Source organism: Corynebacterium halotolerans YIM 70093 = DSM 44683 (assembly GCF_000341345.1).
Lineage (GTDB): Bacteria > Actinomycetota > Actinomycetes > Mycobacteriales > Mycobacteriaceae > Corynebacterium > Corynebacterium halotolerans.
The window spans coordinates 1941714-2056666 of sequence record NC_020302.1 but is presented as its reverse complement, the minus strand read 5'-3'; the positions used below and the strand labels follow the sequence as shown (position 1 = coordinate 2056666).

At 69.8% G+C, this 114953-nt stretch carries 104 protein-coding genes and 1 pseudogene (2 of these 105 cut by a window edge); 70 read left to right on the top strand and 35 right to left on the bottom strand.

Features of this window, described 5'->3' with window-relative positions; genetic code table 11:
* The 7 genes from A605_RS09555 to A605_RS09530 form a co-directional block, all read left to right on the top strand.
* On the top strand, window positions 1-391 hold the 3' portion of the coding sequence (locus A605_RS09555) for a YggS family pyridoxal phosphate-dependent enzyme (RefSeq protein WP_015401308.1). Its footprint begins 329 nt before the window's first position; the window shows 391 of its 720 coding nt (coding positions 330-720); the start codon falls outside the window, past its left edge; its stop codon occupies window positions 389-391.
* A 70-nt stretch (window positions 392-461) separates the two neighbouring features.
* Window positions 462-965: a cell division protein SepF gene (locus A605_RS09550; protein WP_015401307.1), complete on the top strand. Its 504-nt coding sequence runs from the start codon at window positions 462-464 to the stop codon at window positions 963-965.
* Between the two features lie 117 nt (window positions 966-1082).
* Window positions 1083-1376, top strand: a complete 294-nt coding sequence (locus A605_RS09545; RefSeq protein WP_027004089.1) for a YggT family protein — start codon at window positions 1083-1085, stop codon at window positions 1374-1376.
* Between the two features lie 196 nt (window positions 1377-1572).
* The gene (locus A605_RS09540; protein ID WP_015401305.1) at window positions 1573-2664 is read left to right on the top strand and encodes a DivIVA domain-containing protein; all 1092 of its coding nucleotides are present in this window, start codon (window positions 1573-1575) and stop codon (window positions 2662-2664) included.
* Between the two features lie 122 nt (window positions 2665-2786).
* Complete coding sequence (locus A605_RS15510; RefSeq protein ID WP_154653287.1) at window positions 2787-2945, top strand: hypothetical protein; 159 nt, start codon at window positions 2787-2789, stop codon at window positions 2943-2945.
* A 324-nt stretch (window positions 2946-3269) separates the two neighbouring features.
* Window positions 3270-6458, top strand: coding sequence for an isoleucine--tRNA ligase (gene ileS / locus A605_RS09535; protein WP_015401304.1), 3189 nt, complete (start codon window positions 3270-3272; stop codon window positions 6456-6458).
* Window positions 6459-6749: 291 nt separating this feature from the next.
* Complete coding sequence (locus A605_RS09530) at window positions 6750-7550, top strand: EamA family transporter (RefSeq protein ID WP_081602179.1); 801 nt, start codon at window positions 6750-6752, stop codon at window positions 7548-7550.
* Between the two features lie 14 nt (window positions 7551-7564).
* Here the strand turns inward: A605_RS09530 and A605_RS09525 are convergent, their stop codons facing one another.
* Window positions 7565-7999, bottom strand: a complete 435-nt coding sequence (locus A605_RS09525; RefSeq protein WP_162175323.1) for an HD domain-containing protein — start codon at window positions 7997-7999, stop codon at window positions 7565-7567.
* A gap of 137 nt (window positions 8000-8136) precedes the next feature.
* On the opposite strand from A605_RS09525, the gene A605_RS09520 reads away from it, so the two are divergent.
* The 3 genes from A605_RS09520 (at window position 8137) to A605_RS09510 (ending at window position 11953) form a co-directional block, all read left to right on the top strand.
* Complete coding sequence (locus A605_RS09520; protein WP_015401301.1) at window positions 8137-9546, top strand: DNA polymerase IV; 1410 nt, start codon at window positions 8137-8139, stop codon at window positions 9544-9546.
* A gap of 45 nt (window positions 9547-9591) precedes the next feature.
* On the top strand, window positions 9592-11124 hold the full coding sequence (locus A605_RS09515; protein WP_015401300.1) for a cation:proton antiporter: 1533 nt from the start codon (window positions 9592-9594) through the stop codon (window positions 11122-11124).
* A gap of 130 nt (window positions 11125-11254) precedes the next feature.
* Window positions 11255-11953: a DNA alkylation repair protein gene (locus A605_RS09510; protein WP_015401299.1), complete on the top strand. Its 699-nt coding sequence runs from the start codon at window positions 11255-11257 to the stop codon at window positions 11951-11953.
* Between the two features lie 5 nt (window positions 11954-11958).
* Here the strand turns inward: A605_RS09510 and A605_RS09505 are convergent, their stop codons facing one another.
* Entirely contained in the window at window positions 11959-12927 is a 969-nt protein-coding gene (locus tag A605_RS09505) for an asparaginase (protein WP_015401298.1), read from the bottom strand.
* Window positions 12928-13104: 177 nt separating this feature from the next.
* On the opposite strand from A605_RS09505, the gene A605_RS09500 reads away from it, so the two are divergent.
* Window positions 13105-13695, top strand: a complete 591-nt coding sequence (locus A605_RS09500) for a WKL family lipoprotein (RefSeq protein WP_015401297.1) — start codon at window positions 13105-13107, stop codon at window positions 13693-13695.
* A 21-nt stretch (window positions 13696-13716) separates the two neighbouring features.
* On the opposite strand, the gene A605_RS09495 is transcribed toward A605_RS09500, so the two are convergent.
* Entirely contained in the window at window positions 13717-15384 is a 1668-nt protein-coding gene (locus tag A605_RS09495; protein WP_015401296.1) for an ABC-F family ATP-binding cassette domain-containing protein, read from the bottom strand.
* A 119-nt stretch (window positions 15385-15503) separates the two neighbouring features.
* On the bottom strand, window positions 15504-16517 hold the full coding sequence (locus A605_RS09490; protein WP_015401295.1) for a hypothetical protein: 1014 nt from the start codon (window positions 16515-16517) through the stop codon (window positions 15504-15506).
* Window positions 16518-16649: 132 nt separating this feature from the next.
* On the opposite strand from A605_RS09490, the gene lspA reads away from it, so the two are divergent.
* From lspA to A605_RS15325, 4 genes are all read left to right on the top strand, one after another.
* Window positions 16650-17159 carry a signal peptidase II gene (lspA, locus tag A605_RS09485; RefSeq protein ID WP_015401294.1) on the top strand — a complete coding sequence of 170 codons (510 nt, stop codon included), beginning with the start codon at window positions 16650-16652 and terminating at the stop codon, window positions 17157-17159.
* The gene (locus tag A605_RS09480) at window positions 17149-18075 is read left to right on the top strand and encodes an RluA family pseudouridine synthase (RefSeq protein WP_015401293.1); all 927 of its coding nucleotides are present in this window, start codon (window positions 17149-17151) and stop codon (window positions 18073-18075) included. The genes lspA and A605_RS09480 overlap by 11 nt, the downstream gene beginning before the upstream one ends.
* Window positions 18072-18647 (top strand): hypothetical protein, encoded by a 576-nt coding sequence (locus A605_RS09475; RefSeq protein ID WP_015401292.1) that lies wholly within the window; start codon window positions 18072-18074, stop codon window positions 18645-18647. The genes A605_RS09480 and A605_RS09475 overlap by 4 nt, the downstream gene beginning before the upstream one ends.
* Window positions 18648-18805: 158 nt before the next feature.
* On the top strand, window positions 18806-18997 hold the full coding sequence (locus A605_RS15325) for a hypothetical protein (RefSeq protein WP_149029411.1): 192 nt from the start codon (window positions 18806-18808) through the stop codon (window positions 18995-18997).
* A gap of 25 nt (window positions 18998-19022) precedes the next feature.
* Here the strand turns inward: A605_RS15325 and A605_RS09470 are convergent, their stop codons facing one another.
* Both A605_RS09470 and rarD read right to left on the bottom strand, forming a co-directional pair.
* Window positions 19023-19238: a hypothetical protein gene (locus A605_RS09470; RefSeq protein ID WP_015401290.1), complete on the bottom strand. Its 216-nt coding sequence runs from the start codon at window positions 19236-19238 to the stop codon at window positions 19023-19025.
* 102 nt (window positions 19239-19340) lie between these two features.
* Window positions 19341-20270, bottom strand: a complete 930-nt coding sequence (gene rarD / locus A605_RS09465) for an EamA family transporter RarD (RefSeq protein WP_015401289.1) — start codon at window positions 20268-20270, stop codon at window positions 19341-19343.
* A gap of 120 nt (window positions 20271-20390) precedes the next feature.
* Between rarD and dnaE the strand changes: the two genes are divergently transcribed.
* From dnaE to A605_RS09450, 3 genes are all read left to right on the top strand, one after another.
* On the top strand, window positions 20391-23951 hold the full coding sequence (gene dnaE / locus A605_RS09460) for a DNA polymerase III subunit alpha (protein WP_015401288.1): 3561 nt from the start codon (window positions 20391-20393) through the stop codon (window positions 23949-23951).
* Window positions 23952-24093: 142 nt separating this feature from the next.
* Complete coding sequence (locus A605_RS09455) at window positions 24094-25308, top strand: epoxyalkane--coenzyme M transferase (protein WP_015401287.1); 1215 nt, start codon at window positions 24094-24096, stop codon at window positions 25306-25308.
* 379 nt (window positions 25309-25687) lie between these two features.
* Window positions 25688-26893, top strand: a complete 1206-nt coding sequence (locus A605_RS09450) for an epoxyalkane--coenzyme M transferase (protein ID WP_015401286.1) — start codon at window positions 25688-25690, stop codon at window positions 26891-26893.
* 124 nt (window positions 26894-27017) lie between these two features.
* Here A605_RS09450 and A605_RS09445 read toward each other — a convergent pair whose 3' ends face one another.
* Both A605_RS09445 and A605_RS09440 read right to left on the bottom strand, forming a co-directional pair.
* Window positions 27018-27527: a hypothetical protein gene (locus A605_RS09445; protein WP_015401285.1), complete on the bottom strand. Its 510-nt coding sequence runs from the start codon at window positions 27525-27527 to the stop codon at window positions 27018-27020.
* Between the two features lie 70 nt (window positions 27528-27597).
* A complete protein-coding gene (locus A605_RS09440) occupies window positions 27598-29487 on the bottom strand; it encodes a choice-of-anchor I family protein (RefSeq protein WP_015401284.1) in 1890 nt (629 codons plus the stop codon).
* A 176-nt stretch (window positions 29488-29663) separates the two neighbouring features.
* Here A605_RS09440 and ilvA point away from each other — a divergent pair, with 176 nt between their 5' ends.
* Window positions 29664-30998, top strand: a complete 1335-nt coding sequence (gene ilvA, locus A605_RS09435; RefSeq protein ID WP_015401283.1) for a threonine ammonia-lyase IlvA — start codon at window positions 29664-29666, stop codon at window positions 30996-30998.
* 62 nt (window positions 30999-31060) lie between these two features.
* On the opposite strand, the gene A605_RS09430 is transcribed toward ilvA, so the two are convergent.
* From A605_RS09430 to treZ, 4 genes are all read right to left on the bottom strand, one after another.
* Window positions 31061-31867: an alpha/beta fold hydrolase gene (locus tag A605_RS09430; protein WP_015401282.1), complete on the bottom strand. Its 807-nt coding sequence runs from the start codon at window positions 31865-31867 to the stop codon at window positions 31061-31063.
* A gap of 17 nt (window positions 31868-31884) precedes the next feature.
* Window positions 31885-32418 carry a hypothetical protein gene (locus tag A605_RS15320; protein ID WP_149029410.1) on the bottom strand — a complete coding sequence of 178 codons (534 nt, stop codon included), beginning with the start codon at window positions 32416-32418 and terminating at the stop codon, window positions 31885-31887.
* Between the two features lie 86 nt (window positions 32419-32504).
* Complete coding sequence (locus A605_RS15505) at window positions 32505-32663, bottom strand: hypothetical protein (protein ID WP_154653286.1); 159 nt, start codon at window positions 32661-32663, stop codon at window positions 32505-32507.
* 54 nt (window positions 32664-32717) lie between these two features.
* Entirely contained in the window at window positions 32718-34448 is a 1731-nt protein-coding gene (gene treZ / locus A605_RS09420; protein WP_015401280.1) for a malto-oligosyltrehalose trehalohydrolase, read from the bottom strand.
* A gap of 52 nt (window positions 34449-34500) precedes the next feature.
* Here treZ and A605_RS09415 point away from each other — a divergent pair, with 52 nt between their 5' ends.
* Genes A605_RS09415 through A605_RS09405 form a run of 3 tightly spaced genes read left to right on the top strand, consistent with a single transcriptional unit; the run spans window position 34501 to window position 35806 of the window.
* Window positions 34501-35130 (top strand): YigZ family protein, encoded by a 630-nt coding sequence (locus A605_RS09415; protein WP_015401279.1) that lies wholly within the window; start codon window positions 34501-34503, stop codon window positions 35128-35130.
* Between the two features lie 56 nt (window positions 35131-35186).
* Window positions 35187-35423, top strand: coding sequence for a hypothetical protein (locus A605_RS09410; RefSeq protein ID WP_015401278.1), 237 nt, complete (start codon window positions 35187-35189; stop codon window positions 35421-35423).
* 2 nt (window positions 35424-35425) lie between these two features.
* A complete protein-coding gene (locus A605_RS09405) occupies window positions 35426-35806 on the top strand; it encodes an RNA-binding S4 domain-containing protein (protein ID WP_015401277.1) in 381 nt (126 codons plus the stop codon).
* Window positions 35807-35840: 34 nt separating this feature from the next.
* On the opposite strand, the gene A605_RS09400 is transcribed toward A605_RS09405, so the two are convergent.
* From A605_RS09400 to A605_RS09375, 7 genes are all read right to left on the bottom strand, one after another.
* Window positions 35841-36896: an LLM class flavin-dependent oxidoreductase gene (locus A605_RS09400; RefSeq protein WP_015401276.1), complete on the bottom strand. Its 1056-nt coding sequence runs from the start codon at window positions 36894-36896 to the stop codon at window positions 35841-35843.
* A 109-nt stretch (window positions 36897-37005) separates the two neighbouring features.
* The gene (locus A605_RS15955) at window positions 37006-37134 is read right to left on the bottom strand and encodes a hypothetical protein (protein ID WP_015401275.1); all 129 of its coding nucleotides are present in this window, start codon (window positions 37132-37134) and stop codon (window positions 37006-37008) included.
* Between the two features lie 41 nt (window positions 37135-37175).
* Entirely contained in the window at window positions 37176-38183 is a 1008-nt protein-coding gene (locus tag A605_RS09395; RefSeq protein WP_015401274.1) for a GTP pyrophosphokinase, read from the bottom strand.
* Between the two features lie 15 nt (window positions 38184-38198).
* Window positions 38199-40685 (bottom strand): malto-oligosyltrehalose synthase, encoded by a 2487-nt coding sequence (gene treY, locus A605_RS09390; protein WP_015401273.1) that lies wholly within the window; start codon window positions 40683-40685, stop codon window positions 38199-38201.
* A gap of 76 nt (window positions 40686-40761) precedes the next feature.
* Window positions 40762-41430 carry a hypothetical protein gene (locus tag A605_RS09385; protein WP_149029409.1) on the bottom strand — a complete coding sequence of 223 codons (669 nt, stop codon included), beginning with the start codon at window positions 41428-41430 and terminating at the stop codon, window positions 40762-40764.
* Between the two features lie 113 nt (window positions 41431-41543).
* Window positions 41544-43058, bottom strand: coding sequence for a 3'-5' exonuclease (locus A605_RS09380; RefSeq protein WP_015401271.1), 1515 nt, complete (start codon window positions 43056-43058; stop codon window positions 41544-41546).
* Window positions 43059-43125: 67 nt separating this feature from the next.
* Window positions 43126-43758: an NAD(P)-dependent oxidoreductase gene (locus A605_RS09375; protein ID WP_015401270.1), complete on the bottom strand. Its 633-nt coding sequence runs from the start codon at window positions 43756-43758 to the stop codon at window positions 43126-43128.
* A 99-nt stretch (window positions 43759-43857) separates the two neighbouring features.
* Here A605_RS09375 and A605_RS09370 point away from each other — a divergent pair, with 99 nt between their 5' ends.
* Window positions 43858-44250: a winged helix-turn-helix transcriptional regulator gene (locus A605_RS09370; RefSeq protein WP_015401269.1), complete on the top strand. Its 393-nt coding sequence runs from the start codon at window positions 43858-43860 to the stop codon at window positions 44248-44250.
* Between the two features lie 48 nt (window positions 44251-44298).
* On the opposite strand, the gene glgX is transcribed toward A605_RS09370, so the two are convergent.
* Both glgX and A605_RS09360 read right to left on the bottom strand, forming a co-directional pair.
* On the bottom strand, window positions 44299-46905 hold the full coding sequence (gene glgX, locus A605_RS09365; RefSeq protein ID WP_015401268.1) for a glycogen debranching protein GlgX: 2607 nt from the start codon (window positions 46903-46905) through the stop codon (window positions 44299-44301).
* Between the two features lie 31 nt (window positions 46906-46936).
* On the bottom strand, window positions 46937-47518 hold the full coding sequence (locus tag A605_RS09360) for a TetR family transcriptional regulator (RefSeq protein ID WP_015401267.1): 582 nt from the start codon (window positions 47516-47518) through the stop codon (window positions 46937-46939).
* A gap of 184 nt (window positions 47519-47702) precedes the next feature.
* On the opposite strand from A605_RS09360, the gene A605_RS09355 reads away from it, so the two are divergent.
* Genes A605_RS09355 through nadC form a run of 3 tightly spaced genes read left to right on the top strand, consistent with a single transcriptional unit; the run spans window position 47703 to window position 49986 of the window.
* Window positions 47703-48437, top strand: a complete 735-nt coding sequence (locus A605_RS09355) for an Rv0361 family membrane protein (RefSeq protein WP_015401266.1) — start codon at window positions 47703-47705, stop codon at window positions 48435-48437.
* A 35-nt stretch (window positions 48438-48472) separates the two neighbouring features.
* Window positions 48473-49093 carry a hypothetical protein gene (locus tag A605_RS09350; RefSeq protein ID WP_015401265.1) on the top strand — a complete coding sequence of 207 codons (621 nt, stop codon included), beginning with the start codon at window positions 48473-48475 and terminating at the stop codon, window positions 49091-49093.
* Between the two features lie 5 nt (window positions 49094-49098).
* On the top strand, window positions 49099-49986 hold the full coding sequence (gene nadC, locus A605_RS09345) for a carboxylating nicotinate-nucleotide diphosphorylase (protein WP_015401264.1): 888 nt from the start codon (window positions 49099-49101) through the stop codon (window positions 49984-49986).
* Between the two features lie 15 nt (window positions 49987-50001).
* Here nadC and A605_RS14810 read toward each other — a convergent pair whose 3' ends face one another.
* The gene (locus A605_RS14810) at window positions 50002-51438 is read right to left on the bottom strand and encodes a YbjN domain-containing protein (RefSeq protein WP_081602114.1); all 1437 of its coding nucleotides are present in this window, start codon (window positions 51436-51438) and stop codon (window positions 50002-50004) included.
* A gap of 228 nt (window positions 51439-51666) precedes the next feature.
* On the opposite strand from A605_RS14810, the gene hisD reads away from it, so the two are divergent.
* From hisD to glgP, 16 genes are all read left to right on the top strand, one after another.
* Entirely contained in the window at window positions 51667-52995 is a 1329-nt protein-coding gene (gene hisD, locus A605_RS09335; RefSeq protein ID WP_015401262.1) for a histidinol dehydrogenase, read from the top strand.
* Window positions 52995-54122: a histidinol-phosphate transaminase gene (locus A605_RS09330; RefSeq protein ID WP_015401261.1), complete on the top strand. Its 1128-nt coding sequence runs from the start codon at window positions 52995-52997 to the stop codon at window positions 54120-54122. Before hisD ends, A605_RS09330 begins: the two co-directional genes overlap by 1 nt.
* Before the next feature lie 10 nt (window positions 54123-54132).
* On the top strand, window positions 54133-54747 hold the full coding sequence (gene hisB, locus A605_RS09325) for an imidazoleglycerol-phosphate dehydratase HisB (protein WP_015401260.1): 615 nt from the start codon (window positions 54133-54135) through the stop codon (window positions 54745-54747).
* A gap of 3 nt (window positions 54748-54750) precedes the next feature.
* The gene (locus tag A605_RS15585; RefSeq protein ID WP_149029408.1) at window positions 54751-54963 is read left to right on the top strand and encodes a hypothetical protein; all 213 of its coding nucleotides are present in this window, start codon (window positions 54751-54753) and stop codon (window positions 54961-54963) included.
* A complete protein-coding gene (locus A605_RS09315) occupies window positions 54964-56415 on the top strand; it encodes an MFS transporter (protein ID WP_015401258.1) in 1452 nt (483 codons plus the stop codon). It begins immediately after the preceding gene.
* Window positions 56416-56506: 91 nt separating this feature from the next.
* On the top strand, window positions 56507-56728 hold the full coding sequence (locus tag A605_RS09310) for a hypothetical protein (protein ID WP_015401257.1): 222 nt from the start codon (window positions 56507-56509) through the stop codon (window positions 56726-56728).
* 85 nt (window positions 56729-56813) lie between these two features.
* Complete coding sequence (hisH, locus tag A605_RS09305) at window positions 56814-57449, top strand: imidazole glycerol phosphate synthase subunit HisH (RefSeq protein ID WP_015401256.1); 636 nt, start codon at window positions 56814-56816, stop codon at window positions 57447-57449.
* 64 nt (window positions 57450-57513) lie between these two features.
* Complete coding sequence (gene priA / locus A605_RS09300; protein WP_015401255.1) at window positions 57514-58281, top strand: bifunctional 1-(5-phosphoribosyl)-5-((5-phosphoribosylamino)methylideneamino)imidazole-4-carboxamide isomerase/phosphoribosylanthranilate isomerase PriA; 768 nt, start codon at window positions 57514-57516, stop codon at window positions 58279-58281.
* Between the two features lie 19 nt (window positions 58282-58300).
* The gene (locus A605_RS09295) at window positions 58301-59092 is read left to right on the top strand and encodes an inositol monophosphatase family protein (RefSeq protein WP_015401254.1); all 792 of its coding nucleotides are present in this window, start codon (window positions 58301-58303) and stop codon (window positions 59090-59092) included.
* Between the two features lie 21 nt (window positions 59093-59113).
* Window positions 59114-59890 carry an imidazole glycerol phosphate synthase subunit HisF gene (hisF, locus tag A605_RS09290; protein ID WP_015401253.1) on the top strand — a complete coding sequence of 259 codons (777 nt, stop codon included), beginning with the start codon at window positions 59114-59116 and terminating at the stop codon, window positions 59888-59890.
* Window positions 59887-60261: a phosphoribosyl-AMP cyclohydrolase gene (hisI, locus tag A605_RS09285; protein ID WP_015401252.1), complete on the top strand. Its 375-nt coding sequence runs from the start codon at window positions 59887-59889 to the stop codon at window positions 60259-60261. The genes hisF and hisI overlap by 4 nt, the downstream gene beginning before the upstream one ends.
* Before the next feature lie 94 nt (window positions 60262-60355).
* The gene (locus A605_RS09280) at window positions 60356-61030 is read left to right on the top strand and encodes a TIGR02234 family membrane protein (protein WP_034990240.1); all 675 of its coding nucleotides are present in this window, start codon (window positions 60356-60358) and stop codon (window positions 61028-61030) included.
* A gap of 125 nt (window positions 61031-61155) precedes the next feature.
* Entirely contained in the window at window positions 61156-61977 is an 822-nt protein-coding gene (locus A605_RS09275) for an indole-3-glycerol phosphate synthase TrpC (RefSeq protein ID WP_027004096.1), read from the top strand.
* A 44-nt stretch (window positions 61978-62021) separates the two neighbouring features.
* On the top strand, window positions 62022-63008 hold the full coding sequence (gene lgt, locus A605_RS09270; protein WP_015401249.1) for a prolipoprotein diacylglyceryl transferase: 987 nt from the start codon (window positions 62022-62024) through the stop codon (window positions 63006-63008).
* A 163-nt stretch (window positions 63009-63171) separates the two neighbouring features.
* Window positions 63172-64590: a pyruvate kinase gene (pyk, locus tag A605_RS09265; RefSeq protein WP_015401248.1), complete on the top strand. Its 1419-nt coding sequence runs from the start codon at window positions 63172-63174 to the stop codon at window positions 64588-64590.
* Window positions 64591-64738: 148 nt separating this feature from the next.
* Entirely contained in the window at window positions 64739-67312 is a 2574-nt protein-coding gene (glgP, locus tag A605_RS09260; RefSeq protein ID WP_015401247.1) for an alpha-glucan family phosphorylase, read from the top strand.
* 78 nt (window positions 67313-67390) lie between these two features.
* On the opposite strand, the gene A605_RS09255 is transcribed toward glgP, so the two are convergent.
* Both A605_RS09255 and A605_RS09250 read right to left on the bottom strand, forming a co-directional pair.
* The gene (locus A605_RS09255) at window positions 67391-68644 is read right to left on the bottom strand and encodes an amidohydrolase (RefSeq protein ID WP_015401246.1); all 1254 of its coding nucleotides are present in this window, start codon (window positions 68642-68644) and stop codon (window positions 67391-67393) included.
* A 124-nt stretch (window positions 68645-68768) separates the two neighbouring features.
* Entirely contained in the window at window positions 68769-70091 is a 1323-nt protein-coding gene (locus A605_RS09250; RefSeq protein WP_027004098.1) for a DUF4921 family protein, read from the bottom strand.
* 29 nt (window positions 70092-70120) lie between these two features.
* Between A605_RS09250 and A605_RS09245 the strand changes: the two genes are divergently transcribed.
* A complete protein-coding gene (locus A605_RS09245) occupies window positions 70121-70519 on the top strand; it encodes a hypothetical protein (RefSeq protein WP_015401244.1) in 399 nt (132 codons plus the stop codon).
* On the opposite strand, the gene A605_RS09240 is transcribed toward A605_RS09245, so the two are convergent.
* Entirely contained in the window at window positions 70489-71625 is a 1137-nt protein-coding gene (locus tag A605_RS09240; protein ID WP_015401243.1) for a glycerate kinase, read from the bottom strand. The genes A605_RS09245 and A605_RS09240 overlap by 31 nt on opposite strands.
* Before the next feature lie 262 nt (window positions 71626-71887).
* Here A605_RS09240 and gdhA point away from each other — a divergent pair, with 262 nt between their 5' ends.
* From gdhA to rpsP, 22 genes are all read left to right on the top strand, one after another.
* Window positions 71888-73231 (top strand): NADP-specific glutamate dehydrogenase, encoded by a 1344-nt coding sequence (gdhA, locus tag A605_RS09235; protein ID WP_015401242.1) that lies wholly within the window; start codon window positions 71888-71890, stop codon window positions 73229-73231.
* A 134-nt stretch (window positions 73232-73365) separates the two neighbouring features.
* The gene (locus A605_RS09230) at window positions 73366-74169 is read left to right on the top strand and encodes a DivIVA domain-containing protein (RefSeq protein WP_015401241.1); all 804 of its coding nucleotides are present in this window, start codon (window positions 73366-73368) and stop codon (window positions 74167-74169) included.
* 51 nt (window positions 74170-74220) lie between these two features.
* On the top strand, window positions 74221-74769 hold the full coding sequence (locus A605_RS09225; protein ID WP_015401240.1) for a YceD family protein: 549 nt from the start codon (window positions 74221-74223) through the stop codon (window positions 74767-74769).
* Window positions 74766-75515, top strand: coding sequence for a ribonuclease III (gene rnc, locus A605_RS09220; protein ID WP_015401239.1), 750 nt, complete (start codon window positions 74766-74768; stop codon window positions 75513-75515). The genes A605_RS09225 and rnc overlap by 4 nt, the downstream gene beginning before the upstream one ends.
* 6 nt (window positions 75516-75521) lie before the next feature.
* A complete protein-coding gene (gene mutM, locus A605_RS09215) occupies window positions 75522-76358 on the top strand; it encodes a bifunctional DNA-formamidopyrimidine glycosylase/DNA-(apurinic or apyrimidinic site) lyase (protein WP_015401238.1) in 837 nt (278 codons plus the stop codon).
* Between the two features lie 108 nt (window positions 76359-76466).
* Window positions 76467-77954: an alanine/glycine:cation symporter family protein gene (locus tag A605_RS09210; RefSeq protein ID WP_015401237.1), complete on the top strand. Its 1488-nt coding sequence runs from the start codon at window positions 76467-76469 to the stop codon at window positions 77952-77954.
* A gap of 21 nt (window positions 77955-77975) precedes the next feature.
* The gene (locus tag A605_RS09205) at window positions 77976-78167 is read left to right on the top strand and encodes a hypothetical protein (protein WP_015401236.1); all 192 of its coding nucleotides are present in this window, start codon (window positions 77976-77978) and stop codon (window positions 78165-78167) included.
* A 13-nt stretch (window positions 78168-78180) separates the two neighbouring features.
* A complete protein-coding gene (locus A605_RS09200) occupies window positions 78181-78465 on the top strand; it encodes an acylphosphatase (protein WP_015401235.1) in 285 nt (94 codons plus the stop codon).
* Window positions 78466-78960: 495 nt separating this feature from the next.
* A complete protein-coding gene (gene smc, locus A605_RS09195; RefSeq protein WP_015401234.1) occupies window positions 78961-82461 on the top strand; it encodes a chromosome segregation protein SMC in 3501 nt (1166 codons plus the stop codon).
* Between the two features lie 197 nt (window positions 82462-82658).
* Window positions 82659-86348, top strand: a complete 3690-nt coding sequence (locus A605_RS09190; protein ID WP_015401233.1) for a hypothetical protein — start codon at window positions 82659-82661, stop codon at window positions 86346-86348.
* A 66-nt stretch (window positions 86349-86414) separates the two neighbouring features.
* Window positions 86415-88304: a signal recognition particle-docking protein FtsY gene (gene ftsY, locus A605_RS09185; RefSeq protein ID WP_015401232.1), complete on the top strand. Its 1890-nt coding sequence runs from the start codon at window positions 86415-86417 to the stop codon at window positions 88302-88304.
* 350 nt (window positions 88305-88654) lie between these two features.
* Window positions 88655-91525: a DUF4040 family protein gene (locus A605_RS09180; protein ID WP_015401231.1), complete on the top strand. Its 2871-nt coding sequence runs from the start codon at window positions 88655-88657 to the stop codon at window positions 91523-91525.
* Window positions 91522-91863, top strand: coding sequence for a sodium:proton antiporter (locus A605_RS09175; RefSeq protein WP_015401230.1), 342 nt, complete (start codon window positions 91522-91524; stop codon window positions 91861-91863). Before A605_RS09180 ends, A605_RS09175 begins: the two co-directional genes overlap by 4 nt.
* On the top strand, window positions 91863-93605 hold the full coding sequence (locus A605_RS09170) for a monovalent cation/H+ antiporter subunit D family protein (RefSeq protein ID WP_015401229.1): 1743 nt from the start codon (window positions 91863-91865) through the stop codon (window positions 93603-93605). The genes A605_RS09175 and A605_RS09170 overlap by 1 nt, the downstream gene beginning before the upstream one ends.
* The gene (locus A605_RS09165) at window positions 93605-93982 is read left to right on the top strand and encodes a Na+/H+ antiporter subunit E (protein ID WP_015401228.1); all 378 of its coding nucleotides are present in this window, start codon (window positions 93605-93607) and stop codon (window positions 93980-93982) included. Before A605_RS09170 ends, A605_RS09165 begins: the two co-directional genes overlap by 1 nt.
* The gene (locus A605_RS09160) at window positions 93979-94236 is read left to right on the top strand and encodes an MrpF/PhaF family protein (protein ID WP_015401227.1); all 258 of its coding nucleotides are present in this window, start codon (window positions 93979-93981) and stop codon (window positions 94234-94236) included. Before A605_RS09165 ends, A605_RS09160 begins: the two co-directional genes overlap by 4 nt.
* Window positions 94236-94577, top strand: coding sequence for a monovalent cation/H(+) antiporter subunit G (locus A605_RS09155; RefSeq protein ID WP_015401226.1), 342 nt, complete (start codon window positions 94236-94238; stop codon window positions 94575-94577). The genes A605_RS09160 and A605_RS09155 overlap by 1 nt, the downstream gene beginning before the upstream one ends.
* Before the next feature lie 293 nt (window positions 94578-94870).
* Complete coding sequence (locus A605_RS09150) at window positions 94871-96316, top strand: ammonium transporter (RefSeq protein ID WP_015401225.1); 1446 nt, start codon at window positions 94871-94873, stop codon at window positions 96314-96316.
* A 5-nt stretch (window positions 96317-96321) separates the two neighbouring features.
* Window positions 96322-96660 (top strand): P-II family nitrogen regulator, encoded by a 339-nt coding sequence (locus A605_RS09145; RefSeq protein WP_015401224.1) that lies wholly within the window; start codon window positions 96322-96324, stop codon window positions 96658-96660.
* On the top strand, window positions 96647-98794 hold the full coding sequence (locus A605_RS09140; protein WP_081602113.1) for a [protein-PII] uridylyltransferase: 2148 nt from the start codon (window positions 96647-96649) through the stop codon (window positions 98792-98794). Before A605_RS09145 ends, A605_RS09140 begins: the two co-directional genes overlap by 14 nt.
* A gap of 53 nt (window positions 98795-98847) precedes the next feature.
* Entirely contained in the window at window positions 98848-100503 is a 1656-nt protein-coding gene (gene ffh, locus A605_RS09135; protein WP_027004102.1) for a signal recognition particle protein, read from the top strand.
* Window positions 100504-100845: 342 nt separating this feature from the next.
* A complete protein-coding gene (rpsP, locus tag A605_RS09130; protein WP_015401221.1) occupies window positions 100846-101319 on the top strand; it encodes a 30S ribosomal protein S16 in 474 nt (157 codons plus the stop codon).
* Window positions 101320-101457: 138 nt separating this feature from the next.
* On the opposite strand, the gene A605_RS09125 is transcribed toward rpsP, so the two are convergent.
* The 3 genes and pseudogenes from A605_RS09125 to A605_RS16050 form a co-directional block, all read right to left on the bottom strand.
* A complete protein-coding gene (locus tag A605_RS09125; protein WP_015401220.1) occupies window positions 101458-101889 on the bottom strand; it encodes a DUF6098 family protein in 432 nt (143 codons plus the stop codon).
* 89 nt (window positions 101890-101978) lie between these two features.
* Window positions 101979-102971, bottom strand: coding sequence for a cation diffusion facilitator family transporter (locus A605_RS09120; RefSeq protein WP_015401219.1), 993 nt, complete (start codon window positions 102969-102971; stop codon window positions 101979-101981).
* Window positions 102972-103131: 160 nt separating this feature from the next.
* Window positions 103132-103458, bottom strand: a pseudogene (locus tag A605_RS16050) (cupin domain-containing protein); the annotation flags it as partial.
* A gap of 204 nt (window positions 103459-103662) precedes the next feature.
* On the opposite strand from A605_RS16050, the gene rimM reads away from it, so the two are divergent.
* On the top strand, window positions 103663-104166 hold the full coding sequence (gene rimM, locus A605_RS09115) for a ribosome maturation factor RimM (protein WP_015401218.1): 504 nt from the start codon (window positions 103663-103665) through the stop codon (window positions 104164-104166).
* 40 nt (window positions 104167-104206) lie between these two features.
* On the opposite strand, the gene A605_RS15855 is transcribed toward rimM, so the two are convergent.
* Window positions 104207-104863: a DUF4232 domain-containing protein gene (locus A605_RS15855; RefSeq protein WP_015401217.1), complete on the bottom strand. Its 657-nt coding sequence runs from the start codon at window positions 104861-104863 to the stop codon at window positions 104207-104209.
* Between the two features lie 78 nt (window positions 104864-104941).
* Here A605_RS15855 and trmD point away from each other — a divergent pair, with 78 nt between their 5' ends.
* The 3 genes from trmD (at window position 104942) to A605_RS09095 (ending at window position 106632) form a co-directional block, all read left to right on the top strand.
* Window positions 104942-105835, top strand: a complete 894-nt coding sequence (gene trmD / locus A605_RS09105; protein WP_042440425.1) for a tRNA (guanosine(37)-N1)-methyltransferase TrmD — start codon at window positions 104942-104944, stop codon at window positions 105833-105835.
* Window positions 105836-105927: 92 nt separating this feature from the next.
* Window positions 105928-106299 (top strand): hypothetical protein, encoded by a 372-nt coding sequence (locus A605_RS09100; RefSeq protein WP_015401215.1) that lies wholly within the window; start codon window positions 105928-105930, stop codon window positions 106297-106299.
* A 6-nt stretch (window positions 106300-106305) separates the two neighbouring features.
* Window positions 106306-106632, top strand: coding sequence for an MmcQ/YjbR family DNA-binding protein (locus A605_RS09095; RefSeq protein ID WP_015401214.1), 327 nt, complete (start codon window positions 106306-106308; stop codon window positions 106630-106632).
* Window positions 106633-106641: 9 nt separating this feature from the next.
* On the opposite strand, the gene A605_RS09090 is transcribed toward A605_RS09095, so the two are convergent.
* Together A605_RS09090 and A605_RS15950 are read right to left on the bottom strand one after the other, a co-directional pair.
* Entirely contained in the window at window positions 106642-108207 is a 1566-nt protein-coding gene (locus A605_RS09090) for an alkaline phosphatase D family protein (RefSeq protein ID WP_015401213.1), read from the bottom strand.
* Window positions 108208-108340: 133 nt separating this feature from the next.
* Window positions 108341-108463, bottom strand: a complete 123-nt coding sequence (locus A605_RS15950) for a hypothetical protein (protein WP_280109774.1) — start codon at window positions 108461-108463, stop codon at window positions 108341-108343.
* Between the two features lie 100 nt (window positions 108464-108563).
* On the opposite strand from A605_RS15950, the gene A605_RS09085 reads away from it, so the two are divergent.
* Window positions 108564-110894 carry a Tex family protein gene (locus A605_RS09085; RefSeq protein ID WP_015401212.1) on the top strand — a complete coding sequence of 777 codons (2331 nt, stop codon included), beginning with the start codon at window positions 108564-108566 and terminating at the stop codon, window positions 110892-110894.
* A gap of 1073 nt (window positions 110895-111967) precedes the next feature.
* On the opposite strand, the gene A605_RS09080 is transcribed toward A605_RS09085, so the two are convergent.
* The 4 genes in view from A605_RS09080 to thiO are tightly spaced (at most 10 nt apart) and all read right to left on the bottom strand, a layout consistent with a single transcriptional unit that may run on beyond the window.
* Window positions 111968-113071, bottom strand: a complete 1104-nt coding sequence (locus A605_RS09080) for a ThiF family adenylyltransferase (RefSeq protein ID WP_015401211.1) — start codon at window positions 113069-113071, stop codon at window positions 111968-111970.
* Window positions 113071-113856: a thiazole synthase gene (locus A605_RS09075; protein ID WP_015401210.1), complete on the bottom strand. Its 786-nt coding sequence runs from the start codon at window positions 113854-113856 to the stop codon at window positions 113071-113073. The genes A605_RS09080 and A605_RS09075 overlap by 1 nt, the downstream gene beginning before the upstream one ends.
* Window positions 113857-113859: 3 nt before the next feature.
* Window positions 113860-114054, bottom strand: a complete 195-nt coding sequence (thiS, locus tag A605_RS09070) for a sulfur carrier protein ThiS (RefSeq protein ID WP_015401209.1) — start codon at window positions 114052-114054, stop codon at window positions 113860-113862.
* Window positions 114055-114064: 10 nt separating this feature from the next.
* Window positions 114065-114953, bottom strand: the 3' portion of a protein-coding gene (thiO, locus tag A605_RS09065; RefSeq protein WP_015401208.1) for a glycine oxidase ThiO. The gene runs 242 nt beyond the window's last position; the window shows 889 of its 1131 coding nt (coding positions 243-1131); the start codon falls outside the window, past its right edge; it ends in the stop codon at window positions 114065-114067.

Genomic DNA, 114953 nt, shown 5'->3' with positions numbered 1-114953 from the left:
CCTGGCCCGGGGGCTCGACCGCGGCGTGGCGCTCGCCCTCGAGCGCGGCGAACGGGAGTCGGCGAGCCTGCCCTGCCACCTGCAGCTGTCGGCCGACGGCGACCCGGGGCGCGGGGGAGTGGCGGCCGGTGATCTCGACGAGCTCGCCGACGCCGTCGAGGAGGCCGCCCACCTCGAGCTGACGGGCCTGATGTGCGTGCCCCCGCTGGGTTCCGACCCCGCGGAGGTCTTCGCCGGTGCGCGCGGGCTGGCCGACCGGCTCGGCGAGCGGATGGGGCGGACGATGACGTTGTCGGCCGGCATGTCGGCGGATCTGGAGGCCGCGATTTGCGCGGGCTCGGATATCGTGCGTGTCGGAACCGGCGTGCTCGGTGAGCGAAAGCTACCGTAAGTCCCAGTACATCTGTAACATGCGGTATCAGCTGCACAGACGGGGTAGAAACCGAGAGGGAGACCACGACATGTCAATCATGAAGAGCGCCAAGGAGTTCTTCGGCCTGGCTCCGGTGGACATGGAGCACGAGGACGCCTACTACGACGACGAGCCGCGTTACCGTAACGACGGTTCCGCCGCCTACGCCCCGGCCCCGCGCCGGGAGCGCGACTACGACGACTACGACCGTTACCCTGAGCCCGAGGCCCCCGCCCCGGCGCCGGCACCGGTCGCCCCCCGTCCCGCCCCGCGCGCCTACTCCGCGACGATCGTTCCCGTGCAGCTGACCTCCTACACCGAGGCCACCCTGATCGGCGAGCCCTTCCGCGACGGCGACGCGGTCGTGTTCGACCTGACCCACGTGGACAAGTCCGAGGCCAAGCGCGTCATCGACTTCGCCGCCGGCCTGTGCTTCGCCGTGCGCGGCCAGATGAAGAAGCTCGACGGCGGCGAACGCACCCTGTTCGCCATCGTCCCCGAGAACGCGTCCGTGTCCACCCTGGATCTCGAGCGGGCCGCCGGTCTGCGTTAGCCGATCCCGGCCGGACCGGCCACCCGACCCGCCCCCACACCCCGTGGCAGTCGAACACCCCGCCCAGGTGGCGGGGTGTTCGTGGATCCGGGCCCGGTTCCGATAGGCTCGGTGAGCGTGACCCTGCTTGGAACCATCCTCTACATCGTCCTCCGTCTCTTCGCGCTCATCCTCATCGCGCGCATCGTGATCGAGATGATCCAGTCGTTCTCGCGCAACTTCCAGCCGCCCCGGTGGTTCATCATGGTCGCGGAGCCGCTCTTCGTGATCACGGATCCCCCGGTCAAGGCCCTGCGGCGCGTGATCCCCCCGTTGCGGCTGGGCAACGTCGCACTCGATCTCTCGGTGATCGTGCTGTTCATTGTCCTGTCGATCCTCACCTCCGTGGTCTTCAACACCATGGTCGTGTGACCTCCCCGGAGAAATGCGGTCTGCCGGGTGGTCGGGCGCGTTCACCTCCGGTAAAGATTTAACGTGTCTGGTGGCCCCCGACCATGTCCGAACGACTACACTCATCGGGGACCACCACGTACGATTATTTGAAACGCACCGTGTGGGCCGTCCCGCACCAGCCCCCAGGGGCCGACGAAACTCGAAGGGAACTCCAATGCCGCTGACACCAGCTGACGTGCACAATGTCGCTTTCAGTAAGCCGCCTATCGGCAAGCGGGGGTACAACGAGGACGAGGTCGACCAGTTCCTCGACCTCGTCGAGGACACGCTCTCGCAGCTGCAGGAGGAGAACGACGACCTGCGCTCCCGTGTCGAGGAACTGGATTCCCGGGACCAGGGCGGCAAGACGGGCACCGCCGGTGCCGCCGGTGCGGGTGCCGCCGCCGGTTCCCAGGTGGATGAGGCCAAGCTGCGCAAGGAGCTCGAGACCAAGCTGCGCAACGAGTACGAGGCCAAGCTCACGGACGCGAAGAAGGCCACCGAGAAGGCCGAGGCCGAGGCCAAGACCGCCAAGGATGAGGCCAAGAAGAACAAGGACGCCGCCGACAAGGCCCGCGCCGAGGCCGCCGAGGCGAAGAAGTCCAGCGCCTCCACCTCCAACGCCCCGGCCGCTGCGGCCGCCTCCGGTGCCGCCGCGACCACCGCCGCCGCGGGCGCAGGTGCCTCCGGGGTGGCCACCGCCGACACCCACATGCAGGCCGCCAAGGTGCTGGGCCTGGCCCAGGAGATGGCCGACCGCCTGACCTCCGAGGCGCAGGCCGAGTCCCGCTCCATGCTGGACGAGGCCCGCGGTGCCGCCGAGAAGCAGCTGGCCGATGCCGATTCCCGCGCCAAGGCCCAGCTGGCCGACGCCGATTCCCGCGCCAAGGCCCAGCTCGCCGAGGCCGAGAAGAACGCCCAGAACCAGCTTTCCGAGGCCGACAGCCGGTCCAAGAGCATGATCGCCGACGCGGAGAAGCGCGCCGAGGAGACCGTCAACGACGCGAACTCCCGCGCCGAGGCCCAGATCCGACAGGCCCAGGACAAGGCCAATGCCCTGCAGGCCGACGCCGAGCGCAAGCACGCCGAGATCATGAACACCGTCAAGCAGCAGCAGACGGCCCTGGAGTCCCGCATCTCCGAGCTGCGCACCTTCGAGCGCGAGTACCGCACCCGCCTGAAGACCATGCTGCAGTCCCAGCTCGAGGAGCTGGAGTCCCGCGGCTCCTCCGCCCCGAGCGGCGACGGCGTCGGCAAGGACAACTAGCCCGACCCCCGCAGCGCCAGCCCCCTAGCTCCCCGCCGGACCCCACACGGTCCCCGGGGAGCACGTGTTTTCCCCTCGTCCCCACCCCGTCCCGGATCCTGACCGGAGGTCCCCCGCCCGCCATGCTGCTTGCCGCCCTCGGGTTCTCCCTCGTCGCCTTCACCGCGCTGGTCGCGTACGTGGCCACCGGCGCCGCAGCCTGGCTGTGGCTGCTCTTCCCGGCGGTGGGCGGTGGCCTGGCGGCCCTGGGCGCCGACCTCCGGCAGCGTCGTCGGCGCTGACGCCGGCCCAGGCACCGCCCGGCCCGAACCGGGCGGATTTGACGGACGGGGGTATACTTTCCCACGTATCGCCGCCGGGGAGCAGTCCCGGCGGGTACCGCGATGATCCGGCCATCACCGGGGAGCGTTCCGGAAGAACAGCGGGGCATGGTCCCGCCCAGTAGAACCGGACGGGTGGGACCGTCACAGACCTTCACCACGAAACGAAGTGGGGCTCTCCACGGCCACGGCCGGGAGCCCAAGCAGGGTGGTACCGCGCGGAGAACGCGTCCCTGTACACCAGTTGCGCAAGAACCGTCGTGTGTGAAGGAAGTGAACGAAGCTATGACCGACCAGGTCGGCGGCGTCTACCCCAGGGTGGACATGACCGGGGGATCCACCCGGTTCCCGGACATGGAGGAAAACGTCCTCGCCTATTGGAGGGAGGACGCCACCTTCCAGGCCTCACTCGAGCAGCGCGCGGGCTCCGAGGAGTACATCTTCTACGACGGCCCCCCGTTCGCCAACGGACTGCCGCACTACGGGCACCTGCTCACCGGCTACGTCAAGGACATCATCCCGCGCTACCGCACCATGGCCGGCTACCACGTCCCGCGTGTCTTCGGCTGGGACACCCACGGCCTGCCGGCCGAGCTCGAGGCGGAGAAGCAGCTGGGCATCACCGACAAAGGCCAGATCGAGGACATGGGCCTGGCCAAGTTCAACGACTACTGCGCCACCTCCGTGCTCCAGTACACCAAGGAGTGGGAGGAGTACGTCACCCGTCAGGCGCGCTGGGTCGACTTCGAGAACGGCTACAAGACCATGGACATGGATTTCATGGAGTCGGTCATGTGGGCGTTCAAGAACCTCTACGACAAGGGCCTGATCTACCAGGGCTTCCGCGTGCTGCCCTACTCCTGGGCCGAGCACACCTCGTTGTCCAACCACGAGACCCGCCTGGACGACTCCTACAAGATGCGCCAGGACCCGGCGTTGACGGTCACCTTCCCGCTCACCGGCGCCCGCCCGGGCACCGCCGCCGAGCAGACCCTGGCCGAGAACCCGCAGCTCGCCGACGCCGCGGCGCTGGCCTGGACGACCACCCCGTGGACCCTGCCGTCGAACTCGGCGCTGGCCGTCCACCCGGAGGTCAACTACTCCCTGGTCAAGGTCGGCGAGGACGGCCTGGCGGAGTTCGCCGGCCGCACCCTGCTGCTGGCCGAGAACCTGCTGGGCTCCTACGCCAAGGAGTTCGGCGGGGACCACGAGGTCACGGCCACCTTCACCGGCGCGCAGCTGGTCGGCTTCTCCTACCGGCCGATCTTCGACTTCTTCGCGGACATGCGCAACGGCTTCCAGATCCTGGCCGCCGAGTACGTGACCACCGAGGACGGCACCGGCATCGTCCACCAGGCCCCGGCCTTCGGTGAGGACGACATGGCCGCCTGCCAGGCCCTCGACATCGACCTGGTCATCCCGGTGGACATGGACGGCAAGTTCACCGAGCAGGTCGCCCCGTACGCCGGCCAGCTCGTCTTCGACGCCAACAAGGACATCATCCGCGACCTCAAGGCCGCCGGCCGCGTCCTGCGCCACGACACCATCGAGCACTCCTACCCGCACTCCTGGCGCTCCGGCCAGCCGCTGATCTACATGGCCCTGCCGAGCTGGTTCGTCAAGGTCACCGAGATCCGCGACCGCATGGTCGAGCTCAACCACAACGAGATCGAGTGGCTGCCGGAGCACATCCGCGACGGCCAGTTCGGCAAGTGGCTCGAGGGCGCGCGCGACTGGAACATCTCCCGCTCCCGCTACTGGGGCTCGCCCATCCCGGTGTGGGTCTCCGACTCGGAGGAGTACCCGCGCGTCGACGTCTACGGCTCCCTCGACGAGCTCGAGCGCGATTTCGGCGTGCGCCCGGAGAATCTGCACCGCCCCTACATCGACGAGCTGACCCGCCCGAACCCGGACGATCCCACCGGCCGGTCGACCATGCGGCGCGTGCCGGAGGTCCTCGACTGCTGGTTCGAGTCCGGTTCCATGCCGTTCGCCCAGAAGCACTACCCCTTCGAGAACCGCGAGTGGTTCGACACCCACTCGCCGGCCGACTTCATCGTCGAGTACTCCGGGCAGACCCGCGGCTGGTTCTACACCATGCACGTGCTGTCGACCGCGCTGTTCGACCGCCCGGCGTACAAGAAGGTCGTCGCCCACGGCATCGTCCTCGGCGAGGACGGGCAGAAGATGTCCAAGTCCAAGGGCAACTACCCGAACGTCAACGAGGTCTTCGACCGCGACGGCTCGGACGCCATGCGCTGGTTCCTGATGTCCTCGCCGATCCTGCGGGGCGGCAACCTCATCGTCACCGAGCAGGGCATCCGCGACGGCGTGCGCCAGGCGCTGCTGCCGATCTGGAACGCCTACTCCTTCCTGCAGCTGTACTCCTCGAAGACCGCGGAGTGGTCCGTCGACTCCGAGCACGTGCTCGACCGCTACATCCTGGCCAAGCTGCACGACCTCGTGACCGGTGTCGACGCCGCGTTGCGCGACACCGACATCGCCGGTGCCTGCGACCAGGTCCGCCTGTTCGCCGACGCCCTGACCAACTGGTACGTGCGCCGCTCCCGCGACCGTTTCTGGGCCGGCGATGACGAGCACCCGGAGGCCTTCAACACCCTCTACACGGTGCTCGAGGTCCTCACCCGGGTCACGGCCCCGCTGCTGCCGTACATCTCCGAGGTCATCTGGCGCGGCCTGACCGGAGAGCGCTCGGTCCACTTGGCCGACTACCCGGCGGCCGCGGACATCCCGGCCGACGACGCGCTGGTCGCCGCCATGGACGCCACCCGCGGCGTGTGCTCCGCGGCCTCCTCGGTGCGCAAGGCCCACAAGCTGCGCAACCGCCTGCCGCTGCCGTCGCTGACCGTGGCGCTGCCGGACTCCGGGAAGCTCGCCGACTTCGCGCCCATCATCCGCGACGAGGTCAACGTCAAAGACGTCCAGCTCACCAGCGACGTCGACTCCGTGGGCACCTTCGAGGTCGTCGTCAACGCCAAGGTTGCCGGCCCGCGTCTGGGCAAGGACGTCCAGCGCGCCATCAAGGCCGTCAAGGCCGGCAACTACGAGCGGGCGGGGGAGACGGTCGTCGCCGACGGCATCGAGCTGAACCCGGACGAGTTCACCGAGCGCCTCGTCGCCGCCGATCCGGACTCCACCGCGCGCATCGACGGCATCGACGGCCTGGTCGTCCTCGACATGGAGCTCACCGAGGAGCTCGAGGCCGAGGGCTGGGCCGCGGACGTCATCCGCGGCCTGCAGGACGCCCGCAAGGCCACCGGCCTGGCGGTCTCCGACCGCATCACCGTGACCCTGTCGGTCCCGGCGGACAAGGAGGAGTGGGCCACCCGCCACCGCGGCCTCATCGCCGGCGAGGTCCTGGCCACCTCCCTCGAGGTCACCACCGAACCGCTGACCGGTGACGACGTCCACGACGTCGTCAAGGGCGCGACCGCCACGGTGGCGAAGAACTAGCCCGGTTCGACCGGCAGGGGCCTCCGGGCGGGACGCTGATCCCGCCCGGAGGCCCTTCCCGTCTGCGCCCCGCCGCAGGTTCAGGAGTGCGCAGCTGCGCACTGGTTCGCCCGCACATGAACCTCCAGCCGGGGGGGATGGTGCTGCGGGGGCACGTCCCGGACAGGGAAAGGCGCCTGTCACCCCGAGCTGATGCCCTCGCTTCACCCGCGCCGGGATAGAGTGGCTCCCGTGACAGGGGAGAACAGTGCCGCGGCGCAGAACCGCAACCGGTGGGCCGCCCCGGCGGTCATGGTGGTCTCGGGTGTCTCGCTGTACGCGGGCGCGGCGATCGCCGTCGGCCTGTTCGAGGTCTTCCCGCCGGTCGTCGTCGCCTGGTTCCGCATGGCCGCGGCGGCCGTCATCCTCGTCGTGTTCAACCGCCCGCGGCTGCGGGACTTCATCGGCGAGACCGGCTTCCGGGCCGCCGTCTACGGCATCGTGACCATGGGCATGAACATGACCTTCTACGAGGCCATCGCCCGTCTGCCCATGGGCACCGCGGTGGCCATCGAGTTCCTGGGCCCCATCGTCGTGGCGGCCTTCGGCTCCCGCTCGGTGCGGGACTGGGGGGCGCTCATCCTCGCCGCGGCCGGGGTGCTCGTGATCTCCGGGGCAAGCTGGGCGACCTCCGCCGACGGCATCCTCTTCGCCCTGCTCGCCGGTGCTCTGTGGGCCGGCTACATCGTCGCCGGCTCCCGCATCGCGGGTGACGCGGCGACCTCCCGGACGTCGATCGCCACTGGTTTCGCGTGGGCGGCCGTCGTGGGCCTGCCGCTGATCCTGTGGCTGTGGCCCACGACCGTCGACATGTCCGCGATGCAGGTCGTCGGCCTGGCCGCCGGGCTCGGCCTGCTCTCGGCGGCGATCCCGTACAGCCTGGACCAGGTGGTCCTGCGCATGGCCGGCTCCGCGTACTTCGCCCTCCTGCAGGCCATCCTGCCGCTGGTCGCCGCGGTCATCGGCGCGTTCGCCCTGGGCCAGTGGCTGTCCTGGGCGGAGCTGGCGGGCATCGTCTTCGTCGTCGCGGCGGTGGCGTTGCGGCGCCCGTGAGGGCGGGCGGGGGACTACACCCCGGCGCCCTCGAGCAGTTCGAGGCCCCGGTGGCACCGGTCCCGCGTCTGCTCCCGCTCAGCGGGGTCGAGCCGGGACAGACGCTCCTCGGAGGCGTGGTCGGTCAGGTCCGCGTGCTTGACCGCGCGGGCGAGGTCGTCCCCGCGCAGTCGCGTGAGGTGCTCCTCAAGGGACCGGCCCTCCTCGTGGGTGAGCAGGTCGACGGCGTCGACGATGGTCTCGGTGAAGCCCATCTCGCGCAGGTCGTCGAGTGTGACGTCGGTGTCCTCGACGAGGTCGTGGAGCCAGGCGACCGCCACGGCGTCGGTGTTCGCGCCCTTCTCGCGGAGGATGCCGGCCACGCGGGTGATGTGCTCGATGTGCGGCTCACCGGTCTCGTCGGTCTCGCCCTCGTACACTTCGCGGGCCAGCTCCACGGCTTGTTCCATCAGATACATCGGATCCACAGTGCTACCTCCCGGTCGTGGGATTGGGGGACACGTGTGACCCTACTCTCAACCGGGCGCCGCGCGCAGGCGACGGTCGACGGGACCACCGCACACGTGGTCGATTACCCTGGTCAGTGATGAGACGCTGGGTACTGCACATCGACATGGACGCCTTCTTCGCGTCCTGCGAGCAGCTGACCCGCCCCACCCTGCGCGGCCGCCCGGTCCTCGTGGGCGGGGTCAGCGGCCGCGGCGTCGTCGCCGGGGCCTCCTACGAGGCCCGCCCCTACGGCGCCCGCTCGGCGATGCCCATGCACCAGGCCCGCGCACTGGTCGGCTGGTCCGCGGTCGTCGTCGCCCCGCGCAAGGAGGTCTACAGCACGGCGTCGAGACGCGTCTTCGAGATCGTCGCCCGCGAGGCCGGCGTCGTTGAACGCCTCAGCATCGACGAGGGCTTCCTGGAGCCGCCCGAGCTGGCGGACACAAGCCCCGACGAGGTCCGGGCCTGGGCGGAGAACCTGCGGCGGATCATCCGCGAGGAGACCGGGCTGCCGGCGTCGATCGGCGCGGGTTCGGGCAAGCAGTACGCGAAGATCGCCTCCGACGCCGCCAAGCCCGACGGGGTGTTCCTCATCCCCGTCGAGGAGCAGCGGGAGATCCTGGGTCCCATGCCGGTGAAGGTGCTGTGGGGCGTCGGACCCGTCACCGGGGCGAAACTGCACCAGATGGGCATCGACACGATCGCGGACCTGGCGGCGATGAGCCGGAAGGAGGTGGAGATCAGCCTCGGCGCGACGGTGGGCCTGAGCCTGTGGACGCTCGCCCGCGGCACCGACGACCGCCCCGTCGCCCCGCGCGCGGAGGCCAAGCAGGTCTCCGCCGAGCACACCTACGAGACCGACCTGACCACCACGGGCCAGGTCGACGCCGCGATCACCCGGGCGGGGGAGGGGGCGCACCGGCGGCTGCTCCGCGACGGCCGCGGGGCGCGCACCGTCACCGTCAAGCTGCGGATGGCGGACTTCCGCATCGAGTCCCGCTCCCTGACCCTGTCGTACGCGACCGACGACCTCGACACCCTGCTGGCCACCGCCGCGCGCCTGGCCCGCTACCCCGACGAGGTGGGGCCCATCCGCCTGGTGGGGGTCAGCTTCTCCGGGCTGGAGACCGCCCGGCAGGACGTGCTCTTCCCCGAACTCGACCGGCAGGTCGTCCGCCCCGAGCCCCCGACCACCGATTACGAGGTCGGCGTGCGCGGGGGAGAATCCGCCGGCGAGGAGGTCGTGGAGATCGACGAGCCGCCCCCGCCCTCGGGGTGGCGGGCCACGCAGGACGTGCGCCACCCGGAGTACGGGCACGGCTGGGTGCAGGGCTCCGGCCACGGGGTGGTCACCGTGCGCTTCGAGACGCGCACCACCGGGCCAGGCCGCACCCGCTCCTTCGCCGTCGACGATCCGGTCCTGGCACCCGCGGATCCGGTGGACAGTCTCGACTGGGGCGACTGGCTCGCCGAGCGGGAGGCGCGTGAGGCCCTGGCGGACGGCTAGGGGGCCCGTCCGCGCAGGGTCGCCCGCGGGCGTATAACAGGGGACATGACCACCCTGCTGATGATCGCCGCGCTCCTTCTGACGACCGTCGCTGTGGTTGCGGTCGGCGAGCGCATCGGGCTGCCCTGGCCCGCCCTGCTCACCATCGTCACCGCGGGGGCATTCCTGGTTCCGGGGATCCCGGAACTGGAGATCCCCTCCGAACTCATCCTCCCGGTGTTCCTGCCACCGCTGCTGTGGGCCCTGGCGCGCCGCACCTCCTGGCCCGTGATCCGCGGTCAGCTCTCCACCATCGTCTCCCTGTCGGTGCTGCTGGTGTTCGCCACGATCGCGGTGTTGACCGGCGTCACCCTTCTGCTGCTGCCGGGCATCGGGGTGGCCGCGGCCATCGTGCTGGCCGCCGCCCTCGCCCCGCCGGACCCCGTGGCCGTGGACGCGGTCGCGGAACCGGTGGGCATTCCACGGCGCATCATCACCTCGCTGCAGAGTGAGGGGCTGTTCAACGACGCGGCGTCGATCGTGACCTTCCACGTGGCGCTCGGCGCCCTGGTCGCGGGCTCCGAGCTGTCCTGGACCGCCGGGGTGCTCAGCTTCCTGTGGTCCGTGATCGCCGCCGTGGCCCTCGGCCTGCTCAGCGGCCGGCTGTCGGCCTGGTTCACCGACCATGTCCCCAGCGTCGAGGCGAGCAACGCGCTGACCTGGGTGCTGCCCTTCGCCATCTATCTCCTCGCCGAGGAGGTGGGGGCCTCCGGGGTCATCGCGATCGTCATCGCCGCCGTGGAGATGAACTCGCGGGCGTCGATCGGCGCGGAGGACCGGCTGTCCGGCGGAGCCTTCTGGGGAACGGTGGAGATCCTCTTCACGGGCGTCGCCTTCGGACTGATCGGCCTGAGTGTGCGGGACGCCGTCGAGGAGGTCGGCTCCGATCTGTGGGCCGCGGTGGGGGTCGGCGTGGTGCTGTCCCTGGCGGCCATCGCGGTGCGCTTCCTCTGGCTGTGGGGGAGTTACCGGATCAACCGGTGGCGGGGCCGCACCAACACCGCTCCCCTGCGCATGCAGGAGGCACTGCTGATGAGCTGGGCCGGCATGCGCGGTCTGGTTACCCTCGCCCTGGTGCTGTCCATCCCCTCCGGTTTCTTCCCCTTCCACCACGAGCTCGCGGTCATCGCCCTGGTGGTGTTGCTGATCACCATGGTCCTGCCCGCGCTGACGCTGCCGTGGCTGATGGGCCGGCTGAATCTGGAGCAGGGCCCCGATGCCGCCGGGGATCAGGCCCGGGCCGAGCTGGTCGAGCGGGTGCGCCGGGCGGCCCGGGCCCACCTGGAAGAGCACCCCGAGGTCCCGACGGAGAGGATCGACGCCATCCGGCAGTGGATCAGCCGGGAGCTGGGCGACGATACCGAGGCCGCCGGACGGTTCGCCGAACAGCGGCGCGCCGCCGGGAAGCTGCGCCTCGGGGCGCTTCGCGCGGCCCAGGAGGAGTTGATCGCCGCCCGGCGCGAACCGGGCGTGAATCCCGCCTACGTCGATGAGGTGCTCGGTACCGTGGACCGGATGATCCTCGCCGCCGAACGCTGAGGTCCGTGGGGTGGCGCCCGCGCAACGGTGCCGTCGTGGAGGGCCGTACTCCCGGTCTGTCGTCCTCGCCGGCTCTCGTGTCCGGGTCCCGTTCTAGGGTGAACCCGTACCCGGAGAACAGGAGAGCGCGATGCCCGAGACAGTGACCGAGACAGCAACCGCGGTGACGGCCGAGCTGGCCGAACTCGAGGACCCGAGGATCCGTGAGGTCAACGCCCGGCACGGCGACGACCACGGCGTGAACCTGACCAGGCTGCGGGCGGTGGCCAAGCGGTTGAAGAGCCGGCCTGAGCTCGCCCGCGAGCTGTGGGCGACGGGGGATTCCGCGGCCCGGCTGCTGGCCGTCCTCATCAGCCGTCCCCGCAACTACGAGATGGATGAGCTGGATGCGATGCTGCGTCAGGCGCGCACGCCCAAGGAACAGGACTGGCTGGTCAACTACCTGGGCAAGAAGCATCCGCGCTCCGAGGAGCTGCGTCTGTCCTGGTCCGCCGATGCGGACGCCCGGGTCGCGGCCGCGGGCTGGGAACTGACCGCGGAGCGGATCGTCAAGAAGCCGTCGGGACTGGATCTTTCCGGGCTGCTCGACGTCATCGAGGCGGAGATGGGGCAGGCCCCGGACCGGTTGCAGTGGGCGATGAACAACTGCCTGGCCCAGATCGGGATCCACCACGAGGGGCACCGGGCGAGGGCGCTGGCGATCGGTGAGCGCCTGGCGGTGCTCAAGGACTATCCGACGCCGCCGAACTGCACGTCCCCGTACGCGCCGGTCTGGATCAACGAGATGGTCGACCGGCGGAACGCGGGCCGGAACGGCCGGAACAACTAGAACAACTAGAACAACGCCGCCGGATCCACGCCCGCGGCGAGTGCGGTGGCCAGCACCATCCGCGCCTGCCCGGCGCGCAGGTGGCCGGCCGCGACGGCCCCGTGCCCGGCCAGGGTGGCTCCGCCGCCGGAACCGGCGTAGGCGAGCTTGACCGCGCCTTCCGGCACGCGGGTGGAGATCACCACCGGGATGCCCGCGTCGAGCGCGTCCACCACGCCCTCGCCCATGCCCGCGCCGATATTGCCCGAGCCGAGGGCCTCGATGACCAGCCCCTGCGCACCGGCGGCCACGGCGGCGTCGACGAGTTCGCGTCCCGCGCCGGGCCAGGCGGCCAGGACCATGACCTCCGTGCCGGCGAGCGGGACCACGGGCAGCGGTTCGGGCCGGGCGAGGTCCGCCGCGGCCGCCGAGGCGAAGGCGGCCAGCTCCGAGGTGTGTCGCTTGATGAGTCCACGGGCCGGCAGCACCTGCCCGCCGAAGGCCAGGAGCACGCCGCGGTCGTGGGCGGCCGGGTCGGCGGCCAGCTCCACCGCGGCCGCCAGGTTGCCGGGGCCGTCGGTCTCCGGGTGGTCGAAGGCGCGCTGCGCGCCGGTGAAGACCACGGGGCGGGGATCGTCGTGGACCAGGTCCAGGGCGAGGGCGGAGTCCTCCATCGAGTCGGTGCCGTGGGTGACCACCACGCCGGTGACGTGCGGGTCGGCGAGTTCCCCGCGCACGGCAGCGATGAGCCCGTCGACGTCGGCGAGCGTGATCTTCGACGAGTCGAGCAGGGTGAGTTCGCGGGCGCGGACGTCCGGGCCGGCGCCGGTACGGTCGGCCACTGCGCCCACTGTGCCCACTGTGCCTACTGCACTCATGGCGGCAACGAGCTCGGGGCCGGTGACCGTGGGGGAGAGGGATCCGTCGGCGGCGGTGCGGCAGGCGATCGTCCCGCCGGTGGTCAGGACGCTGATGCGCGGGGAGGTGGGGCTCATGGCACCAGACTGCCACAGTGGGGGCCACGGACAGCGCCGGTCTGCTCCCGCACGGATGTGAAATCACGGAATGGTAACGTGTACGATTTAGCCCGATGCTGGCGTCATGTACCCACCCGGGGCACCAGTTCCCCGCCACCTGCACCTGACGGCGCCACCACCGACCGAGGAGATTACGTGAAGCTGTCCAAGATCACCGCCCTCACCGCCGCGTTCGGCGCCGCCCTCGCGCTGAGCGCCTGCGGCGGGGAGGAAACCACCACGGAGACCACCGAAACCACCACCAGCGCGGAGACCACCACCGAGGCCGCCCCGGAGCTGCCGACCGCCGCCGACCTCAACGCGGTGCTGTCGAAGGCCACCGACTCCTCGCTGCCGATGGAGGAGCGTGTGACCACCGTGCAGGGCGGTGAGACCGCGCCCGAGCTGTTCGAGACCATGACCATCTCCAAGGAGGAGTCCGGCGCGGACTTCCAGGTCGTCGACCCGGTCCTGCCGGGCTACACCCCGGACTCCGTCCTGGCCACGGTGAACTTCACCCTGCCGGACCAGCCCGCCCAGGTGGCCGACAACGTCGAGTTCATCCACGAGGACGGCACCTGGAAGCTGTCCCAGTCCTGGGCCTGCACCCTGATCACCAACACCGTCGCGCCCGAGCAGGTGCCGGCGATGTGCCTCGACAACACCGGTGAGGCCCCGGCCGAGGATCCGGCCCAGGCGCCGGCGGAGGCCCCCGCCGAGGAGCCGGCTCCGGCCCCGGCGCAGTAACCGGTCTGCTCGACCGGCCGGTCACCTTTCCAGGGTGACCAGTCTCGCCCGGCCGTCGGTACGCTGTTGCCAGCGCCGACGGATCCACCGGTCGTGGGTGGCTATGACGACCGTGCCGGGGAAATCGGCCAGCGCCTGCTCCAGCTCCTCCGCGAGCGCGAGGGAGAGGTGGTTGGTCGGCTCGTCGAGCAGCAGCAGATCCGGCGGTGACGCCAGGATGATGCCCAGCGACACCCGCCGCCGCTGACCCAGGGAGAGTTCCCCCAGGGGCCGGGCGGCGGTTTCCTCGTTCATCAGGCCCATCTCCCGCAGGTCGGGGGAACCGGACGGGACGCGGGCGGCGAAGATCTCCGCGGCCGGGGTGTCCAGCTCCACCCACTCGTCGTCCTGGCTCAGCCGGGCCACCGTGATCTCCTCGGGGATGCGCAGCAGCCCCTCATCCGGGGTGAGCCGGCCCTCGAGCGTCGCCAGGAAGGTGGACTTGCCCGCCCCGTTGGGGCCCTCCACCAGCAGATGCTGACCCGGCTGCACCGTCACCGTCAGCGGCCCCAGCCGGTCGGTGACCACCAGATCCCGGGCGACGACCGCGGGCTCGCCGAGGACGGCCAGCGTGACGTGCTCCGGGATGCCGTGGAAGCGCAGGCGCGCCGGCGGGGCGGGGATGGCTGCCCGCTCCAGGGCCTCGAGTCGGGAGCGCGCCGAGCGCAGCCGGTTGCCCACCGTCTTCGCGGCCCGGTCGGCGTAGAACTTCTGCGAGATCCGCGACTCCGATTTCGGCGTGGAGCTGTGGAAGATGTCGTTCTCACCCTGCCCGGCGGCTTTCTCCAGGCGGGCACGCTCGTGTTCCTGCGCGGCATGGAGCTCCGCCCAGCGGCGGCGGGTGGTCTCCCGGGCGGCGAGATAGTCGGTGAACGCGCCCGTGAACTGCGTGCCCTGCCGGGTCGCCTCGCCGACGCCGCCCTCCGGCCCCAGCCCCGGGTCGAGGTCGACGAGCGAGTCCGCGACGGCGTCGAGGAAGAAGCGGTCGTGGCTGGCCACCAGCGCCGGACCGGGGAAATCCTGCAGCTCCGCGATGAGGAAGTCCACGCCCGCGTCGTCGAGGTGGTTCGTCGGTTCGTCGAGCACGAGGGCGTCCACCGGGCGCAGCAGCAGGGCCGCGAGCGCGAAGCGGCGGCGCTGGCCCCCGGACATCTCGCCCAGTGTGGTCTCCAGGGGGACGTCGGCCAGGCCGAGACCGGCGAGCACCGAGGCGATGCGGGAGTCGAGCTCCCACACCCCGGACTGCTCCGCGCGGGCCAGGGCGGCGTCGAAGTCACGGGCCACCTCATCGGCCTCCGCGGGGGAGGAGTCCTCACCCAGGCGCAGGGACAGTTCGCTGATCCGCGTCTCGACGGCGCGCAGCTCGGCCACGGCGGCGTCGATGAGTGGGGCGGCCGGCGAGCTGAACGGCAGTTGCGTCTCCTGGGCAATGAAACCGGTGGTCGGCGGGGTGGTGACCGTCCCGACATCCGGGACCAGGACGCCGGCGATCAGCTCCAGCAGGGTGGACTTTCCGGCGCCGTTCTCGCCGATCAGGCCGGTGACCTGCCCGGAGGGGACGGCGAAGGTGAGGTCAGTGAGCACCCGGCGCACACCGCCCGGGTATGTGAAGCTCACACCGTCGATCTTGAGGTGGTGGGGAGAGGCCATGGGAGACTCCTTCGGTTCGGCGCGCGGGAACCCGGCAAACGGGCTGCGGCCGCGCGGACGGGATCTGGGTCCGGGGGATCAGTTACCGAAGGATCATGACCACGAGTCTAGCGCAGGACTCAGCGGTAGGTGATGGCGTTCGTGGAGTCCTGGACGACGCGGACGTCGGAGTTCTCGCCGCCGTAGACCACCCGCGTGGTGTAGGCCACGCGCCCGTCGACCGGCAGGGGCTTGGTCAGGTCGACGGTGAGACTGCCCTCGCTGGTGGTGTTGGAGTTGAGCACGTTGAGCGTCTCGCCGGCCATCTCCTCCGCGCCGGGCCGGCCCTCGAAGTTCAGCGCGCCCAGGGCCGGCCGCTGCTGCACGTCCACGTTCAGCTCGACCAGGTCGCCCTCGACGGAGACCAGGGTGAAGGTGGTCGTCTGCAGCAGGGTGGCGTCACCGGTCACGCGCGAGTCCACCGACCAGGTCGCGCCGGGGCCGACCGCCTCCTCGGGGAAGATGACCGGCATCGACAGCAGCGTCATGATCGACTCCTCGGCCATGGCGCGGCCCTCGTCGGTGGCCTCCTTCGGGGCCGCCAGGCGCACGGTGGACACCGAACCGTCGTCCCCGCCGCGCCAGCCGAGCAGGAAGCCCTCGGCGCTGCGGATGTCGTCGGTCAGTTCCAGGTCCGTGTAGGAGGGCTGGCCCAGGCGCAGCTCAACGTCGCGACTGGCCTCCCGCTCGACCTCGGATTCGGGATCGGCCTCCTCGGCGGCGGTGGTCCCGCCGCTCAGCGGCAGCGTCATGGTGTTCACGTCGCCGCCGGCCGGGGCCTGCACGTCGACGGCGTCGGCCTGCACGAGGGTCTGGTTGAAACCGTCGGAGACCTCCACGCTCACCGACTGCTGCGGGGAGTCCGGGTCGCGTTCCTCCTGGACGTCGCGGTAGCTGAGCACCTGTCCGGGGCCGGATCCGGTGGACTGGACGGTCACCCGGGGCGGGTCGACCGGCAGACCCACGGGGGTCTCGACGGAGGAGTCCACCTCCTCACCGGAGCAGCCCACCAGCGTCAGGGCGGTGGCGGTGACGACGGCGGCCAGGGTGCGGACGGGGCGCCGGGAGAGCCGGGAGAAGGTCTGGGATGGCACGCGTCCACGGTACCCGACGCGCCGGTCCCGCCCGCCCCACGGGGAGGGGCGGGTGGACCCTGGCCCAGCGCATGGGGGAAGATGGACCGTGTGAGTCAGGGAAGCCAGCGAAACCGGAAGAATGTGCCACTGATGGCCGCGATAGTCCTCGTCGTCGCGGCCGTGGATCAGATCACCAAGGCGATCATGCTCTCCTGGCTGGAACCAGGCGTCCCGGTGCCCGTGATCGGGGACTGGTTCCGCTTCTTCCTGTTGTTCAACCCGGGCGCGGCGTTCTCGATGGGGGAGAACTCCACCTGGCTGTTCACCACCATCCAGCTCGCCTTCGTCATCGGCGTCGCCGTCGCGGCCCCGCGCATCCGCCACCGCGGGACGGCCGTCGGCCTGGCGCTGATCGCCGGCGGCGGACTGGGCAACCTGATCGACCGCCTGTTCCGCGAGCCGGGCTTCTGGTTCGGCCACGTCGTGGACTTCATCTCGGTGGGCGATTTCGCGGTGTTCAACCTCGCCGACTCCGCCATCACCGTCGGCGTGGTCGTCTTCGTGATCGCGATGCTGGCCGACGAGCGGCGGCAGCACCGGGAGGAGAAGCGGGTACAGGACGAGGACGAGCGCAGGGAGGTCACCGCAGATGAGTCGTGAGATTCGTAATCTGCCCGTGCCCGAGGGGCTGGCCGGCATGCGTGTCGACGCCGCGCTGTCCAAGCTGCTGGGCATCTCCCGCACCGTCGCCGCCGAACTGGCGGCGGACGGCGACGTGCTCGTCGACGGCGCGGCCGTCGGCAAGTCCGACCGCCTGACCGAGGGCACGTGGCTGGAGGTCACGCTGCCGGAGCCCGCCGAACCGCTGACCCCGAAGGTCGAGCGGGTGGAGGGCCTCGACGTGCTCTACTCGGACTCCCACATCATCGCCGTGAACAAGCCCGTCGGGGTGGCCGCCCACCCGACCGTCGGCTGGGAGGGCCCGACCGTGGTCGGTGGCCTGGCCGCGGCCGGTTTCCGCATCTCCACCTCCGGCCCGCCGGAGCGCAAGGGCATCGTGCAGCGACTGGACGTGGGCACCTCCGGGGTCATGGTCGTCGCCGCCTCCGAGCGGGGTTACTCGGTGCTCAAGCAGGCCTTCCGCGACCGGACGGTGGAGAAGACCTACCACGCGCTCGTGCAGGGGCACCCGGATCCGTTCTCCGGCACGATCGACGCCCCCATCGGCCGCCACCCCTCCGCCGGCTGGCGCTTCGCGGTGACCAGCGACGGCAAACACGCCGTGACCCACTACGAGACGATCGAGGCGTTCCCCGAGGCCACGCTCGTGGAGGTGTCCCTGGAGACCGGGCGCACCCACCAGATCCGTGTGCACATGTCCGCGATCAAGCACCCGTGTGTGGGTGATCCCATGTACGGCTCCAATCCGGAGCTGGCCGGCCGACTGGGCCTGACCCGCCAGTGGCTGCACGCCGTGCGCCTCGGCTTCACCCACCCGGGCACCGGCCGCTGGACGGAGATCGAGGCCCCGTACCCGGATGACCTGCAGCACGCGCTGGACGTGGTGCGCAAGTGACTGACCCGGCCGACAGAATCCGCAAGATCGTCGCGGTTGTCGCGGTGGTGGCGCTGGCCGCCCTGCTCATCGTGGGGATCTTCGACGACCGCACCGCGAAGCCGATGCCGCCCAACGGGGACACGCTCGGCATGGACGCGGGCGAGTCCTTCGACGACTACCGCCGGCGGGCGGCGGACAGCCTCGCCGCCGCCCCGGCGGACGAGGAGGCCTTCGCCCTGGTCACCTTCACCGACCCCCTGAGCCCGGCCGAGGCCGAGGAGGTGCTTGAGCCGGTGGGACGCGTCAACGCCATGATCATCGAGCTCGCCTCACCCTTCCCGCTGCCCGAGCCGGTCGAGGGGGAGACCCGCGCGGACGTGTTCCACCGCGAACTCGACCGCATCGCCCACAGCCTCTCGGGTGTCGGCAACGTGCCCGTCCCGGAGCATCTCGACGCCGTGATCATCTGGGACACCGGCGAAGTTCTGCGCGGGGTGGCCGAGGACGAGGACGTCGCCGCCGTGGAGGCGCTCCCGCCGGACGCGGCGTGGGGCCGATTCGGTGTGCGGCCCGTGGAGGTGGAGCGGTAGCGGGACCGGGATCGTGAGAAGGACCCGATGGATGAGCTCCTCGCCAGGCTGCTGGACCACCTGGACCGGGCTGATCCGGGGGAGGTGGTCGGCATGTATCTGTACGGTTCCGCTTCGGTCTGCCGGGGTGGCGAGACCATGCCGAACAATTCCCCAAGGTGGTGGACCGTCGACCGGTGGGCCTCACGGTGGTGCTCGCCGACGAGATCCGGGGCGGAGGGCCGCCGCGCACGCGTGACTTCCAGTTCGGGGAATGGCTCCGTACCGGGCTCCTCGACGGTGAGCTGCCCGGACCTGAGACCGATCCCGACGTCACCGTGTTGATCGCGTCGGCTCTCGCGGATCACTGACGGAATCGCTCCCGCCGCCCCGGTACTAGCGATGCTGGAGTCGGTCCCGCAGCTGCTGGCGGGCGTCGACGGGGATGAACGCAACACACTGGTGACGCTCGCCCGGGTCCTCGTGCCCGAGGACGTGGCCGCCGAGCTGGAGATGCTGATCCGGCGCGCGGCCGATCACCGAGTCCGCGCCGCGGCCGGCCGCCTCCTCACCGAGATCGCCGGACCGAGACCGCTTAGCCGAGAGCAGCACCCGCTCTCGGTCTCGCGGGGGCCTCCTCACCGAGATCAGTCCCCGATCTCGGTGAAGTCCTTTCGGGCAGGTGATCTCGGTGAGGGGCGGGAGAGAACCCGTTCAGCTCCGGATGTCAGCCTCGGTGCCGGCAGAGTCGGAAGGGGCGGCGTCGACAACGGTGGCGGGATCCCCCGGCCGCTCTCTCTGCCGCCGCTGGTGCAGCAGCTCCATCAGGTAGACGGCCACCGCGATCCAGATGATGATGAAGCCGATCCACCGGGCGGGCTCGAGCTGCTCGTTGACCACGAACAGCGCCCAGAGCATCTGCATGGTCGGGGTCAGGTACTGCAGCATCCCGATGGTGGACAGCGGGATCAGCTTCGCGCCCATTCCGAACAGGAGCAGCGGCACGGCGGTCACCAGACCCGCGGACACCAGCAGCGCCAGGTGCCCCGGCCCCTCGCTGGTCATGGTGCCCGTGCCGGTGACCTCCAGGTAGACCACGTACCCCAGGGCGAAGGGCGCCAGCAGCAGGGTCTCGGCGGTCAGCGATCCGGCGGCGGAGACGTCCACCCGCTTCTTGATCAGCCCGTAGAGGCCGAAGGTCAGCGCCAGGGACAGGGCGAGCACCGGGGGAGTGCCGGTCAGGAAGGTCAGCTGCAGCACTCCGACGGCGGCGATCAGCACCGCGACCAGCTGGACGCGGCGCAGCCGTTCGCGGAGGAAGATCACGCCGAAGATGACGCTGACCAGCGGGTTAATGAAGTAGCCGAGCGCGGCCTCGGAGACGTGCCCCGAGTTGACGGCGATGATGTAGATCAGCCAGTTCCCGGCGATCAGCAACCCGGCCAGTCCCATGCGCGCCCAGGTGCGCACGGAGGCCTGCCGCAACTCACCCCAGCCGCGGCGCACCGTGACGAACACGGCCATGATGACGCCGGCCCAGACGATGCGGTGGGCGAGAATCTCCAGGGGGCCGGCCGGGAGAAGGAGGGGGAAGAAGGCCGGCATGAGCCCCCAGAGCAGATACGCCGCGACACCGTAGATCATGCGCGTCACCCTACCCCCACCACCTGCCGGCGGTGCCGTCGCGGTGGCGTCGGCAAGCATTCTCAGCAGGAACGATCAGGCGTATTTCGTACGTGTAATTCGCCGACTAGACTGACGGTCATGGCCAAGAAATCGTCCTTCGTTCACCTGCACAATCACACCGAGTTCTCGATGCTCGACGGGATGGCGAAGATCGATATGCTCGCGGACGAGGTCGACCGCCAGGGCATGCCCGCCGTCGCGATGACCGACCACGGCAACATGTACGGCTCCGACGCCTTCTACAAGAAGATGACGTCCGCCGGCGTCAAGCCGATCATCGGCATCGAGGCGTACCTGGCACCCGAGTCGCGCTTCAACAAGCAGCGCGTGAAGTGGGGCGAGCCGCACCAGAAATCCGACGACGTCTCGGCCTCCGGCGCGTACCTGCACCAGACCATGCTCGCCGAGAACGCCACCGGCCTGCGCAACCTGTTCTACCTGTCGTCGATGGCCTCCTACGAGGGCCAGCTGGGCAAGTGGCCGCGCATGGACGCCGACCTGATCGCCGAGCACGCCGACGGCATCATCGCCACCACCGGCTGCCCCTCCGGTGACGTGCAGACCCGCCTGCGCCTGGGGCAGTTCGACAAGGCGCTCGAGGCCGCCGCGATGTGGCAGGACATCTACGGCCGGGACAACTACTTCCTCGAGCTGATGGATCACGGTCTGGAGATCGAGAACCGGGTGCGCGACGGCCTGCTCGAGATCGGTCGCCGGCTCGACCTGCCGCCGCTGGTGACCAACGACTGCCACTACGTGCTGGAGTCCCAGGCCGAGGCACACGAGGCGATGCTGTGCGTCCAGACCGGCAAGACCCTCAACGATCCGGACCGCTTCCGCTTCGACGGCAGCGGCTACTACATCAAGACCGCCGAGCAGATGCGCGAGATGTGGGACCACGTCGTCCCCGACGCCTGCGACAACACTCTGTGGATCGCCGAGCGCGTCGGCGACTACGGCGAGATCTGGGAATCCCACCCGCACGACCGCATGCCGGTCGCCGACGTGCCGGAGGGCCACACCCCGACGACCTGGCTCCACCACGAGGTGATGAAGGGGCTCGAGGAGCGTTTCGACGGCGCCGAGGTCCCGCGGGACTACATCGAGCGCGCTGAGTACGAGATCGAAGTCATCGACATGAAGGGCTACCCGTCCTACTTCCTCATCGTCGCCGAGATCATCAGGCACGCCCGTTCCATCGGCATCCGGGTCGGCCCGGGCCGTGGTTCCGCCGCGGGCGCGCTCGTCGCCTACGCCCTGACGATCACCAACATCGACCCGATGGAGCACGGCCTGCTCTTCGAGCGGTTCCTCAACCCGGAACGGCCGTCGGCGCCCGATATCGACATCGACTTCGATGACCGCCGCCGCGGCGAGATGATCAAGTACGCCGCCGAGCGCTGGGGCGAGGACAAGATCGCCCAGGTGATCACCTTCGGCACGGTGAAGACCAAGCAGGCCATCAAGGACTCCGCGCGCGTGAAGTTCGGCCAGCCCGGCTACCAGATGGCCGACCGCATCACGAAGGTCCTGCCGCCGCCGATCATGGCCAAGGACATCCCGCTGTCCGGCATCATGGACCCGGAGCACGAGCGCTACAACGAGGCCGGTGAGGTCCGCTCCCTGATCGAGACCGATCCGGACGTGCGCGACATCTACAACACCGCCCGCGGACTGGAGGGCGTGGTCCGCCAGGCCGGCGTCCACGCCTGCGCGGTGATCATGGCGTCGGTGCCGTTGCTCGACCACATCCCGATGTGGAAGCGGCCCGCCGACGGCGCGCTCATCACCGGCTGGGACTACCCGGCGTGTGAGGCCATCGGCCTGCTGAAGATGGACTTCCTGGGTCTGCGCAACCTGACCGTCCTCCACGACGCGATCGAGAACATCCGGAAGAACCGCGGCGAGGAGATCGACCTCGAGGCCCTGACCACCGACGATCCGGCGGCCTATGAGCTGCTGGGCCGCGGCGACACCCTGGGAGTGTTCCAGCTCGACGGTGGCGGCATGCAGGAGCTGCTCAAGCGCATGAAGCCGACCGGCTTCAATGACATCGTCGCCTCCCTGGCGCTGTACCGGCCGGGCCCGATGGGCGTGAACGCCCACTGGGACTACGCCGACCGCAAGAACGGGCGCAAGCCGATCGAGCCGATCCACCCGGAGCTGGAGGAGCCGCTCCAGGAGATCCTGAGCGAGACCTACGGCCTGATCGTCTACCAGGAGCAGATCATGGAGATCTCCCGCAAGGTGGCGAACTACACGGCCGGTGAGGCCGACGGCTTCCGTAAGGCCATGGGCAAGAAGAAGCCCGAGGTCCTGGAGAAGGAGTACGCCAAGTTCTCCGGCGGCATGCAGTCCAACGGGTTCTCCGACGAGGCGATCAAGGCGCTGTGGGACACGATCCTGCCCTTCGCCTCCTACGCGTTCAACAAGTCGCACGCCGCGGGCTACGGCCTGGTGTCCTTCTGGACGGCCTACCTCAAGGCCAACTACGCCCCGGAGTACATGGCCGCCCTGCTGACCTCGGTGTCGGACAAGAAGGACAAGTCCGCCATCTACCTGTCGGACTGCCGCCACCTGGGCATCCGGGTGCTGTCGCCGGACATCAACGCCTCCGAGCTGGACTTTCAGGCCGTCGGCGAGGACATCCGCTTCGGCCTGGGCGCCATCCGCAACGTCGGCGCGGACGTCGTCGACTCGATCGTCGCCACGCGCAAGTCGAAGGGCGCGTTCACGGACTTCAGCGACTACCTGGACAAGATCGACCTGCTGCCCTGCAACAAGCGCATCACCGAGTCCCTGATCAAGGGGGGTGCCTTCGACTCGCTCGAGCACCCGCGCAAGGGGCTCATGCTCATCCACGAGGACGCCGTGGACTCGGTGCTGGCGACGAAGAAGGCCGCCGACAAGGGCCAGTTCGACCTCTTCGCCGGCTTCGGCGGGGACGACGAGGAGACGGCGAACATCTTCGCCATCGAGGTGCCGCAGGAGAACTGGGACCGCAAACACGAGCTGGCGCTGGAGCGCGAGATGCTCGGCCTGTACGTCTCGGGCCACCCGCTCGACGGTTTCGAGGACGCGCTCGCCGCCCAGACCGACACGGCGCTGACGAAGATCCTCTCCGGGGAGCTGCGCCACGGCGCCGAGGTGACCATCGGCGGCATCATCTCCGCCGTCGACCGTCGTTTCTCCAAGAAGGACGGCTCCCCGTGGGCGATCGTCACGGTGGAGGACCACCACGGCGCCCAGGTGGAGCTGCTGGTGTTCAACAAGATCTACGCCCTGGTCGCGTCCCAGATCGTCGAGGACAACATCATCCTCGCCAAGGCGCACGTGTCCATCCGCGACGACCGCATGTCCCTGTTCTGCGACGATCTGAAGGTCCCGGATCTGGGCCCGGGCAACGGTGCGGGCCTGCCGCTGCGTCTGACCATGCGCACCGACCAGTGCACCATGGACAACATCGCCCGGCTGAAGAACGTGCTGGTGGCCAACGGCGGCGACTCCGACGTCTACCTCAACCTGGTCAGCGGGGACGAGTCGACGATGATGATCCTCGGCGAGCACCTGCGGGTCAAGCGCTCGGCCTCGCTGATGGGCGACCTCAAGGCGACGATGGGTCCGGGCATCCTGGGGTAGCGGCCCGACCTGAATAAAATTCTGTGCGTTACTCGCACGGCCGGGCGCTGAGTGGCTATCTTGGTCACACAGCCAATAAACCCGGAGCCCCGGTCTGGCTATCAGATGTTTCATCCGCTGATCCAGAAAGGGGCATTTTTTCATGTCTGCAGACCGCATCCTCACCACCCACGTCGGCTCGCTGCCGCGCCCGAAGGAACTCATTGAGGCGAACAACAGGCGTGCCAAGGGCCAGATCGACGACGCCGAGTTCGCCCGCGTGCTTGAGGAATCCGCCAAAAGGGTCGTCGCCAAGCAGCTGGAGATCGGCATCGACGTCGTCAATGAGGGCGAGTACGGCCACCTCATGAACGCCGAGATCGACTACGGTGCCTGGTGGTCCTACGTCTTCACCCGCCTGTCCGGACTCGAGGTCATCGACTCCGAGCGCCACGCCGCCGCCCTGGCCAAGCAGCCGACCGACAAGGTCGTGCTCGACGAGTTCATGGAGCGCCGCGATTTCCAGGCCTTCCCGGCCGTTTACGCCGAGTCCGACGCCGGCGAGAACTTCAACAAGGAGGAGGGCGACGTCACGGAGTTCCCGGCCGTCACCGGTCCGGTCGAGTACATCGGTGGTGAGGAGGTCGCCCGCGACACCGCCCTGCTGCGCGCCGGTCTCGACGCCGCCGGTTCGGACAACGCCGGTTTCCTCGCCGCCGTGTCCCCGGGGTCGGCCGTGCGCCTGACCAACGAGTACTACGAGGATCAGGACGCCGCGGTGCTGGCCGCCGCCAAGCCGATGGGCCAGGAATACAAGGCCATCACCGACGCCGGTTTCACCGTCCAGCTCGACGCCCCGGACCTGGCCGAGAGCTGGGACCAGATCAATCCGGAACCCAGGCTCGACGACTACCTCGAATTCCTCAGGGTGCGCATCGAGGCGATCAACACCGCCATCGAAGGACTGCCGCGCGAGCAGACCCTGCTGCACGTGTGCTGGGGTTCCTGGCACGGCCCGCACTCCACCGACATCCCCTTCGCCGACATCGTCGATGTCATCCTGGAGGCCAAGGTCGGTGGCCTGTCCTTCGAGTCGGCCGGCCCGCGCCACGCGCACGAGTGGCGTATCTGGCAGAACCGGGAGCTGCCGGAGGGGCTCAAGCTCTACCCGGGTGTCATCTCCCACAACACCAACGCCCTCGAGCACCCACGCCTGATCGCGGACCGCATCATCCGCTTCGCCGACCTCGTCGGCCCGGAGAACGTCGTCGCCTCCGCGGACTGTGGTCTGGGCGGCCGCATCCACCGCGACATTGCCTGGGCCAAGCTGGGGAACCTGGTCGCGGGCGCGAAGCTGGCGTCCGAAGAACTCTTCTAGGCCGTGCCGGTCACTCGTGGTCACCGCGCAGGGCCGTGAGCGGCCCGCAGCTCCGTGAGGCCTTTGGGCCGACCACGCCCGGATCGTGCGCCCGGGTTGACGGAGGCGTGCGGTGATGAGGACCCGGGCCCCTGTCCCGGGGGTGGCGGGCGGAACGTGGGGGAGTGGTCGTCTTCGGCTCGCCCGACATTCCCGCCGGTGCCGGGTGCACCGGGGGACGGAAGAACACTCCGGTTGCGGGCTCATCCACTCGGAGACACCGGAGTTGGCGCTCATCACAGGGGCACCGGCATCCGAATCTAATTCGCGTCGCATTCAACCGGACAGAAGCGGTACGCTACTATAGACCGCACAGTCTATTTCTCGTATTGGAGTACGCATGTCCGTCAACCACATCCGCACCACCCACGTCGGCTCGCTGCCGCGCACGCCGGAGCTGCTCGAGGCCAACCTCAAGCGCTCCAACGGTGAGCTCGCCGACGAGCAGTTCTTCGAGATCCTGCAGAAGTCCGTCGATGAGGTCGTCCAGCGTCAGGTCGACCTGGGCATCGACATCATCAACGAGGGCGAGTACGGCCACATCACCTCCGGTGCGGTCGACTACGGTGCGTGGTGGAACTACTCTTTCACCCGCCTGGGCGGTCTGACCATGACCGACGAGGACCGGTGGGCGGCCCAGGACGTCGTGCGTTCGGAGCCGGGCAACATCAAGCTGACCTCCTTCGCCGACCGCCGCGACCGCGCCCTGTTCAGCGAGGCCTACGAGGATCCGGAGTCCGGCATCTTCACCGGCCGCGCCAAGGTGGGCAACCCGAAGTTCACCGGCCCGATCACCTACATCGGCCAGCAGGAGGTCGAGACCGACGCCCAGCTGCTGCGTCAGGCCATGGACAAGGCCGGCGCCAAGGACGCCTTCGTCGCGGCCCTGTCCCCGGGATCCGCCGCCCGCCTGAAGAACGAGTACTACGAGACCGACGAAGAGGTCGTGCAGGCCTGCGCGGCCGCCATGTCGCAGGAGTACAAGGCCATCACCGACGCCGGCCTGACCGTCCAGCTCGACGCCCCGGATCTCGCGGAGTCCTGGGACCAGATCAACCCCGAGCCCTCGATCGAGGATTACCGCGCCTGGCTGCGCCTGCGCATCGACGCCATCAACGACGCCCTGCAGGGACTGCCCAAGGAGCAGACCCGCCTGCACATCTGCTGGGGCTCCTGGCACGGCCCCCACGTCACCGACGTGCCCTTCGGCGACATCATCGAGGAGATCCTGCGCGCCGAGGTCGGCGGCTTCTCCTTCGAGGGTTCCTCCCCGCGCCACGCCCACGAGTGGCGGGTCTGGCAGGATCACCAGCTGCCCGAGGGTTCCCTCATCTACCCGGGCGTGGTCTCCCACAACACCAACGCCGTCGAGCACCCGCGCCTGGTCGCCGACCGCATCCTGAAGTTCGCCGAGGTCGTCGGACCGGAGAACGTCGTCGCCTCCACCGACTGCGGCCTGGGTGGCCGCCTGCACCACCAGATCGCCTGGGCGAAGCTCGAGTCCCTCGTCGAGGGCGCGCGCATCGCCTCCGCCGAGCTGTTCTAACCGGACGCTTGCCGACGCCCGCGTGGGGCGGGCGTCGGCAAGCGGATGGGGGCGTCACCGCGAAAAAGCGGGGCCCGCGGTCACAGACCGCGCGCCCCGTTCGGTGTCTCCGGGGGAGACGGGATCAGGCGTTGTCCGAGGGGAGGGGGATACCGAAGTCCCGGAGGGTGTCGCGCAGCATGTCCACGCCGCCCGGCATGAGCGGGAGGAGGACAACGGCCGCCTGGGCGACCGCGGCACCGACCGAGAGAACCATGCCGAGGATGGTCAGCGGTGTCTCGGCTGAGGCGGCCCACTCGGGCAGCTCGATCTCGTCGTCGTCCTCGTCCTCGCCGTTGTCCGGCTCCCGGTCCTCCGGTGCACCGGAACTGCCGTGCCCACCCAGGATCGAGCGGAGGAGCTCATCGGGTCCCATGAAGGAGGAACCCTCGTTCTCCGCCGGTGCCTCGTCCGCGTCGGTCGGAGCGGTCGGGGCCGGTTCGGTCGGCTCCTCGTCCGGGGGCTCCGGCACGGGGCTCTCCTGCTGGCCCGGGACCGGGGTGGGGGTCGGGTCCTGGGCCTGTGCCGGGGTCACCAGGGCCAGCGCGGAGGCGGTGACCGCGACCAGCGCGACAGAGATGCGACGACGATTCACAGGCTTACTCCTTGTGTGGCGAAAAGTTCGGTACTGAATCTAGCAGGCCAACCCCTTCCAGGGGCGCCGGTCAGAAACGCAGGAGCTGCTGGAGCTCCGCCTGAAGCCGGGGGAGGGCGTTGGGGATCGCGGCGAACACGGCACCCACCACCGCGGCGAGGCCGGCCAGAGCCCCGAGAACGCCGAGGGAGGAACCGGCGGACGAGCCCTCCGCGGAGCCGTCGTCCGGTGCGCCGGCACCCCCGTCGTCACCCTCGACCTCGATCTCGAAGATGGTGGTGGAACCGGAGACCTCGTTGCCCACGGCGAGCAGGTCGCGGCCGGTGGGGGAGTCGGCGGCGGGGATGAAGGCCAGTCCCTCCGGGCCCAAGTCGCCACCGTCGGCCCAGTCGGCGTTCAGCTCCTCGGTCTCCTCGGCGAGGGCGCTGACCGCGAAGTCGCGGTTGTTGACGTAGGAGACGTACTCGGCCGCGGCCGGATCGGTGATGTCGTAGACGAAGATACCGCCGATGCGCTCAAGACCGATGAACGCGTAGGTGCGGCCGTCGATCTCGCCCAGGGCCAGGCCCTCCGGCTCCGGCCCCTTGTTGTCCGAGCGGTTGTCGAACCAGGCCTCGTCGTGGCTGGCGTTGAAGATCAGCTCACCGCGCTCGTGCAGCTCGGCCAGCTTCTGCTCGAAGTCGTCGCCGGAGGTGAAGACCTCGTTGCCGTTGACGTCGAAGATGGAGAAGCCGCGGGAACCGTAGGAGTACAGCTCGGTGAAGCAGCCGCGCCCGTCACCGAGGCCCAGTGAGGTGGTGATGTTCAGCCGGCCGAGGTTCTCGTCGGCCTGCAGCTCCTCGACGCTCATGCCGGCGTCCTGTGCGAAATCCTCGCAGATCGGCGGAAGCCCCTCCTCCGGATCCCCCAGATCCTTGATGCGGGCCTCCTCGGAGTAGGCGTCCCAGTCGCGGGCGTCGCCCTCGTTCGCCGTGACCAGGTAGGTCGCACCGTTCGCCTGGTAGGACCCGATGGCGTCCGGCAGTGGCATGCCCTGCACCGGCCAGTTGGCGATGTTGACGGCCCCGTCCCGGTCGGAGGCGTCCAGCGGGACATCCCGATGGTCGACGAAGCCGATCGGCCAGATGTCCTCGACCTCGGCGGCGGCCAGGTCGATCACGGCGACGGCGTTGTTCTCCTGCAGGGTGACGTACGCCTTGCCGTCGGCCTCGGTGATGTACTCCGGCTCCAGGTTCTGGGCGATAGTGGTGGAGTCGCCGACCTGACCGAAGATGCGCACGTCCCCGGGCAGGGTGTTCGGGCCGGCGGCGTTCCAGGCCCGGAAGTCGGCCACGCGGACATCTGCCTGGGTGGGGGCCTCGACCGTGCCGGGTGCGGGCAGGGTGACCACGGAGACCGAACCCTCCGGGTCGTAGGTGTAGTCCTCGGCCGGCTCACCCTCGTTGGCGGAGAAGGCGAAGCGGCCGTCGGCGCTGATGCCGACCATGTCCGGCAGCGCGCCGCCGAGCATGACACGGCCGAGCTCCTCGCCGGTGCCGGCGTCGAAGAAGAGCATGGATCCCTCGGCGGTCTTGTCCGCCGGCTCGACGTTGGCCACGGCCAGTCCGTCCGGGCGCACGGCAACGGAGTTGATGCTGTTGCCCTCACCGGACTCGATGACGCCCGCCGGAACCGGGTTCGCCGGGTCGGAGATGTCGAGCAGGTCGATATTGCCCGAGAGCGCGTTGACCACCAGCAGCTGCTGGGTCCCGGGGTGGTGGGCCACGATCTCGGCCGCGGATTCGTCGAACCGGCCGGTGTCGTGCGAGCCGATCGGGGTCAGGGAGATGGCGGCGCCGGGGGCGGCGTCGACGACCGGCTCGTCGACGACGATGGCGTGGGCCGGGGCGGCCAGCGTCAGGCTGGTGGCGACGGCCGCGCAGAGGGCGGTGGCGTAACGGGCGCTACGGCGGGCAGACACGATGAAGTTCTCCTGAAAAAGATGTGTGAACAGATTGGAGGCCGTCTGACAGAGTCGCTCAGGTAGGTGAGGGGAACGGGACTTCTGCGCCACTGTCGCGTGTCCGACCGGTGAATACTGTGTGAACTCGCCCACGTCGCAGGGAGGCGGCGGGCACAGGACTAGACTTGTGCGACATGAGTGAGACACGAGCCGGTGGCGCTGTCGACGTCGCCCCAGACAACCCTGCCCGCCCCGCCTTCGAGCCGATCCGTGCCTCGGACATTCAGCTGGCGCAGGCACACATTTCCGCCGTGATCGCACCCACCCCGCTGCAGTACTGCCCGCGACTGTCCCAGCAGACCGGCACCGAGGTCTACCTCAAGCGCGAGGATCTGCAGGACGTGCGCTCCTACAAGATCCGCGGCGCCTATTACTCCGTCTCCCAGCTCTCCGCGGAGGAGCGCGCCGCCGGCATCGTCGCCGCCTCGGCGGGCAATCATGCACAGGGGGTGGCCTACGCCTGCCGCACGATGGGCATCAAGGGCAAGATCTTCGTGCCCAGCCAGACCCCGAAGCAGAAGCGCGACCGTATCATGGTCCACGGCGGCGATATGGTCGAGCTCGTGGTCACCGGCAGCAACTTCGACGAGGCGGCCGCCGCCGCACGGGCCGACGCCGCCGAGCGGGGCGCCACGGTCGTCGAACCCTTCGACGCCCGCAACACCGTCATCGGCCAGGGCACCGTCGCCGCGGAGATCCTCTCCCAGCTCACCGCCCTGGGCAAGGCGCTGGACACCGTCCTCGTGCCCGTCGGCGGCGCTGGCCTGCTCTCCGGCGTGACCAGCTACCTCGCGGACATGGCGCCGCGCACCGCGATCGTCGGCGTCGAGCCGCGCGGCGCGGCCTCCCTGCAGGCCGCCATCGTCAACGACGGCCCCGTCACCCTCGAATCCGTCGATCCGTTCGTTGACGGGGCGTCGGTCAAGCGCACCGGCGAGCTCAACTTCCAGATCGTCGAGCACAACCTCGGGCGCCTGCACATCATGGACGTCTCCGAGGGCGCCGTGTGTACCGAGATGCTCGAGCTCTACCAGAACGAGGGCATCATCGCCGAACCCGCCGGCGCACTGTCGGTCACCGCCCTGCAGGAGATGAACCTGACACCCGGCTCGGTCGTCGTGTGCATCGTCTCCGGCGGCAACAACGACGTCCTGCGCTACGCGGAGATCATGGAGCGCTCCCTGGTCCATCGCGGCCTGAAGCACTACTTCCTGGTCAACTTCCCACAGGAACCGGGCCAGCTGCGCCACTTCCTCAACGACATCCTCGGCCCCGACGACGACATCACCTACTTCGAGTACCTCAAGCGCAACAACCGGGAGACCGGCACCGCCATGGTCGGACTCGAGCTCGGCCGGGCCAGCGACCTCGACCCGCTGCTGGACCGGATGGAGGACTCCAAGATCGACTGCCGGCACCTCAAGCCGGGCACGCCGGAGTACGACTATCTGGTCTCCGCCAGCATCTAGCTCCGTTCCCGTGGCTCGCGTCGTACAGCGCCGTGAAGCGGCCCGGCGGGAGCCTGGGGCACCTACATGAGAAAGAACCTCTCCAGCTCCTTGACCAGGCGCCGGCTTCCCCGGTTCGGGGCATCGTGCCCGGAACGGGGCACCGCCACCCGACGGGCGTCGGGGATGACGTCGACGAGCTCCTCACACGTCCGGGAGAAATACGCCGGGCTGCGGCTGCCCGCCAACAACAGCACGGTGGCGTCAATCCCCGAGTAGTCGGCTGCCGGACAGTCACCGTCGCGCACGGCGCGGGTTTCGGACACGACGGTGGGGAGGACCTTGAGCCATTCCCGGCCGATCGGTGTCCGGAGAAAGGCCGCACCGAGACGGGTCTGCAGGTTCTCGGGGAGGTTCGCCAGAACTCCGGCGGTGCCGAGCCCCGAGCCAAGGAGGGCGAATGCGCGGGCATTGTCTCCGCCCGCCACAGCGGTGGCGAACGGCTCGATGAAGGTGGTGGGGAACCCGCCATTGACGGAGACGGCGGGGTCGTACACCGCCAGTCTGGCGACGGGGACGGTCAGGGCGGCACGGAGTGCAACATAGCCGCCGTAGCTGTGGCCGAAGACATGCGGTGCGGAGCAGGCGCTCAGGACGGCCGCCAGATCGTCGACCTCACCGGTGACCGAGTACGGGTCAGCGGCGGGAAGCGCGGTGCCCCTCCCGCGCCGGTCATAGGTGTGCACGGTGAAGTGTGTGGACAGGTTCTGGACCAGCCGAGCGTAGTCGGAGGCCCGGACGGCGGAACCATGGACCAGGACCAGCCCAGGGCCGGACCCTGTCGAATGGACGTCGAGATGGCCTCCGTCGACCGGTACTTTCGTCAGCATCGCTGTGTCCCTCTTCGTTACTGACCGTTGAAACTGAATTCGCCATAAGGATACTCGAGAGCCAGCGCTTCCATCCCGATCGTGCCCACTTCAGTCAACGGCACCCAGGCGGCTTGCTGATCCTGGCGGACCGCGTCGACGAGTATCCGGAAGTCAATTTCACCTCGGTGGTGAAGCTCATGGAACAGACACATCCGGCGACGCAGGTCGAAGATCGCGGTGCCTTCGAAGTCCAGGTCAGTCGGGCAGGCCAGTTCGATACGGGCAAGGTCTCCGGGTGCTTCTGACTGACGCCACTGCAGCTCGACATGCGTGACCGGCGTGGTCTCCTGCCATAGAACGTCCACTGGTCCAGGGATGAGATCCTCGGGACCGTGCCGTATCCCTCCCCAGGTGGGCAGCTGATCGTAGTAGAGACGCAGGTGCCCCCGTGGTATCGGTCCGGCTAAGCGTTCTGAGCCTCTCATGATGCCGGCCCGGCCGGGGTTGGTATCGGAAGATCCACCTTCGTACTCGACGTTCCAAGTGTTGTAGATGGGGGAGACCTCCATGAGGAACCACCGGGTCTTCACCCCATCGAGGCCGTTGAGCAGAGTACGCCCGAGGACAGTCAGATCGATGATCTGGGAGGCGCCGATCAGGGATTCGAGTCCCCGGTCGAGTGGATTGTCTCAAACCGACGGACGATCGGTCGCCCCAGGATGTCGCCGAAGATGCTGTAGCCGCCTCGGCCGACGCCACGGTCCGTGATCAACTGGCTCCAATAGTCGTCGGCGCCGGGAAGAGCGTCCGTCATGCTGTTCACGCTACGTGATCAGTGCGCAGCTGCGCACTCGACAGAGCCATCACATCAGCGTCTGATCAGGGCGAACTCCCACGGCCCCAGCGCAGTCTCCTCCGCACCGACCTCCGGGGACGTGAAGCTGTAGATCAGCTCCCCCCCGTAGGGCGCGGTCACCGCCCGGCCCGAGAGGTTCGCCAGCAGCATGACGTCCTCGTGCCCCATGGCCAGCCAGCGGTCGTCCTCGCCGCCGGTCTCCACGATCAGCTGCGACAGGTCCGGACGCGCCAGACCGAGCTCGCGGCGCAGGCGCAGGAGCGTGCGGTAGGCCTCGAGGATCTCCTGCTGTCCGTCGTCGAGGTCCCAGTCCAGCTTCGAGGCCTCGAAGGTGGCCGGATCCGCGGGGTCGGGGACCTCGGCGTGGTTCCAACCGGCCCGGGAGAACTCGCGCGCGCGACCCTCGGAGGTCAGGCGGTTGAGTTCTTCGTCGGTGTGGGAGACGAAGAACGCGAAGGGGGTCTTCGCGCCGAACTCCTCGCCCATGAACATCATCGGGGTGTAGGGGGAGGAGTAGATCACCGCCGCCTTGAGTACCTGCTGGGCCGGTGTGAGGTTCATCGACGGCCGGTCGCCGCCGGCCCGGTTGCCCACCTGGTCGTGAGTGGTGGTGTAGGTGACCAGTCGGTGGGCGGGAATCTCCCGGGTGTTCAGCGGGCGGCCGTGGTTGCGGCCACGGTAGCTGGAGTAGCCGCCGGTGAAGTAGTAGGCCTCCCGCAGCGTCTTCTCCAGCGCGGCCATGGACCCGAAGTCCTCGTAGTAGGCGTGGTTCTCACCCGAGACCAGCGTGTGCAGGGCGTGGTGGATGTCGTCGACCCACTGGCCGGCCAGCCCGTAGCCGCCGGCCTCCGGCCCGGTGATCAGACGCGGATCGTTCATGTCGGACTCGGCGATGAGGCTGCGGGGCACCCCGGTGCGGGCGGTGACCTCGTCGGCGATGGCCTGCATCTGCTCCATGATCGAGTACGCGCCGCGGTCGTCGTAGGCGTGCACGGCGTCGAGACGCAGCCCGTCGATGTGGAACTGCTCGAACCACAGGCGCACGGAGTCGAGGATGTAGGCACGCACCTCATCGGAGTTCTCCCCGGAGATGTTGACGGCGTCGCCCCAGCCGGTGTTGCCCGGGACGGTGTAGGGGCCGAACTGGCCGTTGTAGTTGCCGTCGGGCCCGAAGTGGTTGTAGACCACGTCGAGGATGACGGCCAGGCCGGCGTTGTGCGCGGCGTCGACAAGCTGCTTCAGACCCTCGGGGCCGCCGTAGGAGTGCTGGACGGCGTGCCACTCGACGCCGTCGTAGCCCCAGTTGCGCTCGCCGCCGAAGGGCTGGACGGGCATGATCTCGATGGCGGTGACACCCAGATCGCGCAGGTAACTGAGTTTTTCGATCGCGTCGGTGAAAGTGCCGGCGGGGGTGAAGGTGCCGATGTGCAGCTCGTAGAGCACCTGGCCGGGCAGGGCGCGGCCGGTCCAGGCGTCATCGGACCAGTCGAAGCGCGGGTCCGTGACCTCGGACAACCCGTGCGGGCCGTCGGGTTGGTGGGTGGTGCGTGGGTCGGGCAGCGTCTTCGACCACTCCTCGCCGTCGAAGAGTTCGTAGCCGTAGCGCTGGCCGGGGCTGCGGAGCTGGTCGGAGACCCACCAGCCGCCGTCGCCGCGGCTCATGGGGTGGGTCTCACCATCGAGGTGGAGTCGGACGTCCTGGGCGTGCGGGGCCCACACGGTGAAGGGCTTGTCGGCGGTCATGGCCACCAGGCTAGGGAATCCGCCGCCGGGCTGCCAGGTAAGATGCGAGCCCATGTACCGCCTTCCCGCCCCCGATGTCACCTGGACCCATGAGTGGGAGATCAAGCGGTCACGATTCATCACGCTCATCCGGCGCGTGCGGACGGAGGAACAGGCCCGCGACTTCATCCACGAGGCCCGCGCGCAGTACCCGGACGCCCGCCACCACTGCAGCGCCTTCATCCTCCACGTCGACGGCGCGAACCCCGTCGAGCGTTCCTCCGACGACGGCGAGCCCTCCGGCACGGCCGGCAGGCCGATGCTCGAGCAGCTCAAGGGTTCCGGGATGCTCGACGTCGCGGCGGTGGTGGTGCGCTACTTCGGGGGCATCAAGCTCGGCGCCGGGGGACTGGTCCACGCCTACTCCAACTCCGTCGGCGACGCCCTGCCCCAGGTCAGCCAGGTCACCCGCGCCATCCGGGAGCTGTACACGGTGGAGTTCCCGCACGCCGAGGCCGGCCGGTTGGAGTCCGAACTGCGCGCCCGTGGCGTCGAGGTCACGGACGTCGAGTACGGCGCGGCCGTGACCTACACCCTGGGCGTCGACCCCGGTGAGTTCGGCGAACTGGAGTCGACGCTCGCGGCCCTGACCGCCGGGGAGGTCGCCCCGCGCGAGGCCGGCCAGGCGTGGGTGGAGCCCTGAAAAATCAGGGAAAGGCCTGATTTCCGGGGCAGGGGGCAGCGGCTATGATTGGGCCCATGACGATGCAGAATCGACCCCGCAACTCCATCGAGGCCCGCAAGACGGCCGTGCGCAAGTACTCCCGCAACGCGGCGATCAGCGTCGGCGGCGGTGTCGGCGGTGGTCTCGTGCTGGCGTTCCTGCTCGCCAACAGCACCTTCTGGCTGATCCTGGGCCTCGTTGTCGCGGTCGTCGGCGGCGTCTACAACTGGCGGAAGATTCAGCAGGTGGTCAACCAGCGGGACAACCACTGACGATGACGGCACCGGACGGCACTCCTGTCCGCATCGACGTCTGGGTGTGGGCGGTGCGTATCTTCAAGACGCGTGGCGACGCCGCGACCGCCGTGCGCGCGGGCCACGTCAAGCTCAACGGTGTCGCGGTCAAACCCGCCCAGCAGGTGGTCCCCGGCGACCGGGTGCGGGTGTGGAAGGACCATCGCGAGTTCGACCTCGAGGTGCTCGCCACCGTGCGCAAGCGCGTCGGCGCGCCCGTGGCGCGGGCCTGCTACACCGACCATTCCCCGCCGCCTCCGCCGAAGGAGGTCATGGCCTCCGTGCCGAAACGCGACCGGGGTGCGGGTCGGCCCACCAAGCGGGAGCGCCGCCAGCTCGACCAGCTGCGGGGGCACGGGTAGGTTCCGGCTGCCGGCATGCTTGCCGACGCCGCCCCTACCCCTGCCTGCCGGCGAGGATGCGCCGCACCCGCGGGATGACCTCCTCGCCGTAGAGGCGGATGGTGTCCATGGCGTGCTCGTGAGGGACCGGGCCGTTGGAGTACTTGAGGGTGAAGCGGTCCAGGTCGAGGGCGGTGACCGTGTCGGCGATCTTTGCCGCGATGGTGTCGGGGGAACCGACGTAGAGCGAACCGTGGTTGATCTCCCGGGTGAACTGGTCTTTCGTGGGCGCCGGCCAGCCCCGCTCTGCACCGATCCGGCGCTGCATGGCCATCCAGTGGAAGTAGAGGCGCTCCTGGGCCTGCTCGTCGGTCTCCGCGATCAGACCCGGGGAGTGGATGCCGATCGGCGGCTGCGGCTGCCCGAGTTCATCGTTGGCGCGCTTGTACAGATCTACGAAGGGCCGGAAACGGCGCGCGGCCCCACCGATGATCGCGAGCATCAGCGGCATGCGGTGGCGGGCGGCGCGCACCACGGACTCCGGTGAGCCGCCCACGGCCACCCACGCGGACAGCGGCTTCGAGGTCGGAGGGAAGAGCCGGTGGCCATCCAGCCCTGCCCGGGTGGTGCCGGACCAGGTGACGGGCCCGCCGGCCCGATCGGCGTCGAGGATGGTGCGCATCAGGTCGAGCTTCTCCTCGAAAAGCACCTCATAATCCTGCAGGTCGTAGCCGAACAGCGGGAAGGACTCGATGAAGGAGCCACGGCCCAGCGTCATCTCCGCGCGGCCGTCGGAGATCGCCTGCAAAGTGGAGAAGCGCTCGAAGACGCGGACCGGATCATCGGAGGAGAGCACGATGACAGAGGTGGTCAGGCGGATGTCGGTGGTGCGTGCGGCGATGGCGGTGAGCACGATGTCCGGGGCGGAGACGGCGTAGTCGTCGCGGTGGTGCTCGCCGACGCCGAAGACGTCGACGCCGACCCGGTCGGCCAGCTCACCCTCGGCCACGATGTTGCGGATGACCTGGTCGAAGGGCAGGGGTTTGTTATCCGGTGTCCTGGTGACGTCGCCGAAGGTGTCGAGGCCGAACTGGATGCGTCTGGTGGTCATGGAGGCTCCCGGTCTGTGAGGTGCGATTAGAAAGAGGATACGTCAACAAACAGCGACGCCGCCGTCCGGGGTATTCCGGACGGCGGCGCTGCTTCAGGAGCGGCGGAGGTCAGAAAAGGCCCCAGTCAGCCGGCGGGAAATCGATGCCCATCGGACGGAAGAAGTCTGCGATGGACAGCGCCCACACGTGGATGAAGTCGGCGAGCAGGGGAAAGTCTTCTCGGATGGAGGAACCCATGGATGTACTCCTGAATGGTCGATGATGTGACACCCTACAGGTTACTTCGTGTCTTCGGTGATGTGGGCGTCCCGCATCAGTCGGAGCCGGGAAGAAAGTCGCTGGGGCCGTTGCCCGGCGCGCGTGCCGGTTGCTCCGGTACGGTCGATGTGCGCCTGGCCGAAGCGGCGCAGCAGCAGATCGTCGATGAGCCGGACCTGGCCAGGGCGGAAGCGGTAGTTGATGGCCGCATGCACCGCGTCGATGTCGGCGTCGTTGAGCAGCTCGTCGAGCTCGGCGACCGTCGTGATGCCGTTGGCCATCAGCAGCTCCTCCAACCAGCGGTAGTGCTCCGAGCGTGACCGGGGGAAACGGTTGCCCAGCAGCACCGCGAGCACACCGGGCAGGGTCTCGGCGCTCAGATCGACGTCCTCGTCCGGGGAGTTGCCGGACTGCTGGAGGGCGGCGATCTGGTCGAACTGCTGGTCCGCCAGCTCGATCAGCCCGGCCGCCAGCGTGAATGCGCGGTCCACCTGCGGATCCATGACCGGGGAGCCGCGTTTATAGCGGATGTCGTGCTCGAACTCGGCCCACGCGTGCTGCAGCACCGTGCGCAGCTGCACCTCGAAGGCCAGGCCCTCGTAGTCGGCCAGGTCCTCGACGGACGCCGGGACCTCCAGCACCAGGTGGTGGGACCCGTAGCCGAAGCCACCCGCGACCCGCGTCTCGGCGGTCTTGTTCACCGAGCGCCGCACGGTGAAGGACTCCCGCAGCACCGCCAGGGCCGCCGGAATCTCCGTCGAGTGGAAGGTGGTCACCCGCACGCCCACGATGTCGTGGACGTCCGTCCACGGATCCGGGTAGAGCCAGGAGCCGTCCTCACGACGCTTGCGGGCCTTCGCCTTGAAGGACGACCAGTCCTTCACCCGCGCGGTCACACGGTCGAAGGTCACGCCGGCATCGGTGAGCAGATCCTCCACGGCGTCGCGGAACTCGTCCGCGGCGTGCGGGTGGACGCGTACCCAGTCGTGGTAGGCGTTACCGAGGCGGGCGATGCGGTTGTCGGCCATGGTGGGGCGGGAACCTCAGTTCAGGTGCGTGGAGACGAGCAGGGCGGTGGGGAAGATGTCCATGACCTCGGCCAGCGGCACCTTCCCGGAGTAGGTGCGGCCGGTCAGTCGGTCCTCCCACTCGCCCTCGGGCAGCGTGACGGTGGTGTCCGCCCAGCCGCCGCGCTCCTCCAGGCGCACCGGCCGGCGGGTGGCCAGGGCGATCACGCCGAGATCCGTGGCCCCCGGGGTCTCCCCGGCGCCGCGGGCCAGACCGATCAGGTGGGATTCGGAGGGGCCGACGGCGAAGACGGCCTGGTGGTCGCCGCCGACGAAGAAATCCGGGAACTCCTGGCGCACCCTGAGCCCCTGGTGGAGGACGTGCAGCTTGGCGCGGTCGGCGTAGTCGTCCAGGTGCGGGTACACGCAGTGGGACTCGTCCTCCGCACGCGCCTGCGCCGCCAGGTCCGCCCAGTCCACGCCCTCGTCGACCATCTCGAGCACCTGCTGGCGCGCAGTGTAGTCGACGAAGCGGCGGTTGTCGGGGTCGACGAGGGAGTCGTCGAAGAACTCCGTGCCCTGGTAGGTGTCCGGGATGCCCGGCCCGGTGATCTGCAGCAGTTTGCGGCCGAGCGCGACCTGGACCGCCACGCGGTGCAGCGGGCCGACGAAATCGGTGATCACCGAGGTGACGGGGCCGTCGAAGAGCACGTCCACCCAGTCCATCACGGCGTTCTCGAAGGAGTCGACGCGGTCCACCCAGCTGGTGTGCACCCCGGCCTCACGGATGGCCTTGAGGGCGTAGGCGCGGAACCGCTCCCGCAGCGACTCGGTGATCTGCCCGTCGGCCGGCCAGATGCCCAGCAGGTTCTGCAGCAGGAAGTGGCCGGTGCCGTGATCCGGGGCGGGGACCACGGCCGTGACCCGGCGGACGAACTCGGTGAACTCGCTGGGACGCTCCGTCAGCTCGATGATCCGGGCACGGACGTCCTCACCGCGCTTGGTGTCGTGCGTCATCAGCGTGGTCATCGCCTTCGGCCACAGCCGGGCGCGCTCCTGTTGGAGCAGGTGGAACTCGGCGGCCGAGACCCCGAAGCGGCCCGGTGCGCCGCCGACCTCCTGGAGGGCGACCAGCCGGCACGCGCGGTAGTAGGTGGTGTCCTCCACGCCCTTGGCCATGACCGCGCCACAGACCTGGGCGAAGCGGATCTTGGCCTCACCGTTGGCGTTGAGCGCCGCCGCGATCAGATCCAGCGGCCGGCGGCGCGAGGGGAACCGGCGCGACATCTCGGCCACCACCGTGGCGGTCACGCGCGACAGCGACAGGTAGTCCGCCCGGTAGACCGGCATCGCCGCGACCAATTCGACGATGGTGGTGATCAGATCGTCCTCGGAGACGGTGGAGCCAGCGGTGGAGAAGTTGTCGCGCCGGATGGCCCGTGCCAGCCGCCGGATCTCGGCGGCCAGCTCCGATTCGGCGACCTCACGCTTGAGCTGCTGCTTCGCGGCGTCGATCGCCGCCTCGTCCCAGGTGGAGCCCGACTGCTGGAGCGCAAGCATCGAGAGCTGGTCCTCCGCGCCGCGGGAGACGAACGCGCCGTCGAGCTCGCGTAGGGCGTCGTAGCCGGTGGTGCCGTCGACGGCCAGGCGGGGGTCGAGCACCTCGTCGACCTCGAGGATCTTCTCGATGACCAACCACCGGTCGGGGCCCACCAGATCCCGCAGCCGGGTCAGGTAGCCGAAGGGGTCGCTCAGGCCGTCCGGATGATCCACCCGGATGCCGTCGATCAGATCCTCGCCGATCAGCTGCCGCAGGATGCGGTGGGTGTGCTCGAAGACCAGCGGATCTTCCTGGCTGATGCCGGCCAGGCCGTTGACGGAGAAGAAGCGGCGGTAGGAGATCACACCGTCGCGCCAGAACATCAGACGGTAGTGCTGCCGGTCGTAGACCGCCTGCACGTCGTCGTCGAGACCCTCCGCGGTGCCGTCCGCGACGGGGAAGTAGTTGTCGTAGTAGGCCAGCATGAGCTCACCGTCGATCTCGGTGAGCTCGAGCTTGGCCTCGTCCCCGGGCGCGCCGAGAATCGGCATGCCCAGTTTGCCGTCGGCACCGTTGTCCGCGTGCCAGTCGATGTCGAAGTAGCTCTCGTACTCGGATTCCCGCCCGTTCTTGAGCACGTCCCACCACCAGCGGTTCAGCCGCGCGTCGTCCACCCCCAGATGGTTGGGCACGATGTCGATGATCAGGCCCAGGCCAGCCTCGTGGGCGGTGGCGGCCAGCTCCCGCAGGCCCTCGAGGCCGCCCAGCTCCGGGTTGATCTCGGTGGGGTCGGTGACGTCGTAGTTGTGGGTCGACTCCGGAGGGGCCGTGAGGATCGGGGACAGGTAGAGGTGGCTGACCCCGAGCTGACGCAGGTAGGGGACCAGGGTGGCGGCTTCGGCGAAACCGAAGGCGCGCCCCGCGGGATCCGCCTGCGGTCCGCGCAGCTGGAGGCGGTAGGTGGCGGTGATGGGCCGGCGCATGAGACTCCTTGATCCGAAAGGGTGGGGGACACGGCGAACGGCGGGGCCGCTCGAACATCTACCACCCTAGGCGCGCTCAGCCCACGACGGCCGGGAAACCGTGCCGCCACACCAACGGGGAGCCCGACACCGGGGAGGCCGCGCCGAGCGTGTCGACGGCGTGCCGGGCCCACCGTTGCAGGGACTTCGGATCCGCGGCCGTGGCGGGCAGGGCCAGTAGGGTCTCGTGCCCCGGGGCGAGGTAGATCACGGGCTCGCCGAGCAGGTGGGTCAGGTGCCGGTCGAGGACGGTGAAGGTGTGGGGGTGGGCCAACCAGGCGGTGGCCGGTGCCCCCGGTGTGGCGATCTGGAGACCCGGGACGCCGGCACCGAGGATGTGGGCGGCCGGTCGGGTGAGGAAGCGCGTGCCCTCGTCCGTCTGCGCGGCGTGCAGGAGATTGTCCGCCGCGCGGTCCCAGGCGCGGTGGACCGAGAGGTTGAGCTCGCCCAGGCCGCGCTGGCTCACCGTCGCGCCGTGACAGGACAGTGCGGCGCACAGCTCCCGTGAGAGCGCGACGTAGGCCGCCGAGTCGCAGAAACCGTCGTCGCTGAGCCCGCGGGCCCCCACCCAGTCCAGCGGCCGCAGTGCCGGCAGCAGGCCGCGGGCCTCGAGCGGTGGTGCCTCAGGCAGCGGTGGCACCGTAGGTGCAGCAGGCGCCGCAGGCACAGCGGGCGGGGCGGACGGGGCGATGGTCGCGGTGGTCATGGTCGACGGGACTCCTCACGGTCTGCGGCGGTCTGGCGACGGTGACGGGATGCTGGCGTTCACCCCGTCACCTTCCTAGACCCCGGAACCGCGCGAAAGGTTCCCGGGACCCGTCAGAAAGGGGGTTCGTCGTCGAAACCGTCGTCCACGGCGGCGGCCGCCGGATCGAGGTCGAGCACCTCGTAGAGCCGGGCGGAGTCCCAGATCCGGATGTCCTGGCCCTTGGCGATGAGTTCCTCGGCGCGCTTCTGCTTCGAGGTCTTCGTCGCCCAGGTCCCGGCGACCAGAATCGTCGTCTTCTTGGTGACGTTCTTGCCGACGGTCGCGCCCCGTTCGGCGATGCCGGCCCACAACTGACCCTTGTCGAAGGGCTCGAAGTCGCCGGAGAGGGTGACGTTCTGCCCGAACAGCACGCCCTCCGGATCCGCGTCGGGGTTGGGGTCCGGAATGACGTCGGGGGTGGCCACCGACTGCCAGGGGGCGGGCCCGCGGTTACCGCCACCGCCGCCGCGTCCGCCACCGCGGGAGGAGGAGGCCGGGGCGGCCTCCTGCCCGGTCGGGGCGTCGGTGGGAGGTCCCGTGCCCGCCCACGGGTCGGGGGTGGCGTCCGCACCGGTACCGGTCTCCGGGGCGGCGGCGTCCGCGCCGGCTGCGCCGGTGCCGGGTCGGGCGACCAGCCTGCGGGCCTGCAGGGCGACACCCGCCCCGGAGCGGTCGCGCAGGACGGGGTAGACGCGTTCGGCGTCGATGGTGCCGAGGGTGACGCTGCGGGAGTGGAACAGCTCCATGAGGCTGCCGCGGTGGCGGAGGGAACGGGCCAGCTCGACGGTGATCAGCGCGGCCGCGCGGGCGTCCTCGGTGGCGTCGTGGTGGTTGTCCAGTGGCACGTTGAAGGCCGCGGCCACGGTGGGCAGCCGGTGGTTGGCCAGGCCCAGGTTCTCGCCGCGGGCGAGGGTCAGGGAGCAGGCGAACAGCAGTTCCGGCGCCGCGGCGCCGGAGGCGCGGCAGGCCCGGTGGAGCGCGGTGGCGTCGAACTGGGCGTTGTGGGCGACGAACGGCAGGTCGCCGATGAAGTCGAGCAGCTGGGGCAGTCGATCGGCGAAGGTGGGCTGGCCGGCGACGTCCTCGGCGGTGATGCCGTGGACGGCGACGTTGCCCGGGTGGAAGGAGTCGATCCCGGGCGGGGGAGCGCACAGCCAGGACTCGGCGGCGACCTCGACGCCGTCGACGATGCGGACGACGCCGAGCTGGCAGACCGAACCCCAGTCGCTGTTGGCGGTCTCGACGTCGAAGCCCACGAAGTTCAGCCCCGGGATCGCCCCCTCGGCGCGCGGGGCCTCACCGCGCAGGGCGGCCTCCACGTCGGCGGCGAAGTCGCCCGCCGGTCCGGCCTGGTTGGGGGCGAAGGGAACGCGGACCCCGGTACCTGCGAGGTGCACCCAGCCGGCGTCGAGGGCGGTGGGGGACCGCGTGTCGACGCCCGTGACCTCCGTCAGCGGGATCTCGACGTCGTGGGCGCCGGTCTTCCCGGGCTCGGCTTCGCCGAGCAGGGCTGCGGAAAGGCCCGAGCGCTGGATCCGGATGTTTGATTCGGTGACGCTCAACTGGGCACCGTGGGCCGGGATCACGTGGACAACTCCCTTTCGTCGGTGGATGGTTGCTGTCCAAGCCTACTCGGAGGGTCGGACAGCCGGGTCAGGCGTCGGCGACGGTGAAGCGGGCGCGGTGGTGGGCGGGCGTCTCGATCTCGTCGAGCGCGGCGGCGGCGAAGGTACCGGTGGTCACGCGCTCGCCGGCAGGGGTGTCGTCGGAGAGGCGGTAGGAGTCGGCCTTCTCGCCCGGCTCGATGACCGGCGAGGGGGCGAGCATGACCCAGTCGAGATCCTCCGGTGCCGCGAGGTAGTCATCGAGAACCTGCGCGAAGGTGCGCGGCTCCTCGGCGTACTCCTCGGGGATGACGCCGGCGTCGATCAGGCGGGTGCCGTCCCCGGTGTGCAGTCCGCCGGCACCGCCGACAATGAACAGGCGCACCCCGGGCCGGGCCGCGATCAGGCCACGGTGGGCGGTGCGGACGGGTTCCCAGTCGCCGGTGGTCCGCCCGGAGGCCGTGGAGACGACCAGGACGTCGGACTCCCCGGCCAACTCCACGACGGCGTCGGTGTCGGAGAAGTCCCCGGTCCGGTACTTGACGCCCTCAATGGCCCCGGCAGCCTCAGAGGGGGCGCCGGAGCGGGAGACGCCGATGACGTGGTGGCCGCGGGCGGCGGCCTCGGCGGCGATGGCGGAGCCGATCATGCCGGTGGCGCCGATGACGGTGATGGTGGCCATGGGTGGGTACCTTTCGTCGGGACTGGATTGTTCACACTCCAACAGGAACGTTACGAACCAAAGTACAGTAAAGAACGAAAAGGGTGTAGAGTTCCATCCATGACTGACTTGACGACCACCGGTTCCGGAAGGGGAAACCCGGCACCCCAGGACTGGAACCCCTTCAGCCGCGCGTGCCCGTCCCGTCGGCTGCTCGATTCGATCGGTGACAAGTGGGCCATCCTCATCCTGCTCGCGCTCGAGGACCGGCCCCTGCGTTACGGGGAGATCGAGCACACCGTCGACGGCATCTCCCAGAAGATGCTCTCCCAGCGGCTGCGCACGCTGACCGTCGACGGGCTGGTCAACCGCACCGCCCACACCGAAATCCCGCCGCGCGTGGTCTACGACCTCACGGACCTGGGGCGCAGCGCACTGCCCGCCCTCCGCGGCCTGTACGAGTGGACCGTGGCGAACATGTCCCGGATCGCCGAACACCGCACGGAGGCCTGAGCCGGCGGTCCGGCCCCGTCTCCGTGCGGTGTGACGGTTTGTCGGTGACTACCTGTCGTCGTCCTCGCCCTCGGCGGGGGCGTCGGTGGACGCGGGCAACTCCCCGCCCTCGTCGTCGGCGTCGTCGGCGGCAGGCTCCTCGCCTTCTGCGGGGGTGTCGGAGGACACCGGCAACTCCGCCTCCTCCGTCTCGTCCGGATCGTCCTCGACGACGGCCGGATCGTCCGCACCTTCAGCGGGGGCGTCAGGGGACACGGGGAATTCCCCGTCCCCCGTGCCGGGATTCTCGACGCGCGGGTCCTGCCCCTCGGCGGGGGCGTTGGTGGACACGGGGAATTCCTTGTCAGTGGGGTTGTCAGTGGACACGGTCAACTCCTTTTCAGTGGTGTCGGGATCCTCGGTGTCGGCGGCGGCCGCCTGCGGGGAGACCTCGTCGTAGCTGACGGTCTCCTTCTCGACGTCGCCCTGCGCGGCGGCGATCTCCGCGTCCAGCTCCTCGTAGGACGGCGGCTCGATCTGCTTGAGCACCATCGTCGAACGCGCGGGCACGGTGATCGTGCCCTTGGCCTCGATGATGGAGGCCTCCAGCGGGAAGCCGATGTCCTCGGTGGTGTCGATGATCAACTGCCAGCGCACACCGAAGCTCTTCGGGGGCAGGGAGAACTCGATCTCCTCGTAGTGCGCGTTGAACATGAGGATGAACGAGTCATCCTCGATCTTCTGGCCGCGCTTGTCCGGCTCCACGATCGCGGTGCCGTTGAGGTAGACCATCAGCGCCTTGCCGAAGGCGAAGTCCCAGTCGTCCTGGGTCATCAGCTTGCCCGAGGGCACCAGCCAGGCGATGTCACGGTCACGGACGTCGGAACCCAGCGGACCGCCGGCGAGGAAGCGGCGGCGGCGGAAGACGGGGTGGCGGGAGCGGATGTTGATCAGCCGCCTGGTGAAGGCGTGCAGGGCCGAGTTCTCCTGCAGCAGATCCCAGTCCATCCACGCCAGCTCGTTGTCCTGGCAGTAGACGTTGTTGTTGCCGTTCTGGGTGCGCGCGATCTCGTCACCGTGCGAGATCATCGGCGTGCCCTGGCTGAGCAGGAGGGTGGTCAGGAAGTTGCGGCGCTGCTGGGCCCGCAGCGAGATGATGTCCGTGTTGTCGGTCGGACCCTCCTCGCCGTGGTTCCACGAGCGGTTGTGGCTCTCACCGTCGTTGTTGTCCTCACCGTTGGCCTCGTTGTGCTTCTCGTTGTAGCTGACCAGGTCATTGAGGGTGAAGCCGTCGTGGGCCGTGATGAAGTTGATCGAGGCGGTGGGGCGGCGGCCGTTGTTCGCGTAGAGGTCCGAGGAGCCGGTCAGCCGGGAGGCGAACTCGCCGAGGGTGGCGGGCTCACCGCGCCAGAAGTCACGCACGGTGTCGCGGTATTTTCCGTTCCATTCGGTCCACAGTGGCGGGAAGTTGCCCACCTGGTAGCCGTCCTCGCCGACGTCCCACGGCTCGGCGATCAGCTTGACCTGGGAGACCACCGGATCCTGCTGGACCAGGTCGAAGAAGGTGGCCAGCCGGTCGACGTCGTTGAACTCGCGGGCCAGGGTGGAGGCCAGGTCGAAACGGAAGCCGTCGACGTGCATCTCCGTGACCCAGTAGCGCAGCGAGTCCATGATCAGCTGCAGCGAGTGCGGGTCCCGCACGTTCAGGGAGTTGCCGGTGCCGGTGTAGTCCATGTAGTGGTACGGATCGTCGTCCACGAGACGGTAGTAGGACTCGTTGTCGATGCCGCGGAAGGCGATCGTCGGCCCCAGGTGGTTGCCCTCGGCGGTGTGGTTGTAGACCACGTCGAGGATGACCTCCATGCCGGCCTCGTGGTAGGCACGCACCATGCCCTTGAACTCCGAGACCGCGCCACCCGGCCGGCGGGCGGCCGCGTAGTCCTGCTGGGGGGCGAAGAAGCCGAAGGTGTTGTAGCCCCAGTAGTTGCGCAGCCCCAGGTCGCGCAGGCGGTCGTCCTGCAGGAACTGGTGGACCGGCATGAGTTCGACGGTGGTCACGCCCAGGTCCTGGAGGTAGGAGATCACCGCCGGGTGCGCCAGGCCGGCGTAGGTGCCGCGCAGGTTCGACGGCACGTCCGGATGGGTGGCCGTCATGCCCTTGACGTGCGTTTCGTAGATGACGGTCTCGTGGTAGGGGATTCGCGGGGCGTGGTCCGAGCCCCAGTCGAAGAAGGGGTTGATGACCACGGACTTCATCGTGTGGCCGAGGCTGTCGTCGGTGTTGCGTCCGCCACCCGGCTCGTCATCGAAGATGTCGTAGCTGAACAGGGAGGGATCCCCGTCGAACTCGCCGTCGAAGGCGCGGGCGTAGGGGTCCACCAGCAGCTTGTTCGGATCACAGCGCTTGCCGTTCGGGGGATCGTAGGGGCCGTGGACGCGGTATCCGTAGCGCTGACCGGGCTGCACGCCGGGGAGGTAGCAGTGCCAGACGTGCGCGTCGACCTCCTCGAGGTTGATGCGGACCTCGTTGTCCTCCCGGTCGATCAGGCACAGTTCCACCTTCTCCGCGACGTCGGAGAAGATTGCGAAATTGGTGCCGGCGCCGTCGTAGGTGGAGCCGAGGGGATAAGCCTCACCGGGCCAGACCTGATAGCTGTGCGGGGACGGGGTTGTCATGGGGCCAAATCATACTTGGTTGCGGCGGGCTTTACCGGGCTTCGCCGACGCCCGCCAGTCCTGCCAGGCACAGCTCGATGCCGCGCCGGAAATCCGCGTCCGCCGTCTCCGTGGTCGATGTCGTTTCCGGGGGCTGTCCGTCCCCCGCCGCGGTGGCCTCGGCGAGCTGCCTCCGGGCCTGCTCCAGGGTCGTGGATCCGAGCACCAGGTGCAGCAGGGTCGCCGCCCCGACGCGTTCGTCGTCGGCGTCCAGGCGGTAGGGGGTCAGGGTGAGCGCGAGCTGCTTCTCGACGTCCGCGCGTGTCGCCGAGTCCGGCTGTGATAGGGCCGCGCCCACGAGCTCGGCGCCGTCCCGGCGGGACAGCAGCGCCTCCCGGAGCCGGGTGCAGAGGCCCGCCGGGGTGTCCAGACCCGGATCAGGGGGGAGGGTGGGGGTGATGATCCGCTCGGCGATCGCGGCGATGAGTTCCTGCTTGTTGGCGACGTGCCAGTAGAGTGCGCCCGGGGCGACCCCCAGCTGGGAGGCCACCCGGCGCATGGTCATGTCTGCCAGGCCAAAGGAGTCGAGAATCTCCAGGGCCGCGGCGATGATCGAATCCCGGGACAACTGCACGGGGTCGAGCCTACCGGGGGGTGGGTCGGGGAAGGCACTTCCCCCTGCAACAATTCCCAGAATATTCACAGCCGCAGATAAGACAGGGAGGATGGACGGTTGATAAAGTTCGGGCCACGCGTGCGTTCCGGATCCGTGCGCCCCCTTTTTTGTTCCCGCGCAGATCAGACCCAGGAGACAGTCAGTGTCGCTTTCCGCTACCGCCAAGAAAACCTTCGTCGCGCTCGTTCTCGCGGCTCCCCTGACGTTGGTCGCCTGCGGCTCCGAGGCGGAGGAACCCGCCGAGGACACCGCCACCACGACCACCGCCGAAACGAGCGCCACCACCACCGAGGAGACCACCACCGAGGAGGCCACCACGGAGGAGACCTCCACGGAGGAGGCCCCCGAGGAGGATCCCGACGAGAACTCCGAGCGGGGACGGGAGGTTGACCCTGCGCCCCAGGGCGCCGCCGCGGACCCGCAGGGTGAGACGGTGACGCCGGACGCCGATCCGGCCGCGGCACTGGATGAGGCCTTCTCCCCCAGCCAGCTGAACTACGCCCAGCTCGCCCCCGTCGAGAGCGGCGGCCCGGCCAACGAGGCCGACCGCGCCGCGATCGAGGGCCTGCTCCGGGGCATGTACGAGACCACCACCGTCCACAACTTCCTGCGCTACCTGCCGGACAACACCTGCAGCGCCGTGCTCGACGCCCAGGGCGACCGCGAGGCCTACTACGACTTCACCGGCATCCCGGATATGCCGCTGAACCAGCTGCCGACCTACGTCAACGCCCAGCCGCGCATCGACTCCGTGACGGACGTCCGGGTCGACGGCGACACCGCCTCCGCCACGGTCACCGCCTCCTCCGGCGGCGAGACCGAGACCGCGACCCAGCGCTTCCAGCGTGAGGGCGGCACCTGGAAGTTCTGCAACTAATCCCCGGGCGGTTGCCTGGGGTAGCCTGTCCTTCCATGAGCGAGTCCGGACAGTCCACCACGGGGGGCCGGGAGCACCCGGTCACGCCCGAGGTCCCCGCCGCCCCCACGGTCACAGCCACAGCAGCCCCGCGTCCCCGCGCCGCCCGTGTGCCCCGCACACTCGGCGCCGGAGCGGGGCTGCTCGCTGTCTGTCTCGTCCTGTTCACCGTCGGCGGGGCGGTGTGGGGGCTGCTGCGTCCCGCCTACCGCGGCACCGTCGCCGAGGACGGCGGAGTCCTGCTCGACCGGGCCTTCGACGTCGAGTTCACCTCCTTCATCAGCTTCGTGGTCACCACCGGGCTACTCTCTTCGGCCGTGGCGTTGACGGTGTTCAGCCTCTCACCGCGCACCCGCGGGCCGGGCATGATGCTGTGGCTGCTCGTGGTGACGGTCCTGTCCTCCCTGGCCTTCCACCAGGCCGGGATGATCACCGCCGGGATGGTGCACCCTCTCCCGGACCCGGAGACCGTGGCGGTGGGGACCCGCGTGAGCCTGGTGCCCGGCTTCTCGCCCGGCATCGGCATGGCCGCCGCACCGTTCATGGCGGCCCTGACGTACTGGTGCGCGGCGCTCGTCACCCCTGAAGAGGAGCCGGATCCGGTCTCGGTAGGGTAGTGGCCATGACGTCTGATGCACAGCACCGCCGTTCCTTCCCGACCGCGGAGGTCGACCGGGAGGACGTCAACCGTCTGGTCGCCGCCGCGCTCCAGGAGGATCTCGCCTACGGCCCCGACGTGACCACCCAGGCGACCGTGCCGTCCGGACACCGCTCCACCGCCCGGATCGTCTCCCGCCGGCCCGGCACCGTCGCCGGTGTCTTCATCGTGGAGCGGGTGCTCGCGCAGGTCGCCACCGCCGGCTTCAGCGTCGAGGAGGTCGCCGCCGACGGCACGCGCATCGGGGCCGGGGAGGTGGTGGCCCGCATCGACGCGGAGACCCGTGACCTGCTCACCGCCGAGCGCACCCTGCTCAACCTGGTGACCCATCTGTCCGGCATCGCGACGGCCACCGCCGCCTGGGTCGACGCCGTCGAGGGGACCGGCGTGCGGATCCGGGACTCCCGCAAGACGCTCCCGGGTCTGCGGATGCTCCAGAAGTACGCGGTGCGCGTAGGTGGGGGAGTCAACCACCGCCTCGGGCTCGGCGACCGGGCGCTGATCAAGGACAACCACGTCATCGCCGCCGGCGGGGTCGTGGCGGCCTTCCGCGCGGTCCGCGAGGCCTTCCCGGACAAGTGGTGCGAGGTCGAGGTCGACACCCTCGAGCAGTTCGAGGCGCTCCTGCCGGAGAAGCCGGACGAGATCATGCTCGACAACTTCGAGCCCTGGGCCGTCCAGACCGCCGTCCAGCGCCGCAACAAGGTCGCCCCCGAGGTCCTCCTCGAGGCATCCGGGGGACTCACCCTCGACGTGGCCGCCGACTATGCGCGTTGCGGGGTGGATTTCCTGGCCGTCGGCTCGCTGACGCACTCCGCGCCCGCCCTGGACCTGGGGCTCGACTTCGACTGAGCCCCCGCACCGCGGTCAGGGCCAGTGGACGGCGGACTCGCCGGTGGCGTCCGTGCTGATCGAGTCGATGGCGTGGAGGACCTGGTTGATGGCCACCGCCGTATTGTGCTCCAGCTGGGCGTCGTTGAGTCCCTCGCCGACGGGGGTGGTGAACTCCACGCGCACCTGCAGGCCGTCGGCGTCCTCGTGGCAGAACGCCTTCGTGCTGATCGACGCCTCGTTCCAGTCGTTGCACAGCAGGAACATCCGGAGGAAATCCGTCTCCGGATCCAGGTTCGGGTCCCAGTGCCCCTTGACCAGGTAGCTGGGGCCGTTGTCGACGAAGAACCCGAAGAGCACCTCATTGATCCACGCGACGATCACCTCGTCGCCGCCCTGGGTCTTCTCGACGCCCAGCTCCATCAGCATGCCGCGGATGCGGTCGATGGTCACCGGCCCGGGCAGCTGCGGGTTGGAATGGTCAGAGCCGTCGTGGTGCCTGTTCATCATCGGGAGGTGCTCCTCATCGGGCTCGGGGAAGAAGACGTAGTCGGTGTCCGGCTCCCCGTCGAGGTAGACCTCGTCGTAGCGGCCGGTGTCCGCGTCCTCCCCGGCGTCGTCCTCGCCCTCACGGGGACTGACGGGCTCGCCGAACAGGTCGAATTCCTCGATGCCGTGAGCCCGGCGGCGGGCGCGGCCGGCGAACCGGGAGGCGTCGACGTCGTCGAGATGGAACAGCGGGGGAGTCTCCTCCGGGGGCGGGAACAGCCCCGGTTGATCGGGGTTCTCCTCCTGCCGCCAGGAGGAACCGGGCGGCGATCCGCCCTCAGCGCTGTCCGGATTGTCCGTGTCGTCCCAGTCCTCACCGGGCAGGGCGGCCAGCAGCTCCTCGACCGTCGCGTCGTCGTCGAAGGCCCGGTGGTGCCGCTCCCGTGGGAGGGGACCGTCGATGGCGGCGCTGTCCTGCTCGTTGCGGTGGAGCTCCAGGTCGTCGGCGGGGTCGTCGGAATCCGGCAGTGCCAGCTCCGGGAAGGTCACCGCCAGGTGGGTGACCGCCAGCAGCGAGGTCTCCATCGCACCACGGACGCTCTCGGCCAGCTGCTCGTCGCTGACGCCGGTGCCGATGAGGATGCTGGAACGCGCGTGGACGGTGATCTCCCCGGCATCGCCGACCCGCAGCGACAGGGTGGGCCCCAGCCGCTCCCGGTTCCACGTGTTGACCAGCGGCGCCAGTTCACCGATGTCGCCCATCTCGAGCATGATCCGCAGATCCGTGTCGAAGACCAGCGCCTGCGGGTTGCGGTCGTCCACGTAGACCGTGACCAGATGGTCCCGCCACGGGAACACGAGCCGGTCGGCTCCGATGTAACTGTGGAAGCCGTAGCTCTCGGCCGCCACGTACACCCTCGTCAGGGTCACCGGGACCGGCCGGTTGTACTGCTCACCGGACTCGCCTGATGATCGCCTGCTCACCTGCTCACTCTCCGATCCTGATTGCGGGCGGCCACCGCACGGGCGCCACCCTCGCCCCGCCTGACGGGGGACTGTAGACCCCCAGTGTAGAGCCCGCCCCGGACACGGGTGCCGGAACGGGTGGGGCAGCGTCCTACAATGGATTTCACGTGGTGCCCGCAGGCGGCCAGCCGCCCCTGACCTGGCACCCCGGCGTCCCAGTCACACCGAACGAGGGGATCTCACCCGATGCTCACCGTCATCGACCTGCGCGGTCGAACCCCGTCCACCAGCGAGCTGCGCCGCACCCTGCCCAGGGGCGGCACCGACGTCAACTCCGTGCTGCCCACCGTGGCGCCGATCGTCGGCGACATCCGGCATCGTGGTGTGACGGCGGCACTGGAGTACGGCGAGCGCTTCGATCACGTGCGTCCCGGATCCATGAAGGTGCCCGCCGAGGTCATCGACCGCGCGGTGGAGGCCCTCGACCCGACGGTGCGCACCGCGCTCGAGGAGGCCATCACCCGGGTACGCAAGGTCCACGCCGGGCAGAAGCCCGACACCCACACCACGGAGCTCGGCCCCGGCGCCACCGTCACCGAGGTCTTCCTGCCGGTCCAGCGCGTCGGCCTGTACGTGCCCGGCGGCAAGGCGGTCTACCCCTCCTCGGTGATCATGAACGTGGTGCCCGCCCAGGCGGCCGGCGCATCCTCGCTGGTCGTGGCCTCCCCGCCACAGGCCGACCACGACGGCTGGCCGCACCCGACGATCCTGGCCGCCTGCGGGCTGCTGGGCGTCGACGAGGTGTGGGCCGTCGGCGGCTCCCAGGCCGTCGCGCTGCTGGCCTACGGCGACGACGAGGCGGATCTGGAGCCGGTCGACATGATCACCGGCCCGGGCAACATCTTCGTCACCGCCGCCAAGCGCCTGGTGCAGGGCACCGTCGGCATCGACGCCGAGGCCGGCCCCTCCGAGATCGCCATCCTCGCCGATTCCACCGCCGACCCCGTCTACCTCGCCTACGACCTGATCAGCCAGGCCGAGCACGACGACCTGGCCGCCAGTGTGCTCATCACCGACTCCGAGGAGCTGGCGACCCGCGTCGACGCCGAGATCGACGCCCGCTACACCGTCACCCGCAACGCCGACCGCGTCGCCGGCGCCCTGTCCGGTAGACAGTCCGGCATCGTGCTCGTCGACGACCTGGAGACCGGCATCGCCGTGACGGACGCCTACGCCGCCGAGCACCTGGAGATCCACACCGCCGACGCGCGTGAGGTCGCCGGGCGCATCCGCAACGCCGGCGCCATCTTCGTCGGCCCGTACTCGCCGGTGCCGCTGGGCGACTACGCCGCCGGCTCCAACCACGTCCTGCCGACCTCCGGCACGGCGCGGTTCTCCGCCGGACTGTCCACCCACACCTTCCTGCGGCCCGTCAATCTCATCGAGTACGACAAGCCCGCCCTGCAGGAGATCGGCGGGCACGTCATCGCCCTGGCCGACGCCGAGGACCTGCCCGCCCACGGCGAGTCCATCCGCGCCCGCTTCGAGACCCTCCCGACCCAGGACGAGAACTGATGCCCGACTTCGCAGAGAACACCGTCGCCGCCGACACCACCCTCGACCAGCTGCCCCTGCGCGGGGAACTGCGCGGCAAGACCGCCTACGGCGCCCCGCAGCTGGACGTGCCCGTGCGGCTGAACACCAACGAAAACCCCTACGCCCCGTCGCAGGCGCTCATCGACGACCTTGTCGCGGAGGTCGCCACGCTGGCCCCGGAGCTCAACCGGTATCCCGAGCGCGACGCCGTGGAGCTGCGCGAGGCGCTGGCCGCCTACATCACGCAGCAGACCGGCGTGACCGTCACCCGTGACAACCTCTGGGCGGCCAACGGCTCCAACGAGGTCCTCCAGCAGCTGCTGCAGGCCTTCGGCGGTCCGGGGCGCAGCGCACTCGGCTTCCAGCCCAGCTACTCCATGCACCCCATCCTGTCCTCGGGCACGCAGACCGAGTTCCTCAACTGCCCGCGCGGGGCCGACTTCCGCATCGACATCGACGCCGCCCTGGCCGCCATCGCCGCCGACCGTCCCGACGTCATCTTCGTCACCACCCCGAACAACCCCACCGGTGACGTCACCCCGCTGGAGTCGATCCGCACCCTGCTCGACGCCGCGCCGGGCATCGTCGTCGTCGACGAGGCCTACGCAGAGTTCTCGCCCTCGCCGTCCGCGGTGACCCTGCTGGCCGAGTACCCGACCAAGCTGGTCGTCTCCCGGACGATGTCCAAGGCCTTCGACTTCGCCGGCGGACGCCTGGGCTACTTCGTCGCGGCCCCCGCCTTCGTCGAGGCCGTCATGCTGGTGCGCCTGCCGTACCACCTGTCGGTGCTCTCCCAGGCCGCCGCGATCGTCGCGCTGCGTCACAGCGCCGACACGCTCGCGACCGTCGAGAAGCTCGCCACCGAGCGCGGGCGCGTCGTCGCCCGCCTCGACGAGCTCGGTTACCAGGTCGTGCCGAGTGAATCCAACTTCGTGTTCTTCGGCGACTTCACCGACCAGTCCGCCGCCTGGCGGGCCTTCCTCGAGCGCGACGTGCTCATCCGCGACGTCGGTGTGGCCGGTCACCTGCGCACCACCGTCGGCCTGCCGGACGAGAACGACGCCTTCCTCGCCGCCGCCGAGGCGGTCAAGGCACTGAACCTGTAAGGAGAAACCCATGGCTGAGACCCCCGCAGCCCGGATCGGCCGCGCCACGCGCACCACCTCCGAGTCCGACATCACGGTCGAGATCAACCTCGACGGCACCGGAAAAGTCGACATCGACACCGGTCTGCCGTTCTTCGACCACATGCTCACCGCCTTCGGCGTGCACGGCAGCTTCGACCTGACCGTCCACGCCAAGGGCGACACCGAGATCGACGCCCACCACACCGTCGAGGACACCGCCATCGTGCTGGGCCGGGCGCTGCTCGACGCCGTCGGCGACAAGGCCGGCATCCGCCGCTTCGGCTCCCGCCAGCTGCCGATGGACGAGACCCTCGTCGAGGCGGTCGTCGATATCTCGGGCCGGCCCTACTTCGTCATGAAGGGCGAACCCGACCACCTGCTCACCTCCGTCATCGGCGGGCACTACGCCACCGTGATCAACGAGCACTTCTTCGAGACCCTGGCGCTGAACTCGCGCATCACCCTGCACGTGATCTGCCACCACGGCCGCGATCCGCACCACATCACCGAGGCCGAGTACAAGGCCGTGGCCCGTGCGCTGCGCGAGGCCGTGGAGATCGACGCCCGCGTCACCGGAGTGCCGTCCACGAAGGGGGCGCTGTAGACCGTGCCGGAACTTGTTAGGATTGCCCAGGATCAGGATGGTGGGTCCGGTGACAACTGGTTGATCTACCTGCTCTTCCTCGTCGCCGGACTGCTGGTCGGCGGCACCTGGTCGGCGTACCAGAACGGCAGCAGAATCCTGACTGTCGTGCTGGCCCTGATCGCCGCGGTCGCGTTCGCTGCCGCGGTCCTGTGGATGATTGGAGCGATGACTTAAGTGACGACGACAGGGCTTTCCCGGGCGGAGATCGAGCAGCTCGACAGCATGTGGAAGGCCCCCGGTTTCGTCCCCACACTCATCGCGGTGGCCGCTGCATTCGGCGCGTGGTCACTGCTGCTGCCCGTCATCCCGCTGGCCGTCATCGAGGCCGGCCAGTCCGAGACCCTCGCCGGCGCCTCCACCGGCGTGTTCATGGCGGCGACGGTGCTCACCCAGATCCTCACCCCGAAGATGCTGCGCACCTTCGGCTACAACCCGGTCATGGTCTTCGCCGCCTTCATGCTCGGCGTGCCGGCCCTCGGCCACATCCTCGGCATGGACGCCTGGATCGTCCTGCTGTTCTCCGCACTGCGCGGCGTCGGCTTCGGTGCCCTGACCGTCGCCGAGTCCGCGCTGATCGCCGAACTCGTCCCCGTCCGCCTGCTGGGCAAGGCCACCGGCATGCTGGGGGTGTTCATCGGCCTGTCGCAGATGCTGTGCCTGCCGCTGGGCCTGGCCATCGCGGAACGGGCCGGCTTCGACATCGTCTTCGTCATCGCCGCGGTTGTCGCCCTGGTCGCCGCCGTCATGTGCCTGGCCATCCCGCGGCTCAAGGCCGCCCCCAAGGCCGACCCCTCGGCCTACCGCCACCCGGAGGAGCGCGGACAGCCCGAGGTCTCCACCTGGAAACTCGTGCTCGTCCCAGCGCTGGCCGTGACGTCCCTGTCCATGAGCTTCGGCGCGGTCTCGTCCTTCCTGCCGGCCGCCGTACGGGAGATCGACCCCGTCACCGGCGCGGTCATCGGCGGCCTGATGCTGTCCATCACCGGCGGCTCGTCCATGGTCTTCCGCTACCTGGCCGGCATGGTCGCCGACCGCCGTGGTCTGCCCGGGACGACAATGATTCCGGCGCAGGTGGTCGGCTTCGCCGGCATGGCGCTCATGGCGCTCGTGGTGGCCAACGGCTGGTCCGTCTGGCTGCTGGTGGCCGCCGGCATCATGTTCGGCGGCGGTTTCGGCGCGGTGCAGAACGAGGCGCTGCTGTCGATGTTCTACCGCCTGCCGCGTTCGAAGGTCTCCGAGGCCTCCGCGGTGTGGAACATGGCCTTTGACGCCGGCACCGGTCTGGGTTCCTTCATCTTCGGCGCGGTGGCCGCCCAGCTGGCCTACTCCGGGGCCTTCGGCACCGGGGCGCTGGTGGTGGTGCTCGGCATCGCCGTCACCGTCGCCGACGCCGTGATCGGCCGCCACCGCATCGCCGAGCACGGCAATATCCGCGCCCGCCTGCGCCAGGTGCCCGTCGCCGGGCGGTTCTCACTGCGCCGGGGCCGTAAGGCCGTCGGCTCCGAACCGGTCGGGTTCGAGGAGCTGATCACCCGCGACACGGAGAACCCGGGCTGGAACGAGCCGGGCGCGGTGGAGCCGGGGACCGTCGAGCCGGGCCAGAACGATTCCGGCCGGCGCCCGTAGGCCTGCGCCACCCGTGCAGGCTGCCCGACCGGGAACCCGCGGTTAGAATCGACGCGGAACAACCGGTGGACGGGAACGAGGGGAGACCCGGGTGGAGGAGAACACGAAGGCGCGGCTGCGCCGGCACACCGGACTGGTGACGGTGGGGGCCGTGTTCGTCGTGGTGTTCGGCACCCGGGGACTGCTCGACCTGTTCGCCGACTGGCCGACCGCCGCCGAATGGCTGGTGGCGGTCGCACTGGCCGTGATCACGGGCTGGGCGGTCGGCGCCTGGCTGCGGAACCCGGGCGCGGGCGCGGGCACCGTCGACTGAACCTCATCTCGGCAGAGCAGGGCGGCGGCATCTTGTGCACTGCCGGTGACGGGGGTGATTTGCGTCGTGCCCTAGACTTTCTGGCATGGCAAAAACCGTCGCCCTGCTCGATTACGGATCCGGAAACCTGCGTTCGGCCTACCGCGCCGTCGAACGCGTCGGAGCCGACGTCACCATCACCTCCGATCCGAAGGAGGTGCTCGCCGCCGACGGCCTGCTGGTGCCCGGCGTCGGCGCCTTCGCCGCCTGCATGGAGGGACTGGAACGGGTCCACGGCCCCCGCATGATCGGGGAGCGGCTGGCCGGCGGCCGCCCGGTCCTCGGCATCTGCGTGGGCATGCAGATCCTCTTCGAGCACGGCAGCGAGCACGGCGTCGAATCCACCGGCTGCGGTGAGTGGCCCGGCATCGTCGAGCGCCTGCACTCGCGGATCCTGCCCCACATGGGGTGGAACACCGTCGAACGTGGCGCCGAGTCGCAGTTGTTCGCCGGCCTGCCCGACGACGAGCGCTTCTACTTCGTCCACACCTACGGTGTGCGCGACTGGGTGCTCGAGACCGACGGGCTGACCACCGCGCCCACCGTCTCCTGGGCCGAGCACGGCGGGGACCGCTTCGTCGCGGCCGTGGAGAACGGCCCGCTGTGGGCCACCCAGTTCCACCCCGAGAAGTCCGGCGACGCCGGTGCCCAGCTCCTGGAGAACTGGTTGGACACCCTGTGACCGTCGCGTGAGTCCCTCGTGAACCTCCGCCCCCTCCCGCCCTCAGCAGACTAGGATTCCCACCATGAGCTTCACTCTTCTTCCCGCCGTGGATGTCGTCGACGGTCAGGCCGTCCGACTGGACCAGGGCGAGGCCGGCACCGAAAAGTCCTACGGATCCCCGCTCGAGGCGGCGCTGAACTGGCAGGAGCAGGGCGCGACCTGGCTGCACTTCGTCGACCTCGACGCCGCCTTCAACCGCGGCTCCAACCACGAGCTGATGGCCGAGATCACCGGCAGGCTCGACATCAACGTCGAGCTGACCGGCGGCATCCGCGACGACGCCTCCCTCGAGCGCGCCCTGGCCACCGGCGCCACCCGCGTCAACATCGGCACCGCCGCGCTGGAGAAGCCGGAGTGGATCGCCGATGTGCTCGCCCGCTACGGCGACAGGGTCGCCGTCGACATCGCCGTGCGCCGGATCGACGGTGAGTGGCGCACCCGCGGCAACGGCTGGGTCTCCGACGGCGGAGACCTGTGGGAGGTTCTCGAGCGTCTCGACGCCGCCGGCTGCGGCCGCTTCGTGGTCACCGACGTGTCCAAGGACGGCACCCTGGCCGGGCCGAACATCGAGCTGCTGCGCGAGGTCTCCGCCGCCACCGACGCGCACGTCGTCGCCTCCGGCGGCATCTCCACCCTGGACGACGTCGTCGAACTGTCACGCTACCTCGACGAGGGCATCGACTCCGCGATCATCGGCAAGGCGCTCTACGAGAAGCGCTTCACCCTGCGTGAGGCGCTCGCGGCCGTCGGCGACCCGGTGACCGCCGGCCGGCCCGCGGGCGACCGGTAGGAAAGCGCGGGGGACGACCATGTCGGATGCCAGGGAGCTGCTCGCCATCGCGGAGGCGATCGTCGACGACGCCGAGCGGATGTTCCTCGCCGGGGTCGGGGCCGACCCCTCCCAGCTCAAGCAGCCCGGCGACTTCACCACCGACGTGGATCTGGCCATCGAGGACCACCTGCGGCGCACGCTCACCCGGATGACCGGCCTGCCGGTCTACGGGGAGGAGTCCGGCGGCACCCTGGACCACCGCGCGGTGTGGGTCGTCGACCCCGTCGACGGCACCTCCAACTACGCCGCCGGCAACCCGATGTGCGCGATCCTGGTCTCCCTGCTCGTCGACAACCAGCCCGTCGCGGCGGTCACCTCGATGCCGATGCTGCACCGCCGCCTGACCGCCTTCGAGGGATCCCCACTGCTGGTCAACGGCCGGGCCGCCAGCCCGCTGACCGAATCCTCCCCGCTCATCGCCCAGGTCGGCTTCTCCTCGGTGGCCTCGCCGCTGGATTCCCCGATCTCCTCCATCGTCCGGCAGGGACTGCTGTCGGATCTGGCCGAGACCTTCCTGCGGCCGCGCATCACCGGCTCCGTCGGCGTGGACCTGGCCTTCGCCGCCCAGGGCATCTTCGGCGGGGCGGTGAGCTTCTCCCCGTACGTGTGGGACAACGCCGCCGGCGTGATGCTGGTGCGCGCCGCCGGCGGGGTGGTCACCGACATCGAGGGCAAGGCCTGGACCCCCGGGGCGACCGGGGTCATAGCGGGGACGAGGGCGGCGCACGAGGAGATCATGAGTACGATGAACAGGATCCTGAACTCCTGAACTTGTGAAAGGGGCGCACCCATGGCCGTGGCCATCCGCGTCATCCCCTGCCTGGACGTCGACAACGGTCGCGTGGTCAAGGGCGTGAACTTCGAGAACCTGCGCGACGCAGGTGATCCCGTCGAGCTCGCCGCCCACTACGACGCCGACGGCGCCGACGAGCTGTGCTTCCTCGACGTCTCCGCCTCGAAGCAGGGCCGGGGCACCATGCTCGAGGTCGTCCGCCGCACCGCGGAGCAGGTGTTCATCCCGCTGACCGTCGGCGGGGGAGTGCGCAGCGAGGAGGACGTCGACCAGCTGCTGCGCGCCGGCGCCGACAAGGTCTCCGTCAACACCTCCGCCATCGCCCGGCCCGAACTGCTGCGCGAACTGTCCCACCGCTTCGGCTCCCAGTGCATCGTGCTCTCCGTCGACGCCCGCCGCGTCCCAGAGGGCGGTACCCCGCAGCCCTCGGGCTTCGAGGTCACCACCCACGGCGGCACCCGCTCGGCCGGTATCGACGCCGTCGAGTGGGCGAAGCAGGGCGAGGAGCTCGGCGTCGGTGAGATCCTGCTGAACTCCATGGACGGCGACGGCACCAAGGACGGCTTCGATCTCGAGCTGCTCGAGCTGGTGCGCGCCGCTGTCACGGTGCCCGTCATCGCCTCCGGGGGCGCCGGTGAGGCCCAGCACTTCCCACCGGCCGTCGAGGCGGGTGCCGACGCCGTGCTGGCCGCCACCATCTTCCACTTCGGCGAGGTCACCATCCCCGAGGCCAAGGCCGTCCTGGCCACCGCCGGCCACGAGGTGCGTCGATGAGCACCCCGTCCCCGGCCTCCGACGACCCGGCCGACTACGAGCTGGATCCGGGGATCGCCGCCCGCCTGAAGCCCAATGACGCCGGGCTGGTGCCCGCCATCGTGCAGGCCGACGGCACCGGCGAGGTGCTCATGATGGCCTGGCTGGATGACCACGCCCTGGCCCACACCCTGGCCACCCGGCGCGGCACCTACTTCTCGCGCTCCCGCGGGGAGTACTGGATCAAGGGTTTGACCTCCGGAAACACCCAGGAGGTCACGGGCGTGCGCCTCGACTGCGACGGCGACACGCTCCTGATCACCGTCCGGCAGGTCGGTGGCGCCTGCCACACCGGCGACCGCACCTGCTTCGACGCCGACCAACTGCTCTAGGAGGTCCCACGTGGCTGACCAGAAGGCCACCCCACCCGCACCCGCATCCGCCGAGTCGAACGCCGCCGGGCGGCGCCTCCCCCGGCTCGCCGCCCTGGCACTCGGACTGGGGGCCGCCGTCCTCTGGATCGGCTCGCGCTTCACCTGGGTCACCGTCGAGGTCTTCGACGAGAAGTCCGGTCCCGCGACCCTGCCCATCCCGGGGGCGACCTGGTCCACCGAGACCACCGCGGTCGCGCTCCTGCTGGCGGCGGCCTGCGTGGCCGGTTTCGCCCTGCGCCGCCTGGGCCGCCGCCTCGTCGGCGCGATCGCGGCGCTGGCCGCCATCGGGGCCAGCTGGACCCCGCTGAATCTGCTGACGGGCGAGGGCGGGGCCGACCCCGAACGTGCCCGCCGGCTGCTGACCAGCGGCGCGGCCAGCCAGCGGGCCAACGCCCCCGTGAGCATCACCGAATGGGCGGAGGTCACCGGCCTGCACACGGATGCGACCGGCGCGGTGATCGCCCTGCTCGGCTGCGCTCTCGCCCTGTTCGGCGGAGTGCTGCTGGTCATCCGGCCGGGCACCGACAGCGCCAGACGCAACAAGTACGAGCGTAAGCGGGACCGGGAGGCGAGGATCGTCCAGGATCTGGAGTCCACCCCGGATTCCGGCCGGGTGATGTGGGACGCGCTCGACGCGGACATCGACCCCACGGACACCGGGAGCACCGGGGACACCCGTGACGCCGGTGACACGGGCACCTCCGGCTCCGGTTCCTCCCGGGGTTAGGGGGTGGAGGTGACGGGGGCGATTTTTCCGTGAGCAACGTCACTGGCTAAGCTGAACCGCAACAGCCCCGCCGCTGCGTAGGCGGGGCGATCGAGCGGTTGACCTGCCGGAGAGGGGAGGTGCGCATGGTTACACCCATGGCATTGGACGGAATAGTCGACACGGTCCTGGAGGACGTGTCGCGCAGGGAGGCCGTCGTGCCCTTCAAGGAGATCAAGGCGCGGTCCCGTGACACGGAACCGGCGCGCGACGCCGCGGGCGCCCTGCTGCGACCCGGGTGCGGTGTGATCGCCGAGATCAAGCGCGAGGTGCCCGGCAAGGGGCCCATCGCCGGCGTCGACAGTTTCGAGGCCATCGCCAGGCTGGCCCGGCAGTTCGAGGAATCGGGCGCGCACCTGATCGCCTGCCAGACGGAGCCGCACCGCTTCCGCGGTTCGCTCGAGGACATGCAGGTCGCCCGCGCGGCCGTCGAGCTGCCCATGCTGTGCCGCGACGTCATCATTGACCCGTACCAGATCCACGAGGCCCGCTGCTTCGGCGCCGACATGGTTCCGCTGCAGGTCGAACTGCTCGGCCAGGCCCGCCTGGAATCCCTGCTCGACCGCATCGAGTCGCTGGGCATGACCGCCCTGGCGGAGGTGCGCAGCCCAGAGGACGCCGACCGGGCGCTGGCCGCCGGCGCCACGGTCGTCGGCGTCAACGCCTGGACCATCGGTGGCCAGGTGCTCGACCGTTCCACGTTCTCCGATGTCGTGCCCGGTCTGCCCCCGGAGACCCTGCGGATCGCCCTCGGCGGGGTGCACAGTCCCCGGGAACTGTTCGCCTACTCGGCCGCCGGCGCCGACGCCGTCGTGGTCGGCGAGGGCATCCTGACCTCCGAGGATCCCGCGGCCTGCACCCGCACCCTGGCCGCTGCCGGGCAGCACCCGGCCTGCCCCTCGAGGTAGGGCCCCGCTTCGCGGAGCGGTGGGGGATCGGGCACACTGAGGGGGTGCAGACCACCATCCTCGCGAACATCCCGTCCCCGCCGCAGGGCGTCTGGTACCTCGGGCCGATCCCGATCCGCGCCTACGCGTTGTGCATCATCGCCGGCATGATCGTCGCCCTGTGGCTGACCCACCGGCGCTACACCGCCCGCGGCGGTGACGGCGACGTGGTCTGGGACGCCGCGATCGTGGCCATCCCCGCCGGCATCATCGGCGGCCGGATTTACCACGTCATCACGGACTACGACAAGTACTTCTGCGAGGGCTGCAACCCCGTCGACGCGGTGAAGATCACCAACGGCGGCCTGGGCATCTGGGGTGCGGTCGCCCTCGGCGGCGTGGCCGTGTGGCTGCTGCTGCGCTACAAGAAGGTCCCGCTCGGGCCCTTCGCCGACGCGATCGCCCCGGGCATCATCCTCGCCCAGGCCATCGGCCGGCTGGGCAACTGGTTCAACCAGGAGATCTACGGCCGTCCCACCGATGTGCCGTGGGCGCTCGACATCTTCTACCGGGTCGACGAGAACGGCGATTTCGCGCCGCTGACCGGACGCTCCACCGGGGAGATCATCACCTCCGTCCACCCGACCTTCCTCTACGAGCTGCTGTGGAACGTGGCCGTCTTCGTCCTCCTGCTGTGGGCCGAGAAGCGTTTCCGCCTCGGCCACGGACGGGTCTTCGCCCTCTACGTCGCCGGCTACACCGCCGGCCGGTTCTGGATCGAGCTCATGCGTTCCGACGACGCGACGATGATCTTCGGCCTGCGCGTCAACACGATCGTCTCGGCGGTCGTCTTCCTCGCCGCCCTGGTCATCTTCTTCCTGCTGCCGAAGGGGCGGGAGACCCCGGAGGAGGTCGATCCGCGCCGGAACCGCGGGGACGCCGGGGAGACCGGGGGAGTCGAGCAGACCGCAACGACTGCGGGGCCGGACGACTCGGACGCCGGGGACCCGGACGGGAAGTGGCGCCGCCGGCTGCGGAACCAGAAGATGTGACGGCGCCCCGCGCAGCGGTGCCGCGTTTCCGGCAGGGCCGGGATGGTGAGGGTACCGTGGACACTGCCAGACGGCCGAGGAAACCACGCAATCGGGCTCGCGGTGTCCGATCGGGCGTGGTTTTCCATGGCCGGTCCCCTTCGAACCGAGTAGGTTGGAACCCGTGGATAGACGAACAAAGATTGTGTGCACCCTCGGCCCCGCCGTCGCGAGCAAGGACGCCATCCGGCGCCTTGTCGAGGACGGCATGGACGTCGCCCGACTGAATTTCTCGCATGGCGAGCACGCCGATCACGAGCAGAACTACAAGTGGGTCCGTGAGGCCACCGACGAGACCGGCCGCGCGGTCGGCATCCTCGCCGACCTCCAGGGGCCGAAGATCCGTCTCGGCCGCTTCCTCGACGGCGCCACCGTGTGGGAGACCGGCGAGACCGTCCGGATCACCGTCGATGACGTGGAGGGCACCCACGACCGCGTGTCCACCACCTACAAGAATCTGGCCCAGGACGCCAAGCCCGGCGACCGCCTGCTCGTCGACGACGGCAAGGTCGGCCTGATCTGCCGCGAGGTCGACGGTAACGACGTCGTCTGTGAGGTCACCGAGGGTGGCCCGGTCTCCAACAACAAGGGCGTGTCCCTGCCGGGCATGGACATCTCCGTGCCGGCCCTGTCCGAGAAGGACATCGCCGACCTGCGCTTCGCCCTCAAACTGGGCGTGGACTTCATCGCCCTGTCCTTCGTGCGTTCCCCGGCGGACGTCGACCTCGTCCATGAGGTCATGGACGAGGTGGGCCGGCGGGTGCCGGTCATCGCGAAGCTGGAGAAGCCCGAGGCCGTCGACGCCCTCGAGTCCATCGTGCTCGCCTTCGACGCCATCATGGTCGCCCGCGGTGACCTCGGCGTCGAGGTCCCGCTCGAGCAGGTCCCGCTGGTGCAGAAGCGCGCCATCCAGATCGCCCGGGAGAACGCCAAGCCGGTCATCGTGGCCACCCAGATGCTCGACTCCATGATCGAGAACTCCCGCCCGACCCGCGCCGAGGCCTCTGACGTCGCCAACGCCGTGCTCGACGGCGCGGACGCGGTCATGCTCTCCGGCGAGACCTCCATCGGCGTGGATCCGCACAACGTCGTGCGCACCATGTCGCGCATCGTCCAGCACGCCGAGACCGACGGGCACGTCCCGCCGCTCAACCACATCCCGCGTACCAAGCGCGGTGTGATCTCCTACTCGGCCCGCGACATCGCCGAGCGGCTCAACGCGCGCGCCCTGGTGGCCTTCACCACCTCCGGCGACACCGCCCGCCGCGTGGCCCGCCTGCACTCGCACCTGCCGTTGCTCGTGTTCACCCCCGACGCCGCGGTGCGCTCCCAGCTCGCCCTGACCTGGGGCGCGGAGACCTTCCTGTGCCGCGAGGTCACCTCCACCGACGAGATGATGAAGGTGGTCGACGAGTCCCTCCTCGCGATGGACAGCTACCAGCGCGACGACATGATGGTCGTCGTCGCCGGAACCCCGCCCGGGGTCTCCGGCAACACCAACATGATTCACGTCCACCTGCTCGGCGAGGACGTCCGCCGTTAGCTGACCAGGTGCTTCCGCCCGGACCCGCACCACCGATCCGCATTCCGCGCGGCGGTGGGGCGGGGCTGTCGCGTGTCCGTCTCCGCCGGGGGCGGGCCGGGCGCCGTACCGGTCGCCAAACCCGCGCGGTGCCGTTACCTTGGGGGGTGTGAACTACACCGGTACCATCAACGTCCGTTCCATCCTGCCCTCTGAGCTGGCCGATCTCTCGCGCCTGGCCATGAACCTGCGCTGGTCCTGGCGCAATGAGGCGCGTGAGCTCTTCCGTGAGATCGACCCGGAGCTGTGGGACGCCGCCGGCGAATCGCCCGTGGCCTTCCTGGCGAAGGTCCCGGCCTCCCGACTCAACGAGCTGGCCAATGACCCCTCCTTCGTGGAGCGGCTGCGCACCGAGGTCGCCGATCTGGAGGACCACCTCACCGCCGGACTGTGGTACCAGAAGACCCGCGAGGCCGAGGGGCCGCTGGCCGACCTCGGCCCCACCGATCCGCTCGTCGCCTACTTCTCCATGGAGTTCGGCGTCCACCCGTCCCTGCCGATCTACTCCGGCGGCCTCGGCATCCTCGCCGGCGACCACCTCAAGTCCGCCTCCGACCTGGGCCTGCCGCTGATCGGCGTCGGTCTGCTCTACACCCACGGCTACTTCACCCAGTCGTTGTCCGCCGACGGCTGGCAGGAGGAGACCTACACCTACCACGATCCGGCCCACCTGCCGATCGAGCCGGTGCTCGACGCCGAGGGCAACCAGCTGACCGTCACCGTCGGCTTCCCCGAGGGCCGCCACATCACCATCGCCCTGTGGGTGGCCACCGTGGGACGGGTCCCGCTGCTGCTGCTCGACACCAACATCGAGGCCAACCCGTCCGACATGCGCGAGGTCACCGACCGCCTCTACGGCGGCGACGCCGAGCACCGCATCAAGCAGGAGCTCGTCCTCGGTGTCGGCGGGGTGCGCGCCGTCAACGCCTACTGCGACAACGCCGGCGTCCCGCGCCCGGTCATCGCGCATCTCAACGAGGGGCACGCCGGCTTCCTGAGCCTGGAGCGCATCCGCGAGCGCATGGCCTCCGGCCTGGGCTTCGAGGAGTCCCTGGCCCAGGTCCGCGCCGCGAACATCTTCACCACCCACACCCCGGTCCCGGCCGGCATCGACCGCTTCGACCTCCAGCTCGTGCGCCGCTACCTGGGCGACGGCCTGCCGGAGGACCAGCACCTGGTGCCGGGCGTGCCGGTCGAGCGCGCCCTGGATCTCGGCCGCGAGGCGGACCCGCACCTGTTCAACATGGCGCACCTGGGTCTGCGCTCCGCCCAGCACGCCAACGGCGTGGCCAGACTCCACGGCCGCGTCTCCCGGGACATGTTCGCCGGCCTGTACCCCGGCTACGAGGGCGAGGAGGTGCCGATCGGGTCCGTGACCAACGGCGTCCACCTGCCGACCTGGGCGAAGCCGAACATGCAGAAGATCATCGCCCGCATCGCCGGTGGCGTCGACCTCACCGAGGCCGATTCCTGGGACCACCACGACGCCGTCACCGATGAGGAACTGTGGGCCGAGCGCAACCGGCTGCGTTCCGACCTCGTCGACGTCGCCCGCGTGAGCCTGCACGAGTCCTGGCGCCGGCGCGGCAACGCCCGGGCGCAGCTCGGCTGGGCGCGCCGCGTGCTCGATCCGGACGTGCTCACCGTCGGCTTCGCCCGCCGCGTGTCCACCTACAAGCGCCTGACCCTGATGCTGCGCGATCCGGAGCGGCTGCGCTCCATCCTGCTCAACCCGGATCGTCCGGTGCAGTTCGTCATCGCCGGCAAGGCCCACCCGCACGACATGGGCGGCAAGAAGTTCATGCAGGAGATCGTCCGCTTCGCCGACCAGGCCGGTCTGCGCGACCGCTTCCTGTTCCTGCCGGACTACGACATCAGCCTCGCCGGCTACCTGGTCTCGGGCGCCGACATCTGGCTCAACAACCCGGTGCGCCCGCAGGAGGCCTCCGGCACCTCGGGAATGAAGGCGGTGCTCAACGGCGGTCTGACCCTGTCGATCTCCGACGGCTGGTGGGACGAGATGGACCAGAAGGATCACGGCTGGACCATCCCCACCGTGGACACCCATGACCAGGAGTACCGTGATCAGCTTGAGGCGCAGGCGCTCTACGACCTTCTCGAGAACGAGGTCGCCCCGCTGTTCTACCACCGCGACGCCGCGGGCGTGCCGCGCGAGTGGCTCAAGTGGGTGCGCCGCTCCCTGACGGAGCTTTCCCCGCTGGTGCTGTCCACCCGCATGGTGCGCGACTACACCGCGCAGCTCTACCGTCCCACCGCCGAGGTCAGCGAGGCCATCCACGCCGACTGCACCAAGGCGGCCGGCTACGTCAACTGGCTCGAGCGCGTCCGCCAGGGCTGGTCGAACATCACCCTGAGCAACCTGCGCTGCAACGGCACCCCGGTGGGGGAGGCCGCCGAGGCCGACGCCGGCCAGTCGATGTACCTGACCGTCGAGGCGGACCTCGGCATGCTCACCGAGGGCGACGTCCAGGTTCAGGCGGTCATCGGCAACGAGAAGGGGGAGCGTCGGATCATCGACATGACCGACGGGGGAGAGGACGGCTACTCCGCCGAGCTGTCCACGGACACCCCGGGCGCCTACCACTACACGGTCCGCGCCGTGCCCAGCCACGAGCTGCTGGTCTCCCCGGCGGAGCTGGGCCTGGTCACCTACTACTCCTAGCCGCACCGGAACGGCCCCCGCCCGGCCCCTCGAGGGGAGGAGCCGGGCGGGGCTCACGTGTGCACGGCCGGGCGGGGGTCACACCCCCACGTAGGTCAGCACCGACGCGGCGGCGGCCCTGGTGGTGGCGCTGATGGTGGGCCCGTACTCGGGCAGGAACGTGCTCATGTGGTTGACCGGCACGTCCTCCTTGACCCGGTTCTCGGCCACCGCCCGGTCCCACACCTCACGCGGGGTGCAGCCGACGGCCCAGAACAGGTAGGGCACGCCGAAGGCGCGCGGGATGTTGCCGAAGTCCTCGGAGACGGTCGTGCGCTGCGCGTCGACGGACTCCGCGCCGAAGACCCGGTCGAAGGTGGCGCGCACCGTGTGGAAGGTCTCGGCGTCGTTGTCGATGAGTTCGCCGTGGGCGAAGAACTCGAACTCGGGGGCGCGCTCACAGCCGGAGGCCTGGCACTCGGCGACCACGACGCGCTTGATCGCGGCGTAGACGCGGCTTTTGACGGTGTCGTCGTAGAAGCGGCAGTTTAGCACCAGCTCCGCGCGGGCGGGGACGATGTTGTTCGTCGACCCCGACTTCAGGGTGCCCACCGAGACCACCGCGAAGTCGTTGGGGTCGACCTCGCGGCCGACGATGCCCTGCAGACGGATGACCACCATCGCCGCCACATAGGTCGGGTCGATCGAGTTGTGCGGCATGGATCCGTGGGCGCTGCGACCGTGGATGGTGATGCGGATGGAGTCACAGGCGGCGAACTGCGGCCCGGCCTTCGTCTGCACCTCGCCGGCGCGGCCGGGCATGACGTGCTGACCCAGGCAGACGTCGGGGTGGGGCACCCGGTTGAGCAGCCCGTCGGCGACCATGGCGTTCGCGCCGGTGGCGCTTTCCTCGGCGGGCTGGAACAGGGCGATGAACGTGCCCTGCCAGGCCTCCCGGTGGGTGTCGAGAATCGCGCAGGCGCCCAGCAGGGCGGCGGTGTGCATGTCGTGGCCGCAGGCGTGCATGACGCCGGTGGAGTTGCCGTCCGCGCCGGCCCGCAGCCGGGTGGAGGCGAACGGCACGCCCGTCTCCTCCCGGATGGGCAGGGCGTCGAAGTCGGCGCGGAAGAGCGCGGTCGGACCGTCGCCGTTGTGGAAGACGGCCACGACGCCGAATCCGCCGATGGGGGAGACGATCTCGCAGTCGAAGCGCTCGAGCATCTTCAGGATCTTGGCCGAGGTCTCCTGCTCGTGGCCGGACAGCTCCGGGTGCTCGTGGAGATCCTCGTAGAAGGCGCGCTGCCAGGACAGGTCAGCCTGATGGTCCCGAAGCAGGCGAGCGATGTCGCTCATGGGGTGGGGGTCAACTCCTCATATTCGTGATGGTGAACTCTCGTGCGAGATTGACCACACTTCTATCACGCTTCGGGGAGAGGTATCACCTCCGACGCTCCGGTCGTCCCACCACAGGTGATCCCTACACGAGCGGATTGTATTTCAGACAGTTGCGCTCGGCGGGGCACTCGGTGGAGATGCGGATACCGCGCGCGATCCTTCCCCCGTCCCGCAGGCCGTACATCGCGGAGACCACCCGGTCGCGGATATTGTACGGTGAGAGCGTGTTGACGTAGATCTTCGTGCCGCCCTCGAAGCCCGCGAGCGTCGACACGCGCCACTTGATGCGCACCCGCCACGGCATGGGCAGGTCCAGGTCGATGGGCTTGTGCAGCCACTCCTCGTTGCAGGGCACGTCCGCCCCGGCGGCGGCGTGGCAGGCGTGGAGCAGGTCACTCATGCCGCGGACCTCCTCCTCGGACTGCAGCCACGGGTGGGGCTGCCGGGACTTCGAGTACACCTCCAGGGTGGGGAAGCGGTGCCCGAAGCCGGCGAAGCAGATGGCGTGGTCGTTCTCCGCGATGATCAGGTTCCGGTACCCGGCGTAGTCGACGGCCCACTCGTTGTACAGGTTGGGGTTGCGCCGCAACCGCTCGATCTCCGTCTCGGCCTGCACGCCGCGCTCGTCGATGGCCACGAGCTGCTTGTGCAGGTGGTCGAAGGAGGCGCCCGCGGGCGCGAGCCAGTTCTGGAAGGCGGCCACGTACGGCACGTAGCGGTTGCGGTGGTACAGGTCGGCGATCGCGTCGACGGTGAAGGAGATGAACGCGTGGTGCTCCTCCGGGGTCAACGTGCCCGAGGAGGCCAGCTGGTTGTCGTGCGTGGCGCCGTCGACGAAGTGGCGGCGGGCGATGATGACGTCGTGGCCGCCGCCGAAGTACGCGTCGGCCAGGTCGATGAGCTCGTCCCCGGACACGTCCGGGTCCTGACCGGCGGCACGCAGGCGGGTGCGCGCGATGTCCAGGACGTGCGCGCGCCCCGTCTCGTCCGCCAGGTAGGCGGCCTTGCGGGCGGCGGTTTCGGGATCCATCCGGAAGCCGTAGTTCTTCGCCCAGTAGTCGTAGGAGACGATCTCGAACAGGTTCGGCACCCGCCGGAACTCGGCGCGGTGCCCGGCCAGCTCACCGGGCAACAGCCCTGACAGGGTCCGCCAGCCGCCGTCCTCACGCACCATCCGGGACTTCTCCGGCGGGGTGGCCAGCGGGGTGGCCTCGCAGAAGGCGCAGCGGTGGGTGAAGTCGTGCTTTCCCAGCGGGGTGGGATCGGTGGCCGGGCGGGAAAGGGGCCGGTTGCCGCGGCCGGGCACGGTCCAGACCTCGGTGCCCGTGAGAGGGTTGACCTGCTTGATCGTCCCGTCGGCCATCGTGGTCAACGGCTGGCGGTGGGCGGGCACGGGGATGCTCATGGGCTCAGGATATTGATTAGGCTGGGACCATGCCTGTCATCCAGTTCGATGTCCTCATTCCCGTCGACCGCGCCACCGGGCTGCGCGACGTCTTCGACCGTGCCGTCGGCAGGCTGGTCGACGGCGGGCGCGCCACCGGTGGCTCCGTCACCCTCGACCCGCAGCCACCGCTCGCCGACGGGGTCGAGCAGCAGTTGCGCGCCACCTACCGCGAGGAACACGACGGCGCGGAGCTCGAGGACGCCGCCGTCGCCCGCTACCGCATCACCGTCGAGGGACTCGACGGCTCCGTCAACCAGCTGACCATGGCGCTGTCGCGCATCCTCACCCCACGGGCCGACCTGCCGGCCGACCCGGTGCTGCTCGAGAACGAACTCGCCCACGAGCTGCCCGCGACCTACCCCTGGGCCGTGGAGATCCTCAGGTAGTCCGCCGCGAGGCGGGCGCCGGCCTCGCGCAGCTGCGTGGCGACGTCCGTCCCCCCGTCGCCGGAGAGTTCGGCGACGAGCGTGCCCCGCGGAGGTACGGCGTCGACGCGCCCCGCCGCGATCCCCAGCGCCGCCCCCGTGCCCGCGACCAGGTCGGCGATGGTGCCGACCACCTTCCCACCCGTCGACTGTTCGTCGAAGGCGCCCTCACCGGTGATCACGAGATCGGCCTCCGGGATCATCTCGTCCAGGCCGAGCGCCTGGGCCACCAGCGGCGCGCCGGGTACGACGATCACGTGGTCGGAGGTGCCGTGGAGCATCGTCGACAGCCAGTGCAGCGAGACCGGCACCGCGCCCGCGGCACCGAATCCGGGGGTGGCGGGATCCACCCCGGTGACCTCGCACAGCCGGGCCAGGCCGGCGTCGAGCAGCTCGACGTCCTCGGGGCCGGCGCCCTTCTGCGGGCCGAAGACCGCCGCGGCACCGGTCGGACCGGTGACGGGGGCGTCGACGTCGGTGAGCAGCACCCACTCGAGCGAGGCGGCCGGGATGTTGAGCTGGGCGGTGTCGATGTAGTCCAGGTCGCGCAGGGCCCCGCCGCCGGGACGCAGGGCGTAACCCGCCGCGTTCAGGGGGGTCGCGCCGAGGGCGACCAGGATGCCCGTGCCGCCGTCGACGGTCGCCGACCCGCCCAGGCACAGGGTGATGCGGCGTGCGCCGCGGGACTCGGCGTCGGCGATCAGCACGCCGGTGCCGTAGGTGTCACCGGTCAAGGGAACCGGCTTGTCCGCCACCGCGGGAAGCCCGGTCGCGGCGGCGACGTCGATGTAGGCGGTGGCGGTCTCCGCGTCGTAGATGTAGGAGGCCTCGGTCAGGCGGCCGGCGGCGTCGGTCGTCGGCAGCGTGACGGTCCGGCCGCTGAAGGTGGCCGCGGTACCCTCCCCGCCGTCCGCCATGGGGGCCAGGGTGATCTCGGCGTCGCGGATGACCGATCGGGCGCCCTCACCCAGGTGGCGGGCGGCCTCCTCGGCGGTGGCGGTGCCCTTGAAGGAATCGGGGGCGACGATGATGCGGACCCGGCTGGGGCCGGCGGCGGGGAAAACCATGGACGGCATCCTTTCACGGTGGTGGGGCGGCGTCCGCCGGGGTGGTCCGCGGACCCGTCCAAGTGTATTTGGGAGGGCGGGCGCAGCCGACCGCCGGTAGGGTGACCGGGGGACAGGGCCGACCCGTGACTTGCGTGCAGGCCGTCTTGCGTGAAAACTGTTAACCGTTAGAAATCGCCGTGGCCGCCAACCCAACAGGGTGACCCGTGGTCACGGTGAACGCATGCCCCGCGATTCCCGAGGCGGGCCGGAAAGGACGCACATGACGATCGACGAGCAGGTTTCGACCTACTACAACATGCTTCTCAAGCGCAATGCCGGCGAGCCGGAGTTCCACCAGGCGGTCGCCGAGGTGCTGGACTCGCTGAAGATTGTTCTCGAGAAGGACCCGCACTACGCCGACTACGGACTCATCCAGCGACTGTGTGAGCCGGAGCGCCAGCTCATCTTCCGCGTGCCGTGGGTCGACGACGACGGTATGGTGCAGGTCAACCGCGGCTTCCGTGTGCAGTTCAACTCCGCCCTCGGCCCGTACAAGGGTGGCCTGCGTTTCCACCCGTCGGTCAACCTGGGCATCATCAAGTTCCTCGGCTTCGAGCAGATCTTCAAGAACTCCCTGACCGGCCTGCCCATCGGTGGCGGCAAGGGCGGCTCGGACTTCGACCCGAAGGGCAAGTCCGACGCCGAGATCATGCGCTTCTGCCAGTCCTTCATGACTGAGCTGCACAACCACATCGGCGAGTACCGCGACGTGCCGGCCGGTGACATCGGCGTCGGCGCCCGCGAGATCGGCTACCTCTTCGGTCAGTACCGCCGCCTGGCCGGCCAGCACGAGTCCGGTGTGCTCACCGGCAAGGGCCTGACCTGGGGTGGCTCGCTGGTGCGCAAGGAGGCCACCGGCTACGGACTGGTCTATCTGACCGCCGAGATGCTCAAGGCCCACGGCGAGTCGCTGGCCGGTGCGAAGGTCATCGTCTCCGGTTCCGGCAACGTCGCCATCTACGCCATCGAGAAGGCCCAGGAGCTGGGCGCCACGGTCATCGGTTTCTCCGACTCCTCCGGTTGGATTGAGACCCCCAACGGCGTCGATGTGGCCAAGCTCCGGGAGATCAAGGAGGAGCGTCGCGAGCGGGCCGCGGTCTACTGCGATGAGGTCGAGGGTGCGATCTGCCACACCGACGGCTCCATCTGGGATCTGAAGGCCGATGTGGCCCTGCCGTGTGCCACCCAGAACGAGCTCGACGGCGACCACGCCCGCGCCCTGGCCGCCAACGGCGTGCGCTTCGTCGCCGAGGGGGCCAACATGCCGTCCACCCCGGAGGCCATCGAGGTCTTCCGAGCCAAGGGCGTCTACTTCGCCCCGGGCAAGGCCGCCAACGCCGGCGGTGTGGCCACCTCCGCCCTGGAGATGCAGCAGAACGCCTCGCGTGACTCCTGGTCCTTCGAGTACACCGACCAGCGCCTCCACAAGATCATGTCCAACATCTACCGCACCATCGCCGCCACGGCGAAGGAGTACGGCCACGAGGGCGACTACGTCCTCGGCGCCAACATCGCCGGCTTCAAGAAGGTCGCCGACGCCATGCTCGCCCAGGGCGTCATCTAACCCTCTCCGACGCCGCACCGGCCCCGCCTCCCTCCGTACCGGAGGGTGCGGGGCCGCTGTCATTCTGCGTGGACGTCGCTGAATTCCGCGTGGGATTCAGTCCACGAGCGCGCGGGCTAGGTAGTCTCGGGTGCATGTATAGAGTCTTTGAGGCCCTCGACGAACTCGTCCAGACCGTGGAGCAGGCGTACGGCGTGCCCATGACCTCCAACTGCATGGTGCCGCGCAACGACATGCTCGCCCTCCTCGACGACCTGCGCAACGCGCTGCCGGTGGAGATCGACGACGCGCAGGACGTGCTGGACAAGCAGGAGGAGATCCTGCGCGGCGCGGAGGAGCGGGCCCGCGAGATCATCGCCGACGCCGAGGGTGAGGCCAACGGCATCGTCGCCGGCGCCCACGAGGAGTCCGAGGCCATGCTCGCCGACGCCCAGCACCGAGCCACCGGCATGGTCGCCAAGGCCGAGGACGACGCCGACCACCTCGTCGGCACCGCGCGCCGCGACGCCGAGGACACCCTCAACCGGGCCCAGGCCGAGGCCGACCGGCTGGTCGCCGACGGCAACGAGTCCTACCAGCGCAGCGTCAACGAGGGCATCGCCGAGCAGGAGCGCCTGGTGGCCGAGTCCGAGGTCGTGCGCCGCGCCAACGAGGAGGCCCACCGCATCGTCGACACCGCCCACACAGAATCCAACCGTCTGCGCAGCGAGTGCGACGAGTTCGTCGACGGCAAGCTCAGCGAGTTCGAGGAGACCCTCTCGGGCGTGCTGCGCACCATCACCCGTGACCGCTCCGCACTGCGTCGGGGCGCCGGCGTCGGCGGAACCGGGGCCGGGACCGGTCGGGACATCGGTACGACGGGCACGATCCGCGAGTACCCGTCGACCCGCGGTGAGCGCGTGCGCCCGGAGCGCACCCGGGACCCGCGCGAGCAGTGATCCCGGCCGGCACGTGAAATCCCGGCCGGACAGGGTAGGATCTGGGGCGATATGAGTTCACCTTTCGTCTTCAATGTCGCCGCCCTCATGCGGGGCGGCTCCGGTGCCGCCATGCCTGAGCAGCGCACCCAGACCGGTCCCAGCCCCGTCCGCATCGGCCCCGAGATGATCGCGGTGCCCGAGGGCGGTGAAGTCACCGTCGACGCCACCCTCACCCCGCTGGGGGAGGGCCTGCTCGTCGACGCCGACGTCACGGGGCAGCTGACGGGGCAGTGCGTGCGCTGCCTGCGTGAGCTGCACCCGCACCTCGACCTCCATGTCTCCCAGGTCTTCTCCGATTCGCCGGACTTCATCACCGGCGAGCCCGACGAGGACGGTGAGGGGGGCGGCGACGACGTGCCCGAGATCGTCGGCGACGAGATCGACCTGCTCCAGGCCGTCATCGACGAGTCCGGCCTGAACCTGCCGTTCAACCCCACCTGTGAGGGCGGCTGTCCCGAGGACGGCGACTCCGACGTCCCGGCCCCGGACGGGATCTCCGGTGAGGAGAACAAGGACCGCGTCGACCCGCGCTGGGCCGGGCTGGAGAAGTTCCTGTGAGCCGCAGGAAGAGCCGGCCCACCGGCGAGGAGGCCCTCGAGGCCGCCTTCCGGGCCGTCGACCACGCCCCACTGCTGGCCCGGCTCGGCGTCGAGCTCGACGCCGACCACCTGCGCCTGGCGCTGACCCACCGGTCCTTCGCCAACGAGAACGGCCACCTGCCCAACAACGAGCGCCTCGAGTTCCTCGGCGACGCCGTGCTCGGCCTGTCGGTGGCCACGAAACTCTACGAGCAGTACCCCTCGCGGCCGGAGTCGGACATCTCCAAGATGCGGGCGTCGATCGTCTCCCGCTACGGACTGGCCGACATCGCCCGCGAGATCGGCCTCGGCGAGCACATCCTGCTCGGCCGCGGCGAGCTCGTCACCGAGGGCAGGGACAAGGAGTCCATCCTCGCCGACACCACCGAGGCCCTCCTCGGCGCGATCTACCGCCAGCACGGCTTCGAGGTCGCCCGCGACGTCGTGCTGCGCCTGTTCGCGCAGAAAATCGACACCGCCTCGGCCACCGGCCTGCACCAGGACTGGAAGACCACCCTCCAGGAGCGCCTCGCCGAGCTCCGGCTCGACATGCCGGTCTACGCCTCCACCTCGACCGGCCCCGAGCACGACCTGACCTTCACCGCCACTGTCTCGGTGGCCGGCCAGCTCCTCGGCACCGGCACCGGCCCCAACAAGAAGCTCGCCGAGCAGGAGTCCGCCCACCAGGCCTACCGCGCCCTCCGCGAGAGCCGGGGCAGGGTGTAGCGGACCGTGCCCGAGCTCCCCGAAGTCGAGGTCGTCCGCCGCGGCCTCGCCGACCACGTCCTGGGTGCGACCTTCCACGGCGTGGAGGTGCTGCACCCGCGCGCCAACCGCGGGCAGGAGGTACCCCTGGCGGTGCTGCTCGACGGCGCGCGGATCGACGCCGTGCGCCGGCGCGGGAAGTACCTGTGGCTGGACCTGGGGGAGGACTCCGCGCTGTTCGTCCACCTCGGCATGAGCGGGCAGATGCTCGTCGGCGAACCCGGCACCTGCACCTCGAAACACCTGCGCATCCGCGCCGCGCTGACCGCCTCGGACGCCCGGGAACTGGAGCTGGCGTTCGTCGACCAGCGCACCTTCGGCCGGTGGCTGCACACCGACACGGTCGACGGCATCCCGCTGCCCGTGGCGCACATCGCCCGCGATCCGCTGGAGCCCGACTTCGACCCGGTGGCCGTGGCGCGGCGGATCCGCACGAAGAAGTCACCGGTGAAGTCCGTGCTGCTGGACCAGACGGTGGTCTCCGGCATCGGCAACATCTACGCCGATGAATCCCTCTGGGCGGCACGCGTCAAGCCCACACGCCGGGCCGCCAGTCTGCGCCAGGGCGACGTCGTCACGCTGCTGGCCGCCGCGAGGGAGGTCATGGAGCGCGCGCTCGAGTCCGGCGGAACCAGCTTTGACGCGCTCTACGTCAACGTCAACGGGGCGTCGGGCTACTTCTCCCGTTCGCTCAACGTCTACGGCCGGGAGGGGCAGCCCTGCCCGCGCTGCGGCACCCCGATCCGGCGCGTGGCCTTCGCCAACCGGTCCACGCACTACTGCCCGACCTGCCAGGTCCTCTGAGCCCGGGCGGCCCGGATGGGAGGCGGCGCCTGTGGCGAATCTCCTAATCATGTGCGCCCCGCATGTTCCGGTGTCGTGTGACCGCGGTTACCGATAAAGTCGGTGTCCATGACAGCGATAGAGACGTTCGTCACCGACGTCATCAACGATAATCTCTGGCAGGTCATCCCCTTCCTGCTCATCGCCGCGGGCGTGTACTTCGGCGCCCGTACCGTGATCGTGCAGCTGCGGATGATCCCGGAGATGTTCAAGGCCGTGGTGGAGCGCCCCGGTGGAAAGGGCGCCGACCGCGACAAGGACGCCGAGGGCATCTCCGCCTTCAAGGCCTTCACCATCTCCGCGGCCTCGCGCGTGGGCACCGGCAACGTCGCCGGCGTGGCCGTGGCCATCACCCTGGGTGGCCCGGGCGCGGTGTTCTGGATGTGGATGATCGCCCTCATCGGCGGCGCGACGTCGTTCGTGGAGTCCACGCTGGCGCAGCTGTGGAAGACGAGGGATTCCGACGGCACCTATCACGGTGGCCCCGCCTACTACATGACGCGCGGTATGAATGCGCGGTGGCTGGCGGTCATCTTCGCCGTCGCCATCTCCATCACCTACGGCTTCGTCTACAACGCCATCCAGACCAACTCCATCGTCGAGGCCGTCGGTGGCTCCCTGGACTCCGACTCCATGACCGTGAAGGTCATCGTCGGCGTCGTTCTCGGACTGGTGACGGCCGCCATCATCTTCGGCGGCGTGCGGCGCATCGCGAACGTCACCCAGATCGTCGTGCCCTTCATGGCGGTCGCCTACCTCATCGTCGGCGTGCTGGTCGTGGTGATCAACCTCGACCAGGTGCCCGGCATGATCGCCGATATCGTCGGCCACGCCCTCGGCTTCCGGGAGATCGCGGGTGCCGCGGTCGGCGCGGCGTTCATGAACGGCATGCGCCGCGGCCTGTTCTCCAACGAGGCCGGCCAGGGCTCCGCCCCGAACGCGGCCGCCACCGCCACCGTCTCCCACCCCGTCAAGCAGGGCCTCGTGCAGACCCTCGGCGTCTACTTCGACACCCTGGTCGTCTGCTCCATCACCGCCTTCATCATCCTGCTGGGCAACCAGCACACCTACGGTGATGAGATCCAGGGTGCGTCCCTGACCCAGGACGCGCTCGCGGCGCAGGTCGGCGACTGGGGCGTCCACTTCGTCACCTTCATCCTGTTCTTCCTGGCGTTCTCCTCGATCATCGGCAACTACTACCTCGCCCAGGCCAATATCCAGTACCTCACGTCCTCGAAGACGTGGCTGAACGCCTTCCGCGTGGTCGTGGTGATCTGCGTCTTCGGCGGAGCGATCGGCTCTCTCCCGCTGGTGTGGGCGCTCGGCGACACCTTCGCCGCCACCATGGTCGTGATCAACCTCATCGCGATCGTCCCGCTGGCCGGGGTGGCCATCAAGCTGCTGAAGAACTACAACGCGCAGCGCCGCCAGGGCCTCGACCCGGTGTTCCACCGCGACATGCTCCCCGAACTGCCTAATGTGGAGGTCTGGGACGGCTCCGACCCGGTCACCCGCCGGAGCCCCGAGGACCTCAGGCGCGCAGAGGAGCTGAGCTGACAGCCGCCCGTGCGATGAGGCATGGTGGAGGGGCGCAGTGAGGTGATCCCGGATGGTTCAGGCAGCGGTGTCCGCGCGATCGGCGCCGGCCTGGTGGTGGTCCTGTACCTGGCCCACCTGCCCATCGGACGCGTCATCCGGCTCTTCGTCCCGGAACGGCCGGACCTCGACCAGCAGGGCACGCACCAGCTGCCGCCCACCCCGTATTTCTGAGGCAGGAGAACCGATGGAACAAACCCGACTGACCGCCTTCGTCCATGGCCGCGTCCAGGGTGTGGGCTTCCGCTGGTGGGCCCGCTCCCGGGCGCTTGAGCTGGGGCTGGCCGGTTCCGCCACCAATCTGAACGACGGCCGCGTCTGCGTCGTCGCCGAGGGGCCGCGCGCGGATGTCGAGAAGCTGCTGGAGCTGCTGCGTGAGCAGCCGTCGACCGTGAAGCGTCCCGGGCACGTCGACACGGTCGTCGAGCAGTGGTCCGGGCCGCGCGGCGAGAGCGGCTTCGTGGAGAGGTAGCTCCACGGCCATCCGTTGTCCTCCGCGACTCGGACGGTCTCGTGTCGCTTGGCGGAACCGGTCTCGCCGATCACCCGTCCGTGTGGCGTGCGCCTCGTCGGAAGTCCCGTCTTTCGGGAATTTGAGCATGTTTGAACCTGCTCAAATTGCCCGGAAAAGGGTCACCTGGAGCAGACCCCGGTGGAGGAGCCGACCACAGTGACCTGCGACAGGGGTAGACGCCGGACGATCTCCCGGTTCCCCGCCACGGAGCGCCACAGGGTCGACCTCCGGCTGGTGCGACGTCAGGGGCGAGTCACCGGCCGGCAGGCCGTGCGCCCCATCAGCGGTCCCGTCTTTCGGGAATTTGAGCATGTTTGAACCTGCTCAAATTGCCCGGAAAAGGGTGCTCGCGTACAGGGGGCACCCGGAGTTGCCCCTCGGTCGGGGAGTCGGTCACGGAAGCTGGCGGATGTCCTGTCCGATACCCGCCACCTGCGGTGTTAGGATGCCCCGGTGCACCTGAAATCGCTGACCCTCAAGGGCTTCAAGTCCTTCGCGTCCGCGACGACCCTGAAATTCGAGCCCGGCATCTGCGCCGTCGTCGGCCCGAACGGCTCCGGCAAGTCGAATGTCGTCGACGCGCTGGCCTGGGTGATGGGGGAGCAGGGGGCCAAGACCCTGCGCGGCGGGAAGATGCAGGACGTCATCTTCGCCGGCGCCGGCGACCGTAAGCCCCTGGGCCGCGCCGAGGTCACCCTGACCGTCGACAACTCCGACGGCGCCCTGCCCATCGAGTACTCCGAGGTCGCCATCACCCGGCGCATGTTCCGCGACGGCGCCTCCGAGTACGAGATCAACGGCGCCAGGGCCCGCCTGATGGACATCCAGGAGCTGCTCTCCGACTCGGGCATCGGCCGGGAGATGCACGTGATCGTCGGACAGGGCAAACTCGCCGAGATCCTGGAGTCCCGCCCCGAGGAGCGCCGCTCCTACATCGAGGAGGCCGCCGGCGTGCTCAAGCACCGGCGCCGCAAGGAGAAGGCCCAGCGCAAGCTCGCCGGCATGCAGGCCAATCTCGACCGCCTGACGGATCTCACCGAGGAGCTCAAGCGCCAGCTCAAGCCCCTGGCCCGGCAGGCGGAGGCCGCCCGGCGCGCCGCCACCGTCCAGGCCGACCTGCGCGACGCCCGACTCAGGCTCGCCGGGGACCGCGTGGTCCGCCTGCGCGCCCGGCTCAACGACGCCGCCCGCCAGGCGGAGCTGCTCAAAGAGCAGGTCGCGGAGGTCACCGGGCGGCTCGAGGAGGCCACCGGACACCAGCTCGAACTCGAGGGCCGGCTGGAGGAGCTGACCCCGCGCGCCGAAACCGCCCAGCAGCTGTGGTTCCGCCTGTCCACCCTGGCCGAGCGGGTCTCGGCGACCGGCCGCATCGCCGCCGAGCGCGCCGGCAACGCCGGGACCCAGGCCGCCTACACCGGTCCCGACCCCGATGAGCTGGAGGCGCGTGCGGACAAGGCCGACGCCGAGCACACCGAGCTGGTCGAGGCCGCCGAGATCGCCCGCGGACGGCTCGAGTCCATCGGGGAGGAGGTCGCCGAGCGTGAGGAGGCCGCCCGGTCCGCCGAGGCCGAGCACCTCGCCCAGGTCCGGGCCATCGCCGACCGCCGCGAGGGCGTGGTCCGTCTGCTCGCCGCGGAGGAGTCCCTGGCCGGGCAGGTCGCGGCGGCCGAGGACGAGATCGCCCGCCAGTCGGAGACCCTCGAGGAGACCCTCGAACGTACGAAGGCCGCCGAGGCGGAGGTCACCCAGGTCACCGAGCGCATTGCCGCGCTCACCGCCGAGCGCGAGCCCCTGGACGAGGCGCACGTGCGCGCCGCCAGCGAGGCCGGCGCCGCGGAAAAACGCCTCGACCAGCTGCGCGACGCCCAGCGCGAGCGTGAGCGCACCGTCTACTCGCTTGAGTCCCGCATCGACACCCTGCGCCAGACCGCGCCGGTGGCCGACGCCGCGCAAGCGCTGTCCGGGCACGGCGACTGGGCCCCGCTGGCCGGCCTCGTACGCAGCGGCGACGGGCTGGGCACCGCCCTGGCCGCCGCCCTGGGGTCGCACGCCGAGGCCCTGGCCGGCGCGCTGCGCCGGGAGGTCGTCGAGCAGCTGGCCGACGGCACCACCGCACGCACCGTGCTCGTCGACCAGGCCGGGCCCGCGGGCGACTGGCGTCTCGACGCCGCACTGCCTGCCGGGGTGGACTGGCTGCTCGACCACCTCGAGGTCGACGCCTCCATCGCCGGTCCCGTTACCCGCCTGCTCGCCGACGTCGCGCTCGCCCCCGACCTGCCGACGGCGAAGGCGACCGTCACCGCCGACCCGCGCCTGCGGGCCGTCACCCGCGACGGCGTGCTGCTCGGCGAGGGCTGGGCGGAGGTCGGGTCCGGGACGTCCTCGACCCTGGAGGTCACCGCCGCCATCACCGCCGCCGAACAGGAACTCGAGCACGCCCGCGTGGAACTCGACGAGCTCTCGGGCACCCTCGAGGGCGCCCGGCTCGCGGCCGAGGACGCGCGCGTCGACGCCGCCGCGAAGAAGGCCGCCCTGCGCGACCACGACTCGGCGGTCGCGGGCTGGGAGCGCGACGCGGCCCGGCTGAAGAGGCAGTACGAGACCAATCTCGCCGAGCACCGGCGCGCCGCCGACCGGGCCACCGGGGCAGAGGCGCGCCTGGCCGGGCTGCGCGACCAGCTCGCCGAGGCCCGCGACCGGCTCGCCCGCGTCGAGGACGATGACGCGCCCGAGGAGCCGTCGACCCATGACCGTGATGAGGCGACGGCCGCCCTGGCCCAGGTCCGGGCCATGGAGATGGAGGCGCGCCTGAGCCTGCGCACCGCCGAGGAACGCGCCGACCAGGTCGCCGGCCGTGGAGAGGGGCTGCGCCGGCAGGCTCAGCATGAGCGTCAGGCCAAGGCCCGCCACGAGCAGGCGATGGCGCGGCGCCGCCACCAGGCGGAGCTCGCCCGCACCGTGGAGACCGGCGCCCGCGACCTGGCCACCCGGGTGGTCGACGCCACCGAACGCGCTGCGGCCGAGCGCGACGAGCTGGCCCGCCGCCGGGCGGAGGTCAGCACGCAGCTGGCGCGTGCCCGGGACACCGTCAACGCCGCCCGGATGCAGCTGGACCGGCTGACGGACACCGCGCACAACTCCGAGATCGCGCGCAGCCAGGCGCAGGTGCGCATCGACGAGGCCGAGGCCAAGATCGTCGAGCAGCTCGGCCTGCCGATCACCGACCTGCTGGCCGACTACACCCCGGAGGACGGCTTCGACCGCGCCGCCGAGGAGAAGCGGCTCAAGCAGGCGGAGCGCGACCTCACCGCCCTGGGCAAGGTCAACCCACTGGCACTGGAGGAGTTCAAGGCCCTCGAGGAGCGCTACGAGTTCCTGTCCACCCAGCTCAACGACGTCGTGCAGGCCCGCAAGGACCTGATCGGCGTGATCGAGGACGTCGACGCGCGAATCCTCCGGCTGTTCACCGACGCCTGGCACGACGTCGAGGCGGAGTTCCCGAAGGTCTTCGACACCCTCTTCCCGGGTGGGGAGGGCAGACTCATCCTCACCGAACCCGACGACCTGCTCACCACCGGCATCGAGGTCGAGGCCCGTCCGCCCGGAAAGAAGGTCAAGCGGCTGTCACTGCTGTCCGGCGGCGAGAAGTCCCTGACGGCCCTGGCGATGCTGGTGGCCATCTTCCGCGCCCGGCCCAGCCCCTTCTACGTCATGGACGAGGTCGAGGCCGCCCTCGACGACGTCAACCTGCGCCGTCTGATCGCCCTGTTCGAGGAGCTGCGCCGCGACTCCCAGCTGATCGTGATCACCCACCAGAAGCCGACGATGGACGTGGCGAACGTCCTCTACGGGGTGACCATGCGCGGCGACGGCGTGACCCGGGTGATCAGCCAGCGCATGAGCCCGACCGGGGGCTCCCCGCTCGCGCGGGAGGAAGCCGACGCCGGGGTCTGAGCCCGGGCCCGTGACGTCGACCCCACGGGGCGGAGACGCCCGTCACCACCCGGGGCGCCGGATCACACACGCGGTGGAGGGTCCGTGCGCGCCGGGTACACTGATGCGGCCGGACGCGAGCCCCGGCGGCCCCGCCGGCGTCAGACGACGCCCGGGCACCAGCGACACACCTTCCAGAAGGGGGAGAGCTTCACCAGATGAGCACCAGAACCGACGGCGAGCCGCAGCAGCCCACCCAGGATCCGCAGCCCACCGCGACGCCGTTCGCGGACGTGACCGACTCCCTGCTGCTGTGGGCCTCCCAGGCCGAACTGGCCGTCTCCCAGCGACTGGCCGGGTGCGACTGGTTCCCGGCCTCGGGCTACACCACCGACGACCTGGAGGCCATCGACCGCTTCTTCGGCACCTTCCTGGCCCGCCAGGTCGCGGCCGGGGCGAAGCTGCCGGAACTGCTGGAAATCACCCCGGGACTCACCGTCGCCAGCCTCGTCGCCCGGGCGGCCCGCGTGCTCGACCGCGATGAACTGCTGACCGAATACCTCGTGGGCTTAGGGCTCGAGGCCCGCCCCGAGTGGGTCGAACACCTTTCCTCACACACCGCCGACCTGCTCGGACGCGTCGGGCTGACGGTGCCGGAGGATGGGACCACGGCCGTCGAACTGCTCACCGCCCACGCCGGGGTCACCTCCTCCGAGGTGGGCACGCTGCTGGAGCTGCTCGACCGCCTGCCAGGGGAGACCACCGGGGCCGAGGCCGCCGCGCTGCTCGCCGACGGGTCCTGGCGCGGGCACTGGCCCGGCTCGGAGGGCGATGAGGAGACCGACCCGGTCCACCTCACCGCCACCGAGTCGGTGGCCCGTCTCGCCCCCGGGCACCTGGCCGGGCTCATCGACGCCATCCAGGCGCTGCGGGCCTTCGCGCTCGCCCACCCCAACTCCTGGCTCGACCGCGACCGTGGGGGACTCACCCCGGCCCTGCCCGGGCTCGTCGCCGAGGCGGTCGTCGCCGAGCTGCGCGAGCGTCCCGTCGGCACGCTGGACCGTGCCTCGGCCGTCGGCGTGACCACCCGTGAGCTGCGTCCGCGCCTGATCTTCGACGCCGAGCGCGGCAAGGTGTGCCTGCGCCTGCCCGAGCAGCGCGTCGAGGACGAGCTCGGTGAGGTCTCCTGGCGCGTGAGCCTCGACGGCACCACCCGCATCTTCCGCACCGGCCGTCCCTGGGGCGAGCCCACCTGGGCCGAGGCCCTCGACGTGACGGTGGAGCACCAGGTCCGTGAGGTCACCGTCCAGGACGTGACCAACGGCATCACCTGGACCACCCCGGTCGTCGACACCGAGGATCCCGTTCTGCTCTTCGCGGTCAACGGCCAGGACCTGACCGGGATGGCCACCCTGCACCACCCCGAGGTCTGGGTGCTCACCCCACCGGACTCGGAACTGTCCGACGTGGTCACCGGCGATGAGCTCCCGGTGCTGGAGACGGTGGAGGTCCACGGCTGGACCTCCTGGACCGCCCGCCGCCTGGATCTGTCGCACGCCGCCAGCCTGCAGGTCACCCGCCCCGGCCAGACGCCGTCGGCGACCACGAACCACCTGCGCTGCGTCGATCCGCGCCAGCGCGTGCGCTTCCGTCACCCCGAGGCCCCGCTCGACGACGTGAAGACGCTGTCCGGCCTGCCCCTGCACCCGGTGTCCCTGGTCGCGGAGTTCCCCCCGACGATCTCGGGGCACGACGAGATCTGGCAGCTGTCGATCTCCGCCTACGCCCGTCCCGGCACCGCCGGCGACGAGGTCGCCCCGCCGGAGCCGCTCGAGGTGCCGGCCGAGGGTGGCGTGTTCGCCATCTTCGATCCCGAGGTCTACGACTCGCCCTGGGTCGGCGAGTACCTCATCCGCCTGCGCGGACCCCGCAACGAGTCCTTCCGCCACCGCTACGCGCTCGTCGAGGGCATGTCGGCGCGCACCCTCATCGACGACGAGGCCCGCACCGTGCGCATCCCCGCCGGCGCCGGACTGTCCGAGGCGTCACTGAGCGTGTCGGCCGGCGAGAAGGCCTTCGGCGTCGAGCCGCGGCGCATCACCGTCGACGCGGCGTCGGCCGGCGCGAACTTCGCGGTGACCACCGAGGAGGGCGACTACCTGCCGCTGCGCTTCACGCCGCCGCGCCTGTCGTTTGAGCTGCCGGTGCGCGACTACCCGCCGATGTGGCGCACCACCCGCCTGGTGTGCGCCCCGCGCGACCTCGACGCCGAGGGCGAGCTGCGGGTGCGCGTCGGCGGCGAGATGGGTAACCCGCAGGTGCGCGTGGTCAACCACCACGGCGCGCCCGTGCGCACCGTGAACCTGACCGCCGCCGACGCGCAGACCTACACGGGGCCCGTGGCCCAGCTGGCCTCCTCCGCGGCGACGCTGCCGTCGGGACGCATCGAACTCGAGTGGAACGACGTGCGCGTCAACCGCCGCACCGCCGTCACCCTCGCCGACCTGAGCAAGGACCCGCACGCCGCGGGCGTGAGCATCGAGGACGGCCACCTGGTCGTCGACGGGGCCGCCACCGGCCGTTCGCTCGCGGCCTGGGTCTGGCCGCTGACCGCCCCCTGGGCGTCCGCGGTGACCCTGCCGGAGCTGACGGCGCGTACCCCGCTGCCCGAGGCGTTCGTCGACGCCGGCCCGCTCGCGGTCCTGCCGCACTCGGCCGATCCGTTCACCACCCTGCGCGCGCCGCAGACCCCGGGCGCCTCCGCGCTCGTCGCCGAGCAGCCCGGCCACCTGGCCGACCAGCCGGGCGCGCTGGCCGACCTGTCCGCCTTCCTCGCCGGCGAGACCGACGACGCCCCGGCCGACCCGTCCGTCATGCCGGTGCTGTGGGACCTGCTCGCCGGCTGGGGCGACGCCGACCACTCCGAGCTGGCCGACCGCCGCCGCGCCGCCGTGACCACCGCCTTCGCCGCCGCCCCGGGTGCGGCGCTCGCGGCCCTGGCCGCCTCCCTGGTCCCGGCGGAGCAGCAGCCGGGCCGGGTCATCGCCTCCGGCCTGGCCACCGTGCCGCTCGCGCCGGCGACGGGGGACGGGGCCGAGGATGACCCGGATGAGGCCGAGAGCCTTGCCGCCGCCGTGATCGCCGGGGACACCCCGGACAACACGACCCGCACGGACCGCACGGACCGCACCGACGGCGACGACGCCGAGCACCACGCCGCCTGGATCGGGGCGATGGAACTGCTCGGGGCCCTGCCGGCCGCCGCCGGCGAAGCGGAGGAGGGTAACCCGCAGCGGCTGCGCGAACTGCGCAGGAAGCTGGCCGAGATCGCCGGAAAGGGGATCCTGACCACCCTGGCCACCGGCCGCGACGCGACCCTGGACACCGCCGGCATCGATCAGTCGACGGTGCTCATCGCGCGGATGGACGCCACCCAGCAGGAGGCCCTGCTGGCGTCGTTCTTCTCCAGCGCGGAACTGGTGCCCGGCGCCATCCTCGACGACAACACCCGGCTGCTGGCCATCTTCGAGACCTTCCACCGCCGGGAGGAACTGACCGACCTGCTGACCTCCGAGGGTCTGATCAAGCCGGCCGTCAGTCTCCTGCGCGCGCTGCGCAGCTCCAACCGCCAGCTGTACTCCTCGGCGCGCATCCGCTTCGACAAGCTGGACGCGGTCAACACCGAGGACCGGGACAACGCCTGGGCGCTGGCACCGGTGGTCTCCCTGGTCTTCGCCCTGGCCGCCCGTATGCACGCCCACGGGCTGATGGGCAAGTCCAGGACCCTGGAGGCCGCCTCCACCGGCTGGAGTCGACTGGCCGACGTCGTGCCGGACCTGGTCACCGGTGACCTCGTCGCCGCGGAGGCGATGGTGCTGGCGGAGACCTACCCGCAGCTCGCCGGCTGATCCCGGTCGGCGGGCCGGGGCCGGATCCGGCGATTCGGTGTGAGAAACCGGGGCGATGCTGCCACTATGGAGTCCATGAACGATATTCTGCTCATCGGCATCATCGCCCTGATCATCGTCCTCGTCGTCGTGGCGGTGATCGTCATCGTCGGCCTCAACCGCAAGAAGTCGAAGACCGTCAGCTTTGAGAAGAAGGAAGAGCCCGAACGCAAGGAGCTGACCCAGCAGGAGAAGTCCGGCAACTATCAGGCCACCGGTGGTTTCAACTTCGCCCCCGCCAAGCCCGCGGCAGAGAAGGAGCCGGAGGTTCTGCCCGGCCAGGAGCTCGGCGGTCAGCAGCCGGAACCGAAGCCCGAGCCCACCTCGGAACCGAAGCCCGAGCCCGAGGCCCCCGCCCAGGCGCCGGCTCCGAAGGCGCCGGAGCCGAAGCCGGCGTCCGATAAGCCGGCGCCTGCCGCCCCGCTCAAGCCCGCCGAGCCGGGGAAGGCCGAGCAGGCCGGGACCCAGTCCAAGGCAGAGGCGAAGCCGGAGGCAGAGAAGTCAGAGTCCGGGGACACCACGCCGCCGGCAGCCGCTGCCGCGGTTCCGGTACCTGCCCCCGACGTGCCGTCGCAGGAGGCCGCCTCCGTCGACACCGGCGCCGGATCCTTCCCGGGTGCGGCCGATGAACTCGACGCCAGCCCCGACACCACCGAGGTCGCCCGCGCCGCGGAGGAGCAGGCACCGGAGGAGCCGCAGGCCCCCCGCGACATCGTCGAGCAGCCGGCGGAGGAGCAGGAGGTCGAGGTCTCCGAGGACGTGGCCGAGAAGATCGAGGAGTCCGAGGAGGCCGAGGAGTCGCCCGTCTTCGACGAGGTCGCCGAGCAGGCCGACGATGAGGTTGTCGCGGACATCGAGCAGGCCGACGTCGCGGAGGAGGCCGAGGAGGCCGCCGAGGCCGCGCAGGTCACCGCCGAGGTGGCCGAGGCCGCCCGCGAGCAGACCCCGGTGCCGGACACCCCGCCGGCCCCCGCCCCCGCCCCGACCGAGGAGATCGACCCCGCCGCGGGTCGCATCGGCCGCCTGCGCGGTCGTCTGTCGCGGTCCCAGAACGTCATCGGACAGGGCGTGCTCGGCATCCTGTCGGCCGGCGACCTCGACGAGGACGCCTGGGAGGAGATCGAGGACACGCTGATCATGGCGGACCTCGGCACGAACGTGACGATGAAGGTCGTCGACTCTCTGCGCGACAAGATCGCCGCCCGTGGCGTGTCCAGCGAGGAGGACGCCCGCGCCATGCTGCGCGAGACGCTCATCGAGGCCGGTCGCCCTGAGCTCGACCGCTCCATCAAGGCGATGCCCTACGAGGGCAAGCCCGCCGTTGTGCTCGTCGTCGGCGTCAACGGCACCGGCAAGACCACCACCACCGGCAAGCTCGCCCGCGTGCTCGTGTCTATGGGTCACAAGGTCCTGCTGGGTGCGGCCGACACCTTCCGCGCGGCCGCCGCCGACCAGCTCGAGACCTGGGGGCGCCGCGTCGGTGCGACCACCGTGCGCGGCAAGGAGGGCGCCGACCCGGCCTCCGTCGCCTTCGACGCCGTGGCCAAGGGCGTCGAGGAGCAGGCCGACGTCGTTCTCGTCGACACCGCCGGCCGTCTGCACACCTCCACCGGCCTGATGGACCAGCTGGGCAAGGTCAAGCGCGTCGTGGAGAAGAAGGCCGTCGTCGACGAGGTCCTGCTGGTCCTCGACGCGACCGTCGGCCAGAACGGTCTGACCCAGGCGCGGGTGTTCCGCGAGGTCGTCGACATCACCGGCGTGGTGCTGACCAAGCTCGACGGCACCGCCAAGGGCGGCATCGTCTTCCAGGTGCAGGAGGAGCTCGGCGTGCCGGTCAAGCTGGTCGGCCTGGGCGAGGGTTCGGATGATCTGGCACCCTTCGAGATCGAGGGTTTCGTCGATGCTCTGCTGGGATAGGGGAGCGGGGCCGCAGGGCCGACCCCTCACCGCCCCCGGGGGTGGTGACCTCTCCGTGATAACCTCGGTGGAATGAAGTGCACCACTACGGGACCCCGCGCCGGCTTCCGGCCGGTGTTCTGGTGCCTTCCGCCCTCGGCGGGAACCAACGGTTACCTGTCCACGTGGGGGGAGCACCTTTCCGGGTCCGGCCCCGGGCGCCGCGTCACCGCTGTCCGCTCTTGACCGTTGATCATCCTGCAGGATCCGGGTCACACCGTCGGCTTCCGCCGGTGTGACCGCCCGCCACCCCGGCGCTGAGCCGGGGCGGGTCTGCCCGGGTGATCGCCACCAGCCTGAAACCTGGAAACATGCTACTTACCGTTCTGGCGGTGCTCGCCGCCACTGTCGCGCTGTCGCCGGCCGTGTCCCGACTGCTCGGACGCAACGCCGGCTGGCTGCTCGCCCTCCCGCTCCTCATCGGCGCGGTGATCGGCGTGATGACGTACACACGCCCCGGCTCGGAGGAGGGGGTCCACACCGAGGTCTGGGAGTGGATGCCCACCATCGGGGTGGACCTGGCCGTGCGTTTCGACGGCCTGTCGTTCGTCTTCCTCATGCTCGTCCTCCTCATCGGTGCCGGGGTGCTCATGTACAGCACCCGCTACCTCGGCAAGGGGAGGAACTCCGCCTTCTACTTCTTCATCTGCGGCTTCGCCGCCGCAATGGGGCTGCTCGTCCTCACCGACGACCTGATCGTGTTCTACGTCGCGTGGGAGCTGACCACGCTGTGCTCCTTCTTCCTGATCGCCAACGCGGGGGAGAAGGGCCACGACCCGGCCATCCGCACCCTGCTCGTCACCGTCGGTGGTGGCCTGCTGCTGCTGACCGCGACCGTCGTCATGGTCGTCGCGACCGGCACCACGCGGATCAGCGAGGTGCTCGCCGACCCGGTCTGGGCGGATCGTCCCGGGCTGACCGCCCTGGTGGCGGTGCTGATCGCCGGGGCCGCGTTCACCAAATCCGCCCAGTTCCCCTTCCAGGCCTGGCTGCCGGACTCGATGGTGGCCATCGCGCCGGTCTCGGCGTACCTGCACGCCGCCGCCATGGTCAAGGCCGGCATCTACCTGGTGCTGAGGTACTCGCCGATGCTCGCTGACGTCGGGATCTGGAACACGCTGCTGATCACCGCCGGCCTGATCACCGCGCTCTTCGGCGCGGTCACGGCCGTCAAGCAGGACGACCTCAAGGCGCTGCTGGCGTACTCGACCATGAGCCAACTGGGCCTGCTCGTCGCGACCGTCGGCATCGGCACCGAAACGGCGCTGACGGCCGCGGTCGTGCACACCATCGCGCACGCCTGCTTCAAGGCGGCGCTGTTCATGATGATCGGCGTCGTCGAGCACGAGGCCGGTACCCGCAACTACTCCGAGCTGACCGCCATGCGGCTGAAGATGCCGGTGACCAGGACGGTCGTGGTCATCTCGGCGGCGTCGATGGCCGGCATCCCGCTCCTGTTCGGCTTCGTGAGCAAGGAGTCGCTCATCGACGCCGCGCTGCACTCCGGCTTCCACACCGATATCGTCACGCTCGTCACCGGTACGGTCGTCGCGTCCTCGATGTTCACCTTCGCCTACTCCGCCCGCTTCATCATGGGCGTGTGGGGCCGGCGGAGCCCGGGGCCGATCGACGGCGGGGAGCCCGAGACGGTGCGCGAGGCCGCGCCCGGCTTCCTGTTGGTCCCGTCCCTGCTCGCCGTGGTCACGGTCGTGCTAGGCATCGCCCCCTTCCTGGTGGAGAACCCCGTGGCCGACGCCGCGCTGGCCGTCTCCGGTGAGGAGGTCACCCCGGGTCTGGCGCTGTGGCACGGATTCAACCCGGCCCTGGCCCTGTCCGCGCTGATCATCGCGGTCGGTGCCGTGCTGGTCGGGCTGCGCCGCCCGGTCGACGAGTTCCTGGGCCGCTTCCGGGCACCCGTCGGCGGCCTGGAGATCGTCGAGCGCCTGCGGCAGGGCACGATCGACTTCGGCGCAGTGGTCACCCGTTCAACGGGCACGACGTCCATGCGCCGGCATCTGACCGCCCCGATCATCGGGCTCGTGGTCATCGCCGTGGTCGGCGTACTCGTGCTGACCAACCTGCCCCCGGTGGTCGGGGAGCGCTCCGAGCCCACCGACTGGATCTTCGTCCTGTTCATCCTGCTCGGCGTGATCGCCGCCGCGCGGTCGCAGTCGCGTCTGAATGTCGTGATCGTCATCGCCGTCATCGGATTCGGGATCACGTTGTGGTTCTTCACGCTCGGTGCCCCGGACGTGGCCACCACCCAGCTCATGGTCGAGGTCCTCACCGTGGTCGTCATGATGCTCGTGCTCAACCGCCTGCCGCACCGCTTCACGCCGGAGACCCGCCGGGCCGAACTCTGGTCCGTGGTCGTCGCCGTGGCAGCCGGGCTGGCCACCGTCCTCGGCGTGCTCGCCCTGACCGGGCGCAGAGAGAAGTCGGAGGTGGCGGAGTACTACCTCCGGGAGGCCGAGAACATCACGGGCGGCGCGAACATCGTCAACACGATCCTGGTGGAGTTCCGTGCCCTGGACACCCTCGGCGAACTGACGGTGCTCGGCGTCGCGGGCATTTCGGTTGCCGCGCTGCTGAAGTCCCGGCCCCTGCTCCCGGTGCGGAGGAAGAATCTCGACCTGCAGTCGCCGATCGCCGGCCCGCGCGAGAACTCCGTGTTCCTGCGGGCCACCACCAAGCTGGTCGGCCCGATCATCATCGCGATGTCCCTGCTCCTGCTGCTGCGCGGCCACTACGAGACCGGCGGCGGATTCATCGCGGCGCTGGTCGGCGGCGCCGGTTTCGCCCTGCTCTACCTGGCCGCACCGAGTGACCGGGAGGCCAAGATCAAATGGTCCTACATGGGACTGATCGGGGCGGGTGTCGTCACCGGTGCCGGGGTCGGACTGCTCGGCTACCTCGAGGGGTCCTTCCTCGCCCCGCTCCACTTCGAGGTGTTCGGTTCCGGCCAGTCCACCGCGCTGATCTTCGACATCGGCGTCTACTTCGCCGTCATCGGCGTGGTGCTCGCGGCCCTCAACCTGCTGGGCACCGAGGAGGCGGCGGAGGAGACCCCGGATGAGGACCTGGGTCACCACGCCCGGTCGACGATGGGCAAGACCCGCGAACACCTGCACGGCCAGCCCACGGGTGGCCGGGCCACCGGTGCAGAAAGGACTGAAGAATGACACTCGCCCTCTCCGCCGGGCTCCTGGTGGCGGGAGCCGTCTACCTCATGCTCCGGCGCGACATGCTCCGCATTGCCGTGGGGTTCATGCTGCTCAGCCACGGCGTCAACCTGATCATCGTCGCCTCGGGCGGCACCTCCGACCGGGAGGAACCCTTCGGGGCCTTCACGGACGCCACCGGCATCGCCGATCCTCTCCCGCAGGCCTTCGTCCTGACCGCCATCGTCATCTCCTTCTCGATGTCCATCTTCATGCTGGTCACCGCGATCGTCGGCAAGAAGGACGACGCGACCCGCGATGAGGTCGACCCGCGCACCGACGAGGAAGTGGTCTCCTGATGAATTCCCTCATTTCCCCGGATCTGCTCGGTCCGCTCCTGCAGCTCTTCGTCGCGGTTCCGCTGCTCGCCGCGGGTCTGCTGGTGCTGGTCGGTCGGCGCCGGCTGCTTCAGACGGTGATCATGTTCATCGTGCTGGTGGCCTCCCTGGCCGCCTCCGTCCTGCTCATCCTCCAGTTCACCGACGGCTCCACGGTCGCCCACGGTACGGGGCAGTGGCCCTTCGGCGTGGCCATTCCGTTCGTCGCGGACATGTTCACCGCCCTGATGCTGACGACCACCGGCCTGCTGGCCGTGGTCTGCTCCTGGTTCGCCGTGGCCTCGGGCTACACCCGCGAGCGGTTCTTCGCCCCGCTGGTGCTGGTGCTCATGACCGGTGTCAACGGCACGCTGCTGACCGCGGACCTGTTCAACTTCTTCGTGTTCATCGAGGTCATGCTGCTGCCGTCCTACGGCCTCTACGTGCTGACCACCCGGGAAACCGCCGAACTGCGGGTGGTGGACGGCGTGCGCCTGTACGTCTCGGCCAACCTGTTCGCCTCGACGATGCTGCTCGCCGGCGTCGCCTTCGTCTACGGCACGGCGGGCACCGTGAACCTCGGCGAGCTCGCCGGGGTCGCCGCCGAGGATCCGGCGGTGGCCATCGCGATGGCGATCGTGCTGTTGTCCATGATGGTCAAGGCCTCGGTCGTACCGATCCACAGCTGGCTGGCCCGCACCTACCCCTACACCTCCCCGGCCGTGACCGCGCTGATCTCCGGCCTGCACACCAAGGTCGGCGTGTACGCCATCTACCGCTTCTACGCGGTGGTTTTCGACGGTGACTCCCGGTGGCTGTGGATCGGTGTCGCGCTGTTCACCGTCACGATGCTCATCGGCGTGCTCGGCGCGGTGGGGGAGAAGACCACCCGTGAGATCCTGGTCTTCCACATGGTCAGCCAGCTCGGCTACATCCTGATGGGCGTGGCCCTGTTCACGGAGCTCGGCCTGACCGCCGGCATCTTCTACCTGATCCACCACATGCTCGTGAAGGCCTCGCTGTTCATGTCGACCGGCGCGATCGAGGTGGAGTACGGCACCGGCGAGATCGGCAAACTCAGTGGCATCGTCAAACGGGAACCGGTGCTCGCGGTGTCGTTCTTCGTCGCTGCCCTGTCGCTGGCGGGCATCCCGCCGTTCTCGGGCTTCGTCGCGAAGGTCTCGCTGATGATCGGCGCCTGGGACGCGGGCCGCATCATCGCCGTCGTGGTCATGGTGATCGTCAGCCTGATCACCCTGCTGTCCATGCTCAAGATCTGGGGCGGAGTGTTCTGGGGCGACCGGAAGGAGGGCCCCGCGCCCGGCCTGACCGAGACGAAGGTGGACAGCGCGGCCCCGGAGGGCGAGCTGACCCCGCAACCAGCGGGCACCCTGGTCTCCCCGGACGGTGACGGTGACGGTGACGGAGCCGGGGACGGGGCCGCCACCGGCGCCACCGACTCCGCAGAGGCCGCGGGGGAGACCCGCACGGCCACCGCGACAGGGACGCGGTGGCAGGCCGACGCCGAAACCGACGCCGAAACGGAAACCGCGGAGGACACCCGCAGCCGCGTCAGCGGATGGTTGACCGCTCCGTCGCTGATCCTGGCGGTCGCCACCATTGCGATCGGCCTGGGTGCCGAGGTGCTGCTGTCGTTGTCGGAGACGGCGGCGAACGGGCTGCTGGACACCTCCGGTTATGTTGAGGCGGTGAGGAACTCGTGATGAGGAACCTGCTGACCTGGCCGTTGCGGATCATCCACTTCTGGGCCTGGTACATCAAGGAATTCATCGTGTCGAACATGGCGGTGCTCAAGGACATCGTCACCCCGAGCAACGACGCCACCCCGGGCATCGCCCGATACGAGTGCCACAGCCAGACCGAGGGGTGGTACACCCTGTTCGCCGCCCTGGTGACCACCACCCCCGGCACCCTGGTGGTCGGCGCAGGCCGGGACACCGAGACCGGAGTGCGCGTCATGTACGTCCACAGCATCTACGAGGACTCGGCGGCGGACCTGCTGGCCGGGCTGCGGGAGATGGAGGACCGCATGATCAAGGGCCTCATGATCCATCCGAGGTACAACGAAGGAGCGAAATGACCGTCATCGACATCGCCATGATCATCATCGGCCTGTCCGTCGTCCCGGCCGTCTACCGCATGATGGTCGGCCCCACCCGTGCGGACCGCGCGATCGCCGGTGACCTGGTCACGGTCGCCGTCGTCGGGCTGCTGGCGCTGGTCGGAATCCGGGACGGCAGCCAGTTCACCTTCGATATCGTGCTCATCGCCTCCCTGGTGAGCTTCCTCACCGCGATCGCGCTGGCTCGGGCGCTGACGGCGGGGGTGCGCTGATGGATATCCTGACTCTCGCCGCGGATGTGCTCATCATCCTCGGTGCGTTGGTCTTCGCGGTCTGTGGCGTCGGCCTGATCACCTTCCGTGACATCTACACGCGTCTGTCGGTGATCGGCACCGCCGGCGGCATCGGCATCGTGCTCGTCGTCCTGGGGGTCCTCCTCCATAATCCGGACTGGCTCAACACGGTGAAGGCCCTCGCGATCATCGTGCTGCTGGTCGGCACGTCGTCGATCGGCTCGATCCTGCTCGCTCGCGCGGCACTGCTGCGCAGGACTCCGATGGTCGAACCGATCTTCGATGAGACGAAGCTGCTGAGCGAGGAAAACCCCGAATAGCCGGCCCTCCGTACATGACACGGCTCTGACACCGCCCCCGGGAACCACTCCCGGGGGCGGTGTCGCCGTTGCGGGGCGGGGTAGGGGCGTGGCGCCGGTGAACTGGGGGAAACGGGCGGTGAGGGGGTGGGGGCGCAGATTTTTATCTGTCGCACTATCGAAATAGTTTCTATCGCGCTATAGTCATTCTCGTCGGCAAACCAATAGGTCGACAGTTTTTAGCGCAGACCATCCATGTCCCCGCCCGGGCAGGGCACGCTCCCTCCCGGGCACCCACCACAAGGAGGCCCACAATGTCAGCGGATGAAGTCGTGCAGGCGTCGGGCAACGCCGCCTGGATGCTGATCTCGGCATCCCTGGTGCTGCTCATGACCCCCGCGCTGTCACTGTTCTACGGTGGCATGACCGGCCGGCGCTCCGTGCTCAACATGATGATGATGTCCTTCGGCGCCCTTGGTGTCGTCAGCGTCGTCTACGTGCTGTGGGGCTGGTCCATGTCCTACGGCACCCAGTCCCTGTGGGGAGTCGTCGCCAACCCCCTCGAATTCCTCGGCCTGCGGAACTCGATCACCGACGACGCCGGCAACTACCTCGCCGGCTCCTCCGGCTACGCCAACGTCATCGACGTCAGCTTCCAACTGACCTTCGCCGTTATTTCCACCGCACTGATCTCCGGCGCGCTGGCCGGGCGCGTGAAGTTCTCCACCTGGCTGGTGTTCACCGCCGCCTGGTCCACGCTGGTTTACTTCCCGCTGGCCCACATGGTCTGGGGCGGCGGCCTGCTCTCACACTCCGAGCAGTCCCTGTCGGCCCGCATCTTCGGCGTCAGCGACGGCGAGGCGACCATCGCCCCCATCGACTTCGCCGGCGGCACAGTCGTCCACATCTCCGCCGGCACCGCCGCGCTCATCCTGGCCCTGCTGGTCGGCCGGCGCGAGGGCTTCCCGCACATCCCGCAGCGCCCGCACAACCTGCCGCTGGTCATACTCGGTGCCGCCCTGCTGTGGTTCGGCTGGTTCGGCTTTAACGGCGGTTCCGCCTTCGCCGCCGACGGCCTCGCCGGCCTGGCGTGGCTGAACACAACGGCCGCCACCGCCGCCGCCATGCTCGGCTGGCTGGTCGTGGAGCGCCTCCGCGACGGCCGTCCCACCTCGCTGGGCGCGGCCTCCGGCGTGGTCGCCGGCCTGGTCACCGTCACCCCGGCCGCCGGTGACCTCACCCCGCTGACCTCCCTGCTCATCGGCGTGGTCGGCGGCGGGCTCGCCTGCCTCGGCGTCGGCCTGAAATACCGTTTCGGCTACGACGACTCCCTCGACGTCGTCGGCGTCCACCTCGTCGCGGGCCTGTGGGGCACCGTCGGTGTCGGCCTGCTCGCCACCGACGCCGGCCTGCTCACCGGCGGCGGCACGGCCGGCCTCCAGCTGTTCGTCGTCCAGATCGTCATCGCGGTCGTCGCCATGATCTTCACCGCCGCCGTCACCGCCGTGATCGCCCTGGTGCTCAGGGCCACGATGGGCTGGCGCATCGCCCGCGAGGAGGAGGCCGAGGGCATCGACGCGGCCGAGCACCGCGAAACCGGTTACGACCTCACCGGCCCCGAAATCCGGCGCGGCAACCTCATCGCCACAGGTGCCGAGACCCCGGCGCTAGGATTGACCGCGACGACCGCCGGCCCGGACGGACCCGCGGACACCACCGCCGACACCGGGACCGACCTTCCCGACCAGACCAAGGAGTAAGTGACATGAAACTCGTGACCGCAGTGGTGAAGCCCTTCACCCTCTCCGACATCCGGGAGGCGCTCGACCAGCTCGGCGTGCACGGCATGACCGTCACCGAGATCCAGGGATTCGGGCAGCAGCGCGGACACACCGAGGTCTACCGGGGTGCCGAGTACGCCACCGACTTCGTCCCGAAGGTCAAGGTCGAGCTGGTCATCAAGGACGAGGTCCTCGAGGACGTCGTGGACGCCGTGATGCGGGCCGCCTATACCGGCAAGATCGGCGACGGCAAGATCTGGGTCACCCCGGTCGAGCACGTCCTGCGCGTGCGCACCGGCGACCGTGACGATGACGCACTCTGATTCAGCCACCGGCCACCACCCCGGCCCCGATCCCGCCCGACTGCGGCGGCAGGTGGGGCAGCGGACCCGTGAGATGCTCGCCGCCCTCGATCTGCCGCCCGGCACGGCCCTGGCGGCGACGGGGTCGCTGGCGCGCGGGGAGATGACCCCGTACTCGGATCTCGATCTCATCCTGCTGCACCCGGCGGGGCAGGTTCCGGACCCGGAGCAGGTCGAGGCGGTGTGGTACCCGATCTGGGACGCCAATCTCCGCCTCGACCACGCCGTGCGCACCCCCGAGGACTGCGTGGCCATGCTCTCGGGCGATCCCACCGCCGCCCTGGCCCTGCTCGACCTCGACCACGTCGCCGGGGACCGCGGACTCGTCGAGCGTGCCCGCCCGCTCATCCTGCGCCACTGGCGCCGCGAACTGCAGGCCCGCTTCCCACAGGTCGTCGACTCCGCCATCGCCCGCTGGCGCCGCTCGGGTTCGGTGGTCACCATGACCCACCCCGACCTCAAACACGGCCGGGGTGGCCTGCGCGACATCGAGCTGCTGCGGGCACTGGCGCTCGGCAACCTCTGCGACGCGCCCCCGCTGAATGCCGAGCACCGGCTGCTGCTCGACGCCCGCACCCTCCTGCACGTCGAGGCCCGGCGGCGCCGCGACGTGCTCGACCCCGAGTTCGCCGCCGACGTCTCCCTCCGCCTGGGCTTCGACGACCGTTACGAACTGGCCACCGCGCTGGCCGAGGCCGCGCGCACCGTCGACGACGCGCTCGGTGACGGCCTGGCGACGGCCCGCGGGGTGCTCTCGCGCCGGGCCACCCGTACCCGCCCCAGCCCGCGGCGCCCCCTGGACCTCGACGTCGTCGACGCCGGCGGGATGATCACGCTCTCGCGCCAACCCGACCTGTCGGACCCGGCGCTGCTGCTGCGTGTCGCCGCGGCCGCCGCGCGCACGGGGCTGCCCGTCACCGACCGCACCTGGTGCCGGCTGGCGGGCCTGCCGGAGCTGCCCGAGGTGTGGACCGCGGCGGCCGCCGACGACTTCTTCACCCTGCTGTCCTCGCCCGCGCACACCCCGGACGTCGTCAACGCCCTCGACCGCCACGGTCTGTGGACGCGCCTGGTGCCCGAGTGGGACCACATCCGTGGCCGGATGCCGCGCGAGCGCACCCACATCCACACCATCGACCAGCACTCCCTGGCCACCGTCGCCCGCTGCGCCGCCGCCACCACCGCCGTCGCGCGTCCCGACCTGCTGCTGCTCGCCGCCCTCTATCACGACATCGGCAAGGGCCACGGCCGCCCGCACGAACAGGTCGGCGCCGAGTTCGTCGCCCGCATGGCCGCCCGCCTCGGGCTCGACCTGCCCGACCGCTCGCGCGTGCAGACGCTCGTGGCCGAGCACACCACCATCGCGCGGCTCACCGCCACCACCGACCCCCGCACCGAGGCCGGCCGGGACGCGCTTCTCGACGCCGTGCACTACGACCTGCTGACCGTCAACCTGCTGGAGGTGCTCACCGAGGCGGACGCGAAATCCACCGGTCCCGGGGTGTGGAACCACCGCCTCGAGGCCGGGCTGCGCACCCTGGCCGCCGCGGCCCGGCGCGCCCTGACCGCGCTGGCCCCGGTGCGCCCGATCGTGCACGCCCCCGACGAGATCGGGTTGCGCGCCAACGAGTCCGGGGAGACCGTCACCGTGTGGTGGCGCGGCGACTATCAGCGCGGGATGGTCCGCGTGCTCGCGATCTTCGCCGCCAAGGCGTGGAACATCATGGGCGCCAGGGTGGCGCGTGCGGCGGACGGCACGGTCCACGCGGAGTTCGACACCCGCTCGACCATCGAGACGCTGACCGCCTCGGCGGACGCGGTCAGCTTCATCCAGACCTACAAGTCCGGCGTGCACTCCATGCTGCCCGCCGTCACCCCGGGGCCGACGGCCACCTACTGGGACGGCAACGTCCTCGAGGTACGCACCGTCGACCGGATCGCGGCCCTGGGCGCCCTGATGGGCGTGCTTCCGGAGATCTCATGGCTGACGGTGCGGACGCCGGGTGCGACAATGATCGTGCAGGCCGCCCTCACGGGCGATATCGACCGCGGCCGGGTGGGCAGGGATGTGACCCGGGTGCTGGCGACCGGCTAGCATGGATGAATCATCCAACCCCCGCGCCTCGACCACCAACAGGGAGTGTCCACGTGTTTGAGTCTTTGTCCGACCGTTTGACCGGTGCCCTCAAGGGGCTCCGCGGCAAGGGGAAGCTCACCGAGGCGGACATCAACGCCACCGCCCGTGAGATCCGGCTGGCGCTGCTCGAGGCGGACGTCTCGCTCACGGTCGTCCGCGGCTTCATCAAGCGCATCAAGGAGCGTGCGGCGGGTGCGGAGGTCTCCGAGGCGCTCAACCCGGCCCAGCAGGTCGTCAAGATCGTCAACGAGGAGCTCGTCCAGATCCTCGGCGGCGAGACCCGTCGCCTGAATCTGGCGAAGAACCCGCCGACGGTCATCATGCTCGCGGGCCTCCAGGGCGCCGGCAAGACCACCCTGGCCGGCAAGCTCTCCCAGCACCTGGCCAAGCAGGGCCACACCCCGATGCTGGTGGCCTGTGACCTCCAGCGCCCGGGTGCGGTCCAGCAGCTCCAGATCGTCGGCGAGCGCGCCGGCGTGCCCACCTTCGCCCCGGAGCCGGGCACCTCGCTGGACTCCCACGGGCACGAGATGGGCACCTCCCACGGCGACCCCGTCGACGTCGCCCGCCGCGGCATCGAGGAGGCCGGTCGCAGCCGGCACGACGTGGTCATCATCGACACCGCCGGTCGCCTCGGCATCGATGAGACCCTGATGACCCAGGCCCGCAACATCCGCGACGCGGTGCAGCCCGACGAGGTGCTGTTCGTCATCGACGCGATGATCGGCCAGGACGCCGTGCAGACGGCCGAGGCCTTCCGCGACGGCGTCGACTTCACCGGCGTGGTGCTCACCAAGCTCGACGGCGACGCCCGCGGTGGTGCCGCCCTGTCGATCCGTGAGGTCACCGGCAAGCCGATCATGTACGCCTCCACCGGTGAGAAGCTCGACGACTTCGACGTCTTCCACCCCGAGCGCATGGCCAGCCGCATCCTCGGCATGGGTGACGTGCTCTCCCTGATCGAGCAGGCCGAGAGCGTCCTCGACCAGGAGAAGGCCGAGGCCACGGCCGCGAAGCTCGGCACCGGCGAGCTGACCCTCGAGGACTTCCTCGACCAGATGCTGATGATCCGGCGGATGGGGCCGGTCGGCAACCTGCTGAAGATGCTGCCCGGTGGCAAGCAGATGAACGACATGGCCGACATGGTCGACGAGAAGCAGCTCGACCGCATCCAGGCCATCATCCGCGGCATGACCCCCGCCGAGCGTGACAACCCGAAGATCCTCAACGCCTCCCGCCGCAAGCGCATCGCCGCCGGCTCGGGCGTGGAGGTCGCCGACGTCAACCAGCTTGTCGAGCGCTTCTACGAGGCGCGGAAGATGATGGGCAAGATGGCCGGCCAGTTCGGCATGGGCGGCGGCATGAACCGTTCCGCGACCAAGAAGAAGCCGAAGGGGCGCAAGGGCAAGGGCGGCAAGCGCAAGCCGGCGAAGCAGCGTCGGGGCGGCGCCCCGCAGATGCCGGGCATGCCCGGTGGGATGCCGGGGATGCCGGACATGGCGCAGCTGCAGAAGATGCAGGAGCAGATGGGCGGCGCCGGCGGCGGCATGCCGGGGATGCCGGGTGCGCCCGGCGGCGGTGGTCAGCTGCCGAAGGGCATGGAGGACTTCGACCTGTCCAACCTCGACTTCAACGAGGCCATGAAGCGCCGGGGCAAGAAGAAGTAACCGATCCCTCGGGCATGTCCACGCGCGGGAGACCCCGGTTCCGCGTCGCCGGTGTGGCGGCGGGCCGGGGTTTTGTCCTGCGATGGCCCCGTCGGCCCGGCGGGTGAGGGGGGGATTTCCGGATCCGCACCCGCAGCCGGTATAGTGGTTCGAGTTGTCCGCCCGGGAGCACGGGAAACCGCCCGCGGCCGGCACGCGAAAACTTTCCTCCCTGCGTCATACCGCCACCGACCCCGGTCGGCCGGTCTGAGTCACACGCAGGAAAATCCAAGGGTTGAACCGGCCCGCCGGAACACGTCGGCGGGTGCCTGAACTGCCCAGTGACCAGAAAAAGGAGCCACCATGGCTGTCAAGATCAAGCTGCAGCGCATCGGCAAGATCCGCACCCCGCACTACCGCGTCGTCATCGCCGACGCCCGCAACCGCCGCGACGGCAAGGTCATCGAGAACATCGGCACCTACGAGCCGAAGCAGGAGCCGTCCCTCATCCAGATCGACTCCGAGCGTGCCCAGTACTGGCTGGGTGTCGGCGCCCAGCCGACCGAGCCGGTTCTCGCCCTGCTGAAGGTCACCGGTGACTGGCAGAAGGCCAAGGGCCTCGAGGGCGCCGAGGGCACCCTGAAGGTCGCCGCCGAGAAGCCGTCCAAGCTGGACCTGTTCAACCAGGCCCTGGCCGAGGCCAACGACGGCCCGACCGTCGAGGCCGTCACCGAGAAGCGGAAGAAGGCCAAGGAGGAGAAGGAGGCCAAGGAGGCGACCGAGAAGGCCGCCGCCGAGGCTTCCGAGGAGGCTCCGGCCGAGGAGTCCGCAGAGTAATTCTGCCGCCCACCGCGCCGTGAGGCGCCTGCGGGCGCCTTTCACCGACGACACCGCACCGTAGTCCCGGAAACGGGGCCGGTGCGGTGTCGGCGTTTCTGTGTGCGGGAGCTGCTGTGGGCGCCCGACATCGCGCTGTCAGCAGCCGTCCTCCGGCCCCTGTCCGGCGTCGAAGTTCTCCCGGTAACGGCGTTCGGCCTCGGCGAGCAGCGCCGGGGACAGGCGGGCGATGGGGGAGATGTCGACCAGCAGCGGTTCGCAGTCGGGCCCGCGCCCGACCTGTCTCCCACGCAGCACCCAGGCGAAGCGCTCGGGGTTCTTCTCCTGGAGGTGCTTGTACTGGCACAGCTGACGGGCGATCCAGTCCCCGAGCGGGCGGGTCCACCAGGACTCGGGGTTCAGCGGATTGACCGACAGGCCGGGAAGTTCCAGGCCGCTCTCCGTGTCGGTGCTGCCGCCCGAGGCGTCATTGTCCGGCCCCTCGGAGTAACGGACGTGCAGGCCGGGCTCCGAGGCGGCCATCTCCTCCAGATCCGCCAGATGATTCAGGGTCTTCAGTTGCTCCGCCACCCGGGTTCACCTCCTCCGGTTCGTCCCCAACGATAAGGGTTTCTTTATAAGGTACCGGAGGGAAACCGGCTGCAGGTGGTCGTCGGCAGTCAGTCGTCGGCGGGGACCCGGGTATCGGTATTCAGCAGCGGGGACAATTCGTCGACGGGAACCACGACGACGTCGAGAATCTTCCAGTCCAGCTCCCGGCATTTCTCGCGCGCGTCGATCAGCTGCTCGATGGGGGTGGAATCGGGATCCCCGGGGACCACGAAGGCCTCGATGTGGAAGACCTGCCCCTCCTCGCGGACCCGGCACCCGGCCTCCTTCACCCACGGAAGGTCGAGGAGGATGCGGTTGAGCCGGGCCGGCAGCGGATGCGGTTCCCTGCTGTCGAGCTTGCGGGGGATGGCGTCGACGAGCGAATCGAGTGAGGCCTTCATGTTCTGGATCCCGTCCCAGAGGATGTCGAGTGAGATGATGATCGCGGCCACCGCGTCCGCCCACCAGATACCGAGGCCGATTCCGGTGACACCGAGGATGGTCGCCAGGGACGACAGCCAGTCGGCCTTGTTCATCTTGCTGTCCGTGAACAGGACCTTGTTGTGCAGCTGTTTGGCCGGCCCGATCTTCATCCGGCCGAGAATCAACGGCGGGAAGGTACCCAGGAACATGAAGCCGATCATCACCCAGCCGTGCCAGATCTCGAGACCGAAGATCACCATCAGGCCGATTCCGGGACGTTCGGCCGTGACCAGGGACATGACCGACTGGCCGAGCAGGAAACCACCGAACGCCAGCAGCGCCATCGCGGACACGAAGTGCGCGGTATCCATGGACTGGTGGAATCCGTACGGATGGTCCTTGCTCGCCCGGCGGGAGAGGACACGGGTGCCGATGAGAAACGCCAGTGGGGGGATCAACGCCAGCAGATCCTGCACCCACGCGGCCTGCATGGCCTGCGAGTTGCCCTTGATCAGGAACAGAATGACGGTGTCGACGACCAGATAGGCGACGGTCACCCACATCAGGATCGTCGCGCGTTTGAGCGCCCGCTGCTGAGTCTCCGGCATCTCCTCGCGCTGTACCGCTCCCAGTGCCATCAACGTCACCTCTTCCAAGGGAAAGGCAATATGTCTTCCCCCAAATCTGCCAGTTTCCGCGCATCAGCGCACCAGTATCGGCGTGAGCGGCGGCGATGACCGCGGATTCCCCTCGGACGCCCGCGCTTCCTACGCTTCCCGGCCCTGGTGGCGCCCCCCCCCCGGTGAGCATCGTCAACAGCAGCACGTTCGCCTCGTCCGGTGCGTCGGCGGGGCAGTCCACGCGGTGGACGACATGCTCGCGCAGGTGGATCACCGTTCCCGGAGCCAGACGCGCGGTCTCGCCGCCGCAGCCGAAGTCGAGGGTGCCGGAGACGCACTGGACCGTGATCGGGTGGGCCGCCCGGTGGTCGGGCAGGTTCTGGCCCGGGGCGAAGGTGAAGGTGATGAGGTTCGCGCCGTCACCCTGCAGCAGGCGCGCGACGGCCGGGCGCGGGCGCCTCGGGTCCGGGGTGGGGGAGAGCTCCGTGAGCGGCAGGACCGTCATCGGGCCGGAGCCGCGGATCCCCGCCTCCCCGAAGCCCTCGGGGGTGTCGACGGGGACGGGGGACTGCGGGTGCTCCGGCATGCGTACTCCTCGGCTGGCGGATCTGTGCTGGCCACCCCGAGCCTATCCGCCGCCCGGAGTGGCGTCCCGGAAAGTTCCCCTGCCCTGCAGGGCGGGACGCGTCCTCCGATAAGCTCGGGACCCATGGAATTGATGATCGGACGCGTGATCAAGTCCCACGGCATCCGTGGCGAGGTCGTCGTCGAACCCACCACCGACGAACCCGGGATCCGCTTCGCCGTCGGCGAGGTCCTCGACGGTCGGCAGGGTGGCAGGGAACACGAGCTGACCGTCGCCACCGTGCGCCCCCACCAGAACCGGCTGCTCATCAAGTTCGAGGAGGTGCCCGACCGCACCGCCGCCGACTCCCTGCGCGGGGTCCGTTTCTTCGCTGCCCCGCTCGAGAGCGACGGGGACGACGACGGCTTCTACGACCACGAGCTCGAGGGCCTGCGCGTCATCCACGACGGCGACGACATCGGCGAGGTCACCGGCGTCATCCACGGCCCCGCCGGCGAGATCCTCGAGGTCGAGCTGAGTGGCGGCAAGGAAACGCTCATCCCCTTCGTCCACGACATCGTCCCCGAGGTCGACCTCGAGGCCGGCACCTGCACCATCACCCCGCCCGAGGGGCTGCTCGAGCTGTGACGCGTGTCGGCGCCCGCGGGTACCGCTCAGGCGGGTGTCATCACGCGGCCGGGGTCACCGGTCGCACGGTGAGCAGTTCCACCTCCCCGGAGCTGCAGCCGGTCATGCCTTCAACCGGGAGGAAGGCGGCCGCGGTGTTGCCCGGCGGGTAGATCCGCAGCCCGTCGGCCGGCACGACCCCGCCGCAGGCCGCGGGATCATGGATTTCCGCGCGGCTGGTCCGCACGTCGGCGTGCGCCGTCCCGCCGGGGGCGAGGGAGACCGGCTGCGGTTCCCGCCGCGCCTCCCGCACGGCCGCGGCCCCGATCTGGGTGCCGTCCCCGTATCCCACGAGACTCACTCCGGGAAAGCCGGTCAGCTCGCAGGGGGCGTCGGTGGTGTTGGTGAAACCCAGGGTGTGGATGACGCTGCCGGCCGCCCCCTGCTGCGCCACCAGCGAGATGTCCAGCCCGTCCGTGTGGCAGGCGCCGGGAGGAGGGGGAGACTCAGCGCCGTCCGCCCGGGTGTCCGTGGTGTCCGAGGTATCCGTGGCCCCGGCTTCCTGCACCGGCGCGGCCGTCGTCGTGGCGGTTTCGGTGACCGTCTCCGGTGGCGGGGGCGCGGGATCGGCCTGCCCACAGGCAGTGAGAACCGCGAGGGCGCCCCCGGCCCCGAGGAGCAGCGGGATTCGGCGTGGGATGAGTGCGATCGGGCTCATGGCCCCACGGTAGACCGCGGGCAGGCCGGCTGTCGCCCGGTCGCCTGCCGGGCGGAACCCGGTCGGTCACTTGCTACGCTGACTGCCGTGAGCACCGCCGAAAACCCGACCCCCGGCCTGCGCCTGGATGTGGTCACCATTTTCCCCGAGTACCTCGAGCCCCTGCGCCACGCGCTGCTGGGCAAGGCCATCGAACAGGGGATCCTGTCCGTCGGCGTGCACGACCTGCGCGCCTGGGCCACCGACGTCCACAAGTCCGTCGACGACACCCCCTACGGCGGCGGGCCGGGCATGGTCATGAAGCCCACCGTGTGGGGCCCGGCGCTGGACGACGTCGCCGCGGGCACCGGCGCGGCCACGCGTACCGCGGAGCTGACCAGCTCGTTGCCGCATCTGCACAAGCCACGCCACGACGACCTGACCGGCAGCGAGGGCATCGACGACGGCGTCGATAAGCAGCCGGGGGCGGACGCCGGCAAACCGCTGCTGCTCGTGCCCACCCCGGCAGGCAAACCCTTCACCCAGTCCGACGCACAGGAGTGGTCGAAGGAGAGCCACATCGTCTTCGCCTGCGGGCGGTACGAGGGCATCGACCAGCGCGTCATCGATGATGCCGCGAACCGCTACCGGGTGCGCGAGGTCTCCATCGGCGACTACGTGCTCATCGGCGGGGAGGTGGCGGTGCTGGTCATCGCCGAGGCCGTCGTCCGCCTGATCCCCGGGGTGCTGGGCAACCGACGCTCGCACGAGGAGGACAGCTTCTCCGACGGGCTGCTCGAGGGGCCCAGCTACACCAAGCCCCGGGTGTGGCGTGATCTCGAGGTACCGGAGGTGCTGTTCTCCGGCAACCACGCGCGCGTCGACCGCTGGCGTCGCGATCAGGCGCTCAAGCGCACGCGGGCGGTGCGGCCGGAGCTGCTGGAGCAGGTAGAGCTGAGCGGGCGCGACCGGGAGGCTCTGGAAGGGGAATGACCGGGGAGTTCGGGATCAGGAACACGCCGGATGCAGGGCGTATCGTGGGGAACATACGCACCGACCGGATACCATCGCGAGAGGAGTAGACCATGCGCGAGATCTCGACCGACCTGAACCTGCTCATCCGCCCCTCCGAGTGGGACGACGTGGCGGAGGCGATGCCGGCCAAGCTCGCCGATTCCGGCTACGAGGCACAGTCCGTTCACTCGCAGATCGTGGATCTGACCTGCGAGCCCGACAATATGCTGGTGGCCCAGTTCGCTCAGACCGAAGGGCATGCGCCGAGCGTGGAGGTCCTCCACCGCGTGGTGGTCAACGGTTCCTCGGATCTGGACCTGCGGGAGGCCACGAAGGCCGTGACCGCCGCGCTCCCTGCGGGCGCGTACTGGTACGGGACCTCCCACGAGGGCCACACCGAACCGGGTGTCTCCGCCTCCTGCGCCTGGCAGCATGACGGATGACCGGTCATGGACGGTGAGGGCCGCGTCCGCCGGGCGGCCACCCGTCCGCCGGAGGTGACCGAGAAGACCTTCTACGGCACCCCGGGCTTCCACGCGGCGGGCAGGATCTTCGCCCGCCCCCACGAGGAACCCGGGGTTCTCGTCTGCGGGCGGCCGGATCCCGAGGACAAGAAGATCCTGCTGCGCTCCGGGCCGGAGAAGCTCTTCCCCACCGACCACTACCGCGGCCACGCCAGCGTGCCGGTCCGGCTCGACCGGGTGGATGACGGGGAGCCCGCTGAATTTCTCGCCGAGGCCTGGAAGACCCGGGCACCGAAGCGGTCGCGGCCGTAGCGGGGCGGGCTACTGCGCCGGCAGCACCTGGGTGAACAGCTCCGTCCCGCGGGTGGTCAGCAGGCGCACGGTCAGCTCCCGGGTCTCGCCGTTGATGTCCACCTCGCCGAAGTGCTGGATATCGTCCAGCGGGGACTGGTTCGCGTGATCCGGGCCGTGGTAGTAGACCACCTCGGGGCCGAAGGTGGAGTCCATGTCGTTGGGGCCGAAGCCACCGGCGTTGAGCGGGCCGGAGACGAATTCCCAGAACGGGGAGAAGTCCTGGAACGCGGCGCGCTCCGGGTGGTAGTGGTGCGCGGCGGTGTAGTGGACGTCGCCGGTCAGCCACACCACGTTGCGCACCTCCCGGATGCCGCGCAGCACCCGGGCCAGCTCCACCTCGCGGCCGGCGGGCGCGCCGGGGCCGCCGTCGGCCACACCCTCCTGGTGCTCGCCGTCGGGGACGATGATGCCCAGCGGCAGGTCGTTGGCGATGATCTTCCACGTGGCGGTCGAGGCGGTGACGGAGTCGATCAGCCACTTCTCCTGCTCCGCGCCGAGAACGTGGCCGTCGGAGTCGGTGCCGCGGTAGTTGAGCGGGTTGGGGTCCTTGTAGGAGCGCATGTCCAGGATGAAGATGTCCAGCAGCGGACCGTAGGAGATCTTCCGGTAGATGCGCCCGTCGACCGCCATGGTCGGATCCACCGGCTGCCACTCGTGGAAGGCCTGGAAAGCCCGGGCGGCCAGTACATCGGCGCTGGTCTCGTTGTACTCCGGAAGGTCCAGGGTCTCACCCGGGTACCAGTTGTTCACGGTCTCGTGGTCGTCCCACTGCACGATCGACGGCACCTGGGAGTTGAAGGCGCGGTAGTTGTCGTCGAGAAGGTTGTAGGCGTAGTTGCCGCGGTAGTCGTCGAGGCTCTGGGCCACGCGACTCTTGGCCTCGGTGGTGACGTTGCGCCAGATGCGGCCGTCCTCCAGGACGACGGTCTCCTCGATCGGGTTGTCGGCGTAGATGGTGTCGCCGGAGTGGAGGAAGAAGTCCGGATTGCGGGAGGCTATGGTGGCCCAGCCGGTCATGCCGCCGATCTCCGGGTTGATGCCGTAGCCCTGCCCCGCCACGTCCGCCGACCAGTGGAAGCGGATGTCCCGCCGGTTCGCCGGGGCAGTGCGGAATGTGCCGCCGATCGGCTCGGAGAGTAACCCGGTGTGAAGGTCCTCGACGTGGACCCGGTAGTGGATCTGCTGACCCGGCTCCAGCCCGGTCAGACGCAGCTTGCCCGTGCCGCCGGAGTCGGGGGTGAGCACATCGCCGCGGAAGGTGAGGGAGTTGTTGAATTGCTCGGTGGCGGCGGTCTCGACGTACAGGCGCGCCGGGCGGTCCGTCCGGGTCCACAGCAGGGCACCGTCGGGGCGCACGTCACCGGTGGCCACGCCGTGGGTCAGGGTGGGGCGGTCGGGGACCAGCAGTCCGTTTGAGGAGCTGAGGCTGCTGAGGCTGCTCGACGAGCTCAGTGCCCGGGCCGTGGGGGCAAACAGAGCTCCTGCTCCGGCGAGTCCGGCGGCAGTGAGAAAAGAACGGCGATTGAACGGCATCGATGCTTCCTTCCAGGGAATCTGGGTTCCACCCAGGTCTTATGGACGCACCGAGGCTAGGGCCGGCAGGTTAAGGGGGAACCGCCACGGCCTTGCTGTCCCGTGAACTTCAGGTGGCCGCATGGTCCCGCGGCTACAGGTACTGCGCGATGAGCATCTCCAGGGTGTGCTCGGGGATGCCGAGGGTGAGCAGGAACTGGAAGGCTGCCAGGGTGAACTCGGCGTAGGCGGTGAAGATGTGGGTGAGAGGGTCCATGAGAGAGACTTTCGGTCGAAGAGCGGGTCGTCGAGAAACTTATCCCGGGCAGCTTTTCCCCGTCGGCCTTTTGAGGATGGGCTCCGCTAGACTCACAGGAATGATTTCCGCCACGATCGCCCGTGAACTCGGGGTGCGCGAGGACCAGGTCGCCGCCGCCCTGAAACTGCTGGATGAGGGCAACACCGTCCCCTTCATCGCCCGTTACCGCAAGGAGGTCACCGGGGGACTGGATGACACCCAGCTGCGCACCATCGAGGAACGTAGCACCTACCTGCGGGAACTCGAGGACCGCAAACAGGTGATCCTGGCGGCGATCGAGGAGCAGGGCAAGCTCACGGACAACCTGCGCGCGCTCATCGAGGCGTGCGAGACCAAGGCCCGCCTTGAGGACCTGTACCTGCCGTTCAAGAAGCGCCGCAAGACCAAGGCCGACATCGCCCGCGAGGCCGGCCTCGAGCCGCTGACGCAGGCGCTTGTCGACGATCCGTCGGCCTCGCCGGAGGAGCTCGCCGCGGCGTATGTGACCGAGGGCTTCGAGGACGTGAAGAAGGCGCTCGACGGCGCGCGCACCATCCTCATCGACCGCTTCTCCCTCGACGCCGATCTGGTCGGCGAGGTGCGTGAGCAGATGTACACCCGCGGCACGATGGGCGCGAGCGTCATCGAGGGCAAGGAGGCAGAGGGGGCGAAGTTCAAGGACTACTTCTCCTTCTCCGAGCCGTTCACCACGCTGCCCAGCCACCGCATCCTCGCACTGCTGCGCGGGGAGAAGGAGGGCGTGCTCCACCTCAACCTCGACGCCGGCGACGACGCCCTCTACGAGGGACTGATCGCCGACCGTTTCGACCTGGACACGAAGACCTCGCGCTGGCTGGCCGACGCCGTGCACTGGGGCTGGCGCACCAAGCTGGTCATCTCCTCCGGTCTGGACGTGCGTATGCGCCTGAAGGAGAAGGCCGAGGAGGGTGCGCTCGACATCTTCGCCACCAACCTGCGCGACGTCCTGCTCGCCGCGCCCGCCGGGCAGCGCGCGACCCTGGGCCTGGACCCCGGTTTCCGCAACGGCGTCAAGTGCGCGGTCGTCGACCCCACCGGCAAGGTGCTGGCCACCACGATCGTCTACCCGCACCAGCCGCAGAACCGCTGGGACGCCGCCAAGCAGGAGCTGGCGGGCCTGTGCGCCACCCACGGCGTGGACCTGCTGGCCGTCGGCAACGGCACCGCCTCGCGGGAGACCGAGAAACTCGGCCATGAGGTCGCCGACCTGATCAAGGCCGCCGGCGGGACCCGTCCCACCCCGGTCGTGGTCTCCGAGTCCGGCGCCTCGGTGTACTCGGCCAGCGAGATCGCGGCTCAGGAATTCCCTGGGATGGACGTGAGCCTGCGTGGGGCGGTCTCCATCGCCCGCCGCCTGCAGGACCCGCTGGCCGAGCTGGTCAAGATCGACCCCAAGGCCATCGGTGTGGGCCAGTACCAGCACGATGTCAACCAGAACCAGCTGGCCAGAACCCTCGACGCCGTGGTCGAGGACGCCGTCAACGCCGTCGGCGTGGACCTCAACACGGCATCGGTCCCGCTGCTCGAGCGGGTAGCCGGTGTCACCGGGACGCTGGCGAAGAATATCGTCACCCACCGCAACGAGAACGGCTCCTTCGCCTCCCGTAAAGACCTGAAGAAGGTGCCGCGCCTGGGCCCGAAGGCTTTTGAGCAGTGCGCCGGCTTCCTGCGCATCACCGGCGGCACCGATCCCCTCGACGCTTCCGCGGTCCACCCCGAGTCCTACCCGGTGGTCCGCCGCATCACCGAGGCCACCGGCCTGGACGTGTCCGATCTCGTCGGCAACACGCGGGTGCTCAGCGGTCTGAAGCCGGAGGACTTCGCCGACGAGATTTTCGGCGTGCCGACGGTCACCGACATCATCGCAGAGCTGGACAAGCCCGGCCGCGACCCGCGTCCCGAGTTCAAGACCGCCACCTTCAAGGAGGGGGTGGAAAAGGTCTCCGACCTCACCCCGGGCATGATCCTTGAGGGCACTGTCACCAATGTCGCGGCCTTCGGGGCGTTCGTCGACATCGGCGTCCACCAGGACGGCCTGGTGCATGTCTCCGCCATGAGTGAGAAATTCGTCTCCGACCCGCACGAGGTTGTCCGCTCCGGCCAGGTGGTCAAGGTCAAGGTCATGGAGGTCGACGTCGAGCGCCAGCGCATCGGCCTGTCCCTGCGGCTGAATGACGAGCCCGGCCAGCCGGCGAAGAAACCACGCCGGGAGAAGGGCGGCAACAACGGTGGTCGTGGCGGTCAGCGTGGCGGGGGTCAGCGCGGTGGAGGCCAGCAGCGCAACGGCCAGGGCGGGCGTCGCAAAGCCGAGACCGGCGGCGCGGCCGGATCCATGGCGGACGCTCTCAAGCGGGCCGGTTTCGGGAAATAGTGCGCAGCTGCGCACTCTTCCGCCGATCATCCACTCCGGCGGTCTGAACATCCCCAACCTGGGGAACAAGTACACCTGGATGCTTTTCGGGGGCTTGACGGAACCACGGGGCTGATCGCCCTCCTGGCGTTTTTAGCCGAGCAGTGAAATCGAGATGACGGAGGTTGAGCTGTCGGGCCTGTTGGCGGTAGTACTCGTCGCCGTGGTCTGTATCGCTGTGGCCCAGGTTCGCGGGCTGACGGCCGACTAGAGCTCAGAAGGTGCCGCTGCCTCGGTGGTGAACTGTCCCATTTCTGGTGCCCCTGATTCGCATGGGCCCGTCTTTACGGACCACGCGCCCCACTGAACACTGCGCCGCGGTGGCTCCCGGGTGGTTTCCGCGGACAAGGGTTTGACCTGGTTGAGCCGCGATGAGTATGTCGGCGGGAAAGACCCCTTGAATCGTGGACGACGGTCCTCCCCTCGAACGATCCCCGTGATGTTGTGGGTGCGGTAGTTGCCGCAGACGATGTGGACTTCCGATGAGCCAGTTCACCGCCCACAACAGCACGAAGATTGCTGTTAGAATCGCGAAAAACGAAAGGAGGATGACATGCGCGGAAGCGGACTAATTTGGACTATCGTCGGAATCTTGGCAATCATCGCCCTGCTGATCTTCATCTTCTAAGCTCTGTAACAGCAGTGGACCCACGCGTGTGGGACCGGGTGCCCGGCCGGTGGGCAGACAGTCGCCGGCCCGTGTCTTCCCGGTGCCAGTCACGTAGCACCACGGCAACGAGGATGCCCGTCAGCACCACCCAGTGAACCAGTACCAGTAGCACCCACAACGCCGTCCCCGACTCGTAGCGGCGGCTGCCCTCGAGTTGGCACCCTGGAACGATCGAGTCCAGGCTGACCGCCTACACCGATCCCTCAGCACGGCCATCAGCAGGCAGAACAGTGCCGTCCAGAGGTTGATCAACGGACCGGTCCTGCTCCGGAGGGCGGCTATTTCTGATGCGCGCGGCCAACACGGCCGCCATCATATCGGGGGCCAGGCCCAACTGATGTCGCGGCAGATCGAGACCGGACTCCTACAATCCGTCCACACCCCCGGGCAGACTGACCAGCTCCACACCCGCCCGCCTGGCGTTTTCCGAGTACTCATCCACGAACCTCGCGCTGCGCATGCCCGAGGCACAGTAGACCACGACGGTCCCGTCGACCCCGGCCAGTACCTCATCCACCCGCCCCGGGGAGACCCACGACATCGGCAGATGCAGACCGGGGGAGTCCACGGGCAGATCCGTCAGCAGCTTCTCGTGCGGTTCGCGCACGTCGAGGGCGACCGCCCGGCCGCTCGTCACCAGCTCCAGTTCCTCGGGCGGGACGGACGGCGCCGCACACGCCGCCGCGCCGTAGTCCCCGTCGAGCTCACGCACCGGCTCCCGCCCCGGGTCCCGGGCCACCGCGAACGAGCGCATTGAAGAAGACAACGCGCCGTAGCTCAGCAGCCTGCCGGGCACGGACTCGCCGATACCTGCGAGGTGCTTGACCGCCTCGGTGGCCATCAGGCCGCCGACGACCGCGGTGGTCACCCCGAGCACGCCGGCGGTGGCGCAGTCGGGCACCGAATCGGCGTCGGGCTGCTCGGGGAACAGATCCCGCAGTCCGACACCGTCTGACGGCGCGCCGGGCCCGGACCACCACAGGGCGGCGTCGCCGCGGAAGCGCAGCACGGTGCCCCAGACCAGGGGAGTGCCGGTGATCTCGGCGGCGTCGGCCACCAGGTACTTGGTGGCGAAGGTGTCCGAGCCGTCGAGGACCAGATCGGCCTGCCCGAGCAGCTCCACCGCATTGTCCACGGTGATTCTCTCCCGCAGCGCGGTGACCCTGATGCCCGGTTGCAGGGCGCGCAGCCGCCCGGCGACGACCTCGACCTTGGGCCGTCCCTCGTCTTCGGCGCCGAAGAGGATCTGGCGGTGGATATTGGTGATGTCGACGGTGTCGTCATCGATGACGGTGATGTGCCCGACACCGACGGATGCCAGCGACTGCATCGCCGGGCAGCCCAGCCCACCGCCACCGATGACCAGTACGCGGGCATCCGCCAACCGCTCCTGCTGCTCGATCCCGAAGCCGGGCAGGGCCAGCTGGCGGGCGATGCGCCGCATTTCCAGATCGGACAGTTCCGTCATCACAGCACCTGGTCGGCCCAGCTGGCCAGGCCCTCGAAGCTGGAGGAGGCCACGGCGTGCTCGCGCCTCGGGATGCGCCCGGCCTCGCGCGCCAGGCGGCCGGCTTCCACGGCGTGCCGCATGGCGCGCGCCATAGCCACCGGATCCTGACAGCGGTTGATCGCGGAGGCCAGCAGCACCCCGTCGCAGCCGAGCTCCATCGCGAGTGCGGCGTCGGAGGCGGTGCCCACGCCGGCGTCGAGAAGCACCGGGACGGAGGCCCGCGAGCAGATCAGTTCGATGTTGTGCGGGTTGAGGATACCCAGGCCGGTGCCGATGGGGGAGCCGAGCGGCATGACGGCGGCGACGCCGACGTCCTCGAGGCGGGTGGCCACGATGGGGTCGTCGGAGGTGTAGGCCAGGACCGTGAAACCGTCGGCGACCAGCCGCTCGCAGGCGTCGAGCAGTTCGGTGGTGTCGGGCAGCAGGGTGTGTTCGTCGGCGATGACCTCGACCTTCACCCAGTCCGTGCCCAGCGCCTCGCGGGCGAGCCGGGCGGTGATCACGGCATCGCGCGCGGTGCGGCAGCCGGCGGTGTTGGGCAGCAGGTCGATGCCGAGGCGGGTGAGCAGCCCGAAGACGGACTCGCCCGAGGACTGTGTGCCGGTGGCGTGGCGGCGCATGGCGACGGTGGTCAGCTGGGTACCACTGGCGATCAGGGACTCCTCCAGGATGGTGTGCGAGGTGGCCCCGCCGGTGCCCATGACCAGGTGGGAGTCGAAGTCGCGGTCGGCGATGGTGAGCACGATCTAGCCTCCCTGAACGGCGGTGAGGATGTCGATCACGTCGCCGTCGGCAACCCGGCGATCCCAGCCGGAGCGGGGGACGACGGTCTCGTTGACGGCCACGGCCACGCCGGGTTCACTGCCGACGACTCCGGCGACGAGCTCGGTGATGCTCAGTGGCCCGCCCGTGCGGGACTCGCCGTTGACGGTGTAGTGCATGGTCTTCTCCTTATCGGTGGTGTCGCAGGGGGTCGCAGGAGGCGAGCTCGGAATCCGTGGTGTCCGCCCCAGTGGCCAGATCCGCGACGACGGCCGCGCCGAGGGCGGCGAGCAGGATGCCGTGGCGGAAGTAGCCGGTGGATACGATCAGATTCGCCCCCACCCGGCCCAGGTAGGGCAGGTCGTCGGGCGTGCCCGGGCGTGCCCCGACAGTGGCCTCCAGCAGGTCGCACTCCTCGACGCCGGGCACGAGCCGGATGGCGTCGCGCAGTAGATCGTGGACCGCGCCGGCGCGGGGGACCGGGCGGTCGTCCTCGCGCACGGTCGCGCCGATGCCGAGCGTGCCGTCGTCGCGGGGGATGAGGTAGACGGGCCGGTCCCCGACGAAAGCGCGGATCACCCGGTCCAGCAGCGGACGCAGGTGAGCCGGCACCTTCACGCGCAGGATGTCGCCGTGGACCGGGCGCAGCTGCAGCGGGTTATCGCCGGTGTACCAGCCGGTGACCGATGCCGCGCCGAGTCCGTTGCACAGGACCACCGTGGTGCCGGACGCGTCGAGCACCGTGGATTCGCAGTGCACCGCGCGGCAGGGATCGGCGCCGTCGAGGTGGGTGACCTGCTCGCGCACGAACCTCACGCCACGGTGTTCCAGGACGTCGAGCAGCGCGGCGGCGAACAGCCTGGGGGAGACCTGGTGGTCACCGGGGATGTGCACGGCACCGGCGATCCGTGGGCTGAGCGCCGGCTCCAGTCTGCGGGCCTCGCGCACGGTCAGCCGCTCGGCGGTCATGCCGTGGAACTCCTGGTAGGCGGAGAGATCCGACAGGTGTTCGGCATCGGCCCAGTCGGCGGCGACGACGAGGGTGCCCTCGGTGCGGTACCCGGTGGGCAGGTCCGTG

Excerpts from the sequence above, each read along its gene's own strand:
- hisD (WP_015401262.1), top strand. The coding sequence starts at position 51,667 with ATGCTCACCGTCATCGACCTGCGCGGTCGAACCCCGTCCACCAGCGAG.
- A605_RS09550 (WP_015401307.1), top strand. The coding sequence starts at position 462 with ATGTCAATCATGAAGAGCGCCAAGGAGTTCTTCGGCCTGGCTCCGGTG.
- A605_RS09230 (WP_015401241.1), top strand. The coding sequence starts at position 73,366 with ATGTATAGAGTCTTTGAGGCCCTCGACGAACTCGTCCAGACCGTGGAG.
- A605_RS09375 (WP_015401270.1), bottom strand. The coding sequence starts at position 43,758 with ATGGCCACCATCACCGTCATCGGCGCCACCGGCATGATCGGCTCCGCC.
- thiS (WP_015401209.1), bottom strand. The coding sequence starts at position 114,054 with ATGCACTACACCGTCAACGGCGAGTCCCGCACGGGCGGGCCACTGAGC.
- hisH (WP_015401256.1), top strand. The coding sequence starts at position 56,814 with ATGGCAAAAACCGTCGCCCTGCTCGATTACGGATCCGGAAACCTGCGT.
- A605_RS09410 (WP_015401278.1), top strand. The coding sequence starts at position 35,187 with ATGACGATGCAGAATCGACCCCGCAACTCCATCGAGGCCCGCAAGACG.
- nadC (WP_015401264.1), top strand. The coding sequence starts at position 49,099 with ATGACGTCTGATGCACAGCACCGCCGTTCCTTCCCGACCGCGGAGGTC.
- A605_RS09480 (WP_015401293.1), top strand. The coding sequence starts at position 17,149 with ATGAGTCGTGAGATTCGTAATCTGCCCGTGCCCGAGGGGCTGGCCGGC.
- A605_RS09090 (WP_015401213.1), bottom strand. The coding sequence starts at position 108,207 with ATGCCGTTCAATCGCCGTTCTTTTCTCACTGCCGCCGGACTCGCCGGA.
- A605_RS09165 (WP_015401228.1), top strand. The coding sequence starts at position 93,605 with ATGAGGAACCTGCTGACCTGGCCGTTGCGGATCATCCACTTCTGGGCC.
- A605_RS09400 (WP_015401276.1), bottom strand. The coding sequence starts at position 36,896 with ATGACCACCAGACGCATCCAGTTCGGCCTCGACACCTTCGGCGACGTC.
- A605_RS09245 (WP_015401244.1), top strand. The coding sequence starts at position 70,121 with ATGCCTGTCATCCAGTTCGATGTCCTCATTCCCGTCGACCGCGCCACC.
- treZ (WP_015401280.1), bottom strand. The coding sequence starts at position 34,448 with ATGACCGCCGACAAGCCCTTCACCGTGTGGGCCCCGCACGCCCAGGAC.
- A605_RS09100 (WP_015401215.1), top strand. The coding sequence starts at position 105,928 with ATGCGCGAGATCTCGACCGACCTGAACCTGCTCATCCGCCCCTCCGAG.
- A605_RS15855 (WP_015401217.1), bottom strand. The coding sequence starts at position 104,863 with ATGAGCCCGATCGCACTCATCCCACGCCGAATCCCGCTGCTCCTCGGG.
- A605_RS09370 (WP_015401269.1), top strand. The coding sequence starts at position 43,858 with ATGACTGACTTGACGACCACCGGTTCCGGAAGGGGAAACCCGGCACCC.
- A605_RS09330 (WP_015401261.1), top strand. The coding sequence starts at position 52,995 with ATGCCCGACTTCGCAGAGAACACCGTCGCCGCCGACACCACCCTCGAC.
- A605_RS09250 (WP_027004098.1), bottom strand. The coding sequence starts at position 70,091 with ATGAGCATCCCCGTGCCCGCCCACCGCCAGCCGTTGACCACGATGGCC.
- priA (WP_015401255.1), top strand. The coding sequence starts at position 57,514 with ATGAGCTTCACTCTTCTTCCCGCCGTGGATGTCGTCGACGGTCAGGCC.
- A605_RS09205 (WP_015401236.1), top strand. The coding sequence starts at position 77,976 with ATGGTGGAGGGGCGCAGTGAGGTGATCCCGGATGGTTCAGGCAGCGGT.
- A605_RS09175 (WP_015401230.1), top strand. The coding sequence starts at position 91,522 with ATGACACTCGCCCTCTCCGCCGGGCTCCTGGTGGCGGGAGCCGTCTAC.
- A605_RS09510 (WP_015401299.1), top strand. The coding sequence starts at position 11,255 with ATGCCCGAGACAGTGACCGAGACAGCAACCGCGGTGACGGCCGAGCTG.
- A605_RS09415 (WP_015401279.1), top strand. The coding sequence starts at position 34,501 with ATGTACCGCCTTCCCGCCCCCGATGTCACCTGGACCCATGAGTGGGAG.
- A605_RS09430 (WP_015401282.1), bottom strand. The coding sequence starts at position 31,867 with ATGCTGACGAAAGTACCGGTCGACGGAGGCCATCTCGACGTCCATTCG.
- A605_RS09275 (WP_027004096.1), top strand. The coding sequence starts at position 61,156 with ATGGTTACACCCATGGCATTGGACGGAATAGTCGACACGGTCCTGGAG.
- A605_RS15505 (WP_154653286.1), bottom strand. The coding sequence starts at position 32,663 with ATGACGGACGCTCTTCCCGGCGCCGACGACTATTGGAGCCAGTTGATC.
- rarD (WP_015401289.1), bottom strand. The coding sequence starts at position 20,270 with ATGATCTACGGTGTCGCGGCGTATCTGCTCTGGGGGCTCATGCCGGCC.
- A605_RS09145 (WP_015401224.1), top strand. The coding sequence starts at position 96,322 with ATGAAACTCGTGACCGCAGTGGTGAAGCCCTTCACCCTCTCCGACATC.
- A605_RS15955 (WP_015401275.1), bottom strand. The coding sequence starts at position 37,134 with ATGGGTTCCTCCATCCGAGAAGACTTTCCCCTGCTCGCCGACTTCATC.
- A605_RS09095 (WP_015401214.1), top strand. The coding sequence starts at position 106,306 with ATGGACGGTGAGGGCCGCGTCCGCCGGGCGGCCACCCGTCCGCCGGAG.
- A605_RS09255 (WP_015401246.1), bottom strand. The coding sequence starts at position 68,644 with ATGAGCGACATCGCTCGCCTGCTTCGGGACCATCAGGCTGACCTGTCC.
- A605_RS09160 (WP_015401227.1), top strand. The coding sequence starts at position 93,979 with ATGACCGTCATCGACATCGCCATGATCATCATCGGCCTGTCCGTCGTC.
- A605_RS09180 (WP_015401231.1), top strand. The coding sequence starts at position 88,655 with ATGCTACTTACCGTTCTGGCGGTGCTCGCCGCCACTGTCGCGCTGTCG.
- treY (WP_015401273.1), bottom strand. The coding sequence starts at position 40,685 with ATGCGCCGGCCCATCACCGCCACCTACCGCCTCCAGCTGCGCGGACCG.
- A605_RS09140 (WP_081602113.1), top strand. The coding sequence starts at position 96,647 with ATGACGCACTCTGATTCAGCCACCGGCCACCACCCCGGCCCCGATCCC.
- A605_RS15320 (WP_149029410.1), bottom strand. The coding sequence starts at position 32,418 with ATGGAGGTCTCCCCCATCTACAACACTTGGAACGTCGAGTACGAAGGT.
- A605_RS09150 (WP_015401225.1), top strand. The coding sequence starts at position 94,871 with ATGTCAGCGGATGAAGTCGTGCAGGCGTCGGGCAACGCCGCCTGGATG.
- A605_RS09225 (WP_015401240.1), top strand. The coding sequence starts at position 74,221 with ATGAGTTCACCTTTCGTCTTCAATGTCGCCGCCCTCATGCGGGGCGGC.
- gdhA (WP_015401242.1), top strand. The coding sequence starts at position 71,888 with ATGACGATCGACGAGCAGGTTTCGACCTACTACAACATGCTTCTCAAG.
- hisB (WP_015401260.1), top strand. The coding sequence starts at position 54,133 with ATGGCTGAGACCCCCGCAGCCCGGATCGGCCGCGCCACGCGCACCACC.
- A605_RS09515 (WP_015401300.1), top strand. The coding sequence starts at position 9,592 with ATGACCACCCTGCTGATGATCGCCGCGCTCCTTCTGACGACCGTCGCT.
- ftsY (WP_015401232.1), top strand. The coding sequence starts at position 86,415 with ATGGAGTCCATGAACGATATTCTGCTCATCGGCATCATCGCCCTGATC.
- A605_RS09190 (WP_015401233.1), top strand. The coding sequence starts at position 82,659 with ATGAGCACCAGAACCGACGGCGAGCCGCAGCAGCCCACCCAGGATCCG.
- A605_RS09350 (WP_015401265.1), top strand. The coding sequence starts at position 48,473 with ATGAGCGAGTCCGGACAGTCCACCACGGGGGGCCGGGAGCACCCGGTC.
- A605_RS09530 (WP_081602179.1), top strand. The coding sequence starts at position 6,750 with ATGGTGGTCTCGGGTGTCTCGCTGTACGCGGGCGCGGCGATCGCCGTC.
- ileS (WP_015401304.1), top strand. The coding sequence starts at position 3,270 with ATGACCGACCAGGTCGGCGGCGTCTACCCCAGGGTGGACATGACCGGG.
- A605_RS15950 (WP_280109774.1), bottom strand. The coding sequence starts at position 108,463 with ATGGACCCTCTCACCCACATCTTCACCGCCTACGCCGAGTTCACCCTG.
- A605_RS09540 (WP_015401305.1), top strand. The coding sequence starts at position 1,573 with ATGCCGCTGACACCAGCTGACGTGCACAATGTCGCTTTCAGTAAGCCG.
- rimM (WP_015401218.1), top strand. The coding sequence starts at position 103,663 with ATGGAATTGATGATCGGACGCGTGATCAAGTCCCACGGCATCCGTGGC.
- ilvA (WP_015401283.1), top strand. The coding sequence starts at position 29,664 with ATGAGTGAGACACGAGCCGGTGGCGCTGTCGACGTCGCCCCAGACAAC.
- lspA (WP_015401294.1), top strand. The coding sequence starts at position 16,650 with ATGGCCGCGATAGTCCTCGTCGTCGCGGCCGTGGATCAGATCACCAAG.
- A605_RS09525 (WP_162175323.1), bottom strand. The coding sequence starts at position 7,999 with ATGGAACAAGCCGTGGAGCTGGCCCGCGAAGTGTACGAGGGCGAGACC.
- A605_RS09505 (WP_015401298.1), bottom strand. The coding sequence starts at position 12,927 with ATGAGCCCCACCTCCCCGCGCATCAGCGTCCTGACCACCGGCGGGACG.
- A605_RS09495 (WP_015401296.1), bottom strand. The coding sequence starts at position 15,384 with ATGGCCTCTCCCCACCACCTCAAGATCGACGGTGTGAGCTTCACATAC.
- A605_RS09520 (WP_015401301.1), top strand. The coding sequence starts at position 8,137 with ATGAGACGCTGGGTACTGCACATCGACATGGACGCCTTCTTCGCGTCC.
- A605_RS09385 (WP_149029409.1), bottom strand. The coding sequence starts at position 41,430 with ATGACCACCGCGACCATCGCCCCGTCCGCCCCGCCCGCTGTGCCTGCG.
- rpsP (WP_015401221.1), top strand. The coding sequence starts at position 100,846 with ATGGCTGTCAAGATCAAGCTGCAGCGCATCGGCAAGATCCGCACCCCG.
- A605_RS09405 (WP_015401277.1), top strand. The coding sequence starts at position 35,426 with ATGACGGCACCGGACGGCACTCCTGTCCGCATCGACGTCTGGGTGTGG.
- A605_RS09155 (WP_015401226.1), top strand. The coding sequence starts at position 94,236 with ATGGATATCCTGACTCTCGCCGCGGATGTGCTCATCATCCTCGGTGCG.
- A605_RS09085 (WP_015401212.1), top strand. The coding sequence starts at position 108,564 with ATGATTTCCGCCACGATCGCCCGTGAACTCGGGGTGCGCGAGGACCAG.
- A605_RS09240 (WP_015401243.1), bottom strand. The coding sequence starts at position 71,625 with ATGGTTTTCCCCGCCGCCGGCCCCAGCCGGGTCCGCATCATCGTCGCC.
- A605_RS09455 (WP_015401287.1), top strand. The coding sequence starts at position 24,094 with ATGTCTGCAGACCGCATCCTCACCACCCACGTCGGCTCGCTGCCGCGC.
- hisI (WP_015401252.1), top strand. The coding sequence starts at position 59,887 with ATGAGCACCCCGTCCCCGGCCTCCGACGACCCGGCCGACTACGAGCTG.
- A605_RS09450 (WP_015401286.1), top strand. The coding sequence starts at position 25,688 with ATGTCCGTCAACCACATCCGCACCACCCACGTCGGCTCGCTGCCGCGC.
- A605_RS09200 (WP_015401235.1), top strand. The coding sequence starts at position 78,181 with ATGGAACAAACCCGACTGACCGCCTTCGTCCATGGCCGCGTCCAGGGT.
- hisF (WP_015401253.1), top strand. The coding sequence starts at position 59,114 with ATGGCCGTGGCCATCCGCGTCATCCCCTGCCTGGACGTCGACAACGGT.
- A605_RS09395 (WP_015401274.1), bottom strand. The coding sequence starts at position 38,183 with ATGGCCGACAACCGCATCGCCCGCCTCGGTAACGCCTACCACGACTGG.
- glgX (WP_015401268.1), bottom strand. The coding sequence starts at position 46,905 with ATGACAACCCCGTCCCCGCACAGCTATCAGGTCTGGCCCGGTGAGGCT.
- A605_RS09295 (WP_015401254.1), top strand. The coding sequence starts at position 58,301 with ATGTCGGATGCCAGGGAGCTGCTCGCCATCGCGGAGGCGATCGTCGAC.
- A605_RS09210 (WP_015401237.1), top strand. The coding sequence starts at position 76,467 with ATGACAGCGATAGAGACGTTCGTCACCGACGTCATCAACGATAATCTC.
- dnaE (WP_015401288.1), top strand. The coding sequence starts at position 20,391 with ATGGCCAAGAAATCGTCCTTCGTTCACCTGCACAATCACACCGAGTTC.
- A605_RS15510 (WP_154653287.1), top strand. The coding sequence starts at position 2,787 with ATGCTGCTTGCCGCCCTCGGGTTCTCCCTCGTCGCCTTCACCGCGCTG.
- A605_RS09120 (WP_015401219.1), bottom strand. The coding sequence starts at position 102,971 with ATGGCACTGGGAGCGGTACAGCGCGAGGAGATGCCGGAGACTCAGCAG.
- A605_RS09080 (WP_015401211.1), bottom strand. The coding sequence starts at position 113,071 with ATGACGGAACTGTCCGATCTGGAAATGCGGCGCATCGCCCGCCAGCTG.
- A605_RS09170 (WP_015401229.1), top strand. The coding sequence starts at position 91,863 with ATGAATTCCCTCATTTCCCCGGATCTGCTCGGTCCGCTCCTGCAGCTC.